Origin of the sequence: Cytobacillus mangrovibacter (assembly GCF_042865275.1) — a bacterium.
Lineage (GTDB): Bacteria > Bacillota > Bacilli > Bacillales > Cytobacillaceae > Cytobacillus > Cytobacillus mangrovibacter.
The window spans coordinates 346,030-461,372 of sequence record NZ_JBIACJ010000001.1 but is presented as its reverse complement, the minus strand read 5'-3'; the positions used below and the strand labels follow the sequence as shown (position 1 = coordinate 461,372).

Below are 115,343 nucleotides of genomic sequence, written 5' to 3'. Positions count from 1 at the left end.
TCAAACGTCGACCTTTCTGAAGAATTCACAGAAATGATTACAGCTCAACGTGGTTTCCAAGCAAATACTCGTATTATTACAACATCTGACGAAATCCTGCAGGAATTAGTTAACTTAAAACGATAGGTTAAGGGAGGGACAGGATTGAAGCAATGTCTTCAATCCTGAACATTACAGTGATTAAGGTAACGCGTTTGAATGGCAAATCATTTATGATAAATGCAATATATATCGAAACGGTAGAATCTTTCCCTGACACAACGATTATGCTAACGAATGGACGGAAATATGTAGTGAAAGAACCTGAGGAAGTTGTTGTTCAGCAAATAAGAGATTTCTATCAATCTGTAAGCCTTCTAGGACAGCAGCATATGGGGGATGATGAAAATGAAAAATAATAAGCTTGTAATGATTATGATAATTATGCTTGTTGCCATTACCCTAGTTGGTGCTGTTGCAGTTATTGTTGTCAAGCAGCTTAATGATAATTCTGGTCCAAAAGAGCCATCCATTGATGAAGTATTAAAAGCATCTGTTGATGTGCCTCAAATAACAACAAATTTAGCCAGCAATGATTTTATTCGTATTTCTTTTAAGATTCAAACAGATAACAAAAAAGCAAAAGAAGAATTAGAGAAAAGAGATTTTCAAGTGAAGGACATTATTATTCAAGAGTTATCTGAAATGACAGCAGAAGAAATTCAAGGAAAAGAAGGACAAACGAAGATTAAAGAGGCTTTAAAGGAAAAAATAAATGGCCTCATGCAAAAAGGCAAGGTAGAAGAGGTCTTTATCACTGAATCTCTCCTCCAATAAAAAACTACATTATCTTGAAATAGTCGAAGTTCTAAACTGGAGGTGAGGATTCATGTCTGGAGAAGTATTATCACAGAATGAAATAGATGCCCTTTTGTCTGCCATATCTACAGGTGAGATGGATGCGGACGAGCTTAAGAAAGAACAAACGGAGAAGAAGGTTAGAGTTTATGATTTCAAAAGGGCCCTTCGTTTTTCAAAAGATCAAATAAGAAGTTTGACAAGGATTCATGAAAATTTTGCACGGCTCCTGACAACATTTTTCTCAGCACAACTGAGAACATATGTACAAATCACCGTTGCTTCAGCCGATCAAATACCTTATGAAGAGTTTATTCGTTCAATACCAAAAATGACCATATTAAATGTATTTGAAGTACTGCCTTTAGATGGTAGAATTCTAATGGAGGTCAACCCAAACATCGCATATTCATTAATGGATCGAATGATGGGCGGGAAAGGTACAAGTGTAAATAATGTTGAGAATTTAACAGAAATCGAAACAAAAATCATGTCGAATACTTTTGAGCGGGCATTCGAAAATTATCAGGATGCGTGGAGTACGATCGTCGAAATAGATCCACAATTGATGGATTTTGAAGTGAATCCTCAATTTTTACAAATGGTTTCTCCGAATGAAACGGTGGTTGTTATCTCATTAAATACTACAATTGGAGAAACAAGCGGGATGATAAATATATGTATTCCACATGTTGTTCTCGAGCCGATTATTCCAAAACTTTCGGTCCATTACTGGATGCAGACTGATAAAAAAGAAAGAGCACCTGAAGAATTAGTGCAATTAGAAAAACACATTCATAAGGCTGAAGTACCAATTGTCAGCGAACTTGGGAATTCTGAGATAAGCATCCAAGACTTCTTAATGCTAGATATCGGGGATGTCATTGAACTGACTAAACAAATTGATCAACCGCTCATTATTAAGGTTGGCGATATCCCGAAATTCATTGGACAACCAGGGAAAGTAAACAAAAAACTTGCCATTCAAGTATTAGATATTGTGAAAGGGGGAGACGACGATGATGAGCGGTGATATGCTTTCACAAGATGAAATAGATGCTCTATTGCGCGGGTCAGATGATGAGGAAACTGAGGATGCATTTGACGATTCCTTTAGTGTTGAAGATTATCTATCAGCTATGGAGCAGGATGCACTAGGTGAAATAGGTAATATTTCATTTGGCAGCTCGGCTACAGCATTGTCCACCTTGCTAAATCAAAAAGTGGATATAACAACACCAACAGTATCTGTTATCTCACAAAAGAAATTACAAGAGGAATTCCCACATCCGTATGTAGCTATACAGGTGAGCTATACAGAGGGTTTTTCAGGCAGTAATTTATTAGTCATTAAACAAGAGGATGCTGCCATTATTGCTGATTTAATGCTTGGAGGAGACGGCAGAAATCCATCCGACCTGATGGGGGAAATTCAGTTAAGTGCTGTCCAGGAAGCTATGAATCAAATGATGGGATCAGCTGCCACATCCATGTCAACAATTTTTAGTAAGAGGGTTGATATTTCTCCTCCGTCTATTGACATGCTAGATGTACAGCATGGTGAAGGAACTGATATAATTCCAGTTGAAGATATGTTAGTGAAAATATCCTTCCGTTTGAAAATCGGTGATTTAATTGATTCAAATATTATGCAGCTATTGCCGCATCAATTTGCTAAAAGTCTAGTTGAAGAATTATTAAATCCTGGTGCTGGTGAAGTGGTGGAGCCAGTAAAAGCAGAAGAAAAAATGTCTTCACCTTCATATTCTGAGGCTTCGTTTGAGAAGCAACCGCAGCAACAAGAATATGGGTACAATCAGCCTCCTGTACAACAGAGGGAAGAAGTTTTTCCACAAGGTGGCTATCAGCAGCCTGCACAAAGCTATCAGCAGGCATACCAACACACAAGTCATCAGAGTGGGCCACAGCATTTTGGAGCAGCATACCCGGAAGGGACGCAAGCGAATGTGCAGCCGGCAGTATTTTCAAGCTTTGAACCATATCAACTTCAGCAATCTGAATCAAAGAACTTAAATATGCTTCTTGATATACCATTACAGGTTACAGTTGAACTTGGTCGAACAAAGCGCTCTGTTAAGGAAATACTTGAGCTTTCAGCGGGATCAATCATTGAACTTGATAAACTTGCTGGTGAACCAGTTGATATTCTTGTCAATAACCGTCTTATTGCACAAGGTGAAGTTGTTGTCATCGATGAGAACTTCGGTGTGCGTGTAACGGATATTATCAGTCAAAGTGATCGAATAAAAAAACTTAGATAATGCATGGGGGTTAAGGAGAAATGGCACAGAAAATTTTGATTGTAGATGATGCAGCTTTTATGAGAATGATGATTAAAGATATTTTGACAAAAAACGGATTTGAAGTAGTTGGGGAAGCTGCTGATGGTGCTCAAGCCGTGGAGAAGTATAAAGAATCACAACCAGATTTAGTGACAATGGATATTACAATGCCTGAGATGGATGGGATTACAGCTTTAAAAGAAATTAAGAAGATCAATCCAAATGCAAAAGTAATTATGTGTTCAGCAATGGGACAGCAGGCAATGGTAATTGATGCCATTCAAGCAGGTGCGAAGGATTTTATTGTTAAGCCATTCCAGGCTGACCGTGTCATCGAAGCAATCTCGAAGACTTTGGGATAATAAATGATTGATTAGAGGGTGCAGTATAGTGCAATATGTAAAACGGTCTTTTCTTTTGCTACTTCTAATATGTGTTGCTCTGCAAGGCTTAGGAACATCAGCCTATGCGGAGCAATTGAACAATAGTGTAACGGATTGGTTAGAAGAAGATTCTGACGGTAATGGTGAAGAACAGCCTCAGAAACAGGAAGAACAAAGTAAGGATGAAATAGCAGCAAATGTAGGTATTAATGCATGGGATTTTATTAAAATGATCTTTGCGACCATTTTTGTTGTTGCTTTGCTGTATTTCTTACTTAAGTTCATAAATAAGAAAAGTAAAATGTTTAAAAGCAGCAATTTAGTTGAAAATTTGGGTGGTACTGCACTTGGTACAAATCGTTCAGTGCAACTTATTAAGGTTGGCAACCGGGTTTTGGTCGTAGGTGTTGGGGAGAACATCCAGCTGTTAACAGAAATTAATGATTCTGAGGAACGTAATCAAATTATTTCAGAGTACAATGATAAAATGGAACAGCTTGTTCAGCCAAGCGATATTGTGACAAGGGTACTACAAAGAAGAAAGAATGTTCATACAAGTGGAAATAAAGGGAACCATTTTCAGTCATTGCTTAAAGAGCAGCTAGACGATATTACTACAGGCAGAAAGAAATTATTTGATGAGATGGAGAAGAAAGGGTCAGACGAGCAATGAATGAATTTATGGAGTTTTTTAATAACAGTTCGCCTGAAAATGTCTCAACTTCCGTTAAATTAGTTTTAATGCTGACTGTTTTATCATTAGCACCAAGCATACTTATCTTAATGACTTGTTTTACAAGAATTATTATTGTTCTCTCCTTTGTCAGAACGGCGCTTGCTACTCAGCAAATGCCTCCGAATCAGGTATTAATTGGATTATCTTTATTTTTAACATTTTTTATTATGGCTCCAACCTTTCAACAGGTAAATGAAGAAGCACTTACACCACTATTCAATGAGGAAATTAATCTTGAAGAGGCGTATGAAAAGGCTTCAGTCCCTTTTAAATCATTTATGAGTGCAAATACAAGACAAAAGGATTTAGCTTTGTTTCTCGAATATTCTAAAGCGGAACGTCCCAAATCAATTGAAGATATTCCATTGACAGCACTTGTACCAGCTTTTGCTATTAGTGAAATAAAGACCGCTTTTCAAATTGGATTTATGATTTTTATTCCTTTTCTAGTAATCGATATGGTTGTTGCCAGTATTTTAATGTCAATGGGGATGATGATGCTCCCTCCAGTTATGATATCACTGCCATTTAAAATATTGCTTTTTGTCCTTGTTGATGGCTGGTACTTAGTAGTTAAATCTCTTTTACAAAGCTTTTAAGCAGGTGAATGTACAAAATGACTCCTGAAACAGTTATTTCAATCGCAGAACGTGGCATTATTACAGTCTTAATGATTTGTGGCCCGTTATTGCTGCTGGCACTCGTTGTTGGTTTAATCGTAAGTATCTTTCAGGCTACAACACAGATTCAAGAACAAACATTAGCCTTCATTCCAAAAATCGTCGCTGTTTTAGTCGGCATCGTTTTTTTTGGACCTTGGATGCTTAGCCATATGCTTTCATATGCTGATGAAATTTTTTCAAACTTAACGAGGTTTGTGGGTTGATGATATGGTAGACTTAATACCCGCTTTTCCAGCATTTTTACTAGTATTCGTGAGGGTAACATCTTTTTTTCTGATGATGCCCCTTTTTTCATATCGCTCCATTCCAACTGTTGCGAAAATTGGCTTAGGCTTTTTCATGGCGTTGACAATGATTTTTACAATGGATATTCCATCTTTTGAAATTGATCAAACGTATTACTTATTAATTATCAAAGAAGCGCTTGTTGGTTTAATGATTGGGTTTATTGCTTATCTGATATTATCTGCTATACAAATTGCTGGCGGCTTTATCGACTTTCAAATGGGGTTTGCGATTGCGAATGTCATTGACCCGCAAACAGGTGCGCAAAGTCCGCTTATGGGTCAATATTTATATACAATTGGACTATTTTTCTTACTGACAGTAAATGGTCATCATTTAATGCTTGATGGTGTATTTTATAGCTATCAGTTTATTCCATTAGATCAGCCATGGATATCGTTTGGTAACGAAAATATGATTGAATACGTAATTAAAGCTTTCAATTCTATGTTTGTCATCGCTTTTCAAATGTCTATTCCTGTCGTGGGAAGTTTGTTTATGGTTGATATTGCTTTAGGAATTGTTGCAAGAACGGTTCCTCAGCTCAATGTCTTTGTTGTCGGGCTTCCATTGAAAATAGGAGTGAGTTTTCTAGTGCTTATCGCTGTAATGAGTATCATGATGCTCGTCATTTCTCAATTGTTTGAGACAATGTTAATCACGATGCGTGGACTCATGGACTTAATTGGGGGAGCGTAACGAATGAAACAATTAGTAACTTTAGACTTACAGCTTTTTGCAGGTGAAAAAACAGAGAAAGCAACACCAAAGAAACGACAGGATTCCCGGAAAAAAGGACAGGTTGCTAAAAGCCAAGATGTAAACACTGCGATTGTTTTGTTAGCAGTCTTTCTATTTTTTATTTTCGCAGGTTCCTATATAAAAGATATTATTATTTATATTATGAAATACAGCTTTCAAGATCTTATGCTGACAGAGCTTACTGAAACGAATATTCATACGATATTTCTTGTCATTTTAAAGGAGCTTGTTTTGCTTCTAGGTCCAATTATGCTAGTAGCTATGTTAGCTGGTGTTGCTTCAAATTATATGCAAGTTGGATTTTTATTTTCGACAGAGGCAATTCAGCCCAAGCTTGATAAACTTGATCCAATAAAAGGATTTAAACGGATTTTTTCCGTTAGAGCAATTGTTGAATTACTTAAATCAATGTTAAAAATTGGCTTTGTAGGCTTTGTTACATTCACAGTTTTATGGAATAGAATTGATGAAATCCTTATTTTGTCGCAAAAGCCTGTTGGGGCAGCATTGGTTACGATTGGGAACTTGACCGTTCAGATGGGCTTATTTGCCGCAGGTGCGCTATTATTTCTGTCATTGTTAGATTATTTATATCAAAAATATGATTTTGAAAAAAATATCCGAATGTCAAAACAGGATATCAAAGATGAATACAAAAATATTGAAGGGGATCCCCTTATTAAATCTAAAATAAAGCAAAAACAACGTGAAATGGCAATGAGCCGGATGATGCAAGAGGTTCCAAATGCAGATGTTGTTATTACGAATCCAACTCATTATGCTGTTGCATTAAAATATGATGAAGCAAAATCTGATGCTCCATATGTCGTTGCTAAAGGAGTAGATTTTGTAGCTCAAAAGATAAAATTAATTGCGAAAGAAAAAGATATCATAACAGTTGAAAATAGGCCTCTTGCGAGAGCTTTATATAGTCAGGCAGAAATAGGTGACGCAATCCCAGAAGAGTTCTTTAAAGCTGTTGCTGAAATACTTGCCTATGTTTACAGGACTAAAAGGAAAATCTAATTGCATCGAAGTTTAATAGTTGTCTAGCGCAAGCTAGTTTTGCTTGTTCGGAAGGCGCTTTTCTAATAGGAGTGGAAATATATGTCGATAAGAGACTTATCGGTTTTGGTAAGTGTAATCTTAATAGTAGCAATGTTAATTATCCCATTTCCAACCTGGCTGCTAAGTATATTAATTCTTATTAATATCACATTGGCTCTCCTTGTCTTATTGACGACGATGAATATGAGTGAGCCGCTTGAATTTTCAATTTTTCCATCTTTATTATTGCTATTGACGTTATTCAGATTGGGTTTGAATGTTTCTACAACTCGTTCTATCCTTTCAACTGGCGATGCAGGTGGAGTTGTTCATACATTTGGTACCTTCGTAGTCGGCGGTAATATCGTTGTTGGGCTGGTTGTATTTTTAATTCTTATTATTATTCAGTTTATTGTTATCACAAAAGGTGCGGAACGTGTTTCAGAGGTGGCCGCAAGATTTACGCTTGATGCGATGCCAGGAAAACAGATGAGTATTGATGCAGATTTAAATGCAGGTATGATTTCCGAGCAGCAAGCGCGAGAGCGTCGTGAAAAGGTAAGTAGAGAAGCGGATTTCTATGGTTCAATGGATGGTGCAAGTAAATTTGTTAAAGGGGATGCCATTGCAGGTATCATTATCGTCCTCATCAATTTAATCTTTGGAATAGTTATTGGAATGATGCAGTTAGGATTATCATTTGCTGATGCTGCTACACACTTTTCACTTTTGTCTGTTGGTGATGGCCTTGTGAGTCAGATTCCCGCATTGCTCATCTCTACTGCTACAGGTATTGTTGTTACAAGGGCTGCATCTGACGGAAATCTTGGCTCTGACATCACTTCACAATTATTTGCCTTTCCAAAAATGTTATATGTAACTGGAGGAACAATCATTCTTCTCGGTCTATTTACACCAATAAGCGATCTCCTTACGTTACCAATTGGTGCATTGCTTTGTTTTGGCGGTTATATGATTTCTCGAACACCAGAGCCAAATAAAGAACAGTTACAGGAACTAGAAGAGGAAATGGAAACTGGAGAAATGAAAAGTCCAGAAAGTGTTGTTAGTTTATTAAATGTTGATCCAATTGAATTTGAATTTGGGTATGGGCTCATTCCACTGGCAGATGCTAATCAAGGGGGAGATCTTCTTGACCGGATTGTTATGATAAGGCGACAGCTAGCAATTGAGCTTGGTCTTGTTATTCCTGTTGTAAGGATTCGAGATAATATCCAGCTTCAACCGAATGAGTATCGACTGAAAATTAAAGGAAATGAAATGGCGCGAGGGGAGCTCCTACTTGATCACTATTTGGCGATGAGCCCTGGGATTGAGGATGACTCCATTGAAGGAATTGATACAGTTGAACCATCTTTTGGCCTTCCAGCAAAATGGATAACAGAGCATATGAAAGAACAGGCCGAAATATTTGGATACACTGTCGTGGATCCTCCTTCAGTCGTATCTACGCATATCACTGAGGTGATTAAAGGCAATGCTCACGAGCTATTGGGGCGCCAAGAAACGAAGCAGCTGATTGACCATTTGAATGAAAGCTATCCAATCTTAGTAGAAGAGGTTACACCTAATCCTCTATCAGTTGGAGAAGTGCAAAAGGTCCTTGCAAAGCTTTTGAGAGAAAACGTATCTGTTCGAAATTTGCCGATTATTTTTGAAACATTAGCTGATTTTGGTAAAGTAACAAGTGACACAGATTTACTGACAGAGTATGTTCGTCAGGCATTAGCACGTCAAATAACAAATCAATTTTCTCAAAGCGGTGATTCCCTAAAAGTTGTAACACTTTCAGGTAGAGTAGAGAAGATAATTGCTGAGGGTATTCAGCAGACAGAGCATGGCAATTATTTATCGATTGATCCGACCGTTTCACAAGGAATACTGGAGTCCATTGCATCACAAGTGGAACAATTATCACTTATAGAACAAACACCGATTGTTCTATGTTCTCCAGCTGTCAGGATGTATGTCCGACAATTAACAGAGCGTTATTTCTCACAAATACCGATCTTATCTTATAACGAGCTTGAGGCAAATGTTGAAGTACAGAGTGTTGGGGTGGTGACTGTAGATTGAAGGTGAAAAAGTATACGGCTCCAAATATGGCAGAAGCGATGAAGCAAATTCGTGCCGAGCTTGGCAGCGATGCGGTTATTTTAAATTCAAAAGAAGTACAGACAGGCGGATTTTTAGGTTTTTTTAAAAAGAGGAGTATTGAAGTGATTGCTGCTGTTGATCAACAATCGAAACGTCAGCAAATACCGACAATTAAGCAAAAGCAAGTCAAACCACCAGAAGTAGAACAAAACAAATTGAAGGAGAAGCAAATTCTCCAGAATATAAACCCTGTAGTGCAAAAGCCTTCGGGTGAACTTATTAAGGAAATAAATGAGTTGAAATCAATTTTGAAAAAAATGCCTGTAGGACATGCTGGAACAGCTCCTGCATATCCAGCACCTATACAAATAATGCAGCAGCTATTGCTGGATCAAGAAGTAGACTTAATCATTCAAGAATCCATTTTAAATGGGCTTCTAGAAAAGTGGTATGTTGATGGTGCAAATGCTTCAATAGATGAGGTCTATTCTTGGTTAGAGAATGATATAACGAAAAAGATGAAAGATATTCCATTTGGGGGAATCTCTTTTTCGAAGAAGTATATTAATGTTGTTGGCCCTACTGGTGTAGGAAAAACGACAACACTAGCTAAAATTGCAGCAGATTGTGTCATTACACATAAGAAAAAAGTTGCATTTATTACGACAGACACTTATCGAATAGCAGCAATTGATCAATTAAAGACATATGCAAAAATATTAAATGTCCCGATGGAAGTTTGCTATACGATTGATGACTTTAGAAAAGCAACACAGACTTTTATAAATTATGATCTTATACTAATCGATACAGCTGGAAGAAACTTTAGAAATAAACAATACGTTGAGGATTTAAAGCAAGTAATTGATTTTGATAATGACATTGAGACCTATTTAGTTCTTTCCTTAACTGCTAAGCAGCGGGATATGGAAGACATATATAATCAGTTTTCAATCATTGAAATTGATAAATTCATCTTTACTAAAGCTGATGAAACTTCAAGCTATGGGGCAATGTTAAACATGGTCAATAAATACAGCAAGGGTGTTGCCTACATGACTAATGGTCAAAATGTTCCAGATGATATGCTCGCCATGAACCCGAATATAATAGCAAAAACGATTATTGGGGTTGAATAACATGAAAGATCAAGCTGAAGAATTAAGATTAAAACTTAAAGTTTCCGAAGAGAGCAAGACCCCGAAAACTTTAGCTGTTGTTAGTGGTAAAGGTGGCGTTGGGAAGTCAAACTTTTCCCTTAGCTTTTCCATTTCACTGGCACAAAAAGGCAATAAAGTGCTTCTATTTGATATGGATATGGGAATGGGGAACCTTGATATTCTAATGGGGAATACATCAGAGTATTCAATCGTGGACTTTTTTGAGGGAACTATCTCTTTAAAAGATGCAATTATTAATGGACCAGAAGGGCTCCAGTATATTGCTGGTGGATCGGGTCTGTCACATTTAGTCGGGCTGGATGCGGAGCTTGCGGACAAGTTTATACAAGAGTTATCTGGATTGTTAAAAGAATATGATTATGTCATTTTTGATATGGGTGCTGGTATAACGGATGGGACATTAAAGTTTATCCTCTCTGTTCAAGAAATCGTTGTAATTACTACCCCAGAACCTACGGCAATGACGGATGCATATGCTATTATGAAACATATACATTTAATGGATTCTACTATCCCTTTTTACCTTGTGATTAATAGGGTTCAATCAGATAAGGAAGGACAACAGACATTTTCACGTCTTTCGAAAGTGTTAAAAAGTTTCCTTGGAAGAGATTCTGCTTGTCTAGGAATGGTCCCAGACGATCGTGTAATACAGCAAGCGGTAAGAAGGCAAATTCCATTTATTTTATATAATGAAAAAGCAGCGGCTTCGAAATCATTGAAGGAGATTACTGAAAGGTATATACGAAGACATTTTTCTTCGAAACCTTCATCAAATACAACTCTACATTTTGTTTCAAAACTTAAGCAATTTCTCTTTGAAAGGTAGGGATCAGCATGAAAAAAATTAATGTGCTGGTAGTGGATGATTCGGCCTTTATGAGAAAACTAATTATGGATTTTCTGTCTGAAGATCCACAAATCAATGTGGTCGGCACAGCAAGAAATGGCGAAGATGGAATAAAAAAGCTAAAGGAATTAAAACCAGATGTAATTACGATGGATGTTGAAATGCCCGTCTTAAATGGGATGGAGGCATTGAAAATCATTATGAAGCAGCATCCTGTTCCAGTCGTGATGCTTTCAAGTACAACGAAAGAAGGGACAGAGAATACGATTGCAGCTATCCAATATGGTGCAATCGATTTTATTGCGAAACCTTCAGGGGCTATATCGCTTGATTTACATAAAATCAAGGAAGATTTAATTCGTAAAGTTATTTCAGCGAGTAAGGTAAATAGAAAACAACTAGTTGAATTAGCAACAGATAAATATTTATCTACTACACAGGATAATAATTATAGTAAAATAGAACTAAAGGAAGCATCTCCTTTATTGAAAATTCATCCAAATAAACGAAATGATGCGACTCAAAGGATTATTTGTATAGGGACTTCTACTGGCGGACCGAGGGCTCTTCAAAATGTTCTTACTAAGTTGCCGGCTAATCTTGATGCAGGCGTCCTGATTGTTCAGCATATGCCTGCTGGATTTACAAAGTCATTAGCTGCGAGATTGAATACTCTCTGCTCGATTTCTGTTAAAGAAGCTAGCGATGGAGAGGTTGTTCAAAAGGGAACTGCCTATATTGCACCAGGCGGGTTCCATATGAGAACAAAACAAATAGGAGCAAATATAGTGATCAACCTTGATCAAACAGAAGCAAGAAATGGTCATAGGCCAGCAGTGGATGTATTGTTTGAATCAGTTAGTGAGATAAAGCATTATATGAAAGTGGCTGTTATTATGACTGGAATGGGGTCTGATGGTTCAAAAGGCTTAGTTGCACTTAAGAATAATGGCTCTGTTATCGCAATAGCCGAATCACAGGCAACATCCATAGTTTTTGGAATGCCTAAAGCTGCGATTGCAACAAAATTAGTGGACGAAGTCCAAGATGTTGAGAATATAGCAAAAACAATTTTGAAATATGTTTAATGCTAAAGGGGTGTGGGCCAAATGGATATGAATCAATATCTAGAGGTATTTATTGAAGAAAGTAAAGAACATTTGCAATCATGTAATGAACAGCTTCTTGAATTGGAGAAGAATCCAGAAGATATTAAGATTGTTAATGAAATTTTCCGTTCAGCTCATACATTAAAAGGGATGTCTGCAACGATGGGATACGAAGATTTAGCCAAACTTACCCATCAAATGGAAAATGTTCTTGATGGTATTCGTAACCATAAAATTAAGTTTAATCCAGAAATACTGGATGTTGTTTTCCTTGCTGTCGATGATCTAGAAGCAATGGTACAATCCATAGCTGATGGAGGAGATGGAAAAAGAGACGTTTCCGATGTTGTTGCAAAATTATTGTTAATTGAAAAAGGGGAGAGCCCTGCACAAGCTGCTGCACAATTAGAAGTTGCTGCTGCAGTTGCAGTTGCTGAACCGTCACAAGCAGCAAAAAGCCAGTATGATGAATTTGAATTAACTGTTCTTCAACAATCAAAAGAACAAGGCTTTGATACCTTTGAGATAACAGTTGCCTTAAGAGATGACTGTCTTCTAAAGGCTGCAAGAGTCTTTATGGTCTTTGAAATTTTGGAGAAAATCGGAGAAGTGATTAAGTCTAATCCTTCAGTTGAACGATTAGAAGAAGAACAATTTGATCATGAGTTCACAGTAACAATTGTATCAAAGGAAATGAAAGAGGATATTCAAAAGAAATTAATGAAGGTTTCAGAAGTTGAAAAAGTAGATGTAAATCTGATTTCATTAAGTGATCTTCGCCAATATGATGAAGAAATAGAATCAGTCCTCTCTAATGATACTAAGCTTGTAGAAAAAGAAGAAATACAGCATAAAGATGATTCAAAAAAGCAAGAAGATAAAAAATCAGCATCATCTACTAAACAAACAAGCAGTAAAACGATTCGAGTGAATATCGAAAGATTAGATATATTAATGAATTTATTTGAAGAATTAGTTATCGACCGCGGACGTCTAGAACAAATCTCTCGTGACTTGAATAATCAAGAATTGCATGAAACTGTGGAACGAATGTCTAGAGTAACTGGTGATTTACAGAATATTATTCTGAACATGCGAATGGTTCCGGTCGAAACAGTCTTTAATCGCTTTCCGCGTATGGTACGTCAATTAGCACGTGATTTAAATAAGAAAATTGATCTAGAAATTATTGGTGCAGAAACAGAGCTAGATCGTACTGTAATTGACGAAATTGGTGATCCACTTGTCCACTTAATCAGAAATGCTCTAGACCATGGAGTTGAGACGCCTGAAGTGAGAAGGGCAAATGGAAAGAGTGAAGAAGGTACTGTTGTACTTAAGGCATATCATAGCGGTAATCATGTCTTTATTGAAATTGAAGATGATGGTGCCGGTATTAATCGGGATAAGGTTTTAGCTAAGGCACTTAGTAAAGGGATTGTTACAGAACAAGTAGCTGCAACGATGTCAGATAGCCAAGTTTATGAGCTCATTCTCGCTTCAGGGTTTTCTACCGCAGAAAAAATCTCTGATGTTTCTGGTCGAGGAGTAGGATTAGATGTTGTAAAGAGTACTATTGAGTCATTAGGTGGAACCATATCTATTGAATCAAAACTTGGACAAGGCTCAGTATTTTCTATTCAACTCCCACTGACATTGTCAATTATTTCAGTTATGCTTACTGAAATCCAAGAGGAAAAATTTGCTATTCCATTATCTTCTATTATAGAAACAGCAATAGTTAAGAAAGAAGATATTTTAAATGCGCACAATCAAAGAGTCATAGATTTCAGAGGAAAAGTAGTGCCGCTTTTATTCCTAAAAGATATTTTTGAAGTTCCCGTGCTTGAAGAAGAGGATGAGTTTTACTCTGTCGTTATTGTGAGAAAAGGGGACAAAATGGCGGGTCTTGTTGTCGACTCCTTTATTGGTCAACAGGAAGTTGTGCTAAAATCATTAGGAAATTATTTGACAAATGTATTTGCAATCTCTGGAGCAACCATTTTAGGTAATGGCCAGGTTGCATTAATCGTAGACTGTAATGCTTTAATTAAATAGTAGTATTCGTTCTAGTGTGGCATTTTTTACTAGATAAATTTAGAGGGGTGAACAAGTATGACGGAAACCTTAGCTGCTGATATTAAATTAATTGTTTTTCAATTAAAGGATAAAGAATATGCGATCCCAGTAAATCAAGTCCAATCAATTGAAAAAGTCGAACATATTACAAGAGTGCCCCGAACTGAAAAGTTTATTAAAGGTGTTATTAATCTTCGTGGAGTAATTACACCAATTATTGATCTTCGAAGCCGGTTTGATCTTGAAGAAGAAAATTATACCGATAGTACTCGTGTGATCATCGTTATTTTTAATGATGTTGAAGTAGGTTTTATTGTAGATTTAGCAAATGATGTAATTGATATTCCAGCTAGCTCTATCGAACCTCCTCCAGAAATTGTTGGGGTTAAAGAAGCTGAATATATTAATGGTGTTGCTAAAATTGGAAAACGATTGTTGATTTTAATTGATTTAGAAATGATCCTTAACACCGAACAATTTAGCACATTAGGATTTGAAGGATAAGGATATGAATTTTATTAAGCAAATTTCATCGATGCATCTAGATATTTTAAAAGAAATCGGCAATATTGGTGCAGGTAATGCGGCGACAGCACTTTCACAATTATTAAACAAGAAAATTGATATGAAAGTTCCTGATGTACGGATCGTTTCGTTCGATGAAATGATGAATATGGCTGGGGGCGCTGAAAATGCTGTTGCTGGTGTATTTCTAAGAATTGAAGGGGAAGCACCAGGGAGTATGTTTTTTGTATTGCCCCTTGAACAGGCAACAAGTTTCATTAAAGAGATGATCGGGGATGATACCTTTTCCTTGGACTCTCCTCCATATAATGAAATTGGCTTATCAGCTTTGCAGGAGCTTGGTAACATACTTTCTGGATCATATTTATCTGCATTATCAGATTTTACAAATCTATCGTTATACCCTTCTGTTCCAGCATTAAGTATCGATATGTTTGGTGCAATTATAAGCTATGGCCTAATTGAACTGTCACATGTTAGCGATTATGCGATTGTTATAGATACGGCATTGAATGAAGATGAAGATAGGAACAAAGAATATGTGAAAGGTCATTTCTTTTTGCTTCCAGATCCTAATTCGTTTCAAACCATTTTCAAATCTTTAGGAGTCCCTCATAATGATTGAGTGTAAAGAGATTATTAAAGTTGGAATCGCTGATATGAACTTAGTTAAAACGCCGAATACGATTAGGACATCAGGTTTAGGATCTTGTGTGGGTGTAGTTGTTTATGATCAAGCAAGAGAAATTGCAGGACTTGCTCATGTCATGCTTCCTGATTCTTCTCTTGCTAAATCAGGTACATTAAATATCGCCAAGTATGCGGATACTGCTGTAAAGGATCTTGTGGCACAGTTAATTCGAAATGGAGCACGATCTTATTCCTTGAAGGCAAAAATTGCTGGTGGTTCACAAATGTTTCAATTTTCTAATGGCAGTGATATGATGCGAATTGGCCCAAGGAATGTTGAAGCAGTGAAACAGGAGCTTGCAGCCCTAAATATTGCAATAGTCGCTGAGGATGTTGGTGGCAATAGTGGAAGAACCATCGAATTTGATCCCCAAACATGCCTCTTACATATTCGAACAGTGAACAAAGGAATACAGGAACTATAAGAAAAACCATGAAACTTAAAAGCTCAGCCTTTTTCCAAATGAAAAGGCTGTTTCCTTTTAATCTTTATTGTAAAGGCTCTCATTATCCATATACAGGATTTTTATTTTGATCCTATAATCTTAAGGAAACTGTATCATATCATTTGAGGAGGATGGCCATGGCACAACAAATGACGGAGGAACAAACCCACTGGCAAAGCTGGGTCACTTCTCGTGATGCGGAAGCGGGGAATTTTCTCGTTCAAAAATACCTACCTCTTGTAAGTTATCATGTACAGCGAATTGCGGTGAATCTTCCAAGAAACGTAGTGAGAGATGATTTGAGAAGTCTTGGTATGATGGGTTTATATGATGCGCTGGAAAAGTTCGAACCATCTCGTGATTTGAAGTTCGATACTTATGCTTCATTCAGAATACGCGGTGCCATTCTTGATGGTTTGCGCAAAGAGGATTGGCTTCCTCGCAATACGCGAGAAAAGGCCAAAAAAATTGAAGCAGCCATTGAAAAAATTGAACAAAAATTAATGCGTAACGCCACAATTCAAGAGATCTCTTCCGAAGTTAATATGGACGAAGATGAGGTCCAAACGGTTATGAATGAACATTTCTTTGCTAATATCCTTTCTATAGATGAAAAGCCAAGTGATCAAGATGACAAAGACGGACAATCCTTTATTATTAAAGATAATGGTTCAGAAATTCCAGAAGAGAAAGTTTTGAAGGATGAACTAATAAATGAAATGGTTAAGTTCATTTCAGATTTGAATGATAAAGAACAGCTTGTTATTAGTTTATTTTATAAAGAAGAATTAACCTTAACAGAAATTGGGCAAGTCATGAGTCTTTCAACATCTAGAATTTCACAAATTCATTCTAAAGCCATTTTTAAGCTTCGACATGCTTTAGAAAAAGTTTTTTAGAATTCTAAAAGAGAAAGAAGTGATGCCAAGTGGATAAGCACTTTCGTGTTTTGCTTGAAAAGAATCGACTATCAGCAAAACTGGAATTGATCGAAAATTCAGGTGATGGCTTTTCATTTTCATATGAGGAAATAAGTGATTTTCTCAAAAAGGAAAAGATAACTTTTGGAATAAAAGAAGAGGTTTTAGAAGGATTATGCAATCATTCAATCTCTATAAGTGAACCGGTAATTATCGCTGAAGGGATACCATCAAAAGATGGAATGGATGCTTATTTATTAAATGAAGTTCAAAATAAAAAAGAAGAAAAAAGAAAGAAGTTTAACTTTCGAAATGTAATTCAAATTCCTTCTGTTAAAGCTGGTCAAATTCTAGCCTCTATTATTCCACCAACTCCTGGGACATCAGGCACAGATGTAACTGGGCGTATGCTACCTGCAAAAAATGGGAAACCACTTACTATCCGGCCCGGAAAAAATGTAATCTTAAATGGAACAAAATTCTATTCAACATCTGATGGGCAGCTAAGCTTAACAAATAAAGCGATTTCGGTTAATCCAGTTTACGAAGTTACTGGAGATTTGGATTTAAAGACAGGAAACATTGATTTTATTGGAAATGTCATTATTAGAGGGAATATTCCTAGTGGTTATGAAGTAAAAGCAGGCGGGGATATTAAAATATTCGGATTAGTTGAAGGAGCAAATGTACACGCGGAAGGAAATATAATAATTTCTGGTGGTGTTTCAGGGGGACATAAAGGTTCTATAACAGCTATTGGCAATATTCAAGCTGCTTATTTAAATCAGGCAAATGTTCAAGCGGGCCAAGATTTAATGGTTGAAAACTCCATCTTACATAGTCATGTTCAAGCAGGTGGTTCGATTTTTTGTGAAAAGGCTTTGATTATAGGAGGCTCGATATCTGCTGGAAAGGACCTGCGTATAAAAGAAGTTGGAAATCGGTTATTTACTAAAACGGTTTTGCAAGCGGGTGAAGATGCCGAACTTATTGCAAGGGAGCAAAAGCTCCAAAAGGAAAAAAAGGAGTTAAATAATAATTGCCAGAAATTAGAATTAGTTGAACAAAAGTTGCTGCAGATAGGAAAAACTAGGGGAACATTATCTGAAGAACAAAAAGCATTCATTCTTAAACAACAAGCAACGAAAAATCAATTGTTAAAGCAGTTAAAGGATATCGATGATGAATTAGAGAAACAGCTAGAAATTGGGGGCAAAGAAGATTCTTATATTTATATTTATGGATCAGTTTATCCGAATACTACTTTACAATTTGGAAAATACGCTATTCAGATACAGAACAAACACTCAAATATAAGATATTATATCTCCAGTGGTGAGATTGTCTCTGACTCACCAGCATCTAATAATCTTACGTTTCAAAGTATATAATCAAGGGTGAATGTGTATGAGTTTAAAGTCTATTGAAATGCAAGTCGCCTTGCCACGATCGGTAGAAGCAGGGAAGATTCAAGAACAATTGCAGCAGCGTGGACATCATAAGAATGAAATTACTACACAAAAATCCCAAAAAGAAGATGAAGTAAAAAGAAAAACAGTTATTAAGCAGGAACAAAAGGGAAATGTAAACTTTTCAAAAGAGAAAAAGGATCATCAGCATGATTCAAGTAAACAACAGGGACATAATGGAAGTGCAGAAGAGGTCATAATAGAGAAGAAAGAAAAGCACCCATATAAAGGGAAAATTATAGATTTTAGTGGATAGAGGGATTGTATGACCACTTTTTTATTATTATTAAGTCTATTTTTAAATATTCTAGCCTTTTTAGCCATAATCTTATTGTTCCTTCGTCAGAATCGTCTATTGCAGGTGGAGAAAAAACAAGAGAAAATGATTTCTGATATGGAAGAGGTCATCTCTGCATATTTAGTTCAGATGAAAGAGGAAAATGAAGATTTCATTAACCGAGTAAAACAGTTAGAAGTTCGATCCACTTCTTCCACCGCAGACCATTCAGTAAAGGATCTTATTCAAGTAAGCGATACTGTGAAGAAAGATAATGAACCGTTTCTCCATAATAAAATTGGAAAAGCTAACGCAAATAGAGCTGTGAATGTTTATAAGCAATATGCAAAGGCTACAACTAAGGAAACAAGTGTTGAAGCGCCAGCTGATTTGGTTAAATCTTCAATAGAGGTGCCAACTAAAGATGAACAAAGAAATGAATCGGACCAGAACACTTTGCAGGGCGATTCACTAATAAACCAAATCTTGCTCTTAAAAGAGCAGGGACAAACCGTGGACAAAATTGCTCAAAGGCTTAATAAAGGGAAAACTGAAATTGAGCTTTTGCTTAAATTCCAAAAAAATCAATAGAAAGATCTTGATTGTCTATTATTATTATGATATATTAACAAATGGTGTTAATACACACGCTTATTGATTTAGTCGGATGGTGCTGGAATACCAGTTTCCGATTAAAAATGATCTAAGCGGAGGAAAACAAACCATTAGGAGGAAACACACATGTCAGTAATTTCAATGAAGCAATTGCTTGAAGCTGGTGTACACTTTGGACACCAAACACGCCGTTGGAACCCTAAGATGAAAAAATATATTTTCACTGAGCGTAACGGTATCTACATCATCGACCTTCAAAAAACAGTTAAAAAGGTTGAAGAAGCTTACAACTTCGTAAAGGAACTTGCTGGTAACGGCGGTACAATCCTTTTCGTAGGAACAAAGAAACAAGCTCAAGATTCAGTTAAAGAAGAAGCAATCCGTTCAGGACAGTACTATGTTAACCAACGTTGGTTAGGTGGTACATTAACAAACTTCGAAACAATCCAAAAGCGTATTTCTCGTCTTAAGGATATCGAAAGAATGTCTGAAGACGGCACTTTCGAAGTACTTCCTAAAAAAGAAGTAGTTCAATTGAAAAAAGAGCAAGATCGCTTAGAAAAATTCTTAGGCGGGATTAAAGATATGAAGGCGATTCCAGATGCTTTATTCATCATTGATCCTCGTAAAGAGCGTATTGCTGTGGCAGAAGCACATAAATTAAACATTCCGATCGTTGGTATCGTTGATACAAACTGTGATCCTGATGAAATCGATGTTGTTATCCCTGCAAACGATGATGCTATTCGCGCTGTTAAACTATTAACAGGTAAAATGGCTGATGCGATTCTTGAAGCAAAACAAGGCGAAGAGGTTACAACTGCTTAATTGAAAAGCGAAAAGTGCCTTGGTGCTGGAGCTAGATATTCATCTAATTCTAAATAAGCTTTTTAATATAGGCTAACAATATGAAAGGTGATAACAGGGAACACCCTTTATCACCTTTTTTTGAAGAAAATTAGCAAGCGAATATGAAAGATTATTCCGTTTGTAACTGAACATTAAAGGTAAAGCTATAAATACATAACCAATTATAAGGAGGATTTTTATCATGGCAATTACTGCACAAATGGTTAAAGAACTACGCGAAAAAACAGGCGCAGGTATGATGGATTGTAAAAAAGCTCTTCAAGAAACTGACGGTGATATGGAAAAAGCAATCGATTTCCTTCGTGAAAAAGGGATTGCTAAAGCTGCTAAAAAAGGTGACCGCATTGCTGCTGAAGGATTAGCAACAATTAAAGTTGAAGGAAATGAAGCAGTTATCCTTGAAGTGAACTCAGAAACTGACTTCGTTTCTAAAAACGAAGGATTCCAAACACTTGTTAAAGAATTGGCTGAGCATTTGCTTGCTAATAAGCCTGCTTCTGTTGAAGAAGCTATTGCTCAAACAATGGGAAATGGTGCTACTGTTGAAGCACATATTAATACTGCAATTGCGAAAATCGGAGAAAAATTAAGTCTTCGTCGTTTTGAAGTGAAAACAAAAACTGATAATGACGCATTTGGTGCATACTTACACATGGGTGGACGTATTGGCGTCTTAACTGTTCTTGAAGGAACAACTGATGAAGATGCAGCAAAAGACGTTTCTATGCATATTGCTGCACTTAACCCTAAGTATGTTTCTCGTGATGAAGTTTCACAAGAAGAGGTTGAGCGTGAGCGTGAAGTGTTAACACAACAAGCCCTTAACGAAGGCAAGCCAGAAAATATCGTTGCGAAAATGGTAGAAGGCCGTTTAAGCAAGTATTTTGAAGATGTTTGTGTTAATGATCAAGCATTCGTTAAGAACCCTGACCAAAAGGTTGGAAAATTTGTTGAATCTAAAGGCGGAAAAATCCGTGAGTTTGCTCGCTTTGAAGTAGGAGAAGGTATTGAAAAGCGTGAAGACAACTTTGCTGAAGAAGTAATGAGTCAAGTAAAAAAATAATTTTTCGCTTATACATTTATAAGAATAATTCACAACTAGAAATTATCATCTCAGGGAACACTTTGTGTTCCCTGTTTTTCAAGACTAAATAAGTTCAATAAATGTTTAGCTACAGTGCTACTTGTGCTTAGCTTTTCTATATTACATATGGAGGTTCTTATGAGCGGCCCAAAATATAAACGAGTTGTTTTAAAGTTAAGTGGAGAAGCTTTAGCAGGAGAGCAAGGCTTTGGAATTAACCCTGCTGTTATTAAATCAGTTGCAACACAGGTCAAGGATTTAGCCCAATTAGGTGTAGAAGTCGCTGTTGTAGTGGGTGGTGGAAATATCTGGCGTGGGAAAATCGGAGAAGAAATGGGTATGGATAGAGCAAATGCAGACTATATGGGAATGCTTGCGACTGTCATGAACTCATTGGCTCTTCAAGATAGCCTGGAGCAGTTAGGTGTTGAAACAAGGGTTCAAACTTCAATTGAGATGAGACAAGTGGCTGAACCATATATTCGTAGAAAGGCCATTCGTCATCTCGAGAAAAAACGCGTAGTCATCTTTGCTGCCGGTACTGGAAACCCTTATTTCTCAACAGACACAACAGCTGCTTTACGTGCGGCAGAAATTGAAGCAGAAGTCATATTGATGGCAAAAAATAATGTGGATGGCGTTTATTCAGCTGATCCGCGTGTAGACAAAAACGCTAAAAAGTATGATCAGCTCTCTTACCTTGATGTGATAAAAGAAGGCTTAGCTGTCATGGATTCTACTGCATCATCTTTATGCATGGATAATGATATTCCGTTAATCGTGTTTTCAATCATGGAACAAGGTAATATAAATCGTGCAGTAATGGGTGAAACAATTGGGACAATTGTAAGGGGGAAAAAATAATGCCAAAACAAGTAATTGCAAACGCAAAGGAAAGAATGACAAAAGCAATTCAAGCTTATACTCGTGAATTAGCAAGTATTCGTGCCGGTAGAGCTAATGCATCATTGCTTGATCGAATTACGGTAGATTATTATGGTGCGCCTACACCTGTGAACCAATTAGCTGGAATCTCAGTGCCAGAAGCGCGCCTACTTGTTATTCAGCCATATGATAAATCAATTCTTAGTGATATTGAGAAGGCCATTTTAAAATCTGATATCGGATTAACGCCTTCAAATGACGGTAATATTATTAGACTTTCAATTCCTCAGTTAACAGAGGAGCGCAGAAAAGATCTTGTTAAACTTGTGAAAAAAGAATCAGAAGAAGCAAAGGTTGCTATTCGAAATGTACGACGTGATGCGAATGACGATCTTAAGAAGCTTGAAAAGAATGGTGAAATTACTGAAGATGATTTGCGCGGATATTCGGATGACATCCAGAAGCTAACAGATGAGCAGATTGTTAAAGTGGATTCAGTTACAAAAGAAAAAGAAAAAGAAATACTTGAAGTATAAAACTAATTCATAGAATAAATAGAAATAGCAACCCTCTAAGTATAGGGGGTTTTTTTACTCTTTCTTCTGAAAAGTGGATATGGCAGTTTAATTTATGTCACAAACTTTTTGTTATATTCTTATTTATGTTAAACATACATATTCTTTTTATAGAGATATCTTTCTCTATTTTTGGTATGATATTATCATGCAGAAATAGGGTTGATTTTTTTATCGGAGGGTAAGATTAACCTATCTTAAAGGAGCAGTCTTATGTTAAATAAAATAAAACGATGGAAGAATCAGAGTAGCTCTTCCGAACTCCGAGAAAGAATGTTGAAAATTCAAGAGCACCCTATTCCTTCACATATTGCAATTATTATGGATGGCAATGGGAGATGGGCAAGTAAAAGGGCTCTGCCTAGAATCGCTGGACATCATGAAGGAATGAAGGTAGTTCGGAAAATAACAAAATTGGCGAATGAAGTTGGTGTGAAAACGTTAACTCTTTATGCTTTCTCTACAGAGAATTGGAAAAGGCCAAAATTGGAAGTTGATTATATAATGAAGCTTCCAGAGGAATTTTTGGGTTCGTTTCTACCGGAGCTGGTGGAAGAGAATGTTAAAGTTCAAATGATGGGTGATAAGAATATGCTTCCTCCCCACACAAAAGCTGCCATAGAAAAGGCAATAAATGATACAAAGCAAAATACAGGCCTACTATTAAACTTTGCACTTAACTATGGAAGCAGAACTGAAATTATTGAAGGGATTAAGGAAGTCTTAAACGATTGCAAAAGTGGTATAATAAATGAAAATGAGTTGAATGAAGAAACCTTTTCTTCTTACTTAATGACAAAAGGGTTAAGTGACCCTGACCTCTTAATTCGAACAAGTGGTGAAATTCGATTGAGTAACTTTATGCTCTGGCAGTTAGCTTACACAGAGTTTTGGTTTACGGATGTACTTTGGCCAGATTTTGAGGGGGATCACTTAATTGAGGCAATCGAGGTTTTCCAAAACAGACAAAGGCGTTTTGGAGGAGTTTAAAGAAGGTGTTGAAAAATTAGATGAAGCAAAGAATTATTTCAGCGATTGTATTTGGTGCGATTTTTCTGCCAGTGATTATATTAGGAGGAACACCAGTCGTTATATTAGCCTACCTATTGGCATCTATTGCACTTTATGAACTATTAAAAATGCGTAAACTTAGTATTGTTTCTGTACCTGGAATTATTTCATTATTGTTGTTGTGGATTTTTCTCCTGCCAAATCAATTTCAGGATGTGCTTGAAATAATCCATTTTACAAAAATTGAGTTTGTATTGTTAGCAGTACTTCTATTTTTAACCTATACAGTTGCAACAAAGAATAAGTTTACCTTTGATGATGTCGCATTCTCGGTCTTAGCAACATTATACGTTGGGATAGGTTTTTATTATTTTATAGAAACGCGTGAAGCAGGCTTAATTTACCTTTTCTTCTCATTATTTATTATATGGGCAACAGATTCGGGTGCCTATTTTATTGGTCGGGCCATCGGAAAAAGGAAGCTATGGCCCGAAATTAGTCCGAATAAGACGATTGAAGGTTCATTAGGAGGCGTTTTTTGCGCACTTATTGTTGCTATTTTATTTCTTCTCTTTACAGATATTAGAGCAACATTTCTTCAGTTATCCATTATTACAGGCGTCTTATCTGTTTTTGGACAAATTGGTGACTTAGTTGAATCTGCATTAAAGCGTCATTATGATGTGAAGGATTCAGGGAAAATCATGCCGGGCCATGGCGGGATATTAGATCGATTTGATAGTCTATTGTTTGTATGGCCCTTAATCCATTTTATTTTTTTATTTTAAACGGATATAATCATCTATCATCGTTATTGCATGGCATCTTTGATTGTTTGTTTAATCACAACGGCGATCTATATACGCATGTCTGTGCTTTCCAACAGGAGTTGAGTTTACATGAAACATATTAGTTTAATGGGAGCTACTGGATCCATTGGCACTCAGACTTTGGATATCATAAAAGAACATCCTTCCGAATTTAAGCTTGTTGCTATGTCGGTAGGAAAAAATTTGGAGCTCACGAGAAAAATTATTAGGGATTTGAAGCCTGAGCTTGTATCAGTTTCAGAAAAATCTGCAGCAAATGATCTTAAAGCGGAATTTCCCCATATTTCATTTACATATGGAGAAGAGGGCTTGACAGAGGTTGCAGTGTATCATAGGGCGGATATCCTTGTTAATGCTGTGTCTGGCAGTATTGGTCTAACACCAACATTGAATGCGATTAGAGAGAAAAAGACGATTGCGATCGCTAATAAGGAAACATTAGTAACAGCTGGTCATCTTGTGATGGAAGAAGCAAAGCGAAATCAGGTTTCCTTATTACCAGTTGATAGTGAACATTCTGCTATTTTCCAAGCATTGCAAGGTGAAAAAGAAAAAAATATTGAAAGATTGATCTTGACTGCATCTGGTGGGAGCTTTAGAGATCGGACAAGAGAAGAGCTAGAAAGTGTGACAATTGAAGATGCTTTAAATCATCCGAATTGGTCAATGGGTGCCAAAATTACGATTGATTCGGCGACAATGATGAATAAAGGGTTAGAAGTCATTGAGGCCCATTGGCTATTTTCAATGGCCTATGACCGCATTGATGTGTTATTGCATAAAGAAAGTATTATTCATTCCATGATTGAATTCCATGATAGTAGCATTATTGCTCAACTTGGAACACCTGATATGAGAGTCCCCATTCAATATGCACTTACATATCCAGATAGGCTAAAGCTTCCGTCTGCCAAACGATTGAATTTAGCTGAAATTGGAAAACTCCATTTTAGTATGATGGATCTTGATCGATTCCGCTGTTTGAAGTTTGCTTATGAAGCGGGAAAGGCTGGGGGAACGATGCCTACTGTACTAAACGCTGCAAATGAAGCAGCCGTTGCTGCCTTCTTAGATGGAAAAGCTTCTTTCTTGCAAATTGAAGATTTAATCGAAAGAGCCTTGAGTAATCACAATAATATCTCAAATCCTGGCCTCTTAGAAATTCAGGAAGTTGATTTGGAAACGAGAAAATATGTAAACTCAGTTCTTTAAAAAAAGGTGGTTATATATTTGAGTACAGTTATTGCATTTATTGTTATATTTGGCGCCCTCGTGTTTTTTCATGAATTAGGCCATTTTGTTTTTGCTAAAAGGGCTGGGATTCTTTGCCGAGAATTTGCAATCGGTTTTGGTCCGAAAGTATTTTCTCATAAAAAGGGAGAAACAGTTTATACGATTCGACTTCTGCCAATCGGCGGTTTTGTTCGAATGGCAGGCGAAGATCCTGAAATGATTGAAATCAAGCCTGGCTATCGAGTTGGTTTGATGTTTAATAAGAATGACCAAGTAAATAAAATGATTTTGACTAATAAGGATAAATATCCAAATGCAAGGGTAATTGAAGTTGAGCATGCCGATATTGAACATGATATGATCATTAAGGGGTTTGTTGAGGGGGATGAAGAGGAAAAGCTCCAGTCCTTTACGATTAGCGAAAATGCTGTTCTAGTGGAAAATGGTACAGAAACATTAATCGCCCCTTATAACAGACAATTTGCCTCAAAGACACTTTGGCAAAGAACGATGGCCATCTTTGCAGGACCGATGATGAACTTTGTCCTTGCTTTTGTTATCTTTGTTTTGATTGGTGTACTGCAAGGTATCCCATCAAATGCTCCTGTTTTAGGAGATTTAACTAAAGATGGTGCAGCAGTTGAAGCTGGATTAAAAGAAGGAGATATTATTCAAAGTGTGAACGGTGCTGAAATATCGAGCTGGTCAGACGTTGTTGAAATCATCCAAAAAAGTCCAGATAAGGAGTTGCAATTTACCCTTGAACGGGATGGTAAGGAATATCAATTGCCTGTAACTCCAAAAGTTCAGGAGGCTGAAGGTAAAAAGATTGGAATTATTGGTGTGTATCAGCCAATGGAGAAATCACCTTTTAAAGCCATTTCACATGGGGCTAAAGAAACCTATCTATGGACAAAAGAAATATTTGTGATGCTTGGTAAGCTTGTAACTGGACAATTCTCTATAGATGCACTTTCTGGACCTGTTGGTATTTATGTTTCTACAGATACAGTGGCTAAATCAGGAATCTTCTATTTAATGAAGTGGGCTGCTATTCTAAGCATTAATCTTGGAATCATGAATCTCTTGCCAATTCCTGCTTTGGACGGAGGAAGACTAATGTTCTTTGCGGTTGAAGCGGTGAGAGGGAAACCAATCGATCGTCATAAAGAAGGAATGGTTCATTTTATTGGCTTTGCCCTTTTAATGTTACTCATGCTTGTTGTTACTTGGAACGATATCCAACGATTTTTCTTGTAAAAAAGCATTCTTAAGGGTCTGATTCTCATTTGGATTTGACCCTTTATTTTTGGACTATGACTATAATATATTTGAGGTGCTATTCGATGAAACAAAGTATGACACTTATTCCTACTTTAAGAGAAGTTCCAGCTGACGCAGATGTAACAAGCCATCAATTATTATTGAGGGCTGGGTTCATTCGTCAAAATGCGAGTGGTATATACAGCTATTTGCCACTAGCACAAAAGGTTTTGCGGAAAATTGAAGCAATTGTGCGTGAAGAAATGGATAATGCAGGAGCTGTAGAATTATTAATGCCAGCAATGCAAGCTGCAGAGTTATGGCAGGAGTCAGGTCGATGGTATACATATGGACCAGAGCTTATGAGACTGAAAGATCGACATGAACGAGATTTTGCTTTAGGAGCAACGCATGAAGAGGTGATAACGAGCCTAGTTCGTGATGAAATCAAATCCTACAAAAGATTGCCAATCGCATTATACCAAATCCAGACAAAGTTTCGGGATGAAAAACGCCCTCGCTTTGGAATTTTGCGCGGTCGAGAGTTTATCATGAAGGATGCCTATTCCTTCCACTCTTCACAAGAAAGCCTTGCTGTGATGTATGACAGTCTGTATGAGGCCTACTCAAATATTTTTACCCGCTGTGGATTAAACTTTCGGGCAGTTATTGCCGATTCCGGTGCAATGGGTGGAAAAGATACACATGAGTTTATGGTATTATCTGATATTGGTGAAGATACAATTGCTTATTCTGATACTTCTAATTATGCTGCTAATATTGAAATGGCACCTGTTATAAATACATATGAAAAGAGCAATGAAGAGCAAAGAGAATTACAAAAGGTGAATACCGAAAATCAAAAAACAATTGAAGAAGTATCTTCGTTCCTTGACGTAACAAAGGCACAATGCATTAAATCTTTACTATTTAAGATTGATGATAAATATGTACTAGTCTTAGTTCGTGGCGACCATGAGGTCAATGATATTAAGTTGAAAAATTTATTTGAGGCATCAATGGTCGAGCTGGCACCAGCAGATGCAACGAAAGATATTCTTGGCTGCACGATCGGATCTCTTGGGCCAATTGGCGTGGAAAAAGTCGAAATTATTGCTGATCATGCTATTAAAGGCTTAGTTAATGCGGTTTGTGGTGCAAACGAAGAAGATGTTCATTATGTAAATGTAAATCCAGATCGAGATTTTAAAGTTAATACTTATGCGGATCTTCGCTTCATTCAGGAAGGTGATCTTTCACCAGATGGCAAAGGCTCTATCCTGTTTGCAGAAGGAATAGAAGTAGGGCATATCTTTAAATTAGGAACTAGATATAGTGAAGCAATGGGTGCAACTTATTTAGATGAAAATGGAAGAAGCCAGCCAATGATTATGGGCTGTTATGGTATTGGAGTATCTCGTACAATGGCGGCAATTGTAGAACAGTACAATGATGAAAGTGGACTCGTTTGGCCAAAGGATATTTCGCCTTTTGATATTCATCTCATCCCAATTAATTTGAAGGATGAGAATCAAGCGGCTTTGGCTGAGGAGTTATATTCACAGTTTAAGCAGAATGGCTTCGATGTTTTAATGGATGACCGCCAAGAAAGACCTGGAGTGAAATTTGCTGACTCTGACTTAATTGGTTTGCCTGTTCGTATAACGATTGGGAAAAAAGCGGCAGAAGGAATTGTAGAAGTCAAAGTGCGTAAAACAGGTGAAATGCAAGAGGTTCATAAGGATGAATTAGTGAGAACCATTACTCAAATTCTAGAAACATTATAATTTTGAAGATTTGAATTGCCTGTGGGGGATGTGTGGAGATTTTGATCCGTTTTTTGGATCATTTTCTTTACACATTTCTCACAGGCTTTTTGCTAGAAGAAATATCCTCCTTGAAGAGGTTAAAACCTTAAAAATGTTATGATATAATTATCAACGTCTTTGTCGTTCGATGAGTGATTTGAAAATAAGAAAAATATATAGATGGGAGAGAGAATAATGGAGGAAGCCTTAGGCAATAAAGAGCGATTCCAACTCTTGCTCCAACAGCTGCAATTAACTGACGATGCTATTGTGCAGCATTTTCAGCAGGCAGAAATTAATAAGGTGGTTATTGAGAAACGGGCAAGGAAATGGCATTTTTATTTTGAATTTGAAGCAATCCTGCCATTTCGTGTTTTGAGCCTATTTTCGACACAGCTTGAAAAGACTTTCGCGCATATAGCCAATACGACTTTTACCATTCGAGTGAAAAATCAGCAGGTTAATGATCAATTGATTTTAGAATACTGGAAACACTGTATTCAAGAAATGGAAGGGATGTCACCTCCGCTTATTAAGTTGTTGAATGAGCAGGTTCCAAAAGTTCTAGGAAATAAGATTATCATTCATGTTAGAAATGAAACAGAAGGGCTCTCAATTAAAAGAAAATACTCCGAAATGATAGGTCAGGTTTATGAGTCCTATGGTTTTCCTGCATTAGTTATAGATACGGAAGTTTCACTTGAAACAGCTAATGAAGAGTATCAGAAGTTTATTGAGGCGAAGGAAAAAGAAGATCAGGAACGTGGACTCCAGGCTTTAATCGATATGCAGAAGAAGGAAGCGGAGGCTGAATCGATTGATTCTTCCGTACTTCAAGGTCCTCTCATGATCGGATTGACGATTAAGGATGACGCAGATTATAGAAAATTAATTGATATTGAAGATGAAGAACGCAGAGTGGCAATTGAAGGATATGTTTTTTCAGCAGAAACACGAGAGCTGCGCAGTGGAAGAACATTGCTAACGTTTAAAATAACGGATTACACAAGCTCAATCCTAGTTAAAATGTTCTCACGTGACAAGGAAGATGCTGCATTATATCAGCATGTTCAAAAAGGAATGTGGCTAAAAGTACGTGGCAGCGTCCAAAATGATACATTTGTCCGCGACCTGGTCATGATCGGGAATGATATTAATGAAATAAAGCCTATTCAAAGAAAAGATACTTCTCCTGATAATGAAAAGCGTGTGGAGCTACATCTTCATACACCAATGAGTCAAATGGATGCAGTATCATCTGTCAGCGCACTTATTGGACAAGCAAAAAAATGGGGGCATAAAGCAATTGCGGTTACAGACCATGCAGTTGTTCAATCGTTTCCTGAAGCATTTGGAGCGGGAAAGAAAAATGATATTAAGATTTTATATGGAGTAGAGGTTAATCTAGTAGACGATGGGGTACCGATTGCATACAACAGTACACACCGGTTATTAAGTGAGGATACGTATGTTGTTTTTGACGTGGAAACAACAGGCTTATCGGCTGTATATGATACGATTATCGAACTTGCTGCCGTGAAAATACGTGATGGTGAGATAATTGACCGCTTTGAATCGTTTGCAAATCCACACCACCCACTGTCTGCAACAACCATCAACTTAACTGGAATCACTGATGACCTTGTAGAAAATGCACCAGAAGTTGAGGAAGTATTACAGAAATTCCATGACTGGGCTGGTGACGCAATACTAGTTGCCCATAATGCTTCTTTTGATATGGGATTCTTAAATGTTGGCTATAAAAAAATTGACCTTGGCAAGGCGGCAAATCCAGTCATTGATACACTTGAATTAGCCAGATTCCTTTATTCGGATATGAAGAATCATCGATTGAATACACTTGCTAAGAAATTTGATATCGAGCTTACACAGCATCACCGTGCAATCTATGATGCTGAAGCAACCGGTTATCTTCTTTTGAAAATGTTGAAGGATGCAACTGAAAAGGGAATCGAGTATCACGATCAATTCAATGATAATATGGGTCAGGGAAATGCATATCAACGGGCAAGACCATATCATTGTACATTGCTTGCACAAACTGAAGCGGGCTTGAAAAATCTATTTAAGCTTGTATCAATTTCTCACTTGAATTATTTCTATCGTGTACCAAGAATACCAAGATCGCAGCTTGAAAAATATCGTGAAGGCCTTTTAGTAGGATCTGGATGTGCAAAAGGTGAAGTTTTTGAGGGAATGATGCAGAAGTCACCTGAAGAGGTAGAAGAGACTGCGCAATTCTATGATTATATTGAAGTTCAACCGAAGGAAGTAAATGCCCATCTTTTGGAGCTAGAATTAGTTCGAGATGAAAAGGCTTTGGAGGATATTATTGGGAAGGTTGTCCAGCTTGGTGAGAAATTGGGTCTCCCTGTTGTGGCGACTGGTAATGTCCATTATTTAAATCCAAATGATAAAATTTATAGAAAAATCCTTGTCAATTCACAGGGAGGGGCGAATCCGCTAAATCGTCATAAGCTCCCAGATGTTCATTTTCGAACAACGAATGAGATGCTCGATGCTTTCAAGTTTTTAGGTGTGGAAAAGGCACGTGAAATTGTTGTTGAAAATACAAATAAAATCGCCGATATGATCGATGTGATTAAGCCGATAAAAGATGATTTATATACACCTAAAATTGAAGGCGCCGATGATGAAATGCGCAATATGAGCTATGACATGGCTAGAAGCATTTATGGTGATAATTTACCTGAAATTGTCGAAGCTCGTTTGGAAAAGGAATTAAAAAGTATTATTGGGCATGGATTTGCTGTTATCTATTTAATCTCACATAAGCTAGTAAAAAAATCATTAAATGATGGTTATCTTGTTGGTTCACGTGGATCTGTCGGGTCATCACTTGTTGCAACAATGACAGAAATTACAGAAGTGAACCCGCTCCCTCCACATTATGTTTGCCCTGACTGTAAGCATTCGGAATTCTTTAATGATGGTTCAGTCGGTTCTGGCTATGATTTGCCTGATAAGGATTGTCCAGAATGTGGTGCGACATATAAGAAGGATGGACACGATATTCCTTTTGAAACGTTCCTAGGGTTTAAAGGGGATAAGGTACCTGATATCGACTTGAACTTCTCGGGTGAATATCAGCCTCGGGCACATAATTACACAAAGCAACTTTTTGGTGAAGATTATGTTTATCGTGCGGGAACGATTGGAACTGTTGCAGATAAAACAGCTTTTGGCTATGTGAAAGCCTATCAGCAAGATAACAATCTTCAATTAAGGGGAGCGGAAATCGATCGTCTTGCGTCAGGATGCACAGGTGTAAAAAGGACAACTGGCCAGCATCCAGGGGGAATTATCGTTGTTCCTGATTATATGGATATATATGATTTCTCACCGATACAATTTCCAGCAGATGATAAAAATTCAGAATGGAAAACCACTCATTTTGACTTCCATTCTATCCATGATAATTTATTGAAGCTTGATATTCTTGGACATGATGACCCAACAGTAATTCGGATGCTTCAAGATTTAAGCGGAATTGATCCAAAGACAATCCCTACAGATGATCCTGAAGTAATGAAAATATTTAGTGGAACAGAATCACTTGGTGTAACAGAAGAGCAAATTATGTGTAAGACAGGAACACTTGGAATTCCGGAATTCGGTACAAGATTCGTTCGGCAAATGTTAGAGGACACGAAGCCTACAACATTTTCGGAGCTTGTGCAGATCTCTGGACTGTCACATGGTACCGATGTATGGCTTGGGAATGCTCAGGAGCTCATTCATAATAGAATATGTACGCTGAGCGAAGTAATTGGCTGTCGTGATGATATAATGGTTTATTTAATTTATCAGGGATTGGAGCCCGCCTTTGCATTCAAAATCATGGAATCGGTCCGTAAAGGAAAAGGCTTAAGTGATGAAATGGAAGAAGAAATGAGAAAGAATGAAGTGCCGGAATGGTATATTGATTCATGCAAAAAAATCAAATATATGTTCCCGAAGGCTCATGCCGCTGCATATGTACTAATGGCCGTTCGAATTGCTTATTTTAAAGTCCATCATGCACTTCTGTATTATGCAGCCTATTTTACCGTTCGTGCAGAGGATTTTGATGTGGATGCGATGGCAAAAGGATCACAAGCTATTCGAGTTCTAATAGAAGATATTAATGCAAAAGGTCTTGATGCTTCTAATAAGGAAAAGAACTTATTAACAGTTATGGAGCTAGCCCTTGAAATGTGTGAACGTGGGTTTAAATTTAAAAAGGTTGATCTATACCGCTCAAGTGCAAATGAATTTATCATTGATGATGGAGCGCTTATCCCGCCGTTTAATGCGATTCCTGGCTTAGGAACGAATGCGGCTATTAATATCGTGAAGGCAAGAAAGGAAGGAGAATTCCTTTCAAAGGAAGATCTTCAGCAGCGGGGGAAACTTTCGAAAACAATTATCGAGTATTTAGATAATCATGGCTGTTTGGAATCTCTCCCTGAACAAAATCAGCTTTCCCTATTCTAAGGTAGAAAATTTAGGGAATAAGCCTAAAAGTAGCACGAAGCCTTGAGTTGACAGCAATTCCATTTGCATAAAAAATTTGGTTATGGTATAGTTTTAATGGAAATACTATTTATAACTCTCGTTAAAGAAGAGTGGGGCAACCCACTCTTTCGTGTTGTGTACGCTTTTTTCTGTCTAAATACAATTATTTACCAATGAAAAAAAGCTGCAAGGGTAAGAGTGAAGGTAAAAGGAGGGATATTTATGAGCAAAGTGACTGAAAAGGTTGAAGAATTAGTCACCCCCATTTTAGATGAACTTAAATTAGAATTAGTCGATATTGAATATGTAAAAGAAGGTAAGGATTGGTTTCTACGCGTATTTATCGATAAGGAAAACGGAGTGGATATCGAAGAATGTGGACTTGTCAGTGAACAATTAAGTGACAAGCTTGATGAGGTTGACCCAATTCCTTACAACTATTTCTTAGAAGTTTCATCACCGGGAGCTGAACGCCCTCTTAAAAACGATAAGGATTTTAACAAAGCAGTAGGGAAAAATGTTTTTATTAAGACGTATGAGCCCATTGATGGAGAAAAAACGTTTGAAGGGATTTTAACACAGTTTGATGGTCAAATTGTAACAGTTGAAATCAAAATTAAAACGAGGAAAAAGATGGTTGAAATTCCTTATGAAAAAGTGGCCAATGCTCGTCTAGCAGTGGTTTTTTCATAATTCAGCTATTTTTGGAGAATGAAGATAGATAAATGTCTAGCTCCAGCGCCTTCTTCGCTCAAGGTTTTAAGTCAACCCTCTTAAGTAAGGGAAATATCCCTTTTTTATGAGGCTCGTCTTATGCTATGCCTAGAGGGGTGGGCAAGGTGCTTGCGCTTTTCTAACAAAAGGGGGATATAAGTTTCATGAGCAGTGAATTGTTGGATGCTCTGACCTTGCTTGAAAAAGAAAAAGGGATTTCAAGAGATGTGATTATCGATGCTATTGAGGCAGCTCTAGTATCTGCATACAAAAGGAACTTTAATCAGGCTCAAAATGTACGAGTGGATTTACATCTTGGAAGCGGAACAATGAGAGTCTTTGCACGTAAAGAAGTAGTAGACGAGGTATTTGATCCAAGACTTGAAATTTCAATTGAAGATGCACGTAAACATAATCCAAATTATCAAATTGAAGATATAGTTGAACTAGAAGTAACACCTAAGGATTTCGGCCGTATTGCCGCTCAAACAGCTAAACAAGTTGTTACACAGCGTGTGCGTGAGGCTGAAAGAGGAATTATTTATTCCGAATTTATCGATCGTGAAGAAGACATCATGACTGGGATTGTTCAGCGCCAGGATTCTAAGTTCATTTATGTAAGTTTAGGAAAGATTGAAGCCATTCTTCCGGCTAATGAGCAAATGCCTAATGAACAATACAAACCACATGATCGGATTAAAGTATTTATTACAAAAGTTGAAAAGACAACAAAAGGCCCGCAAATCTTTGTGTCTAGAACACATCCTGGGTTATTAAAAAGACTTTTTGAAATTGAAGTACCGGAAATTTATGACGGGACAGTCGAAATTAAATCTGTCGCTCGTGAAGCGGGTGACCGTTCAAAAATCTCCGTACATGCAGACAATGAAGAAGTAGATCCAGTAGGCTCATGTGTTGGACCAAAGGGAACACGGGTACAAGCAGTTGTAAATGAGCTTAAAGGTGAAAAAATTGATATTGTCAAATGGTCACAAGATCCGGTCGTTTTCGTAGCTAATTCATTAAGTCCATCTAAAGTATTAGATGTTATTGTGAAAGAAGAAGAGAAAGCAACGACGGTTATTGTACCAGATTACCAACTATCACTGGCTATTGGGAAACGTGGTCAAAATGCGCGTCTAGCAGCAAAGCTGACAGGTTGGAAAATTGATATTAAATCTGAAACAGAAGCCCGAGAATCCGGTATTTATCCAAGAGAAGAGACATTATTAAATTATGAAGATAATGACTTTGCGAATGAAGATTTTGATCTATCAGACGATATGGAATAATAGAGGTGAATGAGCGTGAACAATCGTAAAAAAGTTCCTATGCGTAAATGTGTCGCTACCGGTGAAATGAGACCGAAAAAAGAACTCGTTCGCATCGTTCGCTCGAAAGAAGGGGAAGTATCAGTCGATCTAACCGGAAAAAAATCTGGGCGCGGTGCTTATCTTTCAAAAGAGAAAGAAGCATTAATGCTAGCAAAGAAGAAAAATATATTAGCTAATCATTTAGAAGTTTCAATAGATGATTCAATTTATGATGAGCTCCTAGAGCTTATAGAGAAGGAGAAACGACAATCCAAATGAATGGAAATCAATGGATGTCATTGCTTGGCTTAGCGAATCGGGCACGAAAAATTACTTCGGGTGAAGAGCTTACTATCAAAGAAATTAGAAATGGTAAAGCGAAGCTCATATTGCTATCAGCAGACGCTTCTATGAACACAGCTAAAAAAGTGACAGATAAATGCAAATCCTATCATATTCCATATAAACTTGTTGAAAACAGAGAGATGCTCGGTCAAGCAATTGGAAAAGAAGCACGGGTTGTTGTGGCGGTTTTAGATGAAGGATTTGCAAAAAAGCTGAAGTCGTTGCTCGATTAATTCCAGCGGGGGTGAAAGTATGAGTAAGATGCGCGTTTACGAATATGCAAAAAAACAAAATGTTTCAAGTAAAGATGTCATAACGAAATTACAAAGTATGAATATTGAGGTTTCTAATCATATGACAACAATTGAAGCGGCTGCCGTGCAAAAATTGGACGGAATCTATAGCAAGAAAGAAGAGAAGCAACCTCAAATGCAAAATAAACAGTCGAATACTCAACAGAAAACACAGCAACAAGGGCAAGTGAAAGCAAAAACTAATTCCCCTTCAGAGAATGGTAACCATTCATCTGCAAACAAAAAAACTACTTCTAAACCAGCTCCTAATGCAAATGGTGGAAGAAACCAAGGTCAAGGGAATCAATCTAAGCCCTTCAATAAAAATAATAGCAATCAACGAAACAACAATAAAAATAAGAATAATAAAGGCAAACAGCAGCAACAAGCTCCGGCTATTCCAACACCTAGGAAAGTCAAGGAACTACCTGCGAAGATTACATTTACAGAGTCATTGACTGTTGCAGAGCTTGGGAAAAAGCTGCACCGTGAACCATCAGAAATTATTAAGAAACTATTCATGCTTGGTGTGATGGCAACAATCAATCAGGAACTTGATAAAGATGCGATTGAATTGATTGCAAGCGAATACGGTGTTGAAGTAGAAGAAGAAGTAATCGTAGATACAACAGACTTGGAAGTTTATTTCACTGAAGATGAGAATGCACAGTTAATTGAACGTCCTGCTGTTGTTACGATTATGGGTCACGTTGACCACGGGAAAACAACTACATTGGATTCGATTCGTAATACGAAAGTTACTGCAGGCGAAGCTGGTGGAATAACTCAGCATATTGGTGCGTATCAAGTAGAAGAAAATGGAAAGAAAATTACATTTTTGGATACACCGGGACATGCTGCATTTACGACAATGCGTGCTCGCGGTGCTCAAGTGACTGATATTACCATTCTTGTTGTAGCAGCTGATGATGGTGTAATGCCACAGACAGTTGAGGCAATCAATCATGCTAAAGCTGCAGAAGTACCAATTATTGTAGCAGTTAATAAGATGGATAAAGAAGGTGCAAACCCTGATCGAGTGATGCAAGAATTAACGGAATATGGATTAGTTCCTGAAGCTTGGGGCGGGGATACTATCTTTGTACCGATTGCTGCTCTAAAAGGAGAAGGCATTGACAATCTACTTGAAATGATTCTTCTTGTAAGTGAAGTAGAAGAATATAAGGCAAACCCAAATCGCAATGCGGTGGGAACAGTAATCGAAGCACAACTAGATAAAGGTCGCGGTTCAGTTGCAACCCTATTAGTTCAAAATGGAACATTAAAGGTTGGGGACCCAATTGTCGTTGGTAACACATTTGGCCGTGTCCGTGCGATGGTTAATGATTTAGGCCGACGCGTGAAGACAGCAGGACCATCAACACCAGTAGAGATTACTGGTTTGAATGATGTTCCTCAAGCTGGTGATCGTTTCGCAGTGTTAGAAGATGAGAAGAAAGCTCGTCAAGTAGGAGAAGCACGTGCACAGCAGGCTCTACAAGCACAGCGCAGTGAAAAAACCCGTGTTAGCTTAGATAACTTGTTTGAGCATATGAAACAAGGTGAAATGAAAGAGCTTAACATTGTTGTGAAGGCAGATGTTCAAGGTTCTGCTGAAGCATTAACAACCGCATTACAGAAAATTGATGTAGAAGGCGTAAACGTACGTATCCTTCACACTGGTGCTGGTGCGATTAATGAATCTGATATTACACTTGCTGCTGCATTCAATGCAATTGTTATTGGCTTCAATGTTCGCCCTGATATTAATGCAAAACGAGCAGCCGATGCGGAAGGCGTAGAAATTCGTTTACACCGTATTATTTATAAAGTAATTGAAGAAATTGAATTGGCAATGAAAGGTATGCTTGATCCTGAATTTGAAGAAAAAATTATTGGTCAGGCAGAAATTCGTCAAACGTTTAAAGTATCAAAAGTTGGTACAATTGCTGGTTCATACGTAACTGATGGAAAGATCACACGTGATAGTGGCATACGTTTAATCAGAGATGGCATTGTTGTTTTCGAAGGTGAAATCGATGCATTGAAACGTTTTAAAGATGATGCTAAAGAAGTTAGCCAAGGCTATGAGTGTGGTGTAACAATTAAAAACTTTAATGACGTTAAAGAAGGAGACGTCATTGAGGCTTATATTATGCAGGAAATTGAACGTAAATGATCATTGGCTTAGCTGCCTGTGAGTGTATTATTTATGACGCACACTCTTTAAAAGAAAAGCGAGCAGTATTGTTGCGTATTCTTACCCGATTGAAGCAGAAATACAATATTTCTGTATCTGAGGTAGATTTTCAAGATGTATGGCAGCGAACGAAAATAGCCATTGTTGCTGTATCTTCCTCCCGTATTTCAACGGAACAAGAATTACAGAATGCCCTTAGGTTCATTGATTCGTTTCCAGAAATTGAACGAACAATAACTGATATTGAGTGGCTTTAAGATGAGGTGAAATGACATGAGCCTTCGAGCAAATAAAGTTGGAGAACAAATGAAAAAGGAATTGGGCGAAATTATCAGCCGAAAAATCAAGGACCCTCGGGTTGGATTTGTAACGGTAACAGATGTCCAAGTCACTGGCGATCTCCAACAAGCAACTGTATTTATTTCAGTGCTTGGTGACGAAGAGCAAAAGGAAAATACGCTAAAAGGTCTAGCGAAAGCAAAGGGCTTTATCCGTTCAGAAATCGGTCAGCGTATTCGTTTGCGAAAAACACCTGAAATTCTCTTTGAATTCGATGAGTCCATCGATTATGGCAATCGAATTGATACATTGCTTCATCAAATTCAAGATGAGGAACGGTCAAAAGAAAAAGAGGACTAAGAGTTGATACAATGAATGGATAGACACTTGTCTATCCATTTTTTTGAAGTGAAGAGAAGGAGGAATGAAGAGTGGAAGGAGTATTGCCACTGTTTAAACCAAAAGGGATGACCTCACATGATTGTGTTTTCAGGTTGCGCAAAATCTTAAAGATGAAGCGAATTGGTCATACTGGAACACTTGATCCTGATGTTACTGGTGTGCTTCCTATTTGTTTAGGCAGAGCTACGAAAGTGGCGGAATACATAACAGATGCGGGGAAAGCGTACGAAGGGGAAGTCACCCTTGGATTTTCAACAACAACTGAAGATTCTTCAGGTGATATTGTCGAACAAAAAAAGGTTTCAGAGTCATTTACACGTGAACAGCTACTATCTGTTCTAGCTAAATTAACGGGTGAAATCTTACAAACTCCACCGATGTATTCAGCAGTAAAAGTAAATGGGAAAAGACTTTATGAGTATGCAAGACAGGGAATTGAAGTGGAAAGACCAACAAGAAAAGTAATGATTCATTCGATTGAGCTACTTGATGAAAGAAATACCTTTAGCGGAGATCCCATTCGCTTTCGCTTTCGCGTTTCCTGCGGTAAGGGTACATACATCCGAACGTTAGCGGTAATGATTGGGCAGGAACTAGGGCTCCCAGCACATATGTCTGATCTCGTTAGAATTCAATCAGCAGCCTTCAACTTAGAGGATTGTTTGTCATTTGATGAGATAGAGAAAAAAGTAGAAGATGAATCAATCTTACAAGCAATTTACCCTTTAGAAACAGCACTTTCCCATTTGCCGAAATATAGGATAAATGATACAGTAGCAAAGAAAGTTAAAAATGGGGCCGTTTTGGACATCCCAGATCATTTATTAACCATAAAGGGCCCAATTGTGCTTGAAACAGCGGATTGTCTGGCAATAGCAATATATGAACATCACCCACAGAAAGAAGGGCTGATGAAGCCAGTCAAAGTGTTAAGAAATGACTCACAAGTATAAGGCTCGGAAAAAGAAAAAAGGTGAATCGTTATGGAAGTTATCTCAATACATCATCCACATCAACTAAATAAAGTTGACTTTCCAGAATTAGTAATGGCTTTAGGGTATTTTGATGGTGTTCATTTAGGTCATCAAGAAGTCATTACACGTGCTAAGACAATAGCAAAGGAAAAAGGAATGAAGAGCGCTGTAATGACTTTTGATCCTCATCCATCTGTTGTCCTTGGAAAGAGTGTTAAGCAAATTGAATACATTACACCGCTTAAGAATAAAACTCAATTGATGGCAAATTTAGCTATTGATTACTTATTTATTATTCATTTTACTCGGGATTTTGCTAATTTAATCCCACAGGAATTTGTGGATCAATATATTATTGGTCTTAATGTTAAACATGTTGTAGCTGGATTTGACTACTCGTATGGCCGCATGGGAAAAGGCACGATGGAGACAATGCCCTTCCACTCAAGGAATCAATTTGAGTATACGATAGTCCCAAAACTCTCTAATAATGATACAAAGATCAGTTCAACACTCATTCGTACATTGCTTGCTGAAGGGAAAATGGAAGAGCTGCCACAGCTATTAGGAAGATATTACACAACAACCGGAACTGTTATCCATGGGGATAAACGCGGGCGCACAATAGGTTTTCCGACAGCCAATATTGATTTGGCTGAAGATTATTGGATTCCGCCTCTGGGTGTTTTTTGTGTCCGTTTCTTTGTTGATGGCCAATGGTATGAAGGGGTTTGCAATGTAGGATATAAGCCGACTTTTAATAGTAAGTCTGCATCAAAACCTTCCATAGAAGTACATATATTTGATTTTGATCAAGAAATATATGGTCTTGAAGTAATCATAGAATGGCATCAGCACTTAAGAAAAGAAAAAAGATTCTCTGGAGTGGCTGAACTTGTGTCACAAATAGAGGAAGATAAGCAAAATGCTCTGCATTACTTCCAAAAAATCAGGGTTTAGTCTTGCTTTTTGTCGTAAAAAGATGTATTCTTATAAACGTATTAAATGAACCTTTGCTTGGCATGTCGAGTCACCGACGCTTGCTCAGTAAATGGGGATTGACAAATTAGGAGGTGAATCGGATGGCAATCACTAAAGAACGTAAAAATGAACTAATCAATGAGTTTAAAACTCATGAGAGCGATACAGGTTCTCCAGAAGTTCAAATCGCTGTCCTTACAGAAGAAATCAACACTTTGAACGAGCATTTACGTACGCACAAGAAAGATCACCACTCACGTCGCGGTCTTTTGAAAATGGTAGGTAAACGTCGTAATCTTTTAACTTACCTGCGTAACAAAGATGTTCAACGTTACCGTGAGTTAATCAATAAACTAGGCTTACGTCGTTAATTTGAAAAAGCGGGATTTTTCCCGCTTTTTTATTAGCTTAAAAAGAACACTTGTTTACATATATAAAGATCTCTTTTAACTAGTGAAAAAATTGTACATACTATAAAAGCGCATGAATTTATACTTAAACTTTTCATTTATGATTTTATATAAGCAAAGGTTTGACTAAACTTTAGAGCGATAAGGTAGAGAGGGGTTACGAAGATGGGACAAGATAAGCACATCTATTCCATAGATTGGGCTGGGCGTAAATTAACAGTCGAAATTGGACAACTGGCAAAGCAAGCAAACGGTGCTGTGTTAGTGCGCTACGGTGATACTGCGGTACTTAGTACAGCGACAGCATCGAAGGAGCCGAAGAATTTAGATTTCTTTCCATTGACTGTGAACTATGAAGAACGTCTTTATGCAGTCGGTAAAATTCCAGGAGGCTTTATTAAAAGAGAAGGCCGTCCAAGTGAAAAAGCTATTTTAGCGAGCCGTTTAATCGATAGACCGATTCGTCCGTTATTTGCAGATGGATTCCGTAATGATGTACAAGTAGTGAGCATGGTTATGAGTGTGGACCAAGACTGTTCTTCAGAAATGGCTGCGATGTTTGGATCATCACTAGCACTAAGTGTATCTGATATTCCATTTGAGGGCCCGATTGCGGGTGCAAGTGTTGGTCGTATTGATGGAGAATTTATTATTAATCCTTCTGTTGAGCAAGCAGAAAAAAGTGATCTTCACTTAGTTGTAGCTGGTACAAAGGATGCCATTAATATGGTTGAAGCTGGAGCAGAAGAAGTTCCAGAAGAAATCATGCTTGAAGCGATAATGTTTGGTCATGAAGAGATTAAACGTCTAATTGCTTTCCAAGAAGAAATTGTTGCGGAAATTGGCAAAGAAAAAAGAGAAATCTCTCTTTATCAATTGGATCCAGAGTTAGAAGCAGAAGTTCGCAGTATTTGTGAAAAAGATATGATTATTGCAATTCAAGTGCAGGAGAAGCATGCACGTGAAGCTGCAATTAAAGTTGTTAAAGATGGGATTTTAGCAAGATTTGAAGAACAAGAAGCAGATGATGATAAGCTTAAACAAGTGAAGCAAATCCTTGATAAAATTGTCAAAGGTGAAGTGCGCCGTTTAATTACGGAAGATAAAGTTAGACCAGATGGCCGTGGACTTGATGTGATTCGTCCATTATCATCAGAGGTTGGACTGCTTCCGCGTACACACGGATCTGGACTATTTACTCGTGGACAAACACAGGCCCTTAGTATTTGTACTTTAGGTGCACTTGGTGATGTTCAAATCTTAGATGGTCTTGGAATTGAAGAAGAGAAGCGTTTCATGCACCATTATAATTTCCCTAACTTTAGCGTAGGTGAAACAGGCCCAATCAGAGGGCCAGGCCGTCGTGAAATCGGTCACGGTGCTTTAGGTGAACGTGCATTAGAGCCGATCATTCCTTCTGAAAAGGATTTCCCATACACGGTTCGTCTTGTGTCTGAAGTATTGGAATCAAATGGATCGACTTCACAAGCAAGTATTTGTGCGAGCACGCTTGCAATGATGGATGCTGGGGTACCAATTAAGGCGCCAGTGGCAGGGATTGCTATGGGTCTTATTAAGTCTGGTGAGCATTATTCTATTTTAACGGATATTCAAGGAATGGAAGACCATCTTGGTGATATGGACTTTAAAGTGGCAGGTACAGCTAAAGGAGTAACTGCTCTTCAAATGGACATTAAAATCGATGGACTTTCACGTGAAATTTTAGAAGAAGCACTTCAGCAGGCGAAAAAAGGTCGTATGCAAATTCTAGATTCGATGCTGAGCACAATTTCTGAACCGAAGAAAGAACTGTCTCAATATGCGCCGAAAATCTTAACAATGAAAATTAATCCAGATAAAATTCGTGATGTTATTGGACCAAGCGGAAAACAAATCAATAAGATCATTGAAGAAACTGGTGTAAAGATTGATATTGAGCAGGATGGAATGGTATTCATTTCTTCAACAAATGAAGAAATGAATCAAAAAGCGAAGAAAATTATTGAAGATATTGTCCGTGAGGTTGAAGTTGGACAAATGTATCTTGGTAAAGTAAAGCGTGTTGAAAAGTTCGGTGCTTTCGTTGAAATTTTCAATGGAAAAGATGGTCTTGTTCATATTTCTGAGCTGGCTGAAGAACGTGTAGGAAAAGTAGAGGATGTTGTTTCAATCGGTGACGAGTTGCTTGTAAAGGTAACCGAAATTGACAAACAAGGCCGCGTAAACTTATCACGTAAGGCAGTTCTTCGTGAAGAGCGTGAGCAAAAAGAAAAAGCTCAACAATAATAATGGATTAATTATAAAAGTCAGGAGGCAAACTCCTGGCTTTTTGTATGACTTAAAATGCAATTATTACTGCATACTAGGAAGTGAGGACTTAGGCGTTCTACCTTGTCCCTTCAAGACATAATGTTTAAATGAAGGAGGCTCAAGAGGATGAGAAAGTATGCTCATTTCGCCATTATTTGTGTCATAGCTATATTCTTAGTGAATAACCCGCTCACCAGCCAATATGTTTCAGGTTTGAAGTTAGATACTGATTTCGTTATAAAGCAAAAGGATGAATTATATAATGAAATCATTAATAAGTCTGAAAATTTCTATATTCCCCCTGAGGATGCTAAAATTGATCGTGTGTGGAAAGCCATACCTGGGCTAAATGGGGTAAAGGTAGATATAGAAGCTTCTTATAAAAAAATGAAGCCTGAAGGTAAGTATATCCAGGAAAAATTAGTTTTTGAACAGATTACTCCAAAAATAAATTTGAGTGATTTGCCGCCAACTCCCATTTACAAAGGACATCCAGAAAAACAGATGGTAAGCTTTCTAATTAACGTAGCATGGGGAAATGAATACTTAACAGACATGCTTGCTACTTTAAAAAAGCATAATGTTTCAGCAAGCTTTTTTTTGGAAGGAAGATGGGCACAGAATAATCCTGATTTAGCCAAAATGATCGATGCTGCAGGACATGAAATTGGCAACCATTCCTATACACATCCTAATATGGAGAAGATTTCTGCGCAAAAGGCTAGAGAGGAGATTCAAAAGACAAATGATGTAATAAAAGCTACGACAAACAAGCCAGTCAAATGGTTTGCACCGCCAAGTGGAAGTTATAGGGATGAAATTATTCAAATAGCAGCAGAGCAAAATCTCGGCACAGTTTTGTGGACAGTTGATACGGTTGATTGGAAAAAGCCAACCCCTGAACAATTAATACAACGTGTAATGGGCAAGGTTCATAATGGTGCCATGATTTTAATGCATCCAACTGACTCAACGGCAAAGTCACTTGATCAATTGATTATTCAATTGAAACAAAGGGATCTGCAGATTGGAACAGTATCAGAGATTTTAAGTACTGAAAGAATAATGACAGAAGATGACGTTCGATAAGCTAATAAATTTGGAAAAATTTACGATAATAGTATAAACTAATTAAATGCAGCAGAGTTTCTGGAACAGGAGGAATTTATTTGATTAAGAAATATACATGTAAAAATGGAGTAAGAGTCGTACTAGAAAATATTCCAACCGTTCGTTCCGTCGCCATTGGTGTTTGGATTGGAACTGGATCAAGGAATGAAAGTAAAGAAAATAACGGGATATCTCATTTTCTTGAGCATATGTTCTTTAAAGGTACAAAAACACGAACAGCAAGAGAGATAGCTGAGTCCTTTGATAGTATCGGCGGACAAGTAAATGCCTTTACATCAAAAGAATATACTTGCTATTATGCGAAGGTGCTTGATACGCATGCCAATTTCGCCCTAGAAGTGTTAGCAGATATGTTCTTTAACTCGACCTTCGTTGAAGAAGAATTAAATAAAGAAAAGAAAGTTGTATATGAAGAGATAAAAATGTATGAAGATACTCCAGATGATATTGTTCATGATCTCCTAAGTAAAGCGATTTATGAAAATCATGCGCTAGGTTATCCTATTCTTGGAACAGAAGAGACTCTTTCTACATTTACCAGTGAAACGCTAAAGCAATACGTACATAATATGTATACGCCTGAAAATGTGGTTATTTCCATTGCAGGTAATATTTCAGAATCCTTTATTCATGAGGTTGAACAATTCTTTGGTTCTTATGAAGGTGGAAAGCGGGAGCAATCTGAGGATAGACCAACCTTTCATTCAAACCAAATTGCAAGGAAAAAAGATACAGAGCAGGCTCATTTATGTATAGGCTTTGATGGATTACAAGTGGGTCATGATGATATGTATGATTTGATCATATTAAATAATATCCTTGGTGGAAGCATGAGCAGTCGCCTATTCCAGGATGTTAGAGAACAAAAGGGGCTGGCCTATTCTGTATTCTCCTATCATTCGGCATTTCAAGATAGTGGAATTGTCACTTTATATGGTGGAACAGGGGCAAAGCAGCTTGATGTCTTATTTGAAACAATGCAAGAAACACTAAGTAAGCTGAAACAAGAAGGTATTACAGAAAAGGAATTAAATAATAGTAAAGAGCAGTTAAAAGGAAGTCTGATGTTAAGCTTGGAAAGCACGAATAGCAGAATGAGCCGAAATGGGAAAAACGAGCTGATGCTCGGCCGTCACCGCTCATTAGATGAAATTCTTGAGCAAATTGATGCTGTATCGAAGAAAGGTGTCGATGATATGGCGAATAATATTTTTACGGATCAATACTCAATTGCTTTAATTAGTCCAGATGGAGAACTACCAAAGAATATTTAAAGTCAGATCAGTCTGTTAAATGCGACAGACTGTTTTTTTATGTCTAAAAACAAAACTCCAGCGATAGATTTATATGGAGAGAAGAAATGGAGGGTTGAAGATGAGATTAAGTGAACTAAGCGGCAAGGAAATAGTGGATGTGAAGAAAGCGGAAAGACTCGGCATTCTCGGTCAAACAGATCTTGAGATAAACGAAAAAGATGGACAAATACAAGCATTGGTCATCCCAACATTGAAATGGTTTGGATTGAAAAGACATGGAGAAGAAATAAGAGTGCCATGGAATCACATAAAAAAAATTGGTAATGACATGATCATTCTCGATATATCCGAAGAAGAATAAGGATTTCTTCATGGCACTGTCGTTTTGAAAATAAAAATAATTTAGCTCTAGCACCTTTATATGGTGCTGGAGCTTTTTCGTTTACATTATTCTTTAATGGAAAACTCACCGATTTTCATCTCCATACATAAGATGTTGAAGTAGTTCTGAAAAACAATTCCTGTAAAGAAGGTGAGGATTTCATGCTAACAGGGATACAAATCGCAGTGATTGGCGGTGATGCGAGGCAATTAGAAATCATCCGCAAATTAACAGATCTTGATGCCAAACTTTCTTTGATTGGTTTCGAGCAATTGGACCATGCCTTTACAGGGGCAGTCAAAGAAAAAATAAATGAAGTAGAATTTTCCAATAAAGATGTCATTATATTACCTGTTCCTGGAACAAGCTCAGATGGTCAAATTGAAACAATATTTTCAAATGAGAAGGTGTATTTACAAAAAGAGATGCTAGTTGAAACACCTCCCCATTGTACAGTCTATTCAGGGATCAGCAATTCCTATTTAGATAGTATTACAACTCAGACTAATCGTCGCCTCGTTCAATTATTTGAAAGGGATGATGTTGCTATTTATAATTCAATTCCGACTGTGGAAGGAACAATTATGATGGCCATACAGCATACTGATACCACGATCCATGGATCCACGATTACTGTGCTTGGACTTGGGAGAGTAGGAATGAGTGTAGCCAGAACATTTCAAGCACTTGGAGCAAAAGTAAAGGTGGGTGCAAGAAAAAGCGAGCATATTGCAAGAATTACTGAAATGGGATTAACTCCTTTTTATTTAAGTGACTTAGAAAATGAAGTGAAAGATGCAGATATATGCATTAATACGATTCCAAAATTAATTGTTACATCCTCAGTGATATCGAAGATGCCTGTCCACACTTTGATTATTGATCTTGCTTCTAAACCAGGAGGAACAGATTTCAGGTATGCAGAGAAAAGAGGGGTGAAAGCATTGCTAGCCCCTGGGCTTCCAGGAATTGTTGCTCCGAAAACAGCCGGGCAGATTTTGGCAAATGTGCTGTCACAATTAATAAGAGATGATATGAAAAGGGAAAGGGGACAATAATCAAATGAGTTTAAAGGGTAAACGCATTGGGTTTGGTTTAACAGGTTCTCATTGTACGTATGATGCAGTATTTCCAGAAATTGAAAGACTTGTGAATGCAGGAGTGGAAGTACTGCCAATTGTAACTTTTACAGTAAAAAATACAGAAACTAGATTTGGCAAAGGGGAAGACTGGATTCAAAGAATTGAGGATTTAACTGGAAATAAAGTAATCGATTCGATTGTAAAGGCAGAACCGCTTGGTCCAAAGATTCCATTAGACTGTATGGTCATTGCACCGTTAACAGGAAGTTCAATGAGCAAATTTGCAAATGCAATGACAGATTCACCTGTATTAATGGCTGCTAAGGCAACGTTACGTAATCAGAAGCCAGTCGTTCTAGGAATATCTACAAATGACGCGCTTGGTTTAAATGGTGTAAATTTAATGAGACTAATGGCTACAAAAAATATTTATTTTATCCCTTACGGACAGGATGATCCTGTGAAAAAGCCCAATTCGATGGTTGCAAGAATGACTCTATTGTCAGAGACGATTGAAAAAGCAATAGAGGGAAGCCAGCTGCAGCCGGTAATTGTAGAAAGATATAAAGACGAAATCTAACCCCTGCATTTTTCTAGCAAAAAGTTTACTACTTTAAAGAGTGAATATGTTAAAATTATTTTATTATAAGAAAATTCTTTCTTAATAATCCCATCAGCTTTTTGCTAGAAAAATAGGATCTAATTGAAAGGGGAGCTAAAATTGCAACAGGAAAAAGGATTTCATGTAGCCATATTAGGAGCGACAGGTGCAGTAGGTCAGCAGATGATAAAAACGCTAGAAGAAAAGGATTTTCCAATTTCTAAGCTTACTCTGCTTTCTTCAGCACGTTCTGCAGGTAAAAAGCTTCAGTTTAAAGGTGTAGAATATACCGTTCAGGAAGTACAGCCTGAAAGCTTTGCTGGTGTTGATATTGCCTTATTTAGTGCAGGCGGCAGTGTTTCAAAAGAGTTTGCTAGCCATGCTGTTAAACATGGAGCAATCGTTGTGGACAACACAAGCGCTTTCCGAATGGACAAAAATGTTCCGCTAGTTGTTCCTGAGGTGAATGAACAAGATCTTCATAAACAACAAGGCATCATTGCCAATCCAAACTGTTCAACGATACAAATGGTTGTAGCCCTTGAACCTATTAGGCAAAAATTTGGTCTGAATAAAGTGCTTGTCTCCACTTATCAGGCAGTTTCAGGTTCAGGCGCAGCGGCTGTTGAAGAACTATATGACCAGACAAAAGCAATAATAAATAATGAGGCGTATAAACCAACAATACTCCCAGTAAAAGGTGATAAAAAACATTATCAAATTGCCTTTAACGCAATACCGCAAATTGATAAGTTTGAAGAGAATGGCTTTACCTTTGAAGAGATGAAAATGATCAATGAAACGAAGAAGATTATGAATTTACCTGAACTCCATGTTGCTGCCACATGTGTGCGTCTGCCTGTTGCAACTGGTCACTCTGAATCGGTTTACCTTGAAGTAAATGAAGAGAGTGTAAGTGTTCAGGAAATCAAAGCATTATTGACTGACGCACCAGGTGTAGTATTACAGGATGATCCAAGTAATCAAATATATCCAATGCCTGCTGATTGTGTCGGCAAGAGTGATGTATTCATTGGACGAATTCGCAAAGATTTAGATGAATCAAGAGGATTCCATATGTGGGTCGTATCTGATAATCTGCTTAAAGGTGCTGCATGGAATTCAGTTCAAATCGCTGAAAGCTTAATAAAACTTGGAATAGTCAAGTAATGAAAGAATCGTCATATATGTAAGTAGTAGCCGATCAATTAGTTTGGAATATTTTTTTTGTTGGTCCGAATAAGCCTAAGCTTTGTTATAAACGTACAAATTGCCTCTATTTTAGTCGATCTAATTCATTGCCCTTGCAAAGTTAGGTGCAGATTTGAAGCCCTTTACTTTTTAAAGAAGAGACATCCAGAGGTGTAACAATGAAAATAATTGTGCAAAAATATGGAGGCACATCTGTTCGTGATATAAAAAGTCGCTTACACGCATTAAAACATATTAAAAAGGCTATTTCTGAAGGATATAAGCTTGTCATCGTTGTTTCTGCAATGGGGCGAAAAGGTGATCCTTATGCAACAGATACACTGCTTTCCCTTGCAGGGACAAAAAAATGGATGATTAATAAAAGAGAGAGTGATCTCCTATTATCTTGCGGGGAGATTATTTCGAGTGTTGTATTTACAAATATGCTTTTAGAACATGGTATTCTAGCTACTTCTTTAACAGGCGCCCAGGCAGGATTTAGAACAAATAATGATCATACAAATGCAAAAATTATTGATATGAAATGTGACAGACTGCTTAAAGAATTAGAGAAACATGACTGTGTAGTCGTAGCCGGATTTCAGGGAGCTGCCAAAAATGGTGATGTAACTACTATCGGCAGAGGAGGAAGCGACACATCTGCCGCTGCATTAGGTGCCGCGTTAAATGCAGAGTGGATTGATATATTTACAGATGTGGATGGGATAATGACGGCAGATCCTCGTATTGCTGAAAATGCCCGTCCATTATCTGTTGTCACTTATACAGAAGTATGCAATATGGCTTATCAGGGTGCGAAAGTCATTCATCCAAGAGCAGTAGAAATAGCAATGCAAGCGAAAATTCCTATACGTATCCGCTCGAATTATTCTGATAGTTTAGGCACATTAGTTACAGCAATAAATAAAGAAAGTCAGGGTGCAGATATTAAGGAACGGTTAGTTACTGGGATTGCCCATCTGTCTCATGTTACACAAATTAAGGTTGTTGCTAAAAAGGATCAATACAACTTGCAAGCAGAGGTATTTCAAGCAATGGCAAATGAAGGGATAAGTGTGGATTTTATCAATATTTATCCGAATGGGGTTACTTATACCGTAACAGAAGAGATGACAGAAAAGGCAATTAGCATCTTAAATAATTTAGGTCATAATCCTTTAGTGGAATTCGAATGTGCGAAAGTATCTGTTGTTGGTGCGGGGATGCAAGGGGTGCCAGGAGTGGCTTCAAAGATTGTGACAGCCTTATCAGAACAGGGCATTCGTATTCTGCAATCTGCAGATAGTCATACAACTATATGGGTGCTTGTTAAGCAGATTGACCTAAGCAAAGCCGTCAATGCATTGCATGATGCATTCCATTTAGAAAAAGAAACTATTATAGAAAATAAGAAAAGAAAGCTTTTTAACGAATAATAAGGTATCATTTTCTATTGAACGAATGGACATTTAAGGATGTAAAAGGGAGTGTAGCAATGATTCAATTTGGCCGAGTTTCAACAGCAATGGTGACTCCATTCGATAGGAAAGGACATATTGATTTTCCGAAAACAACCCAGTTAATTAATCATCTGATCGAAAATGGAACTGATTCGATTGTTGTCGCAGGTACAACAGGAGAATCACCAACATTGTCAAAAGAGGAAAAGATTGCATTATTTCAGCATGTAGTAAAAGTAGTTGATAAAAGGGTTCCAGTAATAGCAGGTACAGGTAGCAATAATACGTATGCTTCCATAGATTTAACGAAAAGAGCAGAGCAAATAGGTGTGGATGCGATCATGATCGTCGCTCCTTATTATAATAAACCCAATCAAGAAGGGCTTTATCAGCATTTTAAAACAATAGCAGAAAATACAGCACTGCCAGTGATGGTATATAACATTCCAGGAAGAACGGGTGTAAATATTTTGCCTGAAACAATCATCCGTCTTTCTAAAGTGGAAAATATTGTAGCTGCTAAGGAAGCTAGTGGAGACCTATCGGCAATGGCAAAAATTATTGCAGGAACGGATGAAGACTTTTTACTTTATAGTGGGGATGATGGATTAACTCTCCCTGTAATGGCTATTGGCGGAGATGGAATAGTTTCTGTTGCCTCCCATGTAATTGGAAATGAAATGCAATCAATGATTCATGCATTTTTAAACGGAGAGAACCAAAAGGCGGCAAAATGGCATCAAGAGCTCCTGCCAATTATAGAAGCCCTTTTTGCAGCTCCAAGTCCTGCACCAGTAAAAACAGCCCTTCAACTAAAAGGACTGAATGTTGGATCTGTCAGGCTGCCATTAGTTCCTTTAAGTGAACAGGAAAGAAATACCTTGGCGGCTTTAATTAAGAAAGATGAATAAGTAAAGTAAAGCCAATCTGCATGAATGCTGATTGGCTTTTCCAGTCCCCCAAGAAGTTAAAAGGTATCTTTACAAGACATCATGTAATTACCTAATGGTGAGCAAGATGCTTTCGCTTTTGTTCTTGTCATCGTTTTCCTCCTTCAAGTATAATATTGGTAACTGATCTCAGGTCGGACAAACATATGTAGGAGGAAGTTTAATTTGAATAAGCGTAAGAATCAAAGCATCAAGTTAATGGCATTAGGAGGAGTAGGGGAATTCGGGAAGAATATGTACATTGCAGAAGTGGACGAAGATATATTCGTACTAGATGCAGGATTAATGATCCCGGAAAATGAAATGCTCGGTATTGATATTGTCATACCGGACATTACCTATCTTACTCAAAACAAAGAACGGGTCCAAGGGATATTTTTGACGCACGGACATGAAGATCATATTGGTGCCCTCCCTTATATTTTAAGAGAAATCAATGTGCCTATTTATGGAACGAAACTTACAATTGCACTTGCTAAAGCAAAAGTGAAGGAACAAGAATTTAAAGGCAAGCCGAATTTTATCGAGATACATAAGCATTCAAAAGTTGAATTCCCTGCGGCTATCTTGTCATTTTTTCATACAACACATAGTATTCCAGACAGTGTAGGTATTTGTATTCACACATCAGAAGGAAATATTGTTTATACAGGTGATTTCAAATTTGATCAAGCGGCAGCTGATGCTTATCAAGCTGAAATTGGAAAAATGGCGCAAATTGGGGAAGAAGGGGTTCTCTGTCTATTATCTGATAGTACAGAAGCGGAGAAACCTGGTTATACGCAATCTGAATCAAAAGTGGTCAAACAGGTGACAGACTCATTTCTCAATGCTCCTGGCAGAATGATTGCTGCTTCCTTCGCATCAGATTTAATAAGAATCCAGCATATTTTTGAGGCTGCTTTTGAAAGCGGAAGAAAAGTAGCTATTGCTGGAAACTTCAAACAAACAGCTGTTGACATTGCTATCCAGTATGGCTATTTGCATGTTGCTGAGGACATCATTATTCCTATAGCAGAAATAGACTCATTTCCTAATGAAGAACTTGTCATATTGATTACAGGAGCCCAGGGAGAGCCAATTGAAGCACTTCAGAAAATGGCAAAGCAAACACATAAGCAAGTAAATATTAAACAGGGTGATACTGTTCTCTTTGCTGCATCTCCTATTAGAGGGAGTGAGGTGTTCATTGCTAAAACGATAGATTTGCTCTATCGAGCAGGAGCTTCTATCATTTCAGGGAAGGGCACTTTCCATACATCCAGCCACGGCAGCCAGGAAGAATTAAAGTTTATGATCAATTTAATGAAGCCGAAATTATTTGTTCCAGTTCATGGTGAATACCGGATGCTGAAAGCACATATGAAGCTTGCAAAAGAATGTGGGTTAACAAATGAACAGATTTTCATTCCTGAGAAGGGTGAGGCTGTAGAATTAATAGACGGACAATTCCGTCCAGCTGGAAGAATCCCAGCTGGAAATGTATTAATAGATGGCAGTGGAGTAGGCGATGTTGGAAATATCGTTTTAAGAGATCGGAAGCTCCTATCACAAGATGGAATATTGCTAGTCGTAGTGACCTTGAATAAAAAGGGTAAGAAAATATCAGCAGGTCCTGAAATTATTTCTAGAGGATTTGTGTATGTAAGAGAGTCTGAAGAGCTTATTGTCGAAGCGGCAAAAAGAGTGCGTGAGATTGTTGAGAGAAGTATTTCGAAAGACTCCTTTGATTGGACAAGCATTAAACAAGATATGAGAGATGAACTTAATCAATACTTTTTTGAAAAGACCAAGCGTCGACCAATGATTCTTCCAATCATTATGGAAGTCTAATCTAGAGAAGAGAATTTAGAATAAAGATCTGATTAAACCGGCGAAAATAGCCGGTTTTTTATTTTAGGCTTGTATCGAAAACCTTATTGCTATTGAAAATGGCATAAGCAGGAAGAGAGTGCTTTTTTAGATGATAGCATTCTCTGCATTAAATCACCTTCAACGACCATACTAAACTCATATGGCTTGAAATTTCCAGTCTTACTTGGATTGAAGGGAGTTTATACAATGGGAAATGATAAAAAACAAAATGAACCGCTAAATGAAAATCAGGATCAAGCAAAGGATGAGCAGCCTCCAAGTCTTATTGATAAAATTCAGCAGCTAGGTCAAACAAATGTGCCACAGCTATCTCAAGATTCAAAGATCCATTGCTTAACAATCGTTGGTCAAATTGAAGGGCATCTTCAGCTTCCACCGCAAAATAAAACAACGAAGTATGAACATCTTATCCCACAGATTGTGGCCATAGAACAAAATCCAAAAATTGAAGGATTGTTGGTGATATTGAATACGGTCGGCGGTGATGTGGAAGCGGGCTTAGCGATATCTGAAATGCTTGCTTCATTATCAAAACCAACAGTTTCAATTGTACTTGGGGGCGGTCATTCGATCGGTGTGCCGATTGCTGTCTCATGTGATTATTCCTTTATCGCTGAAACAGCTACGATGACCATCCATCCAATTAGACTGACTGGACTTGTCATTGGCGTTCCAGCGACCTTTGAATATTTAGATAAAATGCAAGACCGGGTTATTAACTTTGTGACCAAGCATTCCAACGTTTCTGAGGAACGTTTTAAAGATTTAATGTTTGCAAAAGGCAATTTAACACGAGACATTGGTACAAATGTAGTCGGTACGGATGCAGTGGAATATGGTTTGATTGATGGGGTTGGAGGAATTGGCCCAGCACTAAAGAAGCTGAATGAAATGATTGAAATGAATAAACAAAATGAGGAGGGTATTGTGCAATGATTCTATATACTTCAATGCCCCATGAGCTTGTTTTTCCAGCGGATGAAAATGAATATGGAAAACAGCAAGTTGTTACTTATGAAGGGATTCCTCTCCTTGTAGAAATGGCTGGGGGACAGGATTGTACAGTCGTTCGTATTATGAGCAGTGACCCATCTCATTTTATGAATGATAAATGTGCACCAGGTGCAAAAATCTCATTATCATTAACATAACTGTATCTTGATGCAATGTGATATAATAGAGAGAAACTTCAGAGCAGCCAAAATTTGGCTGTTTTCTTCTTTCAATAGTATAAAGTGAAACTTTCATCAGTAGGAGTCTACTGCTTGTTAATCTGCAAAAAATTTGCATGGTGGACTAAACTTTTGTTTAAAATGAGAATAAGTAGAAAATAAATTGGGTGATCATATGGCCAAAAAAAAGAGAAGACAATCAAGGAAAAAAGAAAATTTGAAGAAAACGATTCAATATGAATTAATTGCACTTGTATTAATTGCCTTAGCTGCAATTGCTATAGCGAAGCTTGGGGCGGTAGGGAAAGCTACAGTTCTATTTTTCCGTTTCTTTATGGGTGAATGGTATATATTAAGTTTATTAGGATTGGTTATTTTTGCAGGATACCTCATGTGGAAAAGAACAGTCCCATATTTATTACATACGAAATTAATTGGCATATATCTTATATTAAGCTCTGTACTTTTATTAAGTCATGTGAAACTTTTTCAGCTGCTATCAAATGGTGGAAGGTTTATGGACCCCAGTGTCATTGCAAACACATGGGAACTATTCTGGATGGAAGTAAACGGGGAAACGAGTACGACAGATTTGGGCGGCGGAATGGTTGGTGCAATCTTGTTTGCTCTCTTCTATTTTTTATTTGATGAACCTGGAACAAAAATAATCTCCTTTGTCCTTATTGTCATTGGAATCATTCTTTTAACTGGAAAAACGCTTGGAGAAGCTTTAGGGAAAATAGGGATGGCCATTTGGAGCTTTTGTAAGAATCAATGGGAAGCTTTCAAAGTGGATATGAAGGAATGGAGTACAGCAAGAAAAGAAAAAAGGGCAGTAAGACAAGCCCAAGCAGAAGAGATAAAAGCGAAAGCAGAAGAGCCTGAGCCAGTTATAACGATCAATAGTGCCAAAGAATATGTTGAAGAGTCTTTGCCAGAGCCTATTATTTCTAGCTTTGCCGAAAAGGCTCACTACGCAAAAGAAGAGCAGGCGATACAAACAAAAGAAAAAGGTGAGAATTCCTCATCACCTGAAATAGAAATCTCACCGTCAATCACATTTACCGAGGTAGAAAATAAAGATTATGAGTTACCGCCAATTAGACTATTAAAGCTTCCTAGAAAGACAGATCAAAGTGGCGAATATGAATTAATCCATGCAAATGCAGCAAAGCTGGAAAGGACGTTTCAAAGCTTCGGTGTAAAGGCACGTGTAACACAGGTGCATCTTGGCCCCGCAGTTACGAAATATGAAGTTCATCCGGATGTAGGAGTGAAGGTAAGCAAGATTGTCAGTTTAAATGATGACTTGGCCTTAGCACTTGCTGCTAAAGATATTCGTATTGAAGCACCAATTCCAGGGAAATCTGCAATTGGGATTGAAGTTCCTAACTCAGAAGTGGCTGTTGTTTCATTGAGAGAAGTCATTGATTCAAAAGAAAATGACAGACCCGATTCCAAACTATTAATTGGTCTTGGCCGTGATATAACGGGTGAATCCATCTTGGCAGAGTTAAATAAAATGCCCCATTTACTTGTTGCAGGTGCTACAGGCAGTGGGAAAAGTGTGTGTATCAATGGGATTATTACGAGCATTCTAATGAGAGCGAAACCGCATGAAGTAAAGCTGATGATGATTGACCCGAAAATGGTCGAGTTAAATGTGTATAATGGGATTCCACATTTGCTGGCCCCAGTTGTTACAGATGCAAAAAAAGCATCTCAAGCATTAAAGAAGGTTGTCAATGAGATGGAACGCAGGTATGAATTATTCTCTCATACAGGAACAAGAAATATCGAAGGCTATAATGAGCATGTGAGGAGACATAATGCAGAAAATGAAGGGCAGCAGCCACTTTTGCCATTTATCGTTGTGATCGTAGATGAGCTTGCTGATTTAATGATGGTTGCTTCATCAGATGTGGAGGATGCCATTACAAGGCTTGCCCAAATGGCACGTGCTGCTGGAATCCATTTGATTATTGCTACTCAACGTCCATCTGTTGATGTTATTACAGGGGTAATCAAAGCGAATATTCCTTCTCGTATTGCCTTCGCGGTATCGTCGGCAACTGATTCAAGAACAATTCTTGATATGGGTGGGGCTGAAAAATTGCTTGGCAGAGGAGATATGCTCTTTTTGCCAGTAGGAGCATCAAAGCCTGTACGGATCCAAGGAGCCTTTTTGTCAGATGAGGAAGTAGAAGAGGTTGTTAACTTTGTTATTGACCAGCAAAAGGCACAATATCAAGAAGAAATGATCCCTGATGATATCCCTGAAATGACAACTGTAGTTGATGATGATTTATATGATGAAGCCGTAGAACTCATTCTAGAGATGCAAACAGCCTCTGTCTCGATGCTGCAGCGCAGATTCCGGATTGGCTACACGCGAGCAGCGAGGCTTATTGATGAAATGGAAGCAAGGGGAGTAGTTGGACCATATGAAGGTAGTAAACCTAGGGCTGTATTACTTGGAAAGCCTTCAGAAGAAGCAAGCTCCTAAAATTGATTGTGGCGGAAAGCGAGCGACCTGGAGCGGAAATCAACTTCTACGAATTCGTGTTATAAGCAACAATGTTTGCGAAAACAGCCATTTAAAAAAGCTCATTCATCAATGGGCTTTTTCTTTGTGTTATACTATTATGCATTTCAAAATCATGCTTCGAATGCTAGCAATTTGCAGTATAAAAGATTTTGTTGGAAAATTCATTTCATAAATGTAGATGATTAGTAAAAAATAGATATCATACTGATGGTACCGTTTACAAAAAAACATTTATGTTGTAGCCTGTTGGTGAAAAATGGCAGTAGAAAACAAACATGTTTTTAGGTCATTTTCGAAATTACTATTTCATTATTGGGTAAAAAGTGTTATAGTATTTTCGATTAGTAGGAATGATTGAACATCAGAGGTCTGATGTCTCCTAAGAAAATCGGTTGGAGGTACCCTGCATGTCTATTAAGTCAGATAACAGGCATTTATATTTACAAGTGATTGACCATTTAAAGCAGGATATAGAGAAAGGGTTCTATAAAGAAAGAGAGAAACTCCCTTCTGAATTCGATCTTGCCAAACAGCTTGGGGTCAGCCGAGCTACACTCCGGGAAGCTCTTCGTATTCTCGAAGAAGAAAACGTTATCATTCGACGCCATGGAGTGGGGACATTTGTAAATGCAAAGCCATTGTTTACTTCAGGAATAGAACAGCTGAGCAGCGTTACTGACATGATATTGCAAGCAGGAATGAAGCCTGGGACGATTTTCTTAAGTTCATCTACAACAGGACCAACTGAAGAGGATATTCGTCGTTTCTCATGCTCTATGGACGAGGAAATTGTGGTAATTGAAAGGGTTAGAACGGCTAATGGGGAACCTGTCGTGTATTGCATTGATAAGGTACCAGATAGAATCCTTGCTGATGCATTTTCACATGAACAAGAATCGATTTTCAATATTCTTGAAATGGAAGCCAGCCGGAAAATAACCTATGCCGTTGCCTCAATAGAACCAATTGGCTATCATGAAAAGGTATCGCCAATCCTAGAGTGTGATCCAGAAACTGCTTTGCTTGTTTTAAAGCAAATGCATTTCGATGAAATGGATGAACCCATTCTGTATTCGGTCAATTATTTCAGAGCCGATAAGTTTAGCTTCCAGGTCCTTAGAAAGAGAGTATAAATTATTCTAGGAACAAAAGCATAAATCAATCGATTCTCTAATAATTTCTACTATCGGGTAAAAAAAATAATAGGGGGTACATACCGTGAAGAAACGTAAATTTGGTTTGGTGTTGTCACTTGCACTAGCAGCTGGAACGATTCTAGGTGCTTGTGGAAGTACAGATGAGAAGGATGAAGGTACAGCGAAAGACGGCGGAGAAAAAGAAAACAAGTTCTCTGTTGCGATGGTAACTGATGTTGGTGGTGTTGATGATAAATCATTCAACCAATCTGCATGGGAAGGTCTTCAAGCATTCGGTGCTGATAATGGACTTGAAAAAGGAAAAGGCGGATATGACTACCTTCAGTCTAAATCTGATGCTGACTATGCGACTAACTTAAATAAGCTAGCTCGTGAAGATTTCTCTCTTATTTTCGGAATTGGTTTCAAATTAAAAGCAGATGTTGAAACAATTTCTAAACAACAAAAAGAAACTCACTTCGGAATCATTGATGATGTTGTTGAGCAGCCAAACGTAGTAAGCGTATTATTTAAAGAGCAAGAAGCTGCATTCCTAGCTGGAGTTGCTGCTGCAAAAACAACGAAAACAAATCATATTGGTTTTATCGGCGGAATGGAAAGCCCAGTTATTGAACGTTTCGAAGCAGGCTTCCTTGCAGGTATCCAAGCTGTAAATCCTGACATCAAAGTAGATGTTCACTATACTGGCGCATTTGACAAAGCCGATCTAGGTAAAGCAACTGCTGCACAAATGTACTCTTCTGGTGCTGACGTAATTTTCCACGCTGCTGGTGGTACTGGTAATGGCTTATTTACAGAAGCAAAAGACCTTAAGAAGAAAGATCCAACGAAAGAAATTTGGGCAATCGGTGTTGACTCTGATCAATCAGGCGAAGGTATTGTTGAAATTGACGGAAAAGAACATAATGTAATCATTACTTCTGCAATGAAGGGTGTTGCCCATGCAGTTGAAGATATTTCTAAGAAGTCATTGGAAGGTAACTTCCCAGGCGGAGAAACAATTGTTTACGGTTTAGCTGAAGATGGCGTTAGCTTAGCTCCAATTAACGATGAAGTGTCTGCTAAGGCTGACATCGAAGCTGCTGTTGCAGAATGGACAGAAAAAATCAAGAATGGTGATATCACTGTTCCTGGAACATTAGATGAGCTTGCTAATTTCAAAGCTGAATAATTTCATTTGATTATAAAAGAATAAGCGGGTTGCATAGCCGGCCCCTTATTCTTTTTTTAAACGAAAATTTTAAAGAATCATGATAAAATAATGTGATCCGTTCCATTGAAAATTTAATTGAAGGGTAGAAGTTATTCTACTTTTCACTTAAGATTTTATTGGACTAATTATTAGCTCTTACATTTATTTTAATAGAATCTCGGTCTCGGTTTTGTCATTGTGATAAGCTTTTTATTTAATTTAGAAAGTCTGACCTCATACTACAAAAAAATTCCATTTTATTTTGAGCAAGGAGTGAAGAAGTTGGAATATGTAATAGAGATGCTGGGTATCCGTAAAGAATTCCCTGGAATTGTTGCAAACGATAACATAACACTACAAGTGGAAAAAGGCGAAATTCATGCATTGCTAGGAGAGAATGGTGCAGGGAAATCTACGCTAATGAACGTTCTATTTGGACTATACCAGCCTGAAAAGGGTGAGATTCGTGTAAATGGGAAGTCTGTAAAGATCACCAACCCTAATATTGCCAATGATTTAGGGATTGGGATGGTGCATCAGCACTTTATGCTAGTCGATCCGTTTACAGTTACAGAAAATATCATTTTAGGCAGTGAAATTACAAAGGGCGGAAAAATTGATATAAAAACAGCTGAAAAAAAGGTAAGTGAGATATCTGAAAAATATGGACTAGCTGTTGATCCACGTGCGAAAATTCAAGATATTTCTGTCGGAATGCAGCAGAGGGTTGAAATCTTAAAAACCTTATATCGTGGTGCAGAGATTCTGATATTTGATGAACCTACTGCTGTATTAACACCACAAGAAATACATGAGCTTATACAAATAATGAAAACGCTTATAAAAGAAGGAAAATCTATCATATTAATCACACATAAATTAAAAGAGATTATGGAAGTGTGTGATCGTGTAACGGTTATACGAAAAGGTGTTGGTATTGGAACAGTCAATGTCAGCGATACGAATCCTAATGATTTGGCAAGCTTGATGGTAGGGCGTGAAGTAACATTTAAAACAGAAAAAATTGAAGCCACGCCGAAACAAGAAGTTCTCCAAATTAAAGATCTTCGTGTAAAGGATTCTCGTGGATTACCGGCAATCAATGGATTAGATCTTTCAATTAAAGCTGGTGAGATTCTCGGTATTGCGGGTGTTGATGGAAACGGTCAAACCGAATTACTTGAAGCAATTACTGGGTTGAGAAAGTCGGAGAGCGGTTCAATTACGTTGAATGGGAAGGAAATTCGAAACCTTGCACCGCGAAAAGTAACAGAATCTGGTGTGGGGCATATTCCACAGGATCGTCACAAACATGGACTTGTCCTTGATTTTCCAATTGGGGAAAACATGGTTCTCCAAACATATTACAAGAAACCTTACTCAAATGGTGGAATACTAAACTATAAAGAAATTTATAAAAAAGCTAAAAGTTTAATTTCAGAATTTGATGTGCGTACACCAAGCGAATATACACTTGCACGCGCCTTGTCTGGAGGAAACCAGCAAAAGGCGATTATTGGTCGTGAAGTCGATCGAAATCCTGATTTGCTGATTGCTGCCCAGCCTACACGTGGTTTGGATGTAGGAGCAATCGAATTTATCCACAAGCGTCTAATCGAACAGCGAGATAATGGAAAAGCCGTTCTCCTTCTATCATTTGAGCTTGATGAGATTATGAATGTAAGTGACCGAATTGCTGTAATTTATGAAGGAACGATTGTAGCAATTGTTGATCCTAAAGAGACAACTGAACAGGAATTAGGATTATTAATGGCCGGTTCGAAACGGAAGGAAGCAGGTGAAAAAGCGGATGTCTAGTCGTATGAAGAATATAATCGTACCTGTTCTTGCCGTATTACTAGGGATTATTGTCGGTACAATCATTATGATTGTAACAGGCTATGATGCAGGTGCAGCATTTATTGCTCTATGGGATGGAGCATTTGGAGATATTTATTATACTGGTGAAACGATTCGACAGGTTACACCATATATACTTGCCGGATTGGCTGTCGGATTTGCCTTTAAAACAGGACTTTTCAATATCGGTGTTGAAGGCCAATTAATAGTTGGTTGGCTTGCAGCTGTATGGGTAGGGGTTGCATTTGAATTACCTAAAGTAATCCACCTTCCATTAGCTGTTTTGGCAGCTGCAGCAGCTGGTGCACTTTGGGCATTTATACCTGGCTTTTTAAAAGCCAAGTTTCGTGTCCATGAAGTAATTGTTACGATAATGATGAACTACGTTGCCTTGCATGTAGCGAACTATATTGTTCGTTCTGTTCTTTCAGAAAAAAGTGACAGAACAGCAGATGTATTCGAGTCAGCTTCCCTTCGCTCGCCATTTCTTGAAGGGCTGACAGACTACTCTCGTCTACACTGGGGAATAGTGGTCGCGTTAATTTGTGTATTTATTATGTGGTTTATTTTAGAGAAAACATCAAGAGGCTATGAATTGAAAGCAGTTGGCTTTAATCAACATGCGTCTGAGTATGCAGGGATGAGTGTTAAGTCAAACATCATATTATCAATGGTCATTTCTGGGGCGTTTGCAGGTCTTGCAGGTGCAATGGAAGGTCTAGGAACATTTGGCTATGCATCTATTAGAGGCGGTTTCACTGGTGTTGGATTTGATGGAATTGCCGTTGCATTACTTGGTGGGAATGCACCGATTGGGATTATCCTTGCAGCTGTGCTATTCGGCTCGTTAAAAGTAGGGGCTTTAAATATGCCGCTAGAAGCAGGCGTACCAAACGAACTTGTTGATATTATTATTGCATTAATCGTTTTCTTTGTAGCTGCAAGCTATATGATCCGTATCTTTATTGATCGTATTGGCAAAAAGGGGGCGAAATAAGTGGACTTAATGGCTATATTATCAATTGTTATTCCTTCAACCATGCTTTGGGCAGCACCACTTATTTTTACAGCGCTGGGAGGTACTTTCTCTGAACGCTCTGGTGTTGTTAATATTGGGCTGGAAGGATTAATGGTTATCGGTGCCTTCACTGCCATTGTTTTTAACTTAACATTTGCATCTACTTTTGGAGAGATGACCCCTTGGGTTTCCCTTTTAGCGGCTATGGTAGTTGGTGGGATTTTCTCGACTATTCATGCGGTTGCTTCTATTTCATTTAGAGCAGACCAGACAGTATCAGGGGTTGCCATCAACTTATTGGCAGTTGGGGTATCATTGTTTCTTGTTAAATTTATGTATGGAAAAGGACAAACAGATATCATCCAAAAGGGTTTTAGCAAAGTAGATATTCCAATTCTAAGTGATATTCCTATTTTAGGAAGAATATTCTTCTCTAACACATATTACACTTCGTATGTTGCGATCATCATCGCATTCGTGGCATGGTATGTGATCTTTAAAACTCCATTCGGCTTGAGACTCCGTTCGGTTGGTGAACATCCAATGGCAGCTGATACAATGGGGATTAATGTTACGAAAATTCGTTATATTGCTGTAATATTATCTGGTGCCCTTGGTGGAATTGGCGGTGGAGTGTACGCACAATCCATTACATCAGACTTTAGTCACGCAACAATTAGCGGACAAGGGTTCATGGCCCTTGCTGCAATGATCTTTGGTAAATGGCATCCACTTGGTGCAATGGGAGCAGCCCTATTCTTCGGATTTGCACAAAGTTTAAGTATAATCGGGTCAAGTTTACCATTCTTAGAAAATATTCCGAATGTGTATTTACTCATCGCTCCATATGTACTGACAATCCTAGCATTAACTGGATTTATCGGTCGTGCTGATGCACCGAAAGCATCTGGAGTTCCTTATATCAAAGGAAATCGTTAATACAAGCAGAGCCCTCCTTCCGTTTTTTGGAAAGAGGGCTTTTCTTTGTTTGATTCTGCTTTCCTAATAACTTGAAAATAAGAAATAGGACAAGTTATAGTTAGAATATGATTTAATTTAAGGGATATTGCAGAAAATAACTATTGGGGAGATACATACCGAAAATAGTATTCTTTACTAAATTTTTAGGAGGAAGCCATATGGATATCATTTCAGAATCGGTTAAAGCGATGGACGGCTATAAACTTCATATTGTAAAAACCGATAAGTATAAGACGAATACGATTGTTTGGAAAATGAAAGCACCGTTAAATAAAGAAGCGGTAACACTTCGAGCTCTTTTGCCATATGTACTGCAAAGCAATAGTGAGAAATACCCGACGACAGGGAAACTACGCTCCTATTTAGATGAGCTTTATGGTGCAAGTTTCTTCGTTGATTTAGCCAAAAAGGGTGAGTTTCATATTATGAGCTTCTCACTGGAAATGGCGAACGAAAAGTTTTTATCAGATCCTACTCCCCTTTTGAAAAAGGGATTTGAGTTTTTGGCAGAACTAGTCACGAAACCGAATAGTAACGGAAACGCTTTTCATGCAGAAACAGTTGAAAATGAAAAAAGAACACTGAAACAAAGAATACAGTCTGTATATGATGATAAAATGCGCTATTCTAATTATCGGCTAATTCAAGAGATGTGTAATGAAGAGCCGTACTCATTGCATGTTCATGGGGATATGAAGTCAGTTGAATCCATTACTGCAGAGAGCTTATACCAGTATTATTTACATGCTTTAAAGCAAGATGAATTGGATCTATATGTAATTGGAGATGTTGATGAAGAGGAAGTGCAATCAATTGCTCACGAGCTTTTACAATTTGAGAATCGTGAAGCCCAATTAATCGAGTCATCCATTTATAAGAAGAAAGATAATGTTCATACCGTGAAGGAAGAGCAAGATGTGAAACAAGGGAAATTAAATATTGGGTACCGGACAAATATAGTCTATGGAGACCCAGATTATTATGCCCTTCAAATATTTAATGGCGTTTTTGGCGGGTTCTCTCATTCTAAATTATTTCTAAATGTTCGTGAAAAAGCCAGCCTTGCTTATTATGTGACAAGCAGACTTGAGAGCCATAAAGGATTAATGATGGTCATGTCTGGAATTGACAACAAGAATTATGATCAGGCTATAGAGATTATTCATAAACAAATGGATGCAATGATAAATGGGGACTTTTCAGAAGAAGAAATCGAGCAGACGAAAGCGGTCATTAAGAATCAGCTACTAGAAACAGTAGATACATCAAGAGGCATGGTTGAAGTGCTCTATCATAATGTTGTTTCTAAAAAGGATATTTCCCTTGAAGAATGGATGGCGAAGATGGATGCAGTCACGAAGGAAGAAATCGTTGCAGTCGCCAAAAAAGTGAATCTGGATACGATTTACTTCTTGACTGGAAAGGAGGAGATGTAAGAATGGAAAAAATCACTTTTGAACAGCTCCATGAAGAAATGTATTATGAGAAGCTTTCTAATGGGCTTGATGTATATGTTCTTCCGAAAAAGGGATTTAACAAAACATACGCGACGTTCACCACTAAATATGGATCAATAGATAATCATTTTCTTCCGCCTGAAAAGGAGGATTATGTAAAGGTTCCTGATGGAATTGCCCATTTCCTAGAGCATAAGCTTTTTGAAAAAGAAGATGGCGATGTATTTCAACAGTTTAGCAAGCAAGGTGCTTCAGCAAACGCATTTACATCGTTTACAAGAACAGCCTATTTATTCTCAAGTACATCAAATGTAGAAAAAAATCTTGAAACATTAATTGATTTTGTTCAAGATCCTTATTTTACAGAAAAAACAGTTGAGAAGGAAAAGGGGATTATTGGGCAGGAAATTACGATGTATGATGACAATCCGGATTGGCGCTTATATTTTGGCCTCATTCAAAATATGTATAAAAACCACCCTGTAAAAATTGATATTGCTGGTACAATTGAGTCCATTTCTCATATTACAAAGGATATGCTATATGAGTGTTACCATACTTTTTATCATCCAAGTAATATGCTATTATTTATTGTTGGACCAGTTGATCAGGAACAAATAATGAATATGGTAAAGGATAATCAGGCAGGAAAGGAATACAAAGAGCTGCCAGATATTAAACGGAAATTCGCTGAGGAGCCTGCTGAGGTTGCTATGAAGAAGCAAGTGTTAGAAATGAATGTGCAAACCTCCAAATGTTTAGTAGGGATAAAGGCGCGGAATGTGAGTCAATCAGGAAAGGATATGTTAAAGACAGAATTGAGCTTAAATGTCATGCTCGATATTTTATTTGGCAAAAGCTCAGACCATTATAGTTCATTATATAATGAGGGATTAATTGACGAAACCTTTTCATTTGATTACACACAGGAAGCAGGCTTTGGATTTGCGATGGTAGGAGGGGATACGAGCAATCCCGATCTGTTGGCTCAAAAGTTACAAGCTATACTTATGGAAGCAAAAGGAACGATTACAACAGAGAGCCTAGAACGGACAAAAAAGAAGAAAATTGGTGCCTTTTTGCGAGCGGTTAATTCTCCTGAATATATTGCTAACCAATTTACAAGATATGCATTTAATGAAATGAATTTATTTGATGTCGTTCCAACACTTGAAAGCATCACATTAGCAGATATAGAAAAGGCTGCAAATGAGCTGATTGCTGAAGACAGATTTACTGTATGTCAGGTTGTGCCAAAAAAATAATGGGTTGGCTGGAAGCGCCTAGATGTTGGCGCTTCTTCTCTTGGGAGAGTGAAACAATTGAAAAAGTTTGCATTAATAACGGGAGCAAGCGGTGGAATTGGGGGAGCGATTGCTGTTAAATTGGCTGAACAAGGATATTCCTTGTATTTACATTATTATGAAAATAAAAAGGCGATTGAACAGATATTAGAGCAGCTGCAGTCTTTCGGTGGAGAATATATCCCAATCCAAGCAGATCTTTCTTCTAAAAAGGGGTATAAAAAAGTAGTAAAAAATATATTTTCGCTTGATGCCATTATTCATAATTGTGGGACAAGCCATTACGGTCTTATATTTGATTTAGAGGAAGAGCAGGCGGAAACCCTAATAAATCTACATGTGAAAACACCTCTAATGCTGACGAAGGAGCTTTTGCCTAAATTGCTTTCAAAAGGCGGTGGGAGCATCGTTGTTATTTCATCTATTTGGGGACAAACGGGTGCTGCATGTGAAGTGGCTTATTCAACTGTAAAGGGTGCACAAATTGCGTTTGTAAAGGCTTTAAGTAAGGAAGTCGCATTTAATGGGGTTAGAGTGAATGCAGTCGCTCCAGGTGCTGTACAGACGGCAATGTTAGAGGGATTTTCATTTGAGGAGCTAGAGTCGATAAAAAATGAAATTCCAATGGGAAGATTAGCAGCTCCAGAAAACATTGCCGATTCTGTGTCATTTCTCCTTTCTGAACAAGCATCTTATATCACTGGACAGGTTCTAGCGGTTAATGGCGGCTGGTATACATAGACTTCTTTTAACTTGTTTTTAAAATGGAGATCAGAAATTAGCATGCATATTTTCTCCCATCTACATCCAAAATAATAATGTACGCAAGGTGTACAACCATGTTTTAGAAGGGGGATCATATCATGTCTGTACTTGATAATTGGCAGCAGTGGAAGGATTTTCTTGGTGATCGTCTAGATCAGGGACAACAGCAAGGGATGAACAAAGAAACCGTCAATAATCTTGCTTACCAGATTGGTGATTACTTAGCAAAACAAGTAGAGCCTAAGAATGAGCAGGAGAGAATCCTCTCAGATCTTTGGTCTGTAGCAAGCAAGGACGAACAGCAAGCAATTGCCAACATGATGGTCAAACTTGTTGAGGACAATGGCACACATTAATAAATGGGATGAAAAAAGAGAGGGAATCCTCTCTTTTTTATTTCCAAAGATTATAAAATATATTGGCAATTATTGCATGGGTTTTCCTTTCATCTTTAAGGGAAATCATTTATGATAATAGAGGTATAGAAAATCGTTTGGCAACGGGATAAAGGAGGTCTTTTATGAGTAAAACAGAGTGGTATTTAGAATATGAAATTCAAAAGAACCGACCAGGGTTGCTTGGTGATATTTCTTCCCTCCTTGGAATGCTTTCCATAAACATAGTGACGATCAACGGGGTGGAGCAAGGTCGCAGGGGATTATTAATTTTGGCAAAAAACTATGAACAAATTATTCGTTTAGAGTCAATTTTACATACGATGGATACAATAAAATTAATAAAGCTCCGTGAACCGAAATTACGTGACAGATTAGCTGTTCGTCATGGGAGATACATACAGCAGGATGCAGATGATAAAAAGACTTTTCGATTTGTAAGGGATGAGCTTGGACTATTAGTTGACTTTATGGCAGAATTATTTAAGCAGGAAGGGCACAAGCTAATAGGAATAAGAGGGATGCCGCGAGTAGGAAAAACGGAATCGATCGTTGCCTCAAGCGTTTGTGCAAATAAACGCTGGTTATTTGTTTCATCTACTCTTTTAAAGCAAACGATTCGTAATCAGCTTATTCATGACGAATACAATGAAAACAACTTGTTTATTATTGATGGCATTGTATCCTCTAGACGAGCGAATGAGCGGCATTGGCAGCTGGTTCGTGAAATAATGGCACTCCCTTCTGTGAAGGTAGTGGAGCATCCGGATATATTTGTAGAAAATACACAATACTCGATCGATGATTTCGATTATATTATTGAACTCCGCCATGATCCTGAAGAAGAAATCAAATATGACATTGTAAATAAAAGCAAGATGTTTTCTGATTCTGAATTTGGGGGCTTTGATTTTTAAGTGAGTTGGAAGGTGTTGTAAATTGACAGAACTTGGGTCTAGACTGAAAGAAGCTCGATTGGCTAAAAACATGAGTCTTGATGACTTGCAAACAGCTACAAAGATTCAAAAGCGATATTTAATTGGAATTGAAGAAGGTAATTATAGCACGATGCCTGGAAAGTTTTATGTGCGGGCATTTATTAAGCAATATGCAGAAGCGGTTGGTATTGATCCAGAGGAAATTTTCGAGCAATTCAAAAGTGAAATCCCGTCTACTGTAAATGAAGATATACCGGAAAAGCTTTCCAGAGTTCAATCAAGACAAAATATTTCTTCAGGTACGTCGAAAGTTTTGGATATTCTTCCTAAGGTTTTATTCGTTGTATTTATTATTGGAGCTCTAGCTGTCGCATATCAGTTCCTCCAGAAAGTAAATGATGATGAGAATCAGACGGTACAAACGGATAGCGGCGAGAATGAACCTGTGAAGATTGAGGAATCAGATGACTTTGTCAAGGATGCTGAAAAAGGGTCAAATGGGGATTCAGTACCAACAGATGAAGAGAATACCACTGATGAAGAGGTTGTTGAAGAAGAGCCTGAAGCTCCTAAACAAGAAATCTCTGTTGTTCAATCAGGTGGCAAAAAAACTGTATATGAATTAAAAAATGCTGACCGTTTTGAATTGAAGGTTGTTTCAACTGGAGAAACTTGGGTCAATATTTTAAATGGGAAAGGATCTTCCTTTTTTTCAGGAACGTTGAAAAAAGGCGAAAATGAAAGTCAGGTAATTGATTTTTCTAAGGAAATTGAAGCGGCCCTTATCATTGGTAAATCCACTGAAACTGAGATTTATATAAATGATGAAAAAGTTGAGTATGCGATTCCACCAACTCAATCTGTCACGCAGAATATTACCATTCGCTATTTACAGAACAACGAATAGTCATCAGATGATGACTATTTTTCACGTTAGTATAACTGGAGGTTAATCATGAATTTGCCAAATAAAATTACTGTTTCTCGAATTTTTTTAATTCCGATATTTTTAATTATCATGCTTGTTCCATTTTCATGGGGAGAGCTTTCATTTCTTGGGGCTACACTCCCTGTCACACATTTAGTAGGAGCGCTTATTTTTATTCTTGCCTCGGCAACGGACTGGATAGATGGTTATTATGCTAGGAAATATAATCTAGTTACGAACTTAGGAAAGTTTCTTGATCCTCTTGCAGACAAGCTTCTTGTTTCAGCAGCCTTAATCGTGTTAGTTGAACTTGGCTTTGCTCCCTCATGGATTGTGATTATTATCATTAGTCGTGAGTTTGCTGTAACGGGTCTGCGACTCATTCTAGCTGGTGGTGGTGAAGTAGTGGCAGCTAATCAGTTAGGAAAGATTAAAACATGGACACAAATCGTCGCTATTTCTGCTTTGCTTCTACATAATATTATTTTTGAAATCATTTCAGTTCCTTTTGCTGACATTGCTTTGTGGGTGGCATTGTTCTTTACCATTTGGTCTGGATGGGATTATTTCGCGAAAAATAAAGATGCATTTGTTCATTCAAAGTAACTAATTTCATTCATCCTAAAAAAATGTACAAGGTGGTGTTTTAATGAATGCAGAAATTATTGCTGTTGGTTCTGAACTGTTACTTGGTCAAATTGTGAATACAAATGCCCGTTTTTTATCCCAGCAGCTTGCAGACTTAGGGATTAATGTTTACTACCATACTTGTGTTGGAGACAACCCTGTGCGTCTTAAATCAGCAATAGAAATAGCAGAAAGTAGATCAGACCTGCTTATTTTTACTGGTGGGTTAGGGCCGACAAAAGATGATTTAACAAAGGAAACTATTGCTAAGCACGTGAATAGACAGCTTATTATGAATATAGAAGCGCTTCAGTCGATTGAGCTTTATTTTGAACGGACAAAACGTTTGATGACAGAAAATAATAAAAAACAAGCAATTGTGCTAGATGATTCACAAATACTGCCAAATGAGCATGGGATGGCCCCTGGTATGCTGTTTAATACAGAAGAACATATGTATATGCTTCTGCCAGGACCGCCGAAAGAAATGGAACCTATGTTTTTGAAATATGGCTATCCTGCTCTTCAGTCATTGCTACAAGAGGAGGATATCATTGTTTCCCGTGTATTAAGATTTTTTGGGATTGGAGAAGCGATGCTTGAAACGGAAATTGAGGATCTAATTGATGCTCAGTCCAATCCAACAATTGCACCGCTTGCATCAGATGGTGAAGTTACCCTAAGATTAACCGCAAAACATAAACAAATGGATACAGCCTTAAGCTTATTAGATGAAACAGAAAAGAAAATTCTAACTCGAGTTGGCCACTATTTTTATGGATATGATGATACATCTCTCATGCACGAGCTAATTAAATTAATTAAAGAAAATAAATGGTCTATTGCATGTGCGGAGAGCCTGACTGGAGGAATGTTCCAGCAAGAGTTTACAGCAGTGCCAGGGGCAGGCGAGCTTCTTAAAGGCGGAGTTGTCTGTTATACAAATGAAGTAAAGGCAATGGTTCTAAATGTTCGTAAAGAAACGATTGCAGAAAAAGGGGTAGTTAGCGCCCAATGTGCGAGTGAGTTAGCTGAAAATGTTGCTCACTTAATGAATGCAGATATAGGCATAAGTTTTACAGGAGTTGCCGGTCCTGATGAATTAGAGGGCAAGCCTGTTGGTACCGTGTATATTGGGATTTCGATAAAAGGCAAGCCAGTTCAAGTTGAAAAGCTAAACTTTGGCGGAACGAGAGAGGCTATTCGTGTTCGAAGTGTAAAATATGGCTGTCATTTTTTAATAAAAAGTTTAATGGGGAATCAGAATGCAATTTAATGCATTCTGATTTTTTATCATTATCTGGTCCATAATATTTAGATTACTTCCCTTTGTATATTTTTCGATTGGAAGAATCTATGAAAATAGTATTTTTCTCTAGTAATTATTTCATTTTCTGCAAGAATTGGGCGATGAAAAAAGAGGAATGGATGTTCGTCTTTTTGCTCGACAAATAGGAGGAAAACGGTTATAGTTAAAATAGGTTTTGAGACAAGAGCAAAACTAAGTCTTTTGTTTTGATAAGGAGGAAAAATAAATGAGCGATCGTCAAGCAGCACTAGAGATGGCGTTAAAGCAAATAGAAAAGCAGTTTGGTAAAGGTTCAATCATGAAACTTGGGGAGCAGACAGACCGAAGAATTTCTACTATTCCAAGTGGATCACTCGCCTTGGATATTGCACTTGGGGTAGGTGGATATCCAAGAGGACGTATTATTGAAACATATGGTCCAGAAAGCTCAGGTAAAACAACCGTAGCCTTACATGCAATCGCAGAAGTACAAGCAGCGGGCGGACAAGCTGCTTTTATTGATGCAGAACATGCGCTAGATCCTGTGTATGCTCAAAAGCTTGGGGTTAATATTGATGAATTATTGCTTTCACAGCCCGATACTGGTGAGCAGGCATTAGAGATTGCTGAAGCACTTGTAAGAAGTGGTGCGGTTGACATCCTTGTCATCGACTCTGTTGCAGCCCTTGTGCCTAAAGCAGAGATTGAAGGGGAAATGGGAGACTCCCATGTTGGATTACAGGCTCGTTTAATGTCCCAAGCGCTTCGTAAACTATCAGGAGCAATTAATAAATCAAAAACAATTGCTATTTTCATAAACCAAATTCGTGAAAAAGTTGGAGTTATGTTCGGAAATCCTGAGACTACTCCAGGTGGACGCGCACTAAAGTTCTATTCAACTGTGCGCCTTGAAGTACGACGTGCGGAAGCGTTAAAGCAAGGCCAAGATATTGTTGGTAATAAAACAAAGATTAAAGTTGTTAAAAACAAGGTGGCACCTCCATTCCGTGTGGCTGAAGTGGATATTATGTATGGAGAAGGGATTTCCAGAGAAGGGGAAATCATTGATTTAGGTTCTGAGTTAGATATTGTTCAAAAAAGTGGTTCATGGTATTCCTACAATGATGAACGCCTTGGACAAGGCCGTGAAAATGCTAAGCTGTTCTTGAAGGAAAATCCAGAAGTGCGCCTGCAAATTCAAAAACAAATTCGTGATCATTACGCACTTGATGCTGATCATGTCATGAATGGTGATGAAGGGCAAGAAGAATTTCAACTAACGGATTAATAGATCCGTAGAGGAAGCAAAGCTACTAAATGTCAGCTTTGCTTTTTCTGATTTTCTAGGCAATTATTAATTTGGATGTTGTGGATAACTTTGCGACAAGTTTGTCTGCGTTCAGCTCCAGCGCCTACCCCCGACGTACAGGACGTACTAGTGTCGGCAATGCGACAGGACGTCGCGTTTTTGTCGACCTCGAGGTCACAAGCCAATCCTCTAAAGATCGGTAAAGGACACCTTTCCGTGAGGCTCGTCTTGTGCTTGTCGGGGGTGATCAAGGCGCTTGCGCATTTGTTCCTTCAAAATAATAACAAGCATACATAGGAGTAAGCCTTGACAATGAAATTCCACAGCTTTACAATTAAAAATGTATATTTTACATTTTATGATGAATGAAAACGTTGAAAAGCCTTAGTGCTGTATATTGACTTGACAATGTACATGCCACACTTTAAAAACGTAACAAAAAAGTTCATAGCAAGAGGAGGTGAAATGATGGAACTTTTAACAGCAATCATCATCTCCAGTTTGCTTGGCCTATTCGTTGGTGCGGTTGTTAGCTATTTTGTTTGTAAGTCCATTGCTCAGGCAAAAGTTGCAGGAGCTAAAGATGCTGCAGAGCAGATTTTAGAAGAAGCAAAGCGAGAAGCGGATGCAATAAAGAAAGAAGCTCTGATTGAGGCGAAGGATGAGATCCATAAACTTCGGACAGAAGCAGAGCGTGAAATTCGTGATCGAAGAAATGAACTGCAAAAACAAGAAAATCGTTTGTTACAAAAAGAAGAAAATCTTGATCGTAAAGATGAAACGTTAGATAAACGTGAAACACTTTTAGAGAAGAGGGACGATTCTCTTAACAAAAGACAACAGCATATTGAAGAGCTGGAAAGCAAAGTGGACGAGATGATACGTGCCGGAAAAGCTGAGCTGGAACGCATCTCGGGCTTAACTCGCGAAGAGGCGAAGTCCATCATTTTGGATCGGGTTGAGCAGGAAGTGGCTCATGATGTTGCAATAATGATAAAAGAGGGCGAAATCAGAGCGAAAGAGGAAGCAGATAAGAAAGCAAAGGATATCTTGTCACTGGCAATCCAACGATGCGCTGCTGATCATGTGGCAGAAACAACAGTATCTGTTGTAAATCTTCCAAATGATGAGATGAAAGGACGAATTATTGGCCGAGAAGGTCGTAATATTCGTACACTTGAGACGCTGACAGGAATTGACCTTATTATTGATGATACGCCGGAAGCGGTTATCCTTTCTGGATTTGATCCGATTCGCCGTGAAACAGCTCGATTAGCTTTAGACAAACTTGTACAAGATGGTCGCATCCATCCTGCAAGGATTGAAGAAATGGTTGATAAAGCCCGACGTGAAGTGGATGAACATATCCGCGAAATTGGAGAACAGACCACATTTGAAGTGGGTGTTCATGGCCTTCATCCAGATCTTATTAAAATCCTTGGTCGCCTTAAGTTCCGGACAAGCTATGGTCAGAATGTTCTCAAACATTCAATGGAAGTTGCACAACTATCTGGCTTACTAGCAGCAGAACTTGGTCAGGATGAGGTTCTAGCAAGACGTGCAGGTCTCCTTCATGATATTGGTAAGGCGATTGACCATGAAGTGGAAGGAAGTCATGTTGAAATTGGGGTTGAGCTTGCAACGAAATATAAAGAACACCCAGTTGTCATTAATAGTATTGCTTCCCACCATGGTGACACTGAACCTACGTCCATTATCGCGGTACTTGTAGCTGCAGCAGATGCATTATCAGCAGCAAGACCAGGCGCAAGAAGAGAGACGCTTGAAAACTATATTCGCCGTCTGGAGAAGCTTGAAGAGATTTCAGAATCTTATGATGGTGTTGAAAAGTCATTTGCTATTCAAGCAGGGCGTGAAATTCGTATTTTAGTAAAACCTGAGCAAATCGACGACCTTGAAGCACATCGATTAGCTAGAGACATTCGTAAGAAGATTGAAGAAGAATTAGATTATCCAGGGCATATTAAAGTGACGGTTATTCGTGAAACACGAGCCGTGGAATATGCGAAGTAGAGCGATGCATCATGCATCGCTTTATTTTTTTCTTATTTTATTCTTTCGTTGAAAATGTGATGATTGTGATACACTAAAAAGAAGAAAACCGTTTTAGGAAAGGGAATATATATGAATATTTTATTTGTAGGGGATGTAGTTGGTTCTGAGGGACGAGAGATGATTAAGGAATATGTCCCAAAGCTTAAAGAGAAATATCGGCCTCAAATTACGATTATCAATGGAGAAAATGCAGCAGGCGGAAAAGGGATTACAGAAAAGATTTATCGCGGCTTTTTAGAAGCAGGAGCACAAGCTGTAACACTTGGAAACCACACTTGGGATAATAAGGAAATATTTGAATTTATTGATCGTGCTAAGTACTTAGTAAGACCTGCTAATTTTCCGGAGGGAAACCCAGGGAATGGGATTGCCTATCTTAAATTTAATAATGAAGAAGTAGCGGTTATTAGCCTGCAAGGAAGAACCTTTATGCCTTCAATTGACTGTCCTTTCAAGAAAGCAGATGAATTAATAAATGAAGCTAAGAAAAGAACTTCCTTTATTTTTGTAGATTTTCATGCAGAAGCAACAAGTGAAAAACAGGCAATGGGCTGGTATCTAGATGGGCGAGTATCTGCAGTGGTTGGGACGCATACTCATGTCCAAACAGCTGATCAGCGAATATTGCCAGAAGGGACTGCTTATTTAACAGATGTTGGAATGACAGGTCCATATGACGGAATATTAGGTGTCGAAAAAGAGGCAGTACTAAAAAGGTTTCTTACAAACCTGCCTGTTCGTTTTGAAGTAACAAAAGAAGGACGTAAACAATTAAGTGCCGTATTTATTGAACTTGATAACAAAACAGGTAAAGCCAAAAAAATAAATCGAATCTTAATCAATGAAGATCATCCCTTTTATTCGTAGGGCGAAAGACTGTATTTTGTTGCCATAATGTATAGGCAACGGAATACAGTCTTTTTTATAAGTATTTTGTCCAAGCCGGAATATGTGATTTAGAAAATGAATATAGTAGCAATGGAATGATTTATACCTGATGTGTTCATATCCGAAGATGCAAATATCAAAAGTATGCTCATTTTTTTGGTGAATAAATACAGAACCGAAAATGTGGATCATAACGGACGAAGTTTAGGTCATGGACATGCAGGAGGGGTAAAACAAGGAGGAGCTAGGAATGGAAATATTAAAAGTTTCAGCAAAATCTAATCCTAATTCTGTAGCAGGTGCGCTTGCAGGTGTTCTGCGAGAAAGAGGCGGTGCCGAAATCCAAGCGATTGGTGCAGGTGCACTAAACCAGGCCGTGAAGGCAGTAGCGATCGCAAGAGGATTTGTAGCGCCTAGCGGAGTGGATTTGATTTGTATCCCAGCATTCACAGATATTAAGATTGATGGGGAAGAGCGTACAGCAATCAAGTTGATTGTGGAACCGCGATAATCTAGAACGAGCAGTATCCTGCAACTCCTCTTTGAACAACTGAGAATATAGAAGAGGGGGCAATTAATGTGAAAATAAGATAACCTGTTTGCCGTTAGAAAGCAAGCGGGTTCTTTTTTTTAATGTCCTTAATAACTTAGAAACCATGGATGATAAAACACTAAAAGAAAAGAAGGTGGAGAATTGGTTAAGATCTTTGATGCCCATTGCGATGTTCTCTACAAGATGTTTATAGATTCAAGCATTCTATTTGAAGACTCTGAGAAACTTCAAGTTCATTTAAAAGGTTTGATGGCAGCAGGAGTGAAGGTCCAATGCTTTGCTATCTATGTACCAGAGTCTGTCCATCCAGAAATGCGATTTAATGCTGCACTATATATGATTGAACTATTTTATGAAAAGGTCATTAAGCCATCTAGGCAATTAAAGATCATCTCAAATCGCAGTGATATCGAAAAATTAGCGGCAAATGAAATGGGAGCCATTCTAACTTTGGAGGGCTGTGACGCCATAGGGAATGATTTATTAAAGCTTAAAACACTATTAAGATTAGGCGTGGCCTCTGTCGGTTTAACATGGAATTATAGCAATTATGTTGCTGATGGGGTTCTTGAAGAAAGAGGAGCTGGATTATCCAGCTTCGGGAAAAAGGTCGTAAGTATTCTCAACTCTTCCCATACATGGTGTGATGTTTCCCATCTTTCAGAGCGAGGATTTTGGGATGTGATTGAGCTTAGTGATTATCCAATTGCTTCTCATTCCAATTGTTATTCCCTTTGTCCGAATCCTCGAAATCTCACGAATGACCAGATCGAAGCACTAATTGAAAGAAATAGTGTGATTGGCATTACATTTTTCCCTGAATTCTTAACCGGAAGGACACAAGCAACAGTAACAGATATTTTACGGCATGTTGAATATGTCTGTTCTCTCGGTGGAGAGGGTCATGTTGGATTTGGGTCGGATTTTGATGGGACAGATGGTAAAATGCCAAAAGGAATAGGAAGTGTTAAAGACTATGATCATTTAATTAACGAATTGAATAAATATTATTCTAGTATACAGGTTGAAAATTTCATGTTTAAGAACTTTTTTAATAGATTTCCGTAAAGGTAATGGTCTTTATTGAATATATAGTGCAATAGGAAAGAGGGGTAAACAGATTATTCATAGGATTTATATGAATAATTATGTACCGTTAAAAGGGTGAATCTATAATTTTTTCATTAATGATAAAATATTCATATTTTCGACAATAATTATTATGAAAGGGTTGATTTTTTTAACACTTAGGTCTAGAATTGAAAGCGTTTAGTACGTATTCAAAATCCTTAATTAATTATTATTTCTTCATTCAAATAAGGTTATTGAAAAGTGCTACACTTAATTTACTGAATCGTTTTTACATATTTTTCTAACGTATCTAAAGGGGTGTCAGTCATGATCAATCAACTTTCGTGGAAAGTTGGCGGGCAACAAGGGGAAGGTATAGAAAGTACTGGAGAAATTTTTGCAATTGCATTAAATCGCTTAGGCTACTATTTGTATGGTTACCGCCATTTTTCATCTCGTATTAAAGGTGGTCATACGAATAATAAAATTCGTGTAAGCACAACTCAAGTTCGTTCGATCTCAGATGATCTTGATATATTGGTAGCATTTGATCAAGAAACAATTGATTTGAATTACAAAGAACTCCACGATAAGGGAGTTATTATTGCAGATGCAAAATTCAATCCTACAAAACCAGAAGATACTAATGCAGCGATGTTTGCTGTTCCATTTACGGAATTAGCTACAGAACTAGGTACATCCCTTATGAAAAACATGGTTGCAGTTGGTGCAACATGTGCTGTATTAAATTTAGATATTAACGTTTTTGAAGAAGTTGTGCAAGAAATTTTTGGACGTAAAGGCAAGCAAGTTGTTGATAAAAATATGGAAGCCATCAAAACTGGCTTTGACAAGATGAAAGAATATATTGGCGATACAATCGAATTAATGGAACTAGAAAAAGCAGATGGCAATAAGCGTATGTTCATGATTGGAAACGATGCGGTTGCCCTTGGAGCACTTGCTGGCGGTTGCCGCTTTATGGCTGCTTATCCAATTACTCCTGCTTCAGATATTATGGAATATTTAATTAAGAAATTGCCTCCGGTTGGTGGAGCAGTTATTCAAACAGAAGATGAAATTTCTGCAGTTACAATGACAATCGGTGCTAACTATGGTGGTGTTCGTGCACTGACAGCATCATCAGGTCCTGGACTTTCATTGAAAATGGAAGCAATCGGCTTATCAGGAATAACAGAAACACCATTGGTTATTGTTGACACACAACGTGGAGGTCCATCTACAGGATTGCCAACGAAACAAGAGCAATCTGATTTAATGGCTATGATTTACGGGACGCATGGAGAAATTCCTAAGATCGTAATGGCTCCAAGTACAGTTCAAGAAGCATTCTATGATACTGCCGAAGCGTTTAACCTGGCTGAGGAATACCAATGCCCAGTTATCGTCTTAACCGATCTTCAGCTGTCATTAGGAAAACAAACAGTTGAACCTCTTGAGTTTGACAAGGTTGAAATTCGCCGTGGGAAGCTTGTAACAGAAGAACTTCCTGAAATAGAAAACAAAGGCTATTTCAAGCGTTATGAAGTAACGGAAGATGGTACTTCTCCACGTACCGTTCCTGGTATGAAAAATGGGATTCACCATGTAACTGGTGTTGAACATGATGAGACAGGCAAGCCGTCTGAATCAGCAGCAAACCGTAATGCTCAGATGGACAAGCGCTTCCGAAAAATTGAAAACCTAAAATTTGATACACCAGTTTACAAAAATGCTCCACATGAAGAAGCTGATCTATTAATTGTAGGCTTCAACTCAACACGCGGAGCAATTGAAGAAGCAATGGGTCGCCTTGATAAGGATGGCTTGAAAGTAAACCATGCACATATTCGTTTAATTTACCCATTCCCTTCTGATGAATTATTGCCGCTCGTAAAATCTGCGAAAAAGGTTGTAGTCATTGAAAATAACGCAACTGGGCAATTGGCAAATATGATGAAGATGAACGTCGGACAAAATGAAAAGATTACGAAGATGCTTAAATACGACGGAAATCCATTCTTGCCACATGAAATTCATACAAGATGCAAGGAGTTGGTCTAAAATGTCAACATTTAAAGATTTTCGTAATAATGTAAAACCAAACTGGTGCCCTGGTTGTGGAGATTTCTCCGTGCAGGCAGCTATCCAGCGTGCTGCAGCAAATGTAGGACTTGAACCTGAAAACTTAGCTGTTATTTCAGGAATTGGCTGTTCAGGACGTATTTCCGGATATATTAATTCTTACGGTTTACATGGAATTCATGGACGTTCTCTTCCAATAGCGACAGGTGTAAAAATGGCTAACCGTGATTTAACTGTTATCGCTTCTGGTGGTGATGGGGACGGGTATGCGATTGGGATGAGTCATACAATCCATGCAATCCGCCGAAATGTGAATATTACTTATATTGTAATGGATAACCAAATCTATGGTTTAACAAAGGGTCAAACATCACCAAGATCAGCTACTGGTTTTAAAACAAAATCTACACCTGAAGGTTCAATTGAACAAGCCATTGCACCAATGGAAATGGCATTAACTGCTGGTGCGACATTTGTAGCACAAAGCTTTTCTACGGACCTGAAGGATTTAACGGCATTAATCGAGGCTGGTATTAATCACGATGGCTTCTCTTTAATTAACGTATTCAGTCCTTGTGTTACTTATAATAAAGTAAACACTTATGATTGGTTTAAGGAAAACCTAACAAAATTAAGTGATGTTGAAGGCTATGATTCTTCTAACAAAGAGATGGCTATGCAAACATTAATGAAGCATAATGGCTTAGTAACAGGTCTTATCTATCAAGATACAGCACGTAAATCATACCAGGAACTATTGGGTGGATATTCTAAAACCCCTCTAGTTCATGCCGATCTTAACTTAGATCAAGCCCATTTTGATAAGCTTGTTGAAGAATTTATGTAATATAAAAGAAAGCAGCTCAGAATTAATTTCTGAGCTTTTTCTGTTTTTTAACGGTATTTTCATATACCTTCATCATTATGTGATAATTATCACGTTCAAATTCACTAAATTCGTATAATATTATTATTTGTGAATAGGTTACATAGTATTTGATTATCAATAATTGATAATCGTCCGTGTGCATTTGCCCCGAGAGAGGATTTCTGTTGTTTTCAGACCATAAAGGCTTTATACTATAGTAATGTGTGTAGGCGTTCACTTGATCCTACAAGATTTTTTTATTATAGATGAATGAAAATAACAATAGATATTTTCTCAATACATCAATAAAGAAAGGGGACAAACATATGAATGAAAAACAACGACTAGAAGGTCAACAAGTGCAGACAGCTAATCCATCAGACAATAACTCTGAAAAGGATTACAGCAAGTACTTTGAAGCAGTATATACACCGCCATCCTTGAAGGAAGCAAAAAAGCGTGGAAAAGAAGAAGTAAAGTATCATAATGATTTTGGCATACCTGAAGAATTTCGCGGGATGGGTTTAGGACGTAAATTTTATATTCGCACCTATGGCTGTCAAATGAATGAACATGATACAGAAGTAATGGCTGGAATCTTTTTAAGTCTTGGATATGAACCAACTGATTCTGTCGAAGATGCGAATGTCATCTTGTTAAATACATGTGCGGTACGTGAAAATGCTGAGAATAAAGTATTTGGTGAGCTTGGCCATTTAAAACATCTAAAAAAGGAGAAACCAGATCTGCTTTTAGGTGTCTGCGGATGTATGTCTCAAGAAGAATCAGTCGTTAACAAAATTCTAAAAACATACGATCAAGTGGATATCATCTTTGGTACTCATAATATCCACCGTCTTCCTAATATATTGCATGAAGCATATATGTCAAAGGAAATGGTTGTTGAAGTATGGTCTAAAGAAGGCGACGTCATTGAAAATCTTCCAAAAGTGCGCCAAGGCAAAATCAAAGCTTGGGTAAATATCATGTATGGCTGTGATAAGTTCTGTACGTATTGTATCGTCCCATTCACACGTGGAAAGGAACGAAGCCGACGACCAGAAGATATCATTCAAGAGGTTAGACAATTAGCCGCACAGGGATATCAAGAAATCACACTTCTCGGTCAAAACGTGAATGCATACGGGAAAGACTTCGAAGATATGAAATACGGATTAGGTGACCTTATGGATGAAATCCGTAAGATCGATATCCCGCGTATTCGTTTTACAACAAGTCATCCACGTGATTTTGATGATCACCTTATTGAAGTATTAGCAAAAGGCGGAAATCTAGTCGAGCATATTCATTTACCAGTCCAATCTGGTTCAAATGAAGTGCTTAAGATTATGGCACGCAAATACACTAGAGAACACTACTTAGAGCTTATTCGAAAGATTAAGGCAGCGGTTCCAGGTGCAACGTTTACGACTGATATTATTGTTGGTTATCCAAATGAGACGGATGAGCAATTTGAAGAAACGATATCTTTGTACCGTGAAGTAGGCTATGAATCTGCATACACATTCATCTATTCACCTCGGGAAGGGACACCTGCGGCTCAAATGCAGGATAATGTTCCAATGGAAGTGAAAAAGGAAAGACTGCAACGCCTAAATGCAGTTGTAAAAGAACTTTCTGCTGAAGCGATGAAGAAATATAATGGTCAAACGGTTGAAGTTCTTGTTGAAGGTGAAAGCAAAAACAACCCAGACGTCTTAGCCGGCTATACAAGAAAAAGTAAGCTTGTTAACTTTATTGGACCAAAATCAGCAATTGGTAAGATTGTTAAGGTGAAAATTACCGATACGAAAACATGGTCATTAAACGGAGAAATGATAGAAGAACTAAATGTAGTTGAGGTGGAGTAAAATGGCGAAATATACAAAAGATGATATCGTTGCACGAGCAAAAGATCTTGCAAGAATGATAGCAGAAACAGAAGAAGTAGAATTCTTTAAACGCGCAGAGGGACAAATTAATGAAAATGAAAAAGTGCGTGCAACCATTGCAAACATTAAAGGTTTGCAAAAACAAGCTGTAAACTTACAGCACTTTGGAAAGAAAGAAGCTTTGAAAAAGACAGAAGATAAAATGGAAACACTTCAAAATGAACTGGATGCCATCCCGGTTGTACAAGAATTCAAGCAATCTCAAATTGAAGTGAACGAATTGCTGCAATTAGTTGCTAATGCCATTTCTAACACAGTAACAGATGAAGTTATTACTTCAACTGGTGGCGACCTATTGAGCGGTGAAACAGGCTCACAAGTTCAAAATAGTGAATGTTCAAATCATCATTAATCCAGAAAAACCCCTAAGGCTAGTTGGCGATCTAGTCCTAGGGGTTTTTTATATAGTTAAAAAGGAGGTATGGTTGCCTGCATTGGGTTGTGGAGGCAAGTTATTTTCTAAGCAATTCTACGGCGTTCAAAAATTCTTTTCGATATTCTTGCTGCTCTAACAAAGCAGCATTTAGTGTGGAAAGAAGAGACTCATTTAATAGGTTCGTGCCCTTTTGATTTGAATCATTGCCCAAAAAGTTGAGAAGGAAGGTGTAAACGAGAAGCAAGGTTGAATAATTATCAACGTAAGTTAAACTGATGGCACGTCCACCCATGCCACCGGCAGCGTGGTTATTGATGGACGGTATACCCGCTTCGGCAGCCATTTCCAGCAGCTCTTCTGGTACTCCAAGTTGTTTGAGTACCTCAGGATCCAATTGTAATTTCTTTTTATCAAGCAATTTTCCTACCTCCCTTCTTTTTGGACAAATCTGTTATTCTATTGCTTTTGTGCATACAAGGCGCTTTCGCTTTTCTATGAATGGTTGCTTTCTACTTGGTTTGCGTTGTTTACTGAAATGGCTTGGGAATCCCCGCCGTTTGCAATATTAAATTGAGCGGATAGGATTGGGATGTTGATTAAGGACGCATTTACAGCAAACCCGCCAAGTGAAACAGGTACTTGTATTGGAAGATTGACTTGGGGGCTGTTTCCTTGTGCAGCGAATGTAAATGCTTTGAATGCATCCCCATTACTGCTGACTCCATTAACAATACTTTGGTCTGGCTGGACAACATCAGGCTGAGTATTCTCATAGCATCTATTTGATAACATAATTTTCACCTCCTCCAAAGTATGGAATTAAGAATTACTCCTCTTCCTTGGAGTTATTACTAGTCAGATCAGTCAGATCAATATCGAGTAAAGATACCCCATTTAAAGAAAGCTTAAGCTTCTTATGATCATCAGATGTCTCAAAAACAGGCAGCATCTTACTAAGTGCTGGGATCATATTTTGGATTCCTGGATTAACCGATGAACTTTGTTTTAACAGACTATTTAAATTGTTAAATGGTTTTAGCATATTTGAAAAGTTCCCGTTCATTGTCTTAGAAGTTAAATTTCCTAGATTATTTGATAAGAGTCCGCTGAAAGACTCTGATACAGTTTTTGTTATTTTTTCTGCATATTCCCTTGCTTTTTCTCCATTTAATTCTTTTCCATTGACGCTAATTTTCAAATTAGATTTGTCTAGGTTGGCCATCCTGCTCACCTCCTTCTCGTTAATGTATTATATTGGTGAAATAGCCAAGCTGTATCCGCAATTGAATTAGGACAAACATATATTTTTTGTTTACTCGAATATGTAAAGATATCAGTTTTCGCGCTGATTTCATCAATTTTCACCTCCCAACTCAAGAAAAAATGTGCAGCATTTTTCTAAATGGCACATTCGCCCTGAAAAAGCATACTATGAACTATGCCAATACTTTTACCTAACATTCATCAAGAAATATCGCACACTAGTCTAATATCCCGCATAGGATGAATTGAAAATGAATGAGGAGGTTCGCTCGCAATGGGAGAATACAGAGAGATAATAACAAAGGCGGTCGTTGCAAAAGGACGAAAGTTCACCCAGTCCAATCATACGATCTGCCCTAAACACCAACCGTCAAGCATCCTTGGCTGCTGGATTATAAACCATACGTACGAGGCGAAAAAGGTCGGAAAAACAGTCGAGGTATGCGGTTACTATGACATTAACGTTTGGTATTCATTCGATAATAATACAAAAACAGAGGTTGTTACCGAACGAGTTGACTATAAAGATGTCATTAAACTAAAATACCGTGACCCTGATTGCCTTGATGACCATGAAGTCGTCGCACGTGTCTTGCAGCAGCCAAACTGCTGTGAATGTGTGATTTCACCAAATGGAAATCGTATCATCGTTCATGTGGAAAGAGAATTTCTTGTTGAGGTGATCGGTGAAACGAAGGTATGTGTAGCCGTACACCATGACAAATGTGATTGTGACGATGAATGGGGATTCGAAGTTGATGATGAAGAATTTGAAGATTTAAATCCAGATTTCTTAGTATGTGATGAAGAAGAGTAATAACTAGGAGGTTTTGCTTCCTAGTTTTTTCTTTGCAGATAAACAGATTTTTGTTTAATTTTCTGTAAATTTAGATTATAATGGATGGAAATTTCAATATTTTTTAGAGGAGGTCGGATATTGGATGGAAAATTATTTTCTGTTTATTTTTATGGCTATTATGTTAATTATTTTGCCAGGTCCTGATACAGCGATCATTACGAAAAATACCATTTCGAAGAAAAAAGCAGCTGGAATGCAAACAACTTTAGGTACGCTAGTTGCATTATTGATTCATACACTCGCAGCCGTGTTCGGCTTATCTGCACTAATTGTCAAGTCAGCTTTCCTATTTTCGATCCTTAAATATGCAGGTGCGGTCTACCTTATTTATCTAGGGTGTAAATCAATGGTCTATATTTTGAAAAAACAGCCAATAGCCATTCAGGAAAATGGTCAAGAAAATAAATATTCAAGTCAATCAAACTTTAAACAAGGATTCCTTACGAATATATTAAATCCCAAAGTGGCTGTTTTCTTTTTAACGTTTTTGCCTCAATTTGCTGGAACGGGAAATAATGCTTTTGTAGAATTTTTGACACTGGGCTTAACTTATACCTTATTAACATTGATATGGTTTTTCTTCTATATTAATTTAATTAATTTTGTAAGTGATTTTATGAAAAAGCCATCCACATTAAGAGTTGTAGAAGGTTTAACAGGAGGAGTACTCATTCTATTTGGGCTAAAATTAGCCCTAGAAAAGCAGTAGGATTCAAGCGAATTCAACTACATTGTGATCAAGCTATATTTTTATAAAATGATCCCATTTTCTTCCTCTCTGTGCTAAAATATCATAGTAAGTAATGCAAGGAGGTAGGGGAATGTTCAAAAGAGTGGCTTCAGATGTATTAGGGCTTAGTGATGTTGGAAGTGTAATAAAACCTGTTGATTATGATAAAGTGGATGCGGATGATTATGTTCTTCATGAAGACAATGAAAAGATTTATTTCTTAATTAAATCGAAGTCTGATGAGTATTGCTTTACAAATAAGGCATTAATTCATTTAGATGGTACAAGTGCAATAAGCAAAAAACGGACTTTAAAACGGTACGCTTATAAAGAGCATACTATTTCAAATGTGATGCTTGAGACAGCAGGCACAGTGGATTTAGATGTAGAGATCAAGTTTGTGATCGGATCAGACCATTTTTCTATTGATGTTCATAAGAAACATATTGAAGAATTGAAAGATTTATATAAAGCACTTATTCGTATTTCAGAAATTTGCCATGAAAATGAAGTATCCATGTCATATGCTGAAAAGAGTCTGGAATTAACTTCAACTACATTCAGTCGTTCCGCTGTTCCACAGGATAATAATTTCGTAGACAATTTCAGAGTATTAAATGAAACGGCATTTAACTGGCTGATGAACAGCAGAAAGAAATATAATGTGAAAGATTTTGGATTTGTATTTGAAAAATATATTAATAATTAATTCTAAGGGAGGCAGTATCTTATATATAAGATGCTGCTTTTCTATGTTTTGACAAACTAACTTAAACGATAGTTTATGATATAATATAAAAATAACAACAAATTTGTAAATGTCGGTCGGTATACAACTAGTGCGTTATAAAGGCTTGTTCAATATGCCTACCAACAATTTATTTTATAATAAAAGGCTCTTTTCTAATAGATTGTTGTTTTTGAATAAATTTTCTATTTCTCAAAAAGACTAGTTGATTGGAGCGGAAGGTTGCGAGACTCCTGTGGGAGTAGTGGGACAGGTGAGACCCCGCAGGCGCTTTAGCGCTGAGGAGGCTCACCGCCCACCCCACGGAAAGCGAGTAACCTGGAGCGCAAATCAACCACTACCAAACCATGTTTGATTAGCAACAATGTTTGAGAAAACAGCCTAATAAAAAAGTTTCATTTGATAATTTGGAGGATACGATGTCATATACGCCAATGATACAGCAATATTTAAGAGTAAAGGCAGACTGCAAAGATGCCTTTTTATTTTTTCGACTGGGTGATTTTTATGAGATGTTCTTTGAGGATGCCATCAAAGCTTCACAGGAATTAGAGATTACATTAACGAGCAGAGAAGGCGGTTCAGAAGAGCGAATTCCGATGTGTGGGGTGCCGCATCACTCTGCCGCTCAATATATTGAACAATTAGTTGAACGCGGGTATAAAGTGGCCATTTGTGAACAGACAGAAGACCCAAAACAGGCAAAAGGTGTGGTTCGCAGAGAGGTCGTTCAACTTATCACCCCAGGTACAATGATGGAAGGCAAAGGCCTACATGAAAAGGAAAATAATTATATAGCTTCCATTACTTATTTTGATGAAGAATCATTTGGTTTTGCTTATAATGATCTGTCAACAGGTGAAACAAAAGTCACCATGCTTAGTTCAAGCTTTGATGAAGTATTAAATGAACTTTCACTGTCAGGTGCAAAGGAACTTGTGATTGCAGCTGATTTTAATAATGAGTGGCAGCGGAAAATTAAAGAACGCTCAGTAATGACGCTATCAATTGAAGATGATTGCTCCACTAAGGAAAGCTATCATTCTTTATTAGAAGGGATCAATCAGGACAAGCTCCTACAAACGACTTCAAGACTATTTAACTATTTATATCGAACGCAAAAGAGAAGTTTAGATCATTTGCAGAAGGTATCAATGTATCAAACCCATCAGTATATGAAAATTGATTATTTCTCCAAGCGGAATCTGGAGCTGACAGAAACGATTCGTTCAAAGGGCAAAAAAGGCTCCTTGCTATGGCTTCTTGATGAAACAAAAACCGCGATGGGCGGAAGACTGCTGAAGCAATGGATAGATAGGCCACTTGTAGATGAGAATGAAATCATTCGCCGTCAGAAACTTGTTGAAACCTTTATTATGTCATTCTTTGAGCGTGAGGAATTAAGAGAGAGGCTGAAGGAAGTATATGATCTTGAACGACTTTCTGGGAGAGTGGCATTTGGTAATGTGAATGCACGTGATTTAGTGCAGTTACAACGTTCATTACTACAAATTCCGCTATTAAAAGAGTTGCTTAAAAAGCTTCCGAATGAAGAGGCGAATCGGCTGTCTGAACAACTTGATGCATGTGAAGAAGTGGTTGACCTGCTAGATCAGGCAATTGTCGAAAATCCTCCACTGTCTATCAAGGATGGCAATATGATCAAGGATGGCTACCATGCCTTACTGGATCAATATCGTGATGCGACAAGAAATGGGAAGACATGGATTGCACAGCTTGAGAGGCAGGAACGAGAGAAAACAGGGATCAAATCATTAAAGGTCGGCTATAATCGTGTGTTCGGTTATTATATAGAAGTAACAAGAGCGAATTTACATCTATTAGAAGAAGGGCGATATGAGCGGAAGCAGACATTAACGAATGCAGAACGCTTTATCACACCTGAACTAAAAGAAAAAGAAGCACTCATTTTGCAAGCGGAAGAGAAAAGTGTTGAACTCGAATATGAGCTGTTTACTGCTTTGCGTGAGCAAGTGAAGGGATTTATTCCAAGATTGCAGACTTTGGCAAAGTCGGTTAGTGAGCTTGATGTACTGCAATGCTTTGCAACAGTCAGCGAAGAAAGGTATTATGTGAAGCCTTCGTTTTCCAAAGATCGCAGAATTATGATTAAAGACGGTCGTCACCCTGTTGTTGAAAAAGTAATGAATGCACAGGAATATGTCCCTAATGAGTGTTATATGGATGCAGATAGAGAATTATTGCTTATAACTGGCCCAAATATGTCGGGGAAAAGTACGTATATGAGGCAAATTGCCTTAACAGCGATCCTTGCACAAATTGGCTGTTATGTGCCAGCTTCAGAAGCTATTCTGCCGCTTTTTGATCAGGTTTTTACTAGAATCGGAGCGGCTGACGATTTAATCTCTGGTCAGAGTACGTTTATGGTTGAAATGCTTGAAGCACGGAATGCGATTGTGAATGCAACGAAAGACAGTCTCATTCTATTTGATGAAATTGGCCGGGGTACATCCACATACGATGGAATGGCGCTTGCACAGGCGATTATTGAGTATATTCATAATCGAACAGGTGCGAAAACATTATTTTCTACTCATTACCATGAATTGACCGTATTAGAAGATGAACTTAGCAAGCTGAAAAATGTTCATGTTAGTGCGATTGAGCAAAATGGCAAAGTTGTGTTCCTCCATAAGATTAAAGAGGGGGCAGCCGATAAGAGCTATGGAATTCATGTAGCACAGCTGGCAGAATTGCCTGAAGAGCTAATTATAAGAGCGAATGAAATTTTGACAGGACTTGAACAAAAGGACGAAGTGTCGATGCGTAGTATTCCTGTAATTGAACCAAAGAAAATTGAAGAGCCGGACGCACAGCTTTCTTTCTTTGAAGAGCCAGCAAAGACAAAATCAGCATCCTTAAGCTCAAAAGAAAAGCGGATAATCGAAAAAGTGAAAGAGATAGATATTTTAGATATGACACCAATGCAAGCATTAAATACCTTATATGAGCTTCATAAAAAGTTAAAAGGGTAAACAATCAAAGCAGGGGAGGTGCTGGCAATTGGTCAAAATTATCCAGCTTGATGACGCATTATCGAATAAAATCGCTGCTGGAGAGGTAGTGGAAAGACCAGCATCTGTCGTAAAAGAACTAGTTGAAAATTCGATTGATGCTGGAAGTACAATTATTGAAATTGAGACGGAAGAGGCAGGGCTTGCCAAAATACGAATCATTGATAATGGAGATGGCATTGAGGAAGAGGATGTTCTAACAGCCTTTTTGCGCCATGCCACAAGTAAAATCAAGGATGAAACCGACCTTTTTCGAATACGCACACTCGGTTTCCGTGGGGAGGCATTGCCAAGTATTGCCTCTGTTTCTAGAATTGATTTAAAAACCTCTACAGGCGATATTGGAACTAGAGTTCGAGTAGAAGGTGGAAAGGTAGAAAGTGTGGAAAAAGCACCAGGAAGAAAAGGAACAGATTTGACAATGACTGACCTCTTTTTCAATACTCCAGCACGGCTGAAATATATGAAAACAATTCATACAGAGCTGGGGAACATAACAGACGTTGTTAATCGACTTGCTCTTGCTCATCCTGAAGTCTCTTTCCGTCTTATTCATAACGACCGTAAGCTGTTGCATACGAATGGAAATGGCGATGTCCGCCAAGTATTAGCAGCTATTTATGGGATGAATGTTGTAAAGAAGATGGTTCCCATTGAGGCTAGCTCACTAGACTTTCGAATAAGTGGTTACGCCGCATTACCGGAAATTACTCGAGCATCTCGTAATTATATTTCAACAATGATTAATGGAAGATTTATTAAAAATTATCCGCTTGCAAAGGCAATTCAGGATGGTTATCATACTTTATTACCGATTGGACGTTATCCGGTTGTATTATTAAATATTGAAATGGATCCGTTATTAGTCGATGTAAATGTACATCCATCGAAAATGGAAGTTCGCCTTAGTAAGGAACAGGAATTAAATGAGCTTGTGTCGGGAGCGATACGAAATACATTTAAATCACAAGAATTAATCCCGACAGGCTTTACCGAGCCCAAATCGATAAAGCCTAAAGAGGAACAAACCTTTCTTGAGTTGGACCATGTACCTGCTAAGGATTTTTCTACGGAAAGAACTACATCCTATATTCGTGAAAATCATGTAGAGAATAAGACGTGGGCAGACGAAAGATTCGTTCATCCAATTGAAATGAATGTACCTGTGCATAGAGATGATGATTTTGTCTTAGACAGCGAAGAAGTCATTGAATCTATGTCTTATATTGATCAACCCAATCGAGTGGAAGCATCACGGGTTCCTCCTTTATATCCAATTGGCCAAATGCATGGAACATATATCTTTGCACAGAATGACAAAGGGCTATATATTATCGATCAGCATGCTGCACAGGAACGGATTAAATATGAATATTTCAAAGAAAAAGTTGGCCAGGTGGAAAGTGAGCTTCAAGAAATGCTAATTCCACTTACCTTTGAATACTCCACCGATGACTATATTAAAATTGATGAGTACAAAGGCGAACTGGAAAAGGTCGGCGTTTTCCTTGAACCTTTCGGCCACAATAGCTTTATCATCCGTTCCCATCCGCAATGGCTTCCAAAAGGAGAAGAGCAAGAAATCATTGAAGATATGATTGAACAGCTTCTTTCTATGAAAAGAGTTGATATTAAAAAGCTTAGAGAAGAAGCAGCCATAATGATGAGCTGCAAAGCTTCTATCAAGGCCAATCATCACTTAAGAAATGATGAAATTCAAGCATTGCTTGATGAACTAAGACAAACAACTGACCCTTTCACATGCCCGCATGGACGTCCAATCATTATTCAATATTCAATATATGAGATGGAGAAGATGTTTAAACGGGTGATGTAAGATAAAGCAATAGAGAACCCTTGATATAATAAGGTTTTCTATTGCTTTTTTTAATGAGTTGACCACTTTTTGAATGCTTTTGAAAAGTTTTCTGCAGATGCCAAAGAAAAGGAGATAGAATGTTGCATAAAAAGAGACCTATAATTTAGGTCCATTACTTGAAGAATTTTGTTTTTTTAGATTATGAATAATTAAATCTAGTTGATGAGCGATGAAAACAAGAATACCAAAAATTGCGCCTAATAAAATACCAGGAAATTCATAAAGCATAAACCCAACGACAGCACCTGTAATTATACAAAGAAATGAAAGCATAATATCACCTCATTGCTATCCTAACTTTGAATAGTCATATTTGTCAATTGGTGGAAATTAATTTATCAAAAGGATTATTATGTTTCTAAAAAAGAAACACCTATTCGAATCTAATTAAGGGCTCTCTCAAAAATCAATTCAAAATAGGCAGCGGAACCATATCCCTTAGTTGAAGGAGCAAATATTTGAACAAATCTCCAACCTTGGGAGGCGTATTGGTGAATTATGTCTTGATAATCTTCCTTAGGTTTACTGCTCCAACTACTTAGTTCGATTTTAACAAATTTGTATTCGTACATTACTGTCACCTCTTGGATTAGTTGTGTTATTTAATATACGAAAAAATAAGAAAAATAGTTTCATATTGAATCACAGGAATTATTAAGGTGGTTCTCCATTTACTGTGAAATAGGGGCATTTATAAAGACTACCATTTTTTACTATTATATATGTAATTCAATAAAGTCTCTATAATGCCTAACGCAATTCCTCCCCAAACCCTTTGCCATATAAAGGGCTTTATCCGCTTGATTGATTAAATCATTATAGCTTTGTGCTGGCTGTGGCTTAACGGTAGCTAATCCAATACTTACTGTCACCAATGAACTAACTTTTGAAGTATGATGTGGGAGGTTTAAATCTGCTAGCGAAAGGCATATATTATTGGCTACAACTTCCGCTCCTTCTGCATTCGTTTCAGGCAAAATAACGGCAAACTCTTCACCGCCGTAGCGGAAGACGGCGTCATCTGGCCTCATAAGAACATGACTAATTGTTTGAGCAACATGTCTTATACATTCATCTCCAACTTGGTGACCATATGTATCGTTATATAGCTTAAAATAATCAATATCAAGCATGATTAATGAAAGTTCCTTTTTGCTTCTTAGACAGCTTTTCCATTTTTGAGTAATCATGTCGTTAAAATGCCGTCGGTTTGAAATTCCAGTTAAACCATCAATAATGGAAGCTGCTGTTAGTTCCTCCTCCATCTTCTTTCGATCGCTTATATCATATAAAGTACCTAAAGTACCAGCAAGATTACCATGCTCATCGTATGAGAATCGCGAATAAACCTCGAGCCATTTAAATCCACCTTCTTTGGTGATGACTCGGATCTCGTATTTCTTATGTCCTTTTTCGATTGGGAATGATTGATATTGGTCTTTAGGATTGCCCTGATCACTAGTGTAAACGTAATCGGCATAATTTTTCCCGATACTTTCTACAACAGTGAAGCCTGTAATTTCCGTCCATGAAGGGTTTAGAAAGGTCCAATCTCCCTTTTCATTTGTTTGATATATAACCTCTTTCACATTATTAACAACTGACTGATATTGATTTGCTAATTGTCTATAATTTTGTTCACTTATCTTTAGCTTGTATAAGTTTTTATTCGAATTTTTATAGTATTGGATAATTTGAAAAGCGAATAGACCACCTATTAGAGAAATTGTAAAATGAAAAATGAAAATTTGAAGTAATTTTTCATCATCTTTAATATTTATATAGAAAGAGGATGAAATGATAAGTAATGAAACAATATTCATCCAAAAGGATCGATGAAGGAAAGAGAGCTTCATTCTTGACATCAAACCACAGGAAATACCTATGACGATCATAAGGATGGCAGCAACTAAGGATGATTGACTGACTCCGAAAAGTAGGATGCGTCCCACACTGATGACAAATGCTGAAATGAGAGCTGGCAACATTCCTCCCATCGCTGCTGCAAAAACAGTTGCCAAATGCCTTAAATCAGCAATTGTATTTGCATCTATTTTTATACTATAGAACATTAATAAGACACCTAATAATCCAAATAAAATGCCCCAAATGAACTTAATTCTAAATGGAGAGTGTTGATTAAAATGATGTTTTTTTTGAAGGCTGCCAAAGATTGAGAATACGGAAATAAGGATGGTCCCATTCAATACAAAATCCTTTAACATAATAAACTTCCTTTGCTGAATAGTTAATTTAGAACTATTCTAACATAATAGCTATGAAAATATGTCCATTTTTACAATTTAATAGGTAAAAATATCTATTAAAAAGGAGAAAAGTCATAAAAATATTTATTTTTTGAAATGGAAGAGTAATTTATTTAATAATAAATTGTTGTAATTAATAAAAAACCAGGGTGGGAATAATTTATTCCCACCCTGGTTTTTTTTATGTTGTTATTATGGGTTTTTACTTCACTGCTGTTTGCAGCTTTCCGATATATTTTAAAGCCTTCCCTGTGCCAATCGCAACAGATTCAAGTGGGCTAGGAGCTAGATGGACAGGTACGAAAATTTCACTTGCAATCCAATCTTTCAATCCATTAATAAGAGCTCCGCCTCCAGATAGCACCACACCTCTATCAACAATATCCCCACTTAATTCGGCTGGACTATCTTCTAAAGTTGCACGGATGGCCTCGAGAATATGCAGCAGTGATTCCTTCATAGCATCGCGGATTTTATAAGAAGACAAGGTGATTGTCTTTGGAAGACCAGTTACAAGATCCCGTCCTCGAATCTCCATTTTTAATTCATCATGGTCAACAAGAGCGTAACCAATTTCAATTTTCACTTGCTCAGCTGTTCTTTCTCCAATAAGGACATTGAATTCTTTTCGAACATATTGAATAATATCATCGTCAAGCTTGTCCCCGCCAATACGAATGGAGTGGCAAGCTACAACTCCGCCGTATGAAATAATCGCTACTTCTGTGGATCCGCCGCCGATATCAACGACAACATTTGCAACAGGCTCATCTACTGGTAGGTCTGCACCAATGGCAGCTGCTACTGGCTCTTCAATCAAGTGAACTTGCTTGGCGCCTGCATTTTTTACAGCATCATGGATGGCTCTTCTCTCTACACTTGTAGAGCCTGAAGGCGTACAGATGATGACATTTGGTTTTTTAATAGAAAATCCAGCTTTTTTTGTTGCTTTTCCTAATACATATCGAAGCATTTCCGTTGTTGTTTGGTAATCGGCGATTACGCCATCCTTTAACGGACGAATAGCGACAATTTTTCCGGGTGTTTTCCCAATCATTTCTTTTGCTTCTTGTCCAACTGCCAGTACCTTTTGGGTTGTTGTATCAATAGCAACAACTGAAGGCTCATTATAGGTTATTCCTTTATTTTTAAAATAGACAAGTATATTAGCAGTTCCAAGATCAATTCCAATTTCATAAGATGCAATCATATTTTTCCCACCTAATTTTCTTTATTTCTATACGTTACCATGATTAAGTGTGTCTAATATGGATTGTTATTGAATCGTTAATGAATTGTAATGAAAGAAGAAGATTTATCCATTAATCTAGATAAATAGGCACGTAAGAAAAGTCATTAGCAAAATTGAATAGGAAGATGGAAATGTGTTAATAATGCTTAAATATGAAATGATGGAAATCATACGGCTAATAACTGACGAAAGTAATCCTTTATGATACGATGAGGGCAACAGATGCTGTTTTTGAATAATTGTTGTGAGTGTAAATCGTGAACAAATATGGTTAGTTGATTGTAGCGGAAGGTGCGAGACTCCTGCGGGAGAAGTGGGAAAGGTGAGACCCCGCAGGAGCGTAAGTGACGAGGAGGCTCAGCGCCCACCCCGCGGAAAGGGAGCGACCTGGAGCGGAAATCAACTTCTACAAATTCATTTAAGCAGCAATGTTTGCGAAAACAGCCTAAGAAATAAAAGGTAATAAAGTAGGTAGCAAAGGCAGTGTGAACAGATTGAACGAAAAAGATAAGCTTATTGTGCTTATTGGTCCAACCGCTGTAGGAAAGACCAAATTAAGTATTGAACTGGCAAAAAGATGGAATGGCGAAATTATTAGCGGTGATTCCATGCAAATTTATAAAGGGATGGATATTGGTACTGCAAAGATAAAAAATGGAGAAATGGAAGGGATCCCTCATCACTTGATCGATATTAAAAATCCTGAAGAGCCATTTTCTGTTGCGGAATTCCAAGATTTAGTACGATCAAAAATTACCGAAATCACACAGAGAAATAAGATTCCAATGATTGTTGGTGGTACTGGTTTATATATTCAGTCAGTCATTTATGACTATCAATTTTCTGATGTCCCGTCCGATGATTCTTTTAGAGAAATACTGGAAAAAAGAGTGGAAACCGAGGGAAATGAGAAACTTTATCAGGAGTTAAAGGAAGTAGACCCTGAAAGTGCCTTGAAGATCCATCCGAATAATATCCGCAGGGTTATAAGGGCTTTGGAAGTCTACCATTGTACTGGGAAAACAGTTAGTGAGTATCAGGAAAATCAACAGCCAGAACTGATGTATCAAACAGCGATGATTGGCTTAACGATGGACAGAGATAAATTGTATGATCGAATCAACAAAAGAGTGAATTTAATGATTCAAGAAGGTCTCCTTGAGGAAGTTGAGAAATTATATCAACTAGGGTTAAGAGATTGTCAATCCATTCAGGCGATTGGCTATAAGGAGATCTATGAATATTTCAATAATCTTGTTTCACTTGATGAAGCCATTGAACAGTTAAAGCAGAATTCAAGACGCTACGCAAAAAGGCAGCTAACATGGTTTCGTAACAAAATGGATGTTAATTGGTTTGATATGTCAGAAGTGAATGATTCAGTCGATTTTGAAAAAAAACTTGATGAAATTTCAATATCCATTGAAGGAAAGCTGCAAATTAAATCGAATACATAGTATAGAGATAAAAGAGGAGGATATAAGGATGAAAACATCTATCAATATTCAAGATCAATTTTTAAATCAGCTACGCAAGGATAATACGAATGTAACTGTATTTTTATTAAATGGATTTCAAATTAGAGGCCAAATCAAAGGCTTTGATAATTTTACTGTTCTATTTGAATCTGAAGGAAAGCAACAGCTTGTATACAAACATGCGATCTCAACATTTGCTCCTCAGCGCAATGTCCAGCTTGATATGGATAACCAACAATAGGTTTTCTTGTTATATAAATGAAAAGTAACAGACCCGCTTCCTTGAAGCGGGTTATTTTATTTTAAAAAGCATACTTGTAAAAAACTTTAATGAAGTAGCTATGGTGTGAATACATTTAGATATAGCATCATTTAATAGCTGATAAAAATCCTTGACTTCATATAGGCTTTTGTCACAAAAACAACTTCTAGGCGTATACTGTTTTGAGAACGTGAGGTGAAAGCTTTGGACCAGCCAATTCGCTTAAAAAATAACGGACAGATCAGTATTGTCCTTAACTCTCAGAAACGAAAAACATTAGCGAAGGAACTGCCTGAATCTCAACTTGTATCGAAGGATATCCCACTTGAACATAGTGCTTTAAAGGATATTGAGGATGAATTAGGTGCTCTTGTTGGGATGGAAGAAATGAAAAGAATGATTAAGGAAGTTTATGCATGGATATATGTAAATAAAAAACGGGAGGAAGCCGGCCTAAAAGCAGGAAAACAGGCACTCCATATGATGTTCAAAGGAAATCCAGGTACAGGGAAAACAACGGTCGCAAGATTAATTGGCAAACTCTTTCAAAAAATGAATGTGTTATCAAAAGGACATTTAATTGAAGCGGAACGAGCGGATCTTGTTGGCGAATATATTGGACATACGGCGCAAAAAACACGTGATTTAATTAAAAAGGCAATAGGTGGAATTCTTTTCATTGATGAAGCTTACTCACTTGGAAGAGGCGGGGAGAAGGATTTTGGCAAAGAGGCGATAGATACACTTGTTAAACATATGGAGGACAAACAGCACGAATTTATTCTTATTCTAGCAGGCTATTCAAGAGAAATGGACTATTTTCTAACCTTAAATCCAGGCTTGCATTCTCGATTTCCACTCGTTATAGATTTTCCAGATTATACGATTATTCAACTGATGGAAATTGGAGAACGAATGTTGAAGGAAAGAGAATATACATTCAGTCATGAAGCAGAGAAGAAGCTCCGTGAACATCTATTATGGGTTAAAACACATTTGAATCCAATTAGCTTCTCGAATGGGAGATATATTAGAAATGTACTTGAGAAGTCAATCCGCGCACAAGCCATGCGGCTATTAATGCAAAATACGTATGATCGACATGAATTAGTTACAATAAGAAGCAATGATTTAGTATTTGATGAGGAATAAGATGATAAAGGATTCCAGCCAATAGGAATCCTTTTTGTTTTCATTTAACGCAACTGTTTATCCAATAAAAATTAGAGATAATAAATCTTTTTTGATATGATGTTAGGTAGAATATCGTGGAAAGAAGGTTATTGATTGGAATATAAGACGGAAATTGAAAAAGTTATTCTTGTTGGTTGTCAAACTAACGAAGACGATCAGCGTTTTGGATATTCAATGGATGAGCTTGGTTCGTTGACAGAAACAGCTAATGGGGAAGTAATGGCTACGTTAACTCAGAAAAGAGAACGCGTTCATCCAGCTACATACATTGGAAAAGGGAAAGTTGCTGAATTAGTAGCTTTGCAAGAAGAAGTAGAAGCGGATTTAATTATATTTAATGACGAGTTATCACCAAGTCAAGTCCGTAACCTATCAAAAGATCTTGATGCAAAAATAATTGATCGTACTCAGTTAATCTTGGACATTTTTGCAGGAAGAGCTCGTTCTAGAGAAGGAAAACTCCAAGTGGAGCTAGCGCAGCTTCAATATTTGCTGCCGCGTCTAATGGGACAGGGTACGCAATTATCAAGACTCGGTGCAGGGATTGGTACACGTGGACCAGGTGAAACGAAGCTTGAGTCTGACCGCCGCCATATCCGCAATCGGATTAATGAAATTAAAACACAACTTTCTGTCATTGTTCAGCATCGTGATAGGTATCGGGATAGAAGGAAGAAAAACAAAGCCTTCCAAATTGCTCTTGTCGGTTATACGAATGCAGGGAAGTCTACATTATTTAATCGACTAACTGAAGCAGCTTCATTTGAAGAAAACCAATTGTTTGCCACGCTTGACCCGATGACAAGAAAGCTTTTATTGCCAAGCGGCTTTCTGACTCTTTTAACGGATACCGTTGGATTCATTCAAGATTTGCCAACGACATTAATCGCTGCTTTCCGCTCAACACTAGAAGAGGTGAAAGAAGCAGATCTTTTACTTCATCTGGTAGACAGTTCAAGTCCAGACTACTATCAACATGAACAAACAGTGAATAAACTATTGAAGGATTTAGAAAATGACAATATCCCTCAAATAACCGTTTATAATAAAAAAGATCAAAAGCATCCTGATTTTGTCCCTATTGCCAAAACAAAGGTTATTCAGATTAGTGCATTTGAAGAAAATGATCGTCATCAACTAAAGCAATTAATTGAAGAAATGGTTATTAGTATGATGAAATCCTATCATGTAGAAGTTCCATCAACGGAAGGGAAGCTACTTTCTCAGTTGAAAAATGAATCCATTCTTCGTGAATTAACATTCCATGAGGAGAAACAAGTATATGTTTGCAAAGGGTATTATTTAGACGATCATCAAATTTCGGGACAATTAAGTAAATATCAGATATAGATAGGAGTACAGCATGTATCAGCATTTAACACACGGGGAAAAACTGCAGCCAATTGTCAATGAGGTGGAGCAGCAAATAGCAAAAGTAATTCAACAGATTGATCAGCGAATAGATGAAAATCAGTTTCGTGTTTTACAAGGCTTTCAAAATTATAAGGTAAGTGATTCACATTTTATACCTACAACTGGCTATGGCTATGATGATATGGGACGCGATACTCTTGAAAAGATTTATGCGGAAGTATTTGGCGGGGAAGCAGCCCTTGTTCGTCCACAAATTATTTCTGGCACACATGCGATTTCAATTGCCTTGTTTGGTGTGCTTCGTCCTGGTGATGAACTTCTTTATATTACTGGTAAGCCTTATGATACCCTTGAAGAAATTGTTGGTATCCGAGGAAGTGGCAATGGTTCTTTAAAGGAATTTGGCATTTCTTACAATAGTGTCAGTCTAAAAGATAATGGGGCGATTGATTACGTCGCAGTAGCTGATGCTATCAAACCAACGACAAAAATGATTAGCATTCAACGTTCAAAAGGCTATGCGACCAGACCGTCATTTACGATTGCAGAAATAAAAGAGATGATTCAGTTTGTAAAAGAAATAAAGTCAGATGTAGTTGTGTTTGTTGACAATTGCTATGGTGAATTTGTTGAAGATATGGAGCCATGTCATATTGGAGCGGATTTAATGGCAGGTTCACTTATTAAAAATCCTGGCGGTGGCCTTGCTAAGACTGGCGGTTATATTGTTGGAAAGGAAAAATGGGTGGAAGCATGCTCGTATCGAATGACATCTCCTGGAATTGGTGCAGAAGCAGGTGCCTCACTATATAGCCTGCAAGAGATGTACCAAGGCTTTTTCTTAGCCCCTCATATCGTAGGACAGGCATTAAAAGGCGCCGTATTTACTTCGGCTATTCTAGAACGATTAGGGATGAATTCATCTCCAAAATGGCATGCAAAAAGAACCGACCTCATCCAATCCGTTCAGTTTGATGACCGTGATAAAATGGTCGCTTTTTGCCAAGCGATTCAATATGCAGCTCCGATTAATTCCCATGTTACCCCCTATCCAAGCCCAATGCCAGGATATGAGGATGATGTGATCATGGCAGCAGGTGCCTTTGTTCAGGGAGCGAGCATTGAACTTTCAGCGGATGGTCCAATTAGGCCACCATATGTTGCCTATGTTCAGGGCGGTCTAACCTACTCCCATGTGAAAATTGCCATTTGCTTAGCTATAGACGGATTGGCAGAAAAGGGATTAATTGATTTAAAGTAAGCACAGGCACAAAAGATATCTATTTAATTAGCTATTGAGTGAGCGCTTCTTTATATGAAAGACAATATACAGTTGAAAATTAAGTGAAATCGTCTTCATACAAAAGATGAGGGCCAAAACTTATTCGAAATCGTGAAAAAAATCTTTCATCAAGGGGATGAAGGCCAAAACTTGTTCAAAAACAGAAAAAGTGTCCTTCATTACGTACGATTGAGCAAATAACAGAAAAAAGCAACTTGAAAATCCCAATCCTTCTTTAAGAGAATTGGGATTTTTTTATGTTCCTTGTTTTACTAAAAACTCAATAGTTAGTAACAAGAAAAATTGATGTTAGATAACCTAACATCAATTTGACAAATAACCTAACATCATTTATATTAAGTAAAGAAAATGAGAAAAGGAGGAGAAATGCGTGACTGGAAGCAAGATTCGTCGTTCCATGCCGCTTTTTCCAATTGGGCCTGTCATGCAGCTAACTGAATTAACTGCAAGACAAATTCGATATTATGAAGAGCACCAATTGATTTCTCCAGCCAGATCTGAAGGCAATAGAAGAATGTTTTCGTTAAACGATATTGATAAGTTGCTTGAAATTAAAGATCTAATTGATCAAGGCATTAATTTGGCTGGGATAAAACAGCTATTTTTTGTGAAAAATCAAGATGTGCTTGCAGCAGATTTAAGACCTGTTAAAACAGATCGTGAATTATCCAATGACGAGATTAGAAGGCATCTTAGAAAAGAAATTGTTCAAGCAGGAAGATTCAATCACCCATCATCAACTCAAGGGAATGTCACTCGTTTCTTCCATTGATGAATGGGAAATAAGTTAGGGAGGAATTTTTAATATGTCAAGGTTCACAAAAGAGGATATTAAACGGATTTCAGAGGAAGAAAATGTAAAGTTCATTCGACTGCAGTTTACAGACATTTTAGGGACTATAAAAAATGTAGAGATTCCTATTAGTCAGCTTGAAAAAGCACTTGATAATAAAATGATGTTTGATGGTTCATCAATCGAAGGGTTTGTTCGAATTGAAGAATCTGATATGTACTTATTTCCAGATTTAGATACGTGGGTAGTGTTTCCTTGGACAGCTGAAAAAGGCAAGGTTGCCCGACTTATTTGTGATATCCATAATGCAGATGGTACTCCTTTTCAAGGGGATCCCCGTAATAACTTAAAACGTATATTGAAGGAAATGGAAGAAATAGGGTTTACGAATTTCAACCTTGGCCCAGAACCAGAATTCTTCTTATTTAAGCTTGATCAAAATGGTGAACCAACATTAGAGTTAAACGATAACGGTGGATATTTTGACTTAGCTCCAACAGATCTTGGAGAAAATTGTCGTCGTGATATCGTTCTTGAATTGGAAGAAATGGGATTTGAAATTGAGGCATCACATCATGAAGTGGCGCCAGGGCAGCATGAGATTGACTTTAAATATGCTGATGCACTAACAGCTTGTGACCAAATTCAAACGTTCAAACTTGTTGTAAAAACAATTGCACGTAAGCACGGACTTCATGCTACATTTATGCCAAAGCCATTATTCGGGGTTGCAGGATCTGGCATGCATTGCAATGTATCCTTATTTAAAGAAGGGAAGAACGCTTTCTTTGATGAAAAAGGAGACTTGCAAATGAGTGATACAGCACGTCAATTTATTGCAGGTATACTCAAACATGCGACAAGCTTTACAGCTGTAACGAATCCGACAGTCAACTCTTTTAAGCGTTTAGTACCAGGATATGAAGCACCGTGTTATGTAGCGTGGTCTGCACAGAATCGTTCACCATTAATTCGTATTCCTTCTTCAAGAGGAGTAAGTACACGCGTAGAGGTTCGAAGTGTTGATCCTGCAGCCAATCCATATCTGGCAATGGCTGTCTTACTTAAAGCTGGTCTTGATGGTATTAAAAACAATCTTGTTCCACCAGCATCTGTTGATCGCAATATATATGTGATGAGCAAAGAAGAGCGCATAGCTGAGGGCATTGATGATCTTCCATCAACGCTTGCTGAAGCGCTAGTTAAATTAAAAGAAAATGAAACGATCGTTTCTGCTCTAGGTGATCATATTTTTGAGCACTTTGTTGAAGCGAAAGAAATCGAATGGGATATGTTCCGTACTCAAGTCCATCCATGGGAGCGCGAGCAGTATTTATCGATGTATTAATAAAAAGAGGCTGGGACATAACTAATTTAGCTGTGTCCAAAGCCGAATGATAAATTTTTTTTAATATCTAAATACAGAAAGCCGAACTATTGCAAAATGCTGTGTTAGCATTTCTAATAATAGTTCGGCTTTTTAAGTTGCTGAAAACCTTTTGTCCCAGTCTCTTTTTGTGTTTAATGCCTAACAAAATTCTTATTTTCCAAACTTAAAAAATAGATACAAATATACAATGATAGTTTGAATTAAATGGTGTTGGTGGCAGTAAATAAGGAATAGGGAAACCTCTACAATCGAGGTTTCCCTATTTATTAGGCATAAGATTAATGAATGTCGCGATATACTCCGATAACTTTTCCTAAAATAGAAACATTGCGGAGAATAATTGGCTCCATTGTTGAATTTTCTGGTTGAAGCCTGATTCGATCTTTTTCTTTGAAGAATCTCTTAACGGTTGCTTCATCTTCTTCTGTCATTGCAACGATAATATCCCCATTATTAGCTGTGCTTTGCTGTCTTACAATTACGTAATCGCCATCTAATATTCCAGCCTCAATCATACTTTCTCCCATAATCTCAAGCATGAAAACTTGCTCATCTGCAGGTGCAAGTCTTTCTGGTAATGGAAAATACTCCTCGACATTCTCAATAGCTGTGATTGGTAAACCAGCTGTTACTTTTCCAACGATAGGCACATTCACTACTTTATAATTTAGAGTTCCTGCTCCTTCATCTAAATCAAGAATTTCAATGGCACGCGGTTTAGTAGGGTCTCTTCGTATTAATCCCTTTGTTTCTAATCTAGCAAGATGTCCGTGTACGGTTGAACTTGATGCTAGACCGACTGCTTCCCCGATTTCTCTGACGGATGGTGGATAACCTTTTAATCTAACCTCATCTTTAATGAAGTCTAATATATCCTGCTGTCTTTTCGATAATTTTACCATCATAATTACACCTCTTATGATTTTCTTTTCCTAATTATAGCATCTTTAATATATATGTACAAACATAAGTTCGAATATTTGTTGACATAAAACAAATGTTCGGTTTATAATCGAGTTATCAAACGAACGTATATTCTTATTGAGGTGCTGGAAGATGAAAAAATTGTGGAATCGATATTCTTATGCTATTATTTTACTCGTTTTAAGCTTATTTACTACATTTATACTTGTTTGTCAGCTTGATAGACTAGATGATGATGCACTAATGAAAATTACTATTAATGAAGGAGATTCACTTTGGCAAATTGCAGAGGAATTTTCTGAAGAACATAAATTAACTTCCAAGGAATTTGTAAAATGGGTGGAAAGTAAGAATGGAATTTCTGGAGATCGAATCTATCCTGGAGATGAACTTGTGATTCCTATTATTCAAAAAAAGGAGAAGGGAACGGAAGTAGCGAGTTCTCAAAGTAAATAGGCATTAAGGAAGGACTAAGTATGAAAGCAATAATATACTGCCGTGTCAGTACAACTAAGCAAACGCAGGAAACATCCCTTGCTAGACAAGAAGAAGAGTTAACAAAGCTCGCTAATGATCAGGGATTTCAAATAGTTAAGATTATTAAAGAACAAGCAAGCGGCTTTGAACTTGATAGAGATGGAATTCTCGAGCTTTTATCGCTTATGAAAGAAAAGCAGATAGAAGTAATTCTTATCCAGGATGAAACAAGACTAGGTCGCGGCAATGCAAAGATTGCGATCCTTCATTGTATTTTAAAAGAAGGGATTAAATTATACAGTATTTCACACAATGGTGAGCTGCAGCTTTCTGAATCAGACTCAATGGTTTTAAATATTGTTGGAATGGTAGAGGAATACCAAAGGAAACTACATAATATTAAGATCAAACGTGGGATGAGGAGGGCTGTGAAAAATGGATACAGACCTGAAAAAAACTTAGCGAATTTGGGTGCCCATTCTGGCAGAGAACGTATCGAAGTACCTATTGAAGAAATTGTTAGACTGAGGAAAAATAAATTGACCTTTTCAGAGATTGCGGCTACTTTAAGGGGATTCGGCTACGATATTTCAAAAGCAACTGTGCATAGAAGGTTTCAGGAATATACTGAATCCAATTCAAGTGAGTGAACTTTTCTTGTCAAAAGTTCGCATTTCTAGTATTATGGCAGTTGAGTTTAATGAATAAAAAGGAGCCTTATTATGCTGCCTAAAGACAAACTTGCGCGTATCAATACGCTTGCAAAGAAAGCAAAGGAATCAGGTCTAACTGAAGTAGAAGCCAAGGAACAATCTGCTCTACGGAGGGAATACTTAGAGACATTTCGCTCTTCCATGTTAAATACGCTTAAAGGGGTTACGATTGTTGATCCTAATGGGGATGATGTTACACCTAAAAAGCTCAAAGAGGTTCAGAATAAGAGCCATCTTCATTAAAAGAAGGAATACATGGTTTTGTATTCCTTCTTTACATATGGTTGTATGTTTGTGACAAAATATGAAATACAGCGGATTTTTCCTTGTCAATGATACAATATATTGAATATCGAGGAAGCAGTCTATATTATTAAAAGAGTAGTGATTACTCATAGAGGAGATGTATTTGATGTTTGATCAAAATGATGCTTTATCAATAAACTCGATTCGTACTTTATCTATTGATGCCATTGAAAAGGCCAATTCTGGACACCCAGGAATGCCAATGGGTGCTGCACCAATGGCGTATACACTTTGGACGAGATATATGAATCATAATCCGAAAAACCCTAACTGGTTCAACCGTGACCGTTTTGTACTTTCTGCAGGACATGGCTCAATGCTTTTATATAGTCTTCTTCATCTTTCAGGCTACGATGTTGCAATGAAAGACATTAAAGAGTTTAGACAATGGGGAAGTAAGACACCTGGTCATCCAGAGTTTGGGCATACAGCAGGTGTAGATGCAACAACAGGACCACTAGGACAAGGTATAGCAATGTCTGTAGGGATGGCGATGGCTGAACGTCATTTGGCATCTGTTTATAATAAAGATCAAATGGATATTGTTGATCACTATACATACAGCATCTGTGGAGATGGAGATTTAATGGAGGGCGTATCTGCTGAAGCTGCTTCTCTTGCAGGTCATTTAAAGCTTGGAAGACTAGTTGTCCTTTATGATTCTAATGATATTTCTCTAGATGGTGATTTAGACAAATCTTTCTCAGAAAGTGTTGCCCAGCGTTTTACTTCATATGGTTGGCAGTATTTAAAAGTCGAAGATGGAAATGATCTTTCTGAGATTGCGAAAGCACTTGAAGAAGCAAAAAAAGATGAGAATCATCCAACACTAATTGAAGTGAAAACAGTCATTGGATATGGTTCTCCAAACAAATCTGGTAAATCAGATTCTCATGGATCTCCACTCGGTGCGGCTGAACTGAAATTAACAAAAGAAGCATATAAATGGACGTTTGAAGAAGACTTCTATGTTCCAGATGAAGTATATGCTCATTTCAAAAAGCAAGTAGTTGAGCATGGTGAAAAGAAAGAGCAAGAATGGAATGAAATGTTTACCCAATATAAGAGTAAATACCCTGAATTAGGAGCTCAACTTGATCTTGCAATTAAAGGTGAACTTCCAGAGGGCTGGGACAAAGAAATCCCTGTTTATGAGGAAGGAAAGAGCCTTGCAAGCCGTGCCTCTTCTGGAGAAGCAATAAATGCAATCGCTAAGAATTTGCCATCATTCATTGGAGGTTCTGCTGACCTTGCTGGATCAAATAAAACAATGATTAAAGGTGAATCAGATTTTGCACCAGGTTCATTCGAGGGAAAAAATATCTGGTTTGGTGTTCGTGAATTTGCTATGGGTGCAGCACTTAATGGGATGGCACTACACGGAGGGTTGAAGGTATTTGGAGGAACATTCTTTGTATTCTCAGATTATCTACGTCCAGCTATTCGTCTAGCGGCATTGATGAAACTACCTGTCACTTACGTTTTTACACATGATAGTATTGCTGTTGGAGAAGATGGACCAACACATGAACCAATCGAACAATTGGCTGCCTTACGTGCGATGCCTAATCTTTCTGTTATTCGACCTGCAGATGGAAATGAAACGGCTGCAGCGTGGAAGCTGGCTGTTGAATCAACAAATAAACCAACAGCCTTAGTGTTAACACGTCAAGATCTTCCTACATTAAAGGGAACAAATGTAACTGCCTATGAAGGAGTTTCTAAAGGTGGTTATGTTATCTCACCAACTAGCCAAGAGAAAGCAGATGTCCTTTTAATTGCTGCTGGATCAGAAGTCAATTTGGCTGTTGAAGCACAAAAAGTGTTAGAAGCAGAAGGTATTCATGCTTCTGTAGTGAGTATGCCTGCATGGGATCGTTTTGAGGCCCAGTCTAAAGAGTACAAAGAAAGTGTATTACCAAAAGATGTGAAGAAGAGATTGGCTATTGAAATGGGTTCTTCATTCGGCTGGCATCGATATGCAGGCGATGAAGGGGATGTACTGGCAATCGATCAATTTGGTGCATCAGCTCCTGGTGAAAAAATTATGGAGGAGTATGGTTTCTCCGTAAATAATGTTGTTTCTCGTGTTAAGTTATTATTACAAAATTAATCAATTGAAAAGAAGAGTATGCGTACTCTTCTTTTCTTTGTAAAAAATTAATGGTCGGTCTGATTTAGTGAACAAGCCTTTAGTAATAACCAGCAGTGAAATTAGGCTGCCCTACATTTACATACTTGATTGGGAACAGATGCTCATGTTTGTTTTTTTGGCCCATTCATTTTTAAAGAAATACCAACATATTATTTGAAAAATTTGTGAATTTTGTGCTTTCGACAAAACAAGAGGAAATTTTTGACGTCAACAGACAGATTGCTTTGAGAATATTCATTATAATAAGAAGAAAGGGGGTTGTCCCAGAGGGAGATGTTTGGATGAGAGCCTATCAATTGTATTTAATTGAAGAGGAGTTTGCTTCCCATTATGTTGGAAGGGAAAAGATGTTTTTTCAGTTATTTCAGGAATTTGAGGAATCATCCGGTGCATTGAAATCTATTTTGTCTAAGCAGATTCAATTTATTACAAAACCAATACCGGGGTTAAAACTTCATCAATATATAAATCAGCATTTGTATAGAAAGAACGACTTTTTGGCAAAAAAAGGAGCATACTATATAAAGGTTGGGAAAAAAAGCAATGCCAAGCTTGAAGTTAAAGATCAATCATTGATATTAGAAGCTAGTGGCAATTATGATGCAGAAGCAATATTTTTTGAAGTTCTACGAAAAAGTGAATCATTCTTTTTAGCAATCGATCTTAAACATCATCGATATGGTTGGCTAAAACCGATAAAAGAAAGAAAATTCGTCTAAAAAAAGAAGAAAATATGAAGCAAATATTGTATAATAACCTTTGGTTTAGTACACTGTATGTTAGACAACATGAAGGAGGAAGTTTTATATGTGGCCATATATTCTAGTTGGTATTCTGGCTCTTCTTGCTGGAGTAGCACTAGGATTTTTCATTGCTCGAAAGTATATGATGAGCTATTTAAAGAAAAATCCACCAATTAATGAACAAATGTTAAAAATGATGATGATGCAAATGGGGCAAAAACCTTCACAAAAGAAAATCAATCAAATGATGAACGCTATGAACAAACAATCAAAATAATAGCGGACAAGCAAATCCTTAGTATATTATATAAGGATTTCATGTTTGAGCGATAACCAAGATGATACTGGAGTTCTTCTTATTGGATAGGTAGATAGGTTAATCTTTCTAATGGACTCTACTTCAAATTGGTTGACTTTTCTTATTTGCAATCCAAAACCCACTTTTTCTGCTGAAAAATTCAGCAGAAAAAGTGGGTTTTTTGTTGGATTCATTAATGGGTGCTTTTTCTTCTTAGGTAAAATATAATAATAATCTTCCTTATTTTTAAAATATTTGATAAACTATTTAAGCTATACAATTTTTTTGTATGGAAATATTTGATATTAGTATAATATTGAATTTTCAGTGAATGCGTGATTTTTACTAAATATTATGGTTCTATCAAGTACCACGGAGGATATGAATATGAAAGTATTTTTAGATTTAATGTGGTTTTTTAAGCAGGAAAAGAAAGCCTACTTGACTGGAATTGTTATCCTTTTATTTGTGGCATTTCTTCAGTTAATTCCACCTAGAGTGATTGGTATCTTTGTTGATCATATTAAAGAAGGTACATTAACGAGGGAAATTATGCTTATATGGATTGGGGTATTAATTGCTGCAGCTGCCATTATGTATATCCTTCGTTATTATTGGAGAATAATGATTTTTGGCTCTGCAGTAAAGTTGTCAAAGCAATTAAGAAATAAATTGTATCAGCATTTTACTAATATGTCTCAATCCTTCTATCAAAAAAAGCGTGTAGGCGATTTAATGGCACATGCGACAAATGACTTACAGGCGATACAGCAAACGGCAGGTTCTGGTGTATTAACTTTTGTTGATTCATTAGCGACAGGTGGATTTGTCATTATCGCGATGGCAACAACGATTAGTTGGAAGCTGACATTAATTGCTTTAATCCCAATGCCGCTTATGGCCATTTTAACGAGCTGGTATGGGACGATGCTGCATAAGAAGTTCCACAAGGCACAAGAGGCATTCTCATCTCTTAATGATAAAACACAGGAAAGCGTTACAGGAATTAAAGTAATAAAGACATTTGGACAAGAAAAAGAAGACATCGAGGATTTTCGAAAGCAATCGGAGGATGTTGTTCAAAAAAATATATCAGTAGCAAGAATAGATTCATTATTTGATCCAACCATTTCGCTAATTGTTGGTATATCTTATTTCCTTTCAATCGCGTTTGGGGCAAAATATGTGCTTGATGATGAATTGACGATCGGTCAGCTTGTTTCCTTTACAACGTACTTAGGGCTGCTTATTTGGCCGATGCTGGCATTTGGATGGTTGTTCAATATTGTTGAGAGGGGACGTGCATCAAATGACCGTGTGACAGCACTTCTTGCTGAAAAAGCGGACATTATCGATAAAGAGGACTCAATTGAAACCATTCCAAGCGGGGATATTGAATTTAATTTATATGAGTTTTCATATCCAGATGAAAAAGAGCCACTATTAAAGGATATCCATTTTACATTAAAAAGAGGCGAGACATTAGGGGTTGTTGGGAAGACTGGTTCAGGTAAAACCACTTTACTGAAATTGCTTATTCGTGAGTTTGAAGGCTCGAACGGAACGATCCAGTTCGCCGGTCATCCCTTATTTCGATATCGGTTAGAAAAGCTAAGAGAGGCAATCGGATATGTTCCACAAGACCATTTCTTATTTTCTTCAACAGTTGCTGAAAATATAGCTTTTACAAATCCTAAAGCAGAGATAGAAGAAATATATGAGGCTGCAAGAACAGCAAATATTCATGAGGATATTCTCCAATTCAGTGAAGGTTATGAAACGGTTGTTGGAGAAAGAGGTGTGTCCCTTTCTGGTGGACAAAAGCAAAGGATATCCATTGCTAGGGCATTAATTATGAATCCTGAAGTGTTGATCTTAGATGACTCCTTATCAGCAGTCGATGCAAAAACAGAAGAGGAGATTCTGAATGCATTAAGGCAGAACAGAGAAGGAAAAACGACCATTATAACTGCACATCGGCTGAGTGCGATCCAGCATGCGAATCTGATTCTAGTACTTGATGAGGGCAAAATAGTTCAAAGAGGTACACATGAGAAATTAATGCTGGAAAATGGATGGTATAAGGAAATGTACCTGCATCAGCAGCTAGAAGAACTTGTGGAGCATGGAGGTTAACTAAATGGAAAAGACGACTGGAATAAAAGGGAAAGAACAGCGGCAAGTTCTTTTTCGCCTTCTTTCCTATACGAAGCCGCATTTAAAAACAATTATACTAGCATTTAGTTTGCTTCTAATTACGACCGCCGGAGACATATTGGGACCAATATTAATCAAAATTTTTATTGATGATTATTTGACCCCTCGTAACCTTGTATTTGAACCACTTTTTGCTTTAGGCGCCGCATTTATTGGCATACAGATTATGAATGTGCTAGTTTCCTATTTTCAACTGCTTAAGTTTCAGGAGATTGCTTTAAAAATCATCCAACAGCTTCGGGTTGATGTTTTTTCGAAAGTTCAGTCACTCGGATTAAAATATTTTGATAAGACGCCAGCTGGAAGTATTGTTTCCCGTGTTACCAATGACACTGAAGCAATCAAGGATATGTTTGTTAGTGTATTAGTTACTTTTATTCAAGGTGCATTTTTAATTGTCGGGATCTTTATTGCGATGTTTATCTTGAATGTAAAACTGGCACTATTTTGTTTAGTGATCTTGCCGCTCATTTTTTTCATAATGCAAGCCTATCGGAAATATAGTTCGATCTTTTACCAGGATTTAAGAGAGAGGCTAAGTCAGCTTAATGCGAAACTTAGCGAATCGTTGCAAGGGATGGCAATCATTCAAGTGTTTCGTCAGGAAAAAAGGCTCCGTAAGGAATTTGCTGAAATTAATGAACAGCATTATCAGGCCGGTATGAGAAATATTAAAATTGATGGTTTATTATTAAGGCCCGCGATTGATTTAGTCTATGTTTTGGCGATAATAATTATTTTGAGTTTCTTTGGGATTACTTCGTTTAACAGCCCAATTGAAATTGGTGTTCTCTATGCCTTTATTAGTTATTTAGACCGTTTCTTCGAGCCTATTAACAATATGATGCAAAGACTCTCCATGTACCAACAGGCGATCGTTGCGGCTTCTAGAGTATTTAAAGTAATAGATGAAACAGAATTATCCCCAGCACAAAGTCTAGTTGGAAATGATATAATCAAAGAAGGGGAAATACAATTTCGCAATGTAAGTTTTTCTTATGATAACAAGAGGGATGTGCTTAAAAATATCTCTTTCACAGCAAAACCAGGTGAAACAGTTGCACTTGTTGGTCATACAGGGAGCGGGAAAAGCTCAATAATCAATTTAATGATGCGTTTTTACGAGTTTGAGAGAGGAGATATTTTGATTGATGGTCAATCAATCAAAACCTACTCACAGGATGAGTTGAGAGCAAAAATGGGCTTAGTATTACAAGACCCTTTCGTATTCTTTGGGACGATTAAAGATAATATTCGACTTCATAACCATGAAATGACTGATGCAGAAATTGAAGAAGCTGCTCAGTTTGTGCAAGCACATCAATTTATTGAGAAGCTTGAGGATGGCTACAGCCATCAAGTAGTGGAAAGAGGTTCTACATTTTCAAGTGGACAGCGACAGCTTCTTGCTTTCGCCCGAACGATTGCGGCGAATCCAAAAATTCTTGTTCTAGATGAGGCAACCGCTAATATCGATACTGAAACAGAGGAAGCCATCCAGATTGCCTTAGCGAAAATGCGAAAAGGAAGAACGACAATTGCAATAGCCCACCGGCTCTCTACGATTCAAGATGCGGAATTAATCCTTGTCTTGCATCAAGGGGAGATTGTTGAGAGAGGGAATCATCAAGAACTTCTTGCTAAGCGTGGTTTATATCATAAAATGTATCTGCTGCAAAATAGTTCAATTGAACGAGTGGAGAATAGCGTTGGATAAAAAAATAACCAGCTTGGAGTATATCACTGCCAAAGCTGGTTTTTTTAGTGCATGGGAATTTTTTTAATGAATATTCTGTTGTACTCATTCAATAGTTTATCCAATTCCTGGCTTGTTCTAATAGCTATTGAAGAGGTTAAACCATTTTTCATGGCCACTTGAATCAGTTCTAGCCTTTTTTGTTCAATTAATTGGATTAAATCTTGTTTTGACACAGCCAATTTCCTTTCAAATCTTTTTAACATGTGATTATAATACATAAGTAGCTCCAGAAAAAAACCATGTAAAAACATAAAAATTCTAACAATATTTGTTAGGATTTACTATAGTATAGCGAATTATGGGAAAAAATTCAAAAGAAACTTTAAATAATCTACATAATTTTACAAGTTTTTATTTGTTAAAAGAGAAAAACTCTTACAAATATGATCAAAACAACCTATTTGTTTAGTCACAAATTGTTCAAAAACTAAACATTATCTTTTCATGCCTTCTTTTGTTAGAATGAGAAATGAATTAGTTTAAACGGGAGAGGTTAGCTTATGACAGATTTGAATGTGTTTTTAGCGTTAGGAGCTGGATTTTTAAGTTTCATATCTCCTTGCTGTTTACCTTTATACCCGGCGTTCCTGTCTTATATTACTGGGATGTCTGTAGGTGAACTTAAAGAGGAAAATGCGATGCTCCAAAGACGCAGCATGTTACATACAATCTTTTTTCTAATTGGTTTTTCACTCATATTTATTGCGATTGGATTTGGAACCTCCTTTATTGGCAGTTTCTTCGTAGACTATCAAGATTTAATTCGTCAAATCGGCGCCATTTTCATCTTCTTCTTTGGTTTAGTTGTTGTTGGTTTTATTAAACCTGAATTTCTAATTAAAGAGAGACGGTTTGCATTTAAGAACCGCCCATCAGGTTTTATTGGTTCGTCTTTAATTGGGATGGCCTTTGCAGCAGGTTGGACGCCTTGTACAGGACCGATTTTAGGTGCAGTTATTACCTTGGCAGCTTCTAACCCAGGTTCTGCGATGGTATACATGATTGCCTATATTTTAGGCTTTGCTATTCCATTCTTTATCCTTTCGTTCTTTATTGGTAAGATGAAATGGATTCGAAAGTACAGTGTCACGATCATGAAAGCTGGCGGTTATATTATGATGGTGATGGGACTTGTCTTATTCTTTGACTGGATGACAAAGATTATTGCTTTACTCACATCCGTATTTGGCGGATTTACAGGATTTTAATCTGATATGGTTTGTAAAGCGTGCTGCGAAATTTGTCGTTTTCTTTAGAATGAAATTTCTGTTTATTTCCGATATAATAATACATGTTCGTTTTTTGTGTGAAAAATAAATTATAGGTCTGATTACTTAGTCTATTTGTATGATTGAATAAACAGTACAGTAGGCAGATTTACATTTAGATACTTGGTCATGAGCAGATGTTCATGAATATTTTTTGTAAAGTTATAAGTTTGAAGTGCTTTTAATGGTTTTCAAAAGTCCAATTAGCTATAATAGATAGGACTTCCGTTGTATGATCAAGGGGGAAACAGCGATGGCAAGAATACTGATTGTAGATGATGCAAAATTCATGAGACTAACATTATCAAATATTCTTAAAAAGGCGAATCATGAGGTTGTTGGTGAAGGGGAAAATGGGCTCGAGGCAATCCATTTATATAAAGAACTGAATCCAGATTTAGTGACTATGGATATTACAATGCCTGAAATGAGCGGACTTGAGGCAGTAAAGGCAATTAAGAAGGAGTATCCTAGTGCGAAAGTGATTATGTGTTCTGCAATGGGCCAACAAAAGATGGTTGTAGAAGCAATTGAAGCTGGGGCAAAAGATTTCATTGTAAAGCCCTTTGATGAAGGGCGTGTACTAGACGCTGTAAATAGAGTATTAAGTTAATTATATAGCTGACTCGAAGGTCTTTGAGATTCTAATTTTGTTATTGGCCTTCTTGAGTTAGCTTTTTGTTTTTGTGTTTCCCCAAAAGGTCTTTATAAGCTATAATGGGAATGAAATTAATACAACAAAGGATGACAGAATAATGGACTTTGTTATTATTACCTCAATTGGAGCGATCTGTGTAGCGATCTTTGCTATGTTCGTCCGAATGAAAGCAGCAAAAAAACCAGCTAATGCAAAAAAGATCATCCTCCCACCAATCTTTATGAGTACGGGTGCCTTAATGTTTATATTTCCGTATTTTCGAGTTACACCATTAGAATTAGTGGAAGCTGTTGTCGTTGGAATGCTCTTTTCAATATTGCTGATTAAGACTTCTAAATTTGAAAAAAGAGATAATCAAATCTATTTAAAGAGATCGAAAGCATTTATGTATATTTTAATTGGTTTGCTTATTATTCGTATGGCAGGAAAGCTCATTTTAAGTTCTACTATTGATTACGGCCAATTAAGTGGGATGTTTTGGATACTTGCTTTTGGAATGATTGTACCATGGCGAATTGCAATGTATATAAACTTTCGCAAGCTTCAAAAGGAACTATACGGATCAATAAGTACGAAGAAGACAATATAATTGTCTGGCCACCGAAATTTGTTTTGGTGGCTGTTTTTTTAACAAAAAAAGCCGTCCCTAAAAAAAGGGATGGCTAAAATAAATGCTCGTACGGAGTCAAATTAATTTGTTTTTCAGTCAGTTTCTTTCTTAAAAATTTATGATCTCTTTTTGGAGTTGCTAATATATATCCGCGAATTACCAAATCTTGATTAATATTTGCCGATTTTTCCTCTAATGCCAGTTCACCAATTTTCCCTGCAATTTTTTGTCTGGCCACATCCCTGAATATTTCTGGTACAGGTTCTACTAAATCCTCAAGTAAATCCTTCTCATTCTGACTCCAGAGATTCTTTGTTTCATTCACATAATGTTCTTCCCAATCCATATCAGATTTGCCATCGACTTTAGGCATCCTTTTTAAAAACTTACGAAACATAAAGAACCCGCCAATGGTCATAAATCCCATAAATATGACAACCCATGCAAGGATAAACCACAAAAACCAACCTTCAAGCATTTCCCTCACCTACAAATAAATATTCATTTCTCTATTATAAACTTTTGTCTAATTCTAGACAAGATAATCGAATGGCGAAAATCCTAAAAGAATTCCCTTGCTTGATTTATACTAAACTAATCACTAGCGTTGCATTAATTAATATTAATATCAAAAAGATTCATAATCTTCGCTAATCCTGTTTTGCGCAAATAAAAAGATTTTTATGATGGATAAGTCAGGTGGTAATCCGTCGAAATCCACTAAAAAGGAACTTCCGCATGGACAAAATTACACGAAAAACTTCATTTGGACAATGGTTTTCACCAATAAATCTTCAATTATTTGAGGAATAGGTGAAAATGAAGAAATTAGATTACTATTCGAAAAAATTAACGATAGAGACATTTCTAAAATTACTGCTTTTTGCACAGCTATATAAAATTGAAAGTCTACACGCGCTGGGTGATTGTCTCTTGGATGATCAGCTACAAAAAGGAATTGAACTAGATTCTAACAGTAACTCTCAGTTGTCACGCC

111 protein-coding genes and 1 pseudogene (2 of these 112 only partly in view) are annotated in these 115,343 nt (G+C 37.5%); 102 read left to right on the top strand and 10 right to left on the bottom strand.

Going from position 1 to position 115,343, the window contains the following annotated elements; all coding sequences use genetic code 11:
• The 78 genes from ACFYKT_RS02275 to ACFYKT_RS01890 form a co-directional block, all read left to right on the top strand.
• A protein-coding gene (locus tag ACFYKT_RS02275) for a flagellar hook protein FlgE (RefSeq protein ID WP_389214811.1) crosses the window boundary here: on the top strand, positions 1-126 show its 3' portion. The gene continues 1,068 nt to the left of window position 1, outside the view; the window shows 126 of its 1,194 coding nt (coding positions 1,069-1,194); the start codon falls outside the window, past its left edge; it ends in the stop codon at positions 124-126.
• Between the two features lie 50 nt (positions 127-176).
• Positions 177-398: a flagellar FlbD family protein gene (locus tag ACFYKT_RS02270; RefSeq protein WP_389215400.1), complete on the top strand. Its 222-nt coding sequence runs from the start codon at positions 177-179 to the stop codon at positions 396-398.
• Positions 388-816 (top strand): flagellar basal body-associated protein FliL, encoded by a 429-nt coding sequence (gene fliL / locus ACFYKT_RS02265; protein WP_389214808.1) that lies wholly within the window; start codon positions 388-390, stop codon positions 814-816. The genes ACFYKT_RS02270 and fliL overlap by 11 nt, the downstream gene beginning before the upstream one ends.
• Positions 817-868: 52 nt before the next feature.
• A complete protein-coding gene (gene fliM, locus ACFYKT_RS02260; RefSeq protein ID WP_389214806.1) occupies positions 869-1,870 on the top strand; it encodes a flagellar motor switch protein FliM in 1,002 nt (333 codons plus the stop codon).
• Entirely contained in the window at positions 1,857-3,119 is a 1,263-nt protein-coding gene (gene fliY, locus ACFYKT_RS02255) for a flagellar motor switch phosphatase FliY (RefSeq protein ID WP_389214803.1), read from the top strand. Before fliM ends, fliY begins: the two co-directional genes overlap by 14 nt.
• Positions 3,120-3,139: 20 nt before the next feature.
• Positions 3,140-3,502, top strand: coding sequence for a response regulator (locus tag ACFYKT_RS02250; protein ID WP_213100702.1), 363 nt, complete (start codon positions 3,140-3,142; stop codon positions 3,500-3,502).
• A 28-nt stretch (positions 3,503-3,530) separates the two neighbouring features.
• Entirely contained in the window at positions 3,531-4,196 is a 666-nt protein-coding gene (locus tag ACFYKT_RS02245) for a flagellar biosynthetic protein FliO (protein ID WP_389214800.1), read from the top strand.
• Complete coding sequence (fliP, locus tag ACFYKT_RS02240; RefSeq protein WP_389214796.1) at positions 4,193-4,858, top strand: flagellar type III secretion system pore protein FliP; 666 nt, start codon at positions 4,193-4,195, stop codon at positions 4,856-4,858. The genes ACFYKT_RS02245 and fliP overlap by 4 nt, the downstream gene beginning before the upstream one ends.
• A gap of 17 nt (positions 4,859-4,875) precedes the next feature.
• Complete coding sequence (gene fliQ / locus ACFYKT_RS02235) at positions 4,876-5,145, top strand: flagellar biosynthesis protein FliQ (RefSeq protein ID WP_389214793.1); 270 nt, start codon at positions 4,876-4,878, stop codon at positions 5,143-5,145.
• Between the two features lie 4 nt (positions 5,146-5,149).
• Positions 5,150-5,926 carry a flagellar biosynthetic protein FliR gene (fliR, locus tag ACFYKT_RS02230; protein WP_389214790.1) on the top strand — a complete coding sequence of 259 codons (777 nt, stop codon included), beginning with the start codon at positions 5,150-5,152 and terminating at the stop codon, positions 5,924-5,926.
• Between the two features lie 3 nt (positions 5,927-5,929).
• Positions 5,930-7,015 (top strand): flagellar biosynthesis protein FlhB, encoded by a 1,086-nt coding sequence (gene flhB / locus ACFYKT_RS02225; RefSeq protein ID WP_389214788.1) that lies wholly within the window; start codon positions 5,930-5,932, stop codon positions 7,013-7,015.
• Between the two features lie 81 nt (positions 7,016-7,096).
• Entirely contained in the window at positions 7,097-9,133 is a 2,037-nt protein-coding gene (gene flhA, locus ACFYKT_RS02220; RefSeq protein WP_389214785.1) for a flagellar biosynthesis protein FlhA, read from the top strand.
• The gene (gene flhF, locus ACFYKT_RS02215) at positions 9,130-10,293 is read left to right on the top strand and encodes a flagellar biosynthesis protein FlhF (RefSeq protein WP_389214783.1); all 1,164 of its coding nucleotides are present in this window, start codon (positions 9,130-9,132) and stop codon (positions 10,291-10,293) included. The genes flhA and flhF overlap by 4 nt, the downstream gene beginning before the upstream one ends.
• Before the next feature lies 1 nt (position 10,294).
• Complete coding sequence (locus tag ACFYKT_RS02210) at positions 10,295-11,164, top strand: MinD/ParA family protein (RefSeq protein WP_389214780.1); 870 nt, start codon at positions 10,295-10,297, stop codon at positions 11,162-11,164.
• An 8-nt stretch (positions 11,165-11,172) separates the two neighbouring features.
• Complete coding sequence (locus tag ACFYKT_RS02205; protein ID WP_389214777.1) at positions 11,173-12,273, top strand: protein-glutamate methylesterase/protein-glutamine glutaminase; 1,101 nt, start codon at positions 11,173-11,175, stop codon at positions 12,271-12,273.
• A 21-nt stretch (positions 12,274-12,294) separates the two neighbouring features.
• On the top strand, positions 12,295-14,352 hold the full coding sequence (locus tag ACFYKT_RS02200) for a chemotaxis protein CheA (RefSeq protein WP_389214774.1): 2,058 nt from the start codon (positions 12,295-12,297) through the stop codon (positions 14,350-14,352).
• Positions 14,353-14,409: 57 nt separating this feature from the next.
• Positions 14,410-14,877: a chemotaxis protein CheW gene (locus ACFYKT_RS02195; protein WP_389214771.1), complete on the top strand. Its 468-nt coding sequence runs from the start codon at positions 14,410-14,412 to the stop codon at positions 14,875-14,877.
• Positions 14,878-14,881: 4 nt separating this feature from the next.
• Complete coding sequence (locus ACFYKT_RS02190; RefSeq protein ID WP_389214768.1) at positions 14,882-15,523, top strand: chemotaxis protein CheC; 642 nt, start codon at positions 14,882-14,884, stop codon at positions 15,521-15,523.
• Positions 15,516-16,013: a chemotaxis protein CheD gene (locus ACFYKT_RS02185; protein WP_389214765.1), complete on the top strand. Its 498-nt coding sequence runs from the start codon at positions 15,516-15,518 to the stop codon at positions 16,011-16,013. Before ACFYKT_RS02190 ends, ACFYKT_RS02185 begins: the two co-directional genes overlap by 8 nt.
• A gap of 158 nt (positions 16,014-16,171) precedes the next feature.
• Positions 16,172-16,933 carry a FliA/WhiG family RNA polymerase sigma factor gene (locus ACFYKT_RS02180; RefSeq protein ID WP_389214762.1) on the top strand — a complete coding sequence of 254 codons (762 nt, stop codon included), beginning with the start codon at positions 16,172-16,174 and terminating at the stop codon, positions 16,931-16,933.
• Positions 16,934-16,962: 29 nt separating this feature from the next.
• Positions 16,963-18,345, top strand: a complete 1,383-nt coding sequence (locus ACFYKT_RS02175) for a DUF342 domain-containing protein (protein ID WP_389214759.1) — start codon at positions 16,963-16,965, stop codon at positions 18,343-18,345.
• A 16-nt stretch (positions 18,346-18,361) separates the two neighbouring features.
• Entirely contained in the window at positions 18,362-18,679 is a 318-nt protein-coding gene (locus tag ACFYKT_RS02170; protein ID WP_389214756.1) for a hypothetical protein, read from the top strand.
• 9 nt (positions 18,680-18,688) lie between these two features.
• Positions 18,689-19,291, top strand: a complete 603-nt coding sequence (locus tag ACFYKT_RS02165) for a hypothetical protein (RefSeq protein WP_389214753.1) — start codon at positions 18,689-18,691, stop codon at positions 19,289-19,291.
• 150 nt (positions 19,292-19,441) lie between these two features.
• Positions 19,442-20,143 carry a 30S ribosomal protein S2 gene (rpsB, locus tag ACFYKT_RS02160; protein ID WP_389214751.1) on the top strand — a complete coding sequence of 234 codons (702 nt, stop codon included), beginning with the start codon at positions 19,442-19,444 and terminating at the stop codon, positions 20,141-20,143.
• Between the two features lie 223 nt (positions 20,144-20,366).
• Entirely contained in the window at positions 20,367-21,248 is an 882-nt protein-coding gene (gene tsf, locus ACFYKT_RS02155; protein WP_389214748.1) for a translation elongation factor Ts, read from the top strand.
• Between the two features lie 159 nt (positions 21,249-21,407).
• Positions 21,408-22,133 (top strand): UMP kinase, encoded by a 726-nt coding sequence (pyrH, locus tag ACFYKT_RS02150; RefSeq protein ID WP_389214746.1) that lies wholly within the window; start codon positions 21,408-21,410, stop codon positions 22,131-22,133.
• Positions 22,133-22,690 (top strand): ribosome recycling factor, encoded by a 558-nt coding sequence (frr, locus tag ACFYKT_RS02145; RefSeq protein WP_389214743.1) that lies wholly within the window; start codon positions 22,133-22,135, stop codon positions 22,688-22,690. The genes pyrH and frr overlap by 1 nt, the downstream gene beginning before the upstream one ends.
• Before the next feature lie 252 nt (positions 22,691-22,942).
• The gene (locus ACFYKT_RS02140; protein ID WP_389214741.1) at positions 22,943-23,719 is read left to right on the top strand and encodes an isoprenyl transferase; all 777 of its coding nucleotides are present in this window, start codon (positions 22,943-22,945) and stop codon (positions 23,717-23,719) included.
• Positions 23,720-23,739: 20 nt separating this feature from the next.
• Entirely contained in the window at positions 23,740-24,528 is a 789-nt protein-coding gene (locus ACFYKT_RS02135; RefSeq protein ID WP_389214738.1) for a phosphatidate cytidylyltransferase, read from the top strand.
• Between the two features lie 111 nt (positions 24,529-24,639).
• Positions 24,640-25,782, top strand: coding sequence for a 1-deoxy-D-xylulose-5-phosphate reductoisomerase (gene dxr / locus ACFYKT_RS02130; protein WP_389214735.1), 1,143 nt, complete (start codon positions 24,640-24,642; stop codon positions 25,780-25,782).
• 18 nt (positions 25,783-25,800) lie between these two features.
• Positions 25,801-27,063 carry an RIP metalloprotease RseP gene (gene rseP, locus ACFYKT_RS02125; protein ID WP_389214732.1) on the top strand — a complete coding sequence of 421 codons (1,263 nt, stop codon included), beginning with the start codon at positions 25,801-25,803 and terminating at the stop codon, positions 27,061-27,063.
• A gap of 86 nt (positions 27,064-27,149) precedes the next feature.
• Entirely contained in the window at positions 27,150-28,853 is a 1,704-nt protein-coding gene (locus ACFYKT_RS02120; RefSeq protein ID WP_389214729.1) for a proline--tRNA ligase, read from the top strand.
• Between the two features lie 216 nt (positions 28,854-29,069).
• Positions 29,070-33,392 (top strand): PolC-type DNA polymerase III, encoded by a 4,323-nt coding sequence (locus ACFYKT_RS02115; RefSeq protein WP_389214726.1) that lies wholly within the window; start codon positions 29,070-29,072, stop codon positions 33,390-33,392.
• 243 nt (positions 33,393-33,635) lie between these two features.
• Positions 33,636-34,106, top strand: coding sequence for a ribosome maturation factor RimP (rimP, locus tag ACFYKT_RS02110; protein ID WP_389214723.1), 471 nt, complete (start codon positions 33,636-33,638; stop codon positions 34,104-34,106).
• A 185-nt stretch (positions 34,107-34,291) separates the two neighbouring features.
• A complete protein-coding gene (gene nusA / locus ACFYKT_RS02105) occupies positions 34,292-35,419 on the top strand; it encodes a transcription termination factor NusA (RefSeq protein WP_389214720.1) in 1,128 nt (375 codons plus the stop codon).
• Positions 35,420-35,434: 15 nt separating this feature from the next.
• Positions 35,435-35,719 carry an RNase P modulator RnpM gene (gene rnpM / locus ACFYKT_RS02100; protein ID WP_389214718.1) on the top strand — a complete coding sequence of 95 codons (285 nt, stop codon included), beginning with the start codon at positions 35,435-35,437 and terminating at the stop codon, positions 35,717-35,719.
• Entirely contained in the window at positions 35,716-36,018 is a 303-nt protein-coding gene (locus ACFYKT_RS02095) for a YlxQ family RNA-binding protein (RefSeq protein ID WP_389214715.1), read from the top strand. Before rnpM ends, ACFYKT_RS02095 begins: the two co-directional genes overlap by 4 nt.
• Positions 36,019-36,037: 19 nt before the next feature.
• Positions 36,038-38,257 (top strand): translation initiation factor IF-2, encoded by a 2,220-nt coding sequence (gene infB / locus ACFYKT_RS02090; RefSeq protein ID WP_389214712.1) that lies wholly within the window; start codon positions 36,038-36,040, stop codon positions 38,255-38,257.
• Entirely contained in the window at positions 38,254-38,535 is a 282-nt protein-coding gene (locus tag ACFYKT_RS02085) for a DUF503 domain-containing protein (protein ID WP_389214709.1), read from the top strand. The genes infB and ACFYKT_RS02085 overlap by 4 nt, the downstream gene beginning before the upstream one ends.
• A gap of 16 nt (positions 38,536-38,551) precedes the next feature.
• Complete coding sequence (gene rbfA / locus ACFYKT_RS02080; RefSeq protein WP_389214706.1) at positions 38,552-38,917, top strand: 30S ribosome-binding factor RbfA; 366 nt, start codon at positions 38,552-38,554, stop codon at positions 38,915-38,917.
• 71 nt (positions 38,918-38,988) lie between these two features.
• The gene (gene truB / locus ACFYKT_RS02075) at positions 38,989-39,912 is read left to right on the top strand and encodes a tRNA pseudouridine(55) synthase TruB (RefSeq protein ID WP_389214703.1); all 924 of its coding nucleotides are present in this window, start codon (positions 38,989-38,991) and stop codon (positions 39,910-39,912) included.
• 30 nt (positions 39,913-39,942) lie between these two features.
• A complete protein-coding gene (gene ribF, locus ACFYKT_RS02070; protein ID WP_389214700.1) occupies positions 39,943-40,893 on the top strand; it encodes a bifunctional riboflavin kinase/FAD synthetase in 951 nt (316 codons plus the stop codon).
• 122 nt (positions 40,894-41,015) lie between these two features.
• Positions 41,016-41,285 (top strand): 30S ribosomal protein S15, encoded by a 270-nt coding sequence (gene rpsO / locus ACFYKT_RS02065; protein WP_053475709.1) that lies wholly within the window; start codon positions 41,016-41,018, stop codon positions 41,283-41,285.
• 204 nt (positions 41,286-41,489) lie between these two features.
• The gene (gene pnp, locus ACFYKT_RS02060; RefSeq protein ID WP_389214696.1) at positions 41,490-43,610 is read left to right on the top strand and encodes a polyribonucleotide nucleotidyltransferase; all 2,121 of its coding nucleotides are present in this window, start codon (positions 41,490-41,492) and stop codon (positions 43,608-43,610) included.
• Positions 43,611-43,760: 150 nt separating this feature from the next.
• A complete protein-coding gene (locus tag ACFYKT_RS02055; RefSeq protein ID WP_389214693.1) occupies positions 43,761-44,723 on the top strand; it encodes a polysaccharide deacetylase family protein in 963 nt (320 codons plus the stop codon).
• Positions 44,724-44,803: 80 nt separating this feature from the next.
• A complete protein-coding gene (locus ACFYKT_RS02050) occupies positions 44,804-46,039 on the top strand; it encodes a M16 family metallopeptidase (protein ID WP_389214690.1) in 1,236 nt (411 codons plus the stop codon).
• 100 nt (positions 46,040-46,139) lie between these two features.
• Positions 46,140-46,382 carry a YlmC/YmxH family sporulation protein gene (locus ACFYKT_RS02045; protein ID WP_389214688.1) on the top strand — a complete coding sequence of 81 codons (243 nt, stop codon included), beginning with the start codon at positions 46,140-46,142 and terminating at the stop codon, positions 46,380-46,382.
• 182 nt (positions 46,383-46,564) lie between these two features.
• Positions 46,565-47,461 carry a dipicolinic acid synthetase subunit A gene (gene dpaA / locus ACFYKT_RS02040; protein ID WP_389214685.1) on the top strand — a complete coding sequence of 299 codons (897 nt, stop codon included), beginning with the start codon at positions 46,565-46,567 and terminating at the stop codon, positions 47,459-47,461.
• Positions 47,462-47,465: 4 nt separating this feature from the next.
• Positions 47,466-48,065, top strand: coding sequence for a dipicolinate synthase subunit B (dpaB, locus tag ACFYKT_RS02035; RefSeq protein WP_389214683.1), 600 nt, complete (start codon positions 47,466-47,468; stop codon positions 48,063-48,065).
• Between the two features lie 141 nt (positions 48,066-48,206).
• The gene (gene asd / locus ACFYKT_RS02030; protein ID WP_389214680.1) at positions 48,207-49,256 is read left to right on the top strand and encodes an aspartate-semialdehyde dehydrogenase; all 1,050 of its coding nucleotides are present in this window, start codon (positions 48,207-48,209) and stop codon (positions 49,254-49,256) included.
• 200 nt (positions 49,257-49,456) lie between these two features.
• The gene (gene dapG, locus ACFYKT_RS02025; RefSeq protein WP_389214677.1) at positions 49,457-50,713 is read left to right on the top strand and encodes an aspartate kinase; all 1,257 of its coding nucleotides are present in this window, start codon (positions 49,457-49,459) and stop codon (positions 50,711-50,713) included.
• 59 nt (positions 50,714-50,772) lie between these two features.
• Positions 50,773-51,648 carry a 4-hydroxy-tetrahydrodipicolinate synthase gene (gene dapA, locus ACFYKT_RS02020; protein ID WP_389215397.1) on the top strand — a complete coding sequence of 292 codons (876 nt, stop codon included), beginning with the start codon at positions 50,773-50,775 and terminating at the stop codon, positions 51,646-51,648.
• 204 nt (positions 51,649-51,852) lie between these two features.
• Complete coding sequence (locus ACFYKT_RS02015; protein ID WP_389214675.1) at positions 51,853-53,520, top strand: ribonuclease J; 1,668 nt, start codon at positions 51,853-51,855, stop codon at positions 53,518-53,520.
• A gap of 228 nt (positions 53,521-53,748) precedes the next feature.
• Positions 53,749-54,498, top strand: a complete 750-nt coding sequence (locus ACFYKT_RS02010) for a ClpP family protease (RefSeq protein ID WP_389214672.1) — start codon at positions 53,749-53,751, stop codon at positions 54,496-54,498.
• Entirely contained in the window at positions 54,495-54,713 is a 219-nt protein-coding gene (locus ACFYKT_RS02005) for a YlzJ-like family protein (RefSeq protein ID WP_389214669.1), read from the top strand. The genes ACFYKT_RS02010 and ACFYKT_RS02005 overlap by 4 nt, the downstream gene beginning before the upstream one ends.
• Before the next feature lie 196 nt (positions 54,714-54,909).
• Complete coding sequence (locus ACFYKT_RS02000; RefSeq protein WP_389214666.1) at positions 54,910-57,240, top strand: DNA translocase FtsK; 2,331 nt, start codon at positions 54,910-54,912, stop codon at positions 57,238-57,240.
• Between the two features lie 449 nt (positions 57,241-57,689).
• Positions 57,690-58,415, top strand: coding sequence for a GntR family transcriptional regulator (locus tag ACFYKT_RS01995; RefSeq protein ID WP_389214663.1), 726 nt, complete (start codon positions 57,690-57,692; stop codon positions 58,413-58,415).
• A gap of 85 nt (positions 58,416-58,500) precedes the next feature.
• Positions 58,501-59,610, top strand: a complete 1,110-nt coding sequence (locus tag ACFYKT_RS01990) for a BMP family lipoprotein (RefSeq protein WP_389214661.1) — start codon at positions 58,501-58,503, stop codon at positions 59,608-59,610.
• A gap of 303 nt (positions 59,611-59,913) precedes the next feature.
• A complete protein-coding gene (locus ACFYKT_RS01985) occupies positions 59,914-61,449 on the top strand; it encodes an ABC transporter ATP-binding protein (RefSeq protein ID WP_389214659.1) in 1,536 nt (511 codons plus the stop codon).
• Positions 61,442-62,488, top strand: coding sequence for an ABC transporter permease (locus ACFYKT_RS01980; RefSeq protein ID WP_389214657.1), 1,047 nt, complete (start codon positions 61,442-61,444; stop codon positions 62,486-62,488). The genes ACFYKT_RS01985 and ACFYKT_RS01980 overlap by 8 nt, the downstream gene beginning before the upstream one ends.
• Entirely contained in the window at positions 62,489-63,448 is a 960-nt protein-coding gene (locus ACFYKT_RS01975; RefSeq protein ID WP_389214654.1) for an ABC transporter permease, read from the top strand.
• Between the two features lie 200 nt (positions 63,449-63,648).
• The gene (gene yfmF, locus ACFYKT_RS01970) at positions 63,649-64,926 is read left to right on the top strand and encodes an EF-P 5-aminopentanol modification-associated protein YfmF (protein ID WP_389214651.1); all 1,278 of its coding nucleotides are present in this window, start codon (positions 63,649-63,651) and stop codon (positions 64,924-64,926) included.
• A 2-nt stretch (positions 64,927-64,928) separates the two neighbouring features.
• Entirely contained in the window at positions 64,929-66,212 is a 1,284-nt protein-coding gene (gene yfmH, locus ACFYKT_RS01965) for an EF-P 5-aminopentanol modification-associated protein YfmH (RefSeq protein WP_389214648.1), read from the top strand.
• Between the two features lie 57 nt (positions 66,213-66,269).
• Positions 66,270-66,992 carry an elongation factor P 5-aminopentanone reductase gene (gene ymfI, locus ACFYKT_RS01960; RefSeq protein ID WP_389214645.1) on the top strand — a complete coding sequence of 241 codons (723 nt, stop codon included), beginning with the start codon at positions 66,270-66,272 and terminating at the stop codon, positions 66,990-66,992.
• A gap of 122 nt (positions 66,993-67,114) precedes the next feature.
• Positions 67,115-67,372, top strand: a complete 258-nt coding sequence (locus ACFYKT_RS01955; protein ID WP_389214642.1) for a DUF3243 domain-containing protein — start codon at positions 67,115-67,117, stop codon at positions 67,370-67,372.
• A 164-nt stretch (positions 67,373-67,536) separates the two neighbouring features.
• Positions 67,537-68,328: a DUF3388 domain-containing protein gene (locus ACFYKT_RS01950; protein WP_389214639.1), complete on the top strand. Its 792-nt coding sequence runs from the start codon at positions 67,537-67,539 to the stop codon at positions 68,326-68,328.
• 22 nt (positions 68,329-68,350) lie between these two features.
• Entirely contained in the window at positions 68,351-69,256 is a 906-nt protein-coding gene (locus ACFYKT_RS01945; RefSeq protein WP_389214637.1) for a helix-turn-helix domain-containing protein, read from the top strand.
• 48 nt (positions 69,257-69,304) lie between these two features.
• Positions 69,305-69,883 carry a CDP-diacylglycerol--glycerol-3-phosphate 3-phosphatidyltransferase gene (gene pgsA / locus ACFYKT_RS01940; RefSeq protein WP_389214634.1) on the top strand — a complete coding sequence of 193 codons (579 nt, stop codon included), beginning with the start codon at positions 69,305-69,307 and terminating at the stop codon, positions 69,881-69,883.
• Between the two features lie 43 nt (positions 69,884-69,926).
• On the top strand, positions 69,927-71,180 hold the full coding sequence (locus tag ACFYKT_RS01935) for a competence/damage-inducible protein A (protein WP_389214631.1): 1,254 nt from the start codon (positions 69,927-69,929) through the stop codon (positions 71,178-71,180).
• A 259-nt stretch (positions 71,181-71,439) separates the two neighbouring features.
• The gene (gene recA / locus ACFYKT_RS01930) at positions 71,440-72,480 is read left to right on the top strand and encodes a recombinase RecA (RefSeq protein ID WP_389214628.1); all 1,041 of its coding nucleotides are present in this window, start codon (positions 71,440-71,442) and stop codon (positions 72,478-72,480) included.
• A gap of 489 nt (positions 72,481-72,969) precedes the next feature.
• Entirely contained in the window at positions 72,970-74,535 is a 1,566-nt protein-coding gene (gene rny, locus ACFYKT_RS01925) for a ribonuclease Y (RefSeq protein ID WP_389214625.1), read from the top strand.
• A 111-nt stretch (positions 74,536-74,646) separates the two neighbouring features.
• Positions 74,647-75,444, top strand: a complete 798-nt coding sequence (locus tag ACFYKT_RS01920) for a TIGR00282 family metallophosphoesterase (protein WP_389214622.1) — start codon at positions 74,647-74,649, stop codon at positions 75,442-75,444.
• Between the two features lie 271 nt (positions 75,445-75,715).
• Positions 75,716-75,976, top strand: a complete 261-nt coding sequence (gene spoVS / locus ACFYKT_RS01915) for a stage V sporulation protein SpoVS (protein ID WP_009791522.1) — start codon at positions 75,716-75,718, stop codon at positions 75,974-75,976.
• 183 nt (positions 75,977-76,159) lie between these two features.
• Positions 76,160-77,086: a dipeptidase gene (locus tag ACFYKT_RS01910; protein ID WP_389214619.1), complete on the top strand. Its 927-nt coding sequence runs from the start codon at positions 76,160-76,162 to the stop codon at positions 77,084-77,086.
• Between the two features lie 330 nt (positions 77,087-77,416).
• Positions 77,417-79,153, top strand: a complete 1,737-nt coding sequence (locus ACFYKT_RS01905; RefSeq protein WP_389214616.1) for a 2-oxoacid:acceptor oxidoreductase subunit alpha — start codon at positions 77,417-77,419, stop codon at positions 79,151-79,153.
• Between the two features lies 1 nt (position 79,154).
• Entirely contained in the window at positions 79,155-80,021 is an 867-nt protein-coding gene (locus ACFYKT_RS01900) for a 2-oxoacid:ferredoxin oxidoreductase subunit beta (RefSeq protein WP_389214613.1), read from the top strand.
• A gap of 347 nt (positions 80,022-80,368) precedes the next feature.
• On the top strand, positions 80,369-81,913 hold the full coding sequence (gene miaB / locus ACFYKT_RS01895; protein ID WP_389214610.1) for a tRNA (N6-isopentenyl adenosine(37)-C2)-methylthiotransferase MiaB: 1,545 nt from the start codon (positions 80,369-80,371) through the stop codon (positions 81,911-81,913).
• 1 nt (position 81,914) lies between these two features.
• The gene (locus ACFYKT_RS01890) at positions 81,915-82,346 is read left to right on the top strand and encodes a RicAFT regulatory complex protein RicA family protein (RefSeq protein WP_389214607.1); all 432 of its coding nucleotides are present in this window, start codon (positions 81,915-81,917) and stop codon (positions 82,344-82,346) included.
• Positions 82,347-82,446: 100 nt separating this feature from the next.
• Here the strand turns inward: ACFYKT_RS01890 and ACFYKT_RS01885 are convergent, their stop codons facing one another.
• The 3 genes from ACFYKT_RS01885 to ACFYKT_RS01875 all read right to left on the bottom strand — a co-directional run bounded on the left by ACFYKT_RS01885 (position 82,447) and on the right by ACFYKT_RS01875 (position 83,592).
• On the bottom strand, positions 82,447-82,788 hold the full coding sequence (locus ACFYKT_RS01885) for a hypothetical protein (RefSeq protein WP_389214604.1): 342 nt from the start codon (positions 82,786-82,788) through the stop codon (positions 82,447-82,449).
• Positions 82,789-82,862: 74 nt separating this feature from the next.
• Positions 82,863-83,162 carry a hypothetical protein gene (locus ACFYKT_RS01880; protein WP_389214601.1) on the bottom strand — a complete coding sequence of 100 codons (300 nt, stop codon included), beginning with the start codon at positions 83,160-83,162 and terminating at the stop codon, positions 82,863-82,865.
• A gap of 34 nt (positions 83,163-83,196) precedes the next feature.
• Positions 83,197-83,592, bottom strand: a complete 396-nt coding sequence (locus ACFYKT_RS01875; RefSeq protein WP_389214598.1) for a hypothetical protein — start codon at positions 83,590-83,592, stop codon at positions 83,197-83,199.
• A gap of 315 nt (positions 83,593-83,907) precedes the next feature.
• On the opposite strand from ACFYKT_RS01875, the gene ACFYKT_RS01870 reads away from it, so the two are divergent.
• The 5 genes from ACFYKT_RS01870 (at position 83,908) to mutL (ending at position 90,863) form a co-directional block, all read left to right on the top strand.
• Positions 83,908-84,450, top strand: a complete 543-nt coding sequence (locus ACFYKT_RS01870; RefSeq protein WP_389214595.1) for an outer spore coat protein CotE — start codon at positions 83,908-83,910, stop codon at positions 84,448-84,450.
• A 124-nt stretch (positions 84,451-84,574) separates the two neighbouring features.
• Entirely contained in the window at positions 84,575-85,201 is a 627-nt protein-coding gene (locus ACFYKT_RS01865) for a LysE family translocator (RefSeq protein WP_389214592.1), read from the top strand.
• A gap of 112 nt (positions 85,202-85,313) precedes the next feature.
• A complete protein-coding gene (locus ACFYKT_RS01860; RefSeq protein ID WP_389214590.1) occupies positions 85,314-85,931 on the top strand; it encodes a PH domain-containing protein in 618 nt (205 codons plus the stop codon).
• Between the two features lie 458 nt (positions 85,932-86,389).
• Positions 86,390-88,987 (top strand): DNA mismatch repair protein MutS, encoded by a 2,598-nt coding sequence (mutS, locus tag ACFYKT_RS01855; RefSeq protein ID WP_389214587.1) that lies wholly within the window; start codon positions 86,390-86,392, stop codon positions 88,985-88,987.
• Between the two features lie 28 nt (positions 88,988-89,015).
• Positions 89,016-90,863 carry a DNA mismatch repair endonuclease MutL gene (mutL, locus tag ACFYKT_RS01850; RefSeq protein WP_389214584.1) on the top strand — a complete coding sequence of 616 codons (1,848 nt, stop codon included), beginning with the start codon at positions 89,016-89,018 and terminating at the stop codon, positions 90,861-90,863.
• Positions 90,864-91,001: 138 nt separating this feature from the next.
• Here the strand turns inward: mutL and ACFYKT_RS01845 are convergent, their stop codons facing one another.
• The 4 genes from ACFYKT_RS01845 to mreBH all read right to left on the bottom strand — a co-directional run bounded on the left by ACFYKT_RS01845 (position 91,002) and on the right by mreBH (position 94,382).
• Positions 91,002-91,178 carry a hypothetical protein gene (locus ACFYKT_RS01845; protein WP_389214581.1) on the bottom strand — a complete coding sequence of 59 codons (177 nt, stop codon included), beginning with the start codon at positions 91,176-91,178 and terminating at the stop codon, positions 91,002-91,004.
• Positions 91,179-91,288: 110 nt separating this feature from the next.
• Positions 91,289-91,477: a DUF4177 domain-containing protein gene (locus ACFYKT_RS01840; protein ID WP_389214578.1), complete on the bottom strand. Its 189-nt coding sequence runs from the start codon at positions 91,475-91,477 to the stop codon at positions 91,289-91,291.
• 144 nt (positions 91,478-91,621) lie between these two features.
• Entirely contained in the window at positions 91,622-93,130 is a 1,509-nt protein-coding gene (locus ACFYKT_RS01835) for a diguanylate cyclase domain-containing protein (RefSeq protein ID WP_389214575.1), read from the bottom strand.
• A gap of 244 nt (positions 93,131-93,374) precedes the next feature.
• Positions 93,375-94,382 (bottom strand): rod-share determining protein MreBH, encoded by a 1,008-nt coding sequence (gene mreBH, locus ACFYKT_RS01830; protein WP_389214572.1) that lies wholly within the window; start codon positions 94,380-94,382, stop codon positions 93,375-93,377.
• A gap of 536 nt (positions 94,383-94,918) precedes the next feature.
• Here mreBH and miaA point away from each other — a divergent pair.
• The 7 genes from miaA (at position 94,919) to glnA (ending at position 102,176) form a co-directional block, all read left to right on the top strand.
• Entirely contained in the window at positions 94,919-95,881 is a 963-nt protein-coding gene (gene miaA / locus ACFYKT_RS01825) for a tRNA (adenosine(37)-N6)-dimethylallyltransferase MiaA (protein WP_389215394.1), read from the top strand.
• Positions 95,882-95,909: 28 nt separating this feature from the next.
• The gene (gene hfq, locus ACFYKT_RS01820) at positions 95,910-96,143 is read left to right on the top strand and encodes an RNA chaperone Hfq (RefSeq protein ID WP_389214569.1); all 234 of its coding nucleotides are present in this window, start codon (positions 95,910-95,912) and stop codon (positions 96,141-96,143) included.
• Between the two features lie 225 nt (positions 96,144-96,368).
• Positions 96,369-97,316: a stage V sporulation protein K gene (spoVK, locus tag ACFYKT_RS01815; protein ID WP_389214566.1), complete on the top strand. Its 948-nt coding sequence runs from the start codon at positions 96,369-96,371 to the stop codon at positions 97,314-97,316.
• A gap of 135 nt (positions 97,317-97,451) precedes the next feature.
• Complete coding sequence (hflX, locus tag ACFYKT_RS01810) at positions 97,452-98,708, top strand: GTPase HflX (protein WP_389214563.1); 1,257 nt, start codon at positions 97,452-97,454, stop codon at positions 98,706-98,708.
• Positions 98,709-98,721: 13 nt separating this feature from the next.
• A complete protein-coding gene (locus tag ACFYKT_RS01805; protein ID WP_389214560.1) occupies positions 98,722-99,993 on the top strand; it encodes a methionine gamma-lyase family protein in 1,272 nt (423 codons plus the stop codon).
• A gap of 412 nt (positions 99,994-100,405) precedes the next feature.
• Complete coding sequence (locus ACFYKT_RS01800) at positions 100,406-100,807, top strand: MerR family transcriptional regulator (RefSeq protein WP_389214557.1); 402 nt, start codon at positions 100,406-100,408, stop codon at positions 100,805-100,807.
• 34 nt (positions 100,808-100,841) lie between these two features.
• Positions 100,842-102,176 (top strand): type I glutamate--ammonia ligase, encoded by a 1,335-nt coding sequence (glnA, locus tag ACFYKT_RS01795; protein ID WP_389214554.1) that lies wholly within the window; start codon positions 100,842-100,844, stop codon positions 102,174-102,176.
• 320 nt (positions 102,177-102,496) lie between these two features.
• Here glnA and lexA read toward each other — a convergent pair whose 3' ends face one another.
• Complete coding sequence (lexA, locus tag ACFYKT_RS01790) at positions 102,497-103,120, bottom strand: transcriptional repressor LexA (RefSeq protein ID WP_389215392.1); 624 nt, start codon at positions 103,118-103,120, stop codon at positions 102,497-102,499.
• A gap of 154 nt (positions 103,121-103,274) precedes the next feature.
• Here lexA and yneA point away from each other — a divergent pair, with 154 nt between their 5' ends.
• From yneA to ACFYKT_RS01750, 8 genes are all read left to right on the top strand, one after another.
• Positions 103,275-103,598, top strand: coding sequence for a cell division suppressor protein YneA (gene yneA, locus ACFYKT_RS01785; RefSeq protein ID WP_389214552.1), 324 nt, complete (start codon positions 103,275-103,277; stop codon positions 103,596-103,598).
• 20 nt (positions 103,599-103,618) lie between these two features.
• Positions 103,619-104,269: a YneB family resolvase-like protein gene (locus ACFYKT_RS01780; protein ID WP_389214549.1), complete on the top strand. Its 651-nt coding sequence runs from the start codon at positions 103,619-103,621 to the stop codon at positions 104,267-104,269.
• A gap of 72 nt (positions 104,270-104,341) precedes the next feature.
• Positions 104,342-104,575 carry a DUF896 domain-containing protein gene (locus ACFYKT_RS01775; RefSeq protein ID WP_389214546.1) on the top strand — a complete coding sequence of 78 codons (234 nt, stop codon included), beginning with the start codon at positions 104,342-104,344 and terminating at the stop codon, positions 104,573-104,575.
• Between the two features lie 169 nt (positions 104,576-104,744).
• Positions 104,745-106,751 (top strand): transketolase, encoded by a 2,007-nt coding sequence (gene tkt / locus ACFYKT_RS01770; protein WP_389214543.1) that lies wholly within the window; start codon positions 104,745-104,747, stop codon positions 106,749-106,751.
• A gap of 323 nt (positions 106,752-107,074) precedes the next feature.
• Complete coding sequence (gene sirA / locus ACFYKT_RS01765) at positions 107,075-107,512, top strand: sporulation inhibitor of replication protein SirA (protein ID WP_389214540.1); 438 nt, start codon at positions 107,075-107,077, stop codon at positions 107,510-107,512.
• Positions 107,513-107,600: 88 nt separating this feature from the next.
• Entirely contained in the window at positions 107,601-107,813 is a 213-nt protein-coding gene (locus ACFYKT_RS01760; RefSeq protein WP_389214537.1) for a YneF family protein, read from the top strand.
• 408 nt (positions 107,814-108,221) lie between these two features.
• On the top strand, positions 108,222-109,970 hold the full coding sequence (locus ACFYKT_RS01755; protein WP_389214535.1) for an ABC transporter transmembrane domain-containing protein: 1,749 nt from the start codon (positions 108,222-108,224) through the stop codon (positions 109,968-109,970).
• A gap of 4 nt (positions 109,971-109,974) precedes the next feature.
• On the top strand, positions 109,975-111,768 hold the full coding sequence (locus tag ACFYKT_RS01750) for an ABC transporter ATP-binding protein (protein ID WP_389214532.1): 1,794 nt from the start codon (positions 109,975-109,977) through the stop codon (positions 111,766-111,768).
• Positions 111,769-111,812: 44 nt separating this feature from the next.
• On the opposite strand, the gene ACFYKT_RS01745 is transcribed toward ACFYKT_RS01750, so the two are convergent.
• Positions 111,813-111,983: a Spo0E family sporulation regulatory protein-aspartic acid phosphatase gene (locus tag ACFYKT_RS01745; protein ID WP_389214529.1), complete on the bottom strand. Its 171-nt coding sequence runs from the start codon at positions 111,981-111,983 to the stop codon at positions 111,813-111,815.
• A gap of 327 nt (positions 111,984-112,310) precedes the next feature.
• Here ACFYKT_RS01745 and ACFYKT_RS01740 point away from each other — a divergent pair, with 327 nt between their 5' ends.
• The 3 genes from ACFYKT_RS01740 to ACFYKT_RS01730 all read left to right on the top strand — a co-directional run bounded on the left by ACFYKT_RS01740 (position 112,311) and on the right by ACFYKT_RS01730 (position 114,325).
• Positions 112,311-113,018, top strand: coding sequence for a cytochrome c biogenesis CcdA family protein (locus ACFYKT_RS01740; protein WP_389214526.1), 708 nt, complete (start codon positions 112,311-112,313; stop codon positions 113,016-113,018).
• Positions 113,019-113,331: 313 nt separating this feature from the next.
• On the top strand, positions 113,332-113,691 hold the full coding sequence (locus ACFYKT_RS01735) for a response regulator (RefSeq protein WP_389214524.1): 360 nt from the start codon (positions 113,332-113,334) through the stop codon (positions 113,689-113,691).
• 142 nt (positions 113,692-113,833) lie between these two features.
• Positions 113,834-114,325: a CcdC family protein gene (locus tag ACFYKT_RS01730; RefSeq protein ID WP_389214521.1), complete on the top strand. Its 492-nt coding sequence runs from the start codon at positions 113,834-113,836 to the stop codon at positions 114,323-114,325.
• A 73-nt stretch (positions 114,326-114,398) separates the two neighbouring features.
• On the opposite strand, the gene ACFYKT_RS01725 is transcribed toward ACFYKT_RS01730, so the two are convergent.
• On the bottom strand, positions 114,399-114,824 hold the full coding sequence (locus ACFYKT_RS01725; RefSeq protein ID WP_389214518.1) for a DUF2621 domain-containing protein: 426 nt from the start codon (positions 114,822-114,824) through the stop codon (positions 114,399-114,401).
• A gap of 260 nt (positions 114,825-115,084) precedes the next feature.
• On the opposite strand from ACFYKT_RS01725, the pseudogene ACFYKT_RS01720 reads away from it, so the two are divergent.
• A pseudogene (locus ACFYKT_RS01720) lies at positions 115,085-115,343 on the top strand (IS4 family transposase); its annotated part runs 424 nt beyond the window's last position; the annotation flags it as partial.

Coding starts and splice junctions, on each gene's coding strand:
- fliL (WP_389214808.1), top strand. CDS start 388: ATGAAAAATAATAAGCTTGTAATGATTATGATAATTATGCTTGTTGCC.
- fliM (WP_389214806.1), top strand. CDS start 869: ATGTCTGGAGAAGTATTATCACAGAATGAAATAGATGCCCTTTTGTCT.
- fliY (WP_389214803.1), top strand. CDS start 1,857: ATGATGAGCGGTGATATGCTTTCACAAGATGAAATAGATGCTCTATTG.
- ACFYKT_RS02250 (WP_213100702.1), top strand. CDS start 3,140: ATGGCACAGAAAATTTTGATTGTAGATGATGCAGCTTTTATGAGAATG.
- fliP (WP_389214796.1), top strand. CDS start 4,193: ATGAATGAATTTATGGAGTTTTTTAATAACAGTTCGCCTGAAAATGTC.
- fliQ (WP_389214793.1), top strand. CDS start 4,876: ATGACTCCTGAAACAGTTATTTCAATCGCAGAACGTGGCATTATTACA.
- fliR (WP_389214790.1), top strand. CDS start 5,150: ATGGTAGACTTAATACCCGCTTTTCCAGCATTTTTACTAGTATTCGTG.
- flhB (WP_389214788.1), top strand. CDS start 5,930: ATGAAACAATTAGTAACTTTAGACTTACAGCTTTTTGCAGGTGAAAAA.
- flhA (WP_389214785.1), top strand. CDS start 7,097: ATGTCGATAAGAGACTTATCGGTTTTGGTAAGTGTAATCTTAATAGTA.
- ACFYKT_RS02210 (WP_389214780.1), top strand. CDS start 10,295: ATGAAAGATCAAGCTGAAGAATTAAGATTAAAACTTAAAGTTTCCGAA.
- ACFYKT_RS02205 (WP_389214777.1), top strand. CDS start 11,173: ATGAAAAAAATTAATGTGCTGGTAGTGGATGATTCGGCCTTTATGAGA.
- ACFYKT_RS02200 (WP_389214774.1), top strand. CDS start 12,295: ATGGATATGAATCAATATCTAGAGGTATTTATTGAAGAAAGTAAAGAA.
- ACFYKT_RS02195 (WP_389214771.1), top strand. CDS start 14,410: ATGACGGAAACCTTAGCTGCTGATATTAAATTAATTGTTTTTCAATTA.
- ACFYKT_RS02190 (WP_389214768.1), top strand. CDS start 14,882: ATGAATTTTATTAAGCAAATTTCATCGATGCATCTAGATATTTTAAAA.
- ACFYKT_RS02185 (WP_389214765.1), top strand. CDS start 15,516: ATGATTGAGTGTAAAGAGATTATTAAAGTTGGAATCGCTGATATGAAC.
- ACFYKT_RS02180 (WP_389214762.1), top strand. CDS start 16,172: ATGGCACAACAAATGACGGAGGAACAAACCCACTGGCAAAGCTGGGTC.
- ACFYKT_RS02170 (WP_389214756.1), top strand. CDS start 18,362: ATGAGTTTAAAGTCTATTGAAATGCAAGTCGCCTTGCCACGATCGGTA.
- ACFYKT_RS02165 (WP_389214753.1), top strand. CDS start 18,689: ATGACCACTTTTTTATTATTATTAAGTCTATTTTTAAATATTCTAGCC.
- rpsB (WP_389214751.1), top strand. CDS start 19,442: ATGTCAGTAATTTCAATGAAGCAATTGCTTGAAGCTGGTGTACACTTT.
- tsf (WP_389214748.1), top strand. CDS start 20,367: ATGGCAATTACTGCACAAATGGTTAAAGAACTACGCGAAAAAACAGGC.
- pyrH (WP_389214746.1), top strand. CDS start 21,408: ATGAGCGGCCCAAAATATAAACGAGTTGTTTTAAAGTTAAGTGGAGAA.
- frr (WP_389214743.1), top strand. CDS start 22,133: ATGCCAAAACAAGTAATTGCAAACGCAAAGGAAAGAATGACAAAAGCA.
- ACFYKT_RS02140 (WP_389214741.1), top strand. CDS start 22,943: ATGTTAAATAAAATAAAACGATGGAAGAATCAGAGTAGCTCTTCCGAA.
- ACFYKT_RS02135 (WP_389214738.1), top strand. CDS start 23,740: ATGAAGCAAAGAATTATTTCAGCGATTGTATTTGGTGCGATTTTTCTG.
- dxr (WP_389214735.1), top strand. CDS start 24,640: ATGAAACATATTAGTTTAATGGGAGCTACTGGATCCATTGGCACTCAG.
- ACFYKT_RS02120 (WP_389214729.1), top strand. CDS start 27,150: ATGAAACAAAGTATGACACTTATTCCTACTTTAAGAGAAGTTCCAGCT.
- ACFYKT_RS02115 (WP_389214726.1), top strand. CDS start 29,070: ATGGAGGAAGCCTTAGGCAATAAAGAGCGATTCCAACTCTTGCTCCAA.
- rimP (WP_389214723.1), top strand. CDS start 33,636: ATGAGCAAAGTGACTGAAAAGGTTGAAGAATTAGTCACCCCCATTTTA.
- nusA (WP_389214720.1), top strand. CDS start 34,292: ATGAGCAGTGAATTGTTGGATGCTCTGACCTTGCTTGAAAAAGAAAAA.
- ACFYKT_RS02095 (WP_389214715.1), top strand. CDS start 35,716: ATGAATGGAAATCAATGGATGTCATTGCTTGGCTTAGCGAATCGGGCA.
- infB (WP_389214712.1), top strand. CDS start 36,038: ATGAGTAAGATGCGCGTTTACGAATATGCAAAAAAACAAAATGTTTCA.
- ACFYKT_RS02085 (WP_389214709.1), top strand. CDS start 38,254: ATGATCATTGGCTTAGCTGCCTGTGAGTGTATTATTTATGACGCACAC.
- rbfA (WP_389214706.1), top strand. CDS start 38,552: ATGAGCCTTCGAGCAAATAAAGTTGGAGAACAAATGAAAAAGGAATTG.
- ribF (WP_389214700.1), top strand. CDS start 39,943: ATGGAAGTTATCTCAATACATCATCCACATCAACTAAATAAAGTTGAC.
- rpsO (WP_053475709.1), top strand. CDS start 41,016: ATGGCAATCACTAAAGAACGTAAAAATGAACTAATCAATGAGTTTAAA.
- pnp (WP_389214696.1), top strand. CDS start 41,490: ATGGGACAAGATAAGCACATCTATTCCATAGATTGGGCTGGGCGTAAA.
- ACFYKT_RS02055 (WP_389214693.1), top strand. CDS start 43,761: ATGAGAAAGTATGCTCATTTCGCCATTATTTGTGTCATAGCTATATTC.
- ACFYKT_RS02045 (WP_389214688.1), top strand. CDS start 46,140: ATGAGATTAAGTGAACTAAGCGGCAAGGAAATAGTGGATGTGAAGAAA.
- dpaA (WP_389214685.1), top strand. CDS start 46,565: ATGCTAACAGGGATACAAATCGCAGTGATTGGCGGTGATGCGAGGCAA.
- dpaB (WP_389214683.1), top strand. CDS start 47,466: ATGAGTTTAAAGGGTAAACGCATTGGGTTTGGTTTAACAGGTTCTCAT.
- dapG (WP_389214677.1), top strand. CDS start 49,457: ATGAAAATAATTGTGCAAAAATATGGAGGCACATCTGTTCGTGATATA.
- dapA (WP_389215397.1), top strand. CDS start 50,773: ATGATTCAATTTGGCCGAGTTTCAACAGCAATGGTGACTCCATTCGAT.
- ACFYKT_RS02010 (WP_389214672.1), top strand. CDS start 53,749: ATGGGAAATGATAAAAAACAAAATGAACCGCTAAATGAAAATCAGGAT.
- ACFYKT_RS02005 (WP_389214669.1), top strand. CDS start 54,495: ATGATTCTATATACTTCAATGCCCCATGAGCTTGTTTTTCCAGCGGAT.
- ACFYKT_RS02000 (WP_389214666.1), top strand. CDS start 54,910: ATGGCCAAAAAAAAGAGAAGACAATCAAGGAAAAAAGAAAATTTGAAG.
- ACFYKT_RS01995 (WP_389214663.1), top strand. CDS start 57,690: ATGTCTATTAAGTCAGATAACAGGCATTTATATTTACAAGTGATTGAC.
- ACFYKT_RS01980 (WP_389214657.1), top strand. CDS start 61,442: ATGTCTAGTCGTATGAAGAATATAATCGTACCTGTTCTTGCCGTATTA.
- yfmF (WP_389214651.1), top strand. CDS start 63,649: ATGGATATCATTTCAGAATCGGTTAAAGCGATGGACGGCTATAAACTT.
- yfmH (WP_389214648.1), top strand. CDS start 64,929: ATGGAAAAAATCACTTTTGAACAGCTCCATGAAGAAATGTATTATGAG.
- ACFYKT_RS01955 (WP_389214642.1), top strand. CDS start 67,115: ATGTCTGTACTTGATAATTGGCAGCAGTGGAAGGATTTTCTTGGTGAT.
- ACFYKT_RS01950 (WP_389214639.1), top strand. CDS start 67,537: ATGAGTAAAACAGAGTGGTATTTAGAATATGAAATTCAAAAGAACCGA.
- pgsA (WP_389214634.1), top strand. CDS start 69,305: ATGAATTTGCCAAATAAAATTACTGTTTCTCGAATTTTTTTAATTCCG.
- ACFYKT_RS01935 (WP_389214631.1), top strand. CDS start 69,927: ATGAATGCAGAAATTATTGCTGTTGGTTCTGAACTGTTACTTGGTCAA.
- recA (WP_389214628.1), top strand. CDS start 71,440: ATGAGCGATCGTCAAGCAGCACTAGAGATGGCGTTAAAGCAAATAGAA.
- rny (WP_389214625.1), top strand. CDS start 72,970: ATGGAACTTTTAACAGCAATCATCATCTCCAGTTTGCTTGGCCTATTC.
- ACFYKT_RS01920 (WP_389214622.1), top strand. CDS start 74,647: ATGAATATTTTATTTGTAGGGGATGTAGTTGGTTCTGAGGGACGAGAG.
- spoVS (WP_009791522.1), top strand. CDS start 75,716: ATGGAAATATTAAAAGTTTCAGCAAAATCTAATCCTAATTCTGTAGCA.
- ACFYKT_RS01905 (WP_389214616.1), top strand. CDS start 77,417: ATGATCAATCAACTTTCGTGGAAAGTTGGCGGGCAACAAGGGGAAGGT.
- ACFYKT_RS01900 (WP_389214613.1), top strand. CDS start 79,155: ATGTCAACATTTAAAGATTTTCGTAATAATGTAAAACCAAACTGGTGC.
- miaB (WP_389214610.1), top strand. CDS start 80,369: ATGAATGAAAAACAACGACTAGAAGGTCAACAAGTGCAGACAGCTAAT.
- ACFYKT_RS01890 (WP_389214607.1), top strand. CDS start 81,915: ATGGCGAAATATACAAAAGATGATATCGTTGCACGAGCAAAAGATCTT.
- ACFYKT_RS01880 (WP_389214601.1), bottom strand. CDS start 83,162: ATGTTATCAAATAGATGCTATGAGAATACTCAGCCTGATGTTGTCCAG.
- ACFYKT_RS01875 (WP_389214598.1), bottom strand. CDS start 83,592: ATGGCCAACCTAGACAAATCTAATTTGAAAATTAGCGTCAATGGAAAA.
- ACFYKT_RS01870 (WP_389214595.1), top strand. CDS start 83,908: ATGGGAGAATACAGAGAGATAATAACAAAGGCGGTCGTTGCAAAAGGA.
- ACFYKT_RS01865 (WP_389214592.1), top strand. CDS start 84,575: ATGGAAAATTATTTTCTGTTTATTTTTATGGCTATTATGTTAATTATT.
- ACFYKT_RS01860 (WP_389214590.1), top strand. CDS start 85,314: ATGTTCAAAAGAGTGGCTTCAGATGTATTAGGGCTTAGTGATGTTGGA.
- mutS (WP_389214587.1), top strand. CDS start 86,390: ATGTCATATACGCCAATGATACAGCAATATTTAAGAGTAAAGGCAGAC.
- ACFYKT_RS01845 (WP_389214581.1), bottom strand. CDS start 91,178: ATGCTTTCATTTCTTTGTATAATTACAGGTGCTGTCGTTGGGTTTATG.
- ACFYKT_RS01840 (WP_389214578.1), bottom strand. CDS start 91,477: ATGTACGAATACAAATTTGTTAAAATCGAACTAAGTAGTTGGAGCAGT.
- ACFYKT_RS01835 (WP_389214575.1), bottom strand. CDS start 93,130: ATGTTAAAGGATTTTGTATTGAATGGGACCATCCTTATTTCCGTATTC.
- mreBH (WP_389214572.1), bottom strand. CDS start 94,382: ATGATTGCATCTTATGAAATTGGAATTGATCTTGGAACTGCTAATATA.
- hfq (WP_389214569.1), top strand. CDS start 95,910: ATGAAAACATCTATCAATATTCAAGATCAATTTTTAAATCAGCTACGC.
- ACFYKT_RS01805 (WP_389214560.1), top strand. CDS start 98,722: ATGTATCAGCATTTAACACACGGGGAAAAACTGCAGCCAATTGTCAAT.
- glnA (WP_389214554.1), top strand. CDS start 100,842: ATGTCAAGGTTCACAAAAGAGGATATTAAACGGATTTCAGAGGAAGAA.
- lexA (WP_389215392.1), bottom strand. CDS start 103,120: ATGGTAAAATTATCGAAAAGACAGCAGGATATATTAGACTTCATTAAA.
- yneA (WP_389214552.1), top strand. CDS start 103,275: ATGAAAAAATTGTGGAATCGATATTCTTATGCTATTATTTTACTCGTT.
- ACFYKT_RS01780 (WP_389214549.1), top strand. CDS start 103,619: ATGAAAGCAATAATATACTGCCGTGTCAGTACAACTAAGCAAACGCAG.
- ACFYKT_RS01775 (WP_389214546.1), top strand. CDS start 104,342: ATGCTGCCTAAAGACAAACTTGCGCGTATCAATACGCTTGCAAAGAAA.
- tkt (WP_389214543.1), top strand. CDS start 104,745: ATGTTTGATCAAAATGATGCTTTATCAATAAACTCGATTCGTACTTTA.
- sirA (WP_389214540.1), top strand. CDS start 107,075: ATGAGAGCCTATCAATTGTATTTAATTGAAGAGGAGTTTGCTTCCCAT.
- ACFYKT_RS01760 (WP_389214537.1), top strand. CDS start 107,601: ATGTGGCCATATATTCTAGTTGGTATTCTGGCTCTTCTTGCTGGAGTA.
- ACFYKT_RS01755 (WP_389214535.1), top strand. CDS start 108,222: ATGAAAGTATTTTTAGATTTAATGTGGTTTTTTAAGCAGGAAAAGAAA.
- ACFYKT_RS01750 (WP_389214532.1), top strand. CDS start 109,975: ATGGAAAAGACGACTGGAATAAAAGGGAAAGAACAGCGGCAAGTTCTT.
- ACFYKT_RS01740 (WP_389214526.1), top strand. CDS start 112,311: ATGACAGATTTGAATGTGTTTTTAGCGTTAGGAGCTGGATTTTTAAGT.
- ACFYKT_RS01735 (WP_389214524.1), top strand. CDS start 113,332: ATGGCAAGAATACTGATTGTAGATGATGCAAAATTCATGAGACTAACA.
- ACFYKT_RS01730 (WP_389214521.1), top strand. CDS start 113,834: ATGGACTTTGTTATTATTACCTCAATTGGAGCGATCTGTGTAGCGATC.
- ACFYKT_RS01725 (WP_389214518.1), bottom strand. CDS start 114,824: ATGCTTGAAGGTTGGTTTTTGTGGTTTATCCTTGCATGGGTTGTCATA.